Origin of the sequence: Actinomadura rupiterrae (genome assembly GCF_024172125.1) — a bacterium.
GTDB lineage: Bacteria > Actinomycetota > Actinomycetes > Streptosporangiales > Streptosporangiaceae > Spirillospora > Spirillospora rupiterrae.
In genome coordinates this window covers 1-114,866 of record NZ_JAMZEA010000007.1, presented here as the reverse complement: position 1 = coordinate 114,866, position 114,866 = coordinate 1, and the positions used below count along the sequence as shown (strand labels likewise).

Here is a 114,866-nt window from a genome sequence, read left to right as displayed (position 1 = left end):
GGTGGAGACCACGCCGGGGACGGCCCGGATGCGGCCGAGGAGTTCGAGGAGCTGCTCGTCGTCCTCGCAGACCAGTTCGAGCAGGATGTCGAACGAGCCGGCGGTGATGACGACGTAGTCGATGGCCTCGACGGCGGCGAGGTCGTCGGCGATCTTCTCCAGGTCGCCCTCGCACTTGACGCCGATCATCATCTGCCGGGAGAAGCCGAGCATCAGCGGGTCGGTGACGCCGACGATCTGCATCACGCCGGTGTCCAGGAGCTTCTGGACGCGCTGCCGGACGGCGGCCTCGGACAGCCCCACGGCCTTGCCGATCGCGGCGTAGGAGCGGCGGCCGTCCTGCTGGAGCTGCTCGATGATCTGCTTGGCGGTCTCGTCGAGCGGGACGGCGGCGCGGCGCTCGCGCCCGGCGGGCGGGCGGCGCTCCGGGGAGCGGTCCGTCATGGTGGGGTCTCCTTGGTGCGGCATCATGGGTGAGAGTGGGGCTTGGTGATGGATTCAGTCGTGAAATTCGATCGTAACAACGGAATCCCTTGCCATAGCGGGGAACCTCTGTAAGGGTCGGGGCCAACGACAGGTCCGGCTGCGGCGGCCATCAGGGAAGGGGTCGACGATGACCAGCGAGCAGGCGAGCAGGCTGCGCAACTTTATCGGCGGCGAGTACGTCGACGCCAAGGACGGCAGGACGCTCGACGTGGTCGACCCCAGCACGGGCGAGGTGTGGGCGACCTCCCCGAACTCCGGCGCGGACGACGTGGACGCCGCCTTCCGCGCCGCCGCCGACGCGTTCCCCGCCTGGCGCGACGCCACCCCCAAGGACAGGTCGCTCGCGCTGCTCCGGTTCGCCGACGCCTTGGAGGCCCGCGCGGACGAGCTCGTCGCCGCCGAGTGCCGGGACACCGGCAAGCCCCTGAAGCTGACGGCGGCCGAGGAGATCCCGCCGATGGTGGACAACATCCGGTTCTTCGCCGGGGCGGGGCGGATCCTGGAGGGCAAGGCCACGGCCGAGTACCTGCCCGACCACACCTCCTCGGTCCGGCGCGAGCCGATCGGCGTGTGCGCGCAGGTCACGCCGTGGAACTACCCGATGATGATGGCGGTCTGGAAGTTCGGGCCGGCGCTCGCCGCGGGGAACACCGTGGTGCTGAAGCCGTCCGACACGACCCCGGCGAGCACGCTGCTGCTGGCCGAGATCGCCTCGGAGTTCCTGCCGCCGGGCGTGTTCAACGTGGTGTGCGGCGACCGCGACACCGGCCGCGCGCTGGTCGCCCACCCCGTCCCGCAGATGGTGTCGATCACCGGCAGCGTCCGGGCGGGGATGGAGGTCGCGCGCGCGGCGGCCGACGACCTCAAGCGCGTCCACCTCGAACTGGGCGGCAAGGCCCCGGTCGTGGTCTTCGACGACGCCGACATCGAGTCGGCGGCGCAGGGGATCGCGGGCGCCGGGTACTTCAACGCCGGGCAGGACTGCACGGCGGCCACCCGCGTCCTCGTCGCCGAGCGGCTCGCGGACGACTTCACCGCCGCCCTCGCCGAGGCCGCGCGCGCCACTACGGTCGGCCCGCCGAACCCCGACGAGGACGCCGACTTCGGGCCGGTCAACAGCCGGGCGCAGCTGGAGCGCGTCCAGGGCTTCATCGACCGCGCCCCCGATCACGCCCGGCTGGAGGCAGGCGGCGCGCGGGTGGGCGACCGCGGCTACTTCTTCGCCCCGACCGTCGTCAGCGGCCTGCGCCAGGACGACGAGATGGTGCAGAACGAGATCTTCGGCCCGGTGATCACCGTGCAGCGGTTCGCGGACGAGGAGCAGGCCGTCCGCTGGGCGAACGACGTCCGGTACGGCCTGTCCGCGAGCGTGTGGACGCGCGACCACGGCCGCGCCATGCGGATGACCAAGGCGCTCGACTTCGGCGCCGTCTGGGTGAACACGCACATCCCGTTCGTGTCCGAGATGCCGCACGGCGGGTTCAAGCATTCCGGCTACGGCAAGGACATGTCGATGTACGGAGTGGAGGACTACACCCGCATCAAGCACGTCATGCACTACATCGGCGCCTGATCCGCGCCGCCCGCGCCCGTCCGGACGGTTCGGCCCGCCGTGCAAGCCATCCCGCCCAGGAAGACCGGCGGAACACGCGATGTCCCACCGGTTCCCAAGCCCCGCCCCTACGCCCAAAGGCCACGGTGCCCGGCCAAGCGGCGTGGGGGCGGTGAGGTCCGGCGGCGGGCGGGCGTGGAGATCATCGGGCGCCGGGGACGGGGAACCCGGGGTCCGGAAGGTGGCCGGACGGTCGAGAACAGGCCGGGCCAAGGACTTCTCGCAGGTGGGCGCCCGCGATGGAGTCGGACGAGGTCGGTCGGCATGGAGGACGGATCCGTGCCGGCGCATAGCATCTGGACGTCGCTTCGGCGTGTCCATCAGGGCCGGACCCGCGTCCCGCGGGGCCGGTCCGAGGCCGAACCCCTGGTGGGGGAGGCCGCCCCCCGGGTGCTCCGTGCAGGGAGTGCCGCACTCCGATCCCCGTGAAGGACCGTGTCATGACCGAGACCCAGCACGCGCCCCTCCGCGACGATCCCGGGCGTGCCGAGGACGCCGTGCCCGCGATCGAGCTCGCGGGGGTGCGCAAGGAGTACCACGCGTACGGCGAGACCGTGGCGGCCGTCCAGGGGGTGGACCTGGCGATCGCGCAGGGCGAGTTCTTCTCGCTGCTCGGGCCGTCCGGGTGCGGGAAGACGACCACGATGCGCATGGTCGCGGGCTTCGAGGAGCCGACGGCGGGCGAGGTGTACCTGCTCGGCGAGTCGGTGACCGGGGTGCCCGCGAACCGGCGGGACGTGAACATGGTGTTCCAGTCGTACGCGCTGTTCCCGCACATGAGCGTGTTCGAGAACGTGGCGTTCGGGCTGCGCCGGAAGCGCACGCCGAAGGCGGAGATCACCGAGCGCGTCACCGAGATGCTGAGGATCGTCGACCTGACGGGCCGGGAGAGGCGGCGGCCGAGCGAGCTGTCCGGCGGGCAGCAGCAGCGGGTGGCGCTGGCCCGGGCGCTGGTGAACCGGCCGCGCGCGCTGCTGCTGGACGAGCCGCTCGGCGCGCTGGACCTGAAGCTGCGGCAGGCGATGCAGGTGGAGCTGAAGCGCATCCAGCGCGAGGTCGGCATCACGTTCGTGTACGTGACGCACGACCAGGGCGAGGCGCTGACGATGTCGGACCGGATCGCGGTCATGAACGACGGCCTGGTCGAGCAGCTCGGGACGCCGCGGGAGATCTACGAGCGGCCCGCCAGCAAGTTCGTCGCCGGGTTCATCGGGACGTCCAACCTGCTGGCCGGGGACGCGGTGGAGAGCGGCGGCGGGACGTCCGTCCTGAAGCACGGCGACGGCGGGCGCATCGAGGTCGGGCGCGAGTTCGCCACCGGCGACAAGGTCGAGCTGACCGTCCGGCCGGAGAAGATGCAGATCACGGCGGACGAGCCGGGCGACGGCCTCTGCCGGGTGCACGGGAAGGTCAGCGAGGTCGTCTACCTGGGCACGTCCACGAACTACAACGTGACCACGGACGGCGGGGCGGACGTCGTGGTGTTCGTGCAGAACGCGATGAACGCCGAGGACGTGGCGCGCCGCGGCGACACGGTGTGGCTGTCCTGGGAGCCGCAGCACTCGTACGTGATCGGGAGCGCGGAATGACGGCCGACCGCCAAGCAGCGGCTAACCGCCGAGGCGCCTCGGATCCGGCGTTGCGGCGCGGGCTGACGACGCGGCGCGGGTTCCTCGGGGCCGTGGGTGCGGCAGCCGGTGCGGCGGCGCTGGCCGGGTGCGGCATCCCGGGCCGGGGCGGCAACGGGATCGTCACCCAGGCGGACATCGACGAGTACTGGCACGGACGGTCCGGGAAGGGCCACATCAACTGGGCGAACTGGCCCGGCTACATGGAGGACGACCGGTCCACGATCAAGGCGTTCACCAAGGAGACCGGCATCTCGGTCACCTACAAGGAGGCCATCCAGGAGGCCGCGGACTGGTTCGGGAAGATCCAGGCGCCGCTGGCGGCGAACCAGTCGATCGGGTTCGACCTGATGGTGGTCACCAACGGCATCCAGTTCACCGAGCTGGTCGAGCTGGGCTACCTCGCGCCGCTCGACCACCACCGGCTGCCGAACTTCGCGAGGTACGCGAGCGCCAAGGCGAAGAACCGGGCCTACGACCGCAACAACATCTTCAGCATCCCGTACGTCTCCGGGATCACCGGGATCGCCTACAACAGCAAGTACGTGAAGGAGCCGATCACCAGCATCCAGCAGCTCTTCGACCCGAAGTACAAGGGCCGGGTCGGGATGATGAGCGACTCGCAGGAGCTGGGCAACTTCGGCATGCTCGCGCTCGGCATCGACCCGGAGAAGTCGACCGAGGACGACTGGAAGCGCGCCCGCGAGGTGCTGCGGAGCCAGCGCGACAAGGGGATCGTCCGCAAGTACTACGAGCAGGGCTACATCGACGCCGTCACCAAGGGCGACGTGTGGCTGACGATGGCGTGGTCCGGCGACGTGTACACGCTGTCCAGCCCGGACGTGAAGTTCGTGGTGCCCAAGGAGGGCGGCACGATCTGGAGCGACTGCATGATGATGCCGAAGACCGCCGCCAACCCGGTGGACGCGATCCGGCTGATGGACTGGCTGTACGCGCCGCAGAACAACGCGCCGCTGACCGAGTACATCAACTACGTCACGCCGGTGCCGGCCGTCCAGGACATCATCCGGAAGGACGCCGCGGAGGCGTCCGCCAAGGACAAGCCCGACCTGGACCGGCTCGCGACGAGCCCGCTGGTGTTCCCGAGCCCGGAGGAGTACGCGAAGCTGCGCACCTACCGGTCGCTCAGCAACGCCGAGGTGCCGCGGTACCAGAAGGTCTTCCAGACGATCTCGCAGGGGGCCTGAGCGATGAGGCGGCTGCGCGGGGCCCTCGCCCCGTACCTGATGATCCTGCCGGGCGGGCTGTGGATGGCGGTGTTCTTCGTCGTCCCGCTGGTCTTCATGTTCTCGGTGTCGCTGATGACCGGGAACATCATCGACGGCTTCAAGCAGACCTGGCACTGGCAGAACTACACCGACGGCTTCCACACCTACGGCGACAAGCTGGTCCGGTCGCTCTGGTACGGGCTGCTGGCGACGGTGGCGTGCATCGCGCTCGCCTACCCGGCCGCGTACTGGATCGCGTTCAAGGGCGGGCGGCGCAAGTCGACCTACCTGTTCCTGCTCCTGCTGCCGTTCTTCGTCTCGTTCGTGCTGCGGACGCTGGCGTGGAAGCTCGTCCTGACCGACAACGGGCCGCTGCTCGGGCCGCTGCGGAACCACGGGCTGCTGCCGAGCGACTTCCACGTGCTGGACAGCGGGTTCGCGGTGGTGTCGGGGCTGACCTACAACTTCCTGCCGTTCATGGTGCTGCCGATCTACGTGGCGCTGGAGCGGATCGACTACCGCGTCATCGAGGCGTCCTACGACCTGTACGCGAGCCGGACGCAGGCATTCCTGCGGGTCGTCCTGCCGCTGTCGCTGCCGGGCGTGTTCGCCGGGGTGATCATGACGTTCGTTCCGGTGGCGTCGGACTACGTCAACTCCGAGGTGCTGGGCGGGCCGAACAACGTGATGATCGGCCACATCATCCGCACCGAGTACTTCGACAACAGCTCCTACGCGCTCGCGTCGGCGCTGTCGTTCTCCCTGATGGCGCTGCTGCTCGTCGGGATCTTCGCCTACGCCCGCGCGCTGGGCACCGAGGACGTTCTGGAGGCGGCGGGACGATGACGACCACACTCGGCAAGCCGGCGGCGTCCGCGCCCGCGCCCGCCAAGCGGCGGCGTCGCGCGCGCCGCGACGGGCTCGGGCTGCGGCTCTACACCTGGCTGATCATCGCGTGGCTGATGCTGCCCATCGCGATCATGATCCTGTTCGGGTTCAACGACACCCACAGCAAGCAGAACTTCCAGTGGGAGGGCTTCACGCTCCGCTGGTACCAGCACCTGTTCGACAAGGGCGACCTGACCCGGGCGCTGTGGAACTCGGTCTCGATCGCGCTGCTCAGCACCGTGATCACGACCGTGCTCGGCACGTTCGTGGGAATAGCGCTCGGCCGGTTCCGGTTCCGCGGGAAGGGCGTGACGAACCTGGTGCTGTTCGCCGCGATCTCCTGCCCGGAGATCGTGATGGGCTCGTCCCTGCTGTCCATGTTCGTCAGCCTGGACCTGCCGCGCGGCTACTGGACGGTCCTGATCGCGCACGTGATGTTCTCGATCTCGTTCGTCGCGGTGACCGTCCGCGCCCGGGTGGTCGGCCTCGACCCCAAGGTCGAGGAGGCCGCCAAGGACCTCGGGGCCGGGCCGGTGGAGACGTTCCGGCTGGTCACGCTGCCGATGATCATGCCCGGTGTGCTGTCCGGGGCGCTGCTCGCCTTCGCCCTGTCCATCGACGACTTCGTGATCACCAACTTCACCAGCGGCTCGACGGTGACCTTCCCGCTGTGGGTGTACGCCTCGACCCGCACCGGCACCCCGCCGCAGGTGAACGTGATGGGCACCCTGATCTTCGCTGTCGGCGTCCTGCTGGCCGTGGTCTCGGCCAGGCGCGGCCGCCGCACCTGACCCCGGTCAGGCGCGCACTCCGCACCTGGCCTTCAGAACCGGGGCCGCCGACCAGGCGGCCCCGCATGCAGAAACCCCGCCGCGCCACTCCGGCGCGGCGGGGACCGAGGGAGTTGGAAATGTGAATCCGCTGAGGGCACTCGCCGATGCCGAACCAGGCTCGTACTGGCTCGCGGACGGCGAACGACCCGAACCCGGACCCGCGCTCGTCGGGGACGCCACCTGCGACCTCGCCGTCATCGGCGGCGGTTACAGCGGCCTCTGGACGGCGCTGCGCGCCAAGGAGCGCGACCCGTCCCTGGACGTCGTGGTGCTGGAGGCCGACCGTGTCGGCGGCGCCGCGTCCGGACGGAACGGCGGCTTCTGCGCCGCCAGCCTGACGCACGGCATCGGCAACGGCATGGAGCGCTGGCCGGACGAGATGCCCGTGCTCGAACGCCTCGGCATGGAGAACCTGGCCGCGATCGGCGACACGCTCACCCGCTACGGCATCGACGCCCAGTGGGAGCGGACGGGCGAGATGGCCGTCGCGACCGAGCCGTGGCAGGTCGGCGGCCTGCGCGAGGAGGTCGAGGTCGCCGCGCGGCTCGGGCGCGAGCTTACCCCGCTGGACGCCGACGAGGTCCGCGCCCAGATCGGGTCCCCGACCTACCTGGCCGGGCTGTGGGACAAGGACGGCGTGGCGATGGTCCACCCGGCGCGGCTCGCCTGGGGCCTCGCTGAGGCGTGCCGCTCGCTGGGCGTCCGCGTCCACGAGAACACCCGCGTCACCGGGATGTCGTCCGACCGGCGCGGGGACATGAAGATCCGCGGCGCGTACGGGTCGGTGACCGCCCGCCGCGTCGCGCTCGCGACCGGCGCGTTCCCGCCGCTGCTGCGCCGCCTGCGGTACTTCCTCGTCCCGGTGTACGACTACGCGCTGGTCACCGAGCCGCTGACCCCGGCGCAGAAGGACGCGGTCGGCTGGCACGCCCGGCAGGGCGTCGGCGACAGCGCCAACCAGTTCCACTACTACCGGCTCACCGCGGACGACCGGATCCTGTGGGGCGGCTACGACGCGATCTACCACTACGGCAACGGCGTGCACGCCGAGCTGGAGCGGCGGCCGCGCACGTTCGCCACCCTCGCGCGGCACTTCTTCACCACGTTCCCGCAGCTCGAAGACGTCCGGTTCAGCAACGCGTGGGGCGGCGTCATCGACACGTGCAGCCGGTTCAGCGCGTTCTACGGCACCGCGCAGTCCGGACGCCTCGCCTACGCCGCCGGGTACACCGGCCTCGGCGTCGGCGCGACCCGGTTCGGCGCGGACGTCATGCTCGACCTGCTCGGCGTCGGCCTGAAGCCCGGCGAGCAGACCGAGCGGACGCGGCTGCGGATGGTGCGGTCCAAGCCCGTCCCGTTCCCGCCCGAGCCGCTCCGGTACGGCGTCATCGAGCTGACCCGCCGCGAGATCGCCCGCGCCGACCGCAACGCCGGACGCCGCGGACCGTGGCTCGGCCTCCTCGACCGCCTCGGCCTCGGCTTCGACAGCTGACGCCGGCGTCCGCCCTGCCCGGCCGGCTGATCAGCGCCCGTAGGCGAGGACGGCCGGCGGGCTAGGGGTTGCGGCCGATGATGACGGTGGCGTTCCAGTCCTCGTCGGTGGCGATGCGGGGCTCCAGGCCGCCTTCGGCGAAGGCGGCCTGGGCCGCGAGCGCCTGGCGTTCGCTGGTCTCGCTGAGCAGGTGGCCGCCGGGGGAGAGCCACGCGGCGGCCTCGGCGGCGACGCGGCGCAGGACGCCGAGACCGTCGTCGCCGCCGTCCAGCGCGACGCGGGCCTCGTGGTCGCGGGCCTCGGACGGCAGCAGCCCGATCTCACCGGACGGCACGTACGGGACGTTCGCGAGCAGGATGTCGATGCGTCCGCGCAGGTCAGCGGGTAGGGCGTCGAACAGGTCGCCTTCGTGGACGCTGCCTGGCACGTTCCGGCGCGCGCAACGCACTGCGGCCGGGTCGATGTCGGCGGCGTGCAGCTCGACGTGTCCGGACGCTCCGGCTGCCAGGGCCGCGCCCAGCGCGCCGGCACCGCAGCACAGGTCGACGATCACGGGGTCGCGTCCGGCCAGGGCGGCGGCCTCGCGGACCAGGAACTCGGTGCGGCGGCGCGGGACGAAAACACCCCGGTCGACGGAGATGCGCAGGCCGTGGAACTCGGCGAAGCCGACCACGTGCTCCAAGGGTTCGCCTTCGGCGCGGCGCGTCACCATCGCGTCCACCTCGTCCGGCGAGGACGCGGCGGACAGGATCAGCTCGGCCTCGTCCTCGGCGAAGACGCATCCGGCCTTGCGCAGGCGGACGGTGACGTCCTCGGCGAGGCGGGCCCGCTCGTCCCCGGGGGTGGTGGCGCGTTCCATGGGCCCATCCTGCCAGCGCGGACGGGCGGTCCGGCACGGCGCCCCTAGTCGGGCGCCGCGTCCCGCGAGCCGAAGACCAGGGACGAGACCTCCAGGTAGAGCTGCTCCGGGTACGGCATGTAGGTGACGTGGTCGAAGCCCTGGTTCTGGCCCGCCGACTCGATCAGGAACTCGCCGTAGCCCATCATCCGGCCGAGCACCGACCGGTCGAACCGGATGTCGGTGACCTTGGCGAGCGGCATCATCGCGACCTTGCGGTTCAGCACGCCGGTGATCAGCATGATCCGGTGCTCGGTGACCAGGAAGAACTGGATCGACCAGGCGAACACCTTCCAGACCAGGTAGCCGAGCGAGGCCACCCAGAGGAACCAGACCCAGGCGAAGCCGGTGAGCGCGTTCACGGCCGTGCAGGCCACCAGCGCGACGAAGGCGACGACGACCGGGAGCAGCAGCCGCGCCGGATGCTGCCGCACGGCGATGACGTGCCCCTCGTGGTTCATCAGATACCGGTCGACGGTCCGCGATCCGGCGTCCCGGAAGACCATCATGTCCTGCATGTTCATGGCCGCGTCCTCGTCATGATCTGGTGCCCTCAACGGTAGCGGACCCGCACACCCTCGGGCACTGCCCGCGACCGCACACTCCCGCCCGCCCGCCGCCCGTTTCCGCGCGGGCCGGGAGGAGGACGGAGCGCGCTGCTGGGCGCGAGGGGGGCCGGAAGTCCGCGGTTGCAGGGACCGGGGAGGCCCGGGGCGACGACCCCGATCAGATCACCGGAAGCCCGCGGGCGTAAGGGGGCCAGGGGTTTCCCTCGGGTGGCGGGGATTCCCTTGTGCGGTCGGCGCGCGGTCATGATGATGTTGGCCATGGACGCCGCGCGGGAGCCCCGGCCGGGAACCGACTCACCCGTGGGCGCCCGGGGTCCGGACGGCGTGTTCGCCCCAGACGTGACCGGACGGCCCGTCTGGCGGTTGCTCGTCCGCGGGATCGGCGTGTACCTGCCCGGCTGGTCCGAACCGCCCGGGACGTTCACCGTCGCCGTCCCCAACGGCCGCAGCGCGTTCGGCGCGCCCCCGCAGGACGGGTTCGGCGGCGTCCCCTGGGACGTTCCCGAAACGGCGCTGCCCCCGGGTTTCGGGCCGCCCGCGTTCGTCGCGGGCGAGGCCGGTTTCGGCCTGCACCTGCCGGACCGCCGCAAGGGGCTGGAGCCCGACCGCGAGATCTACGTGCGCGGCCAGGAGAACCCGAGCTTCGGCATCGTCATCGCCGGGCCCGCCTCGGCCGTCGGCAGCCGCGTGGTGGACGCCGAGAGCCTCGTCCGGTTCGCCCGGAAGCTGACCTTCGAGGAGCTGTTCGAGCCGGGCGACGCGTCCTCGGTGCCGTACGCGGTGCGCGCCGCGCGGGCGGTGCAGAACGTGGTGCTGCTCGACCGCGGGGCCGGGGTCGGGCTGTGCGCGGAGGCCGGCGGCGAGTCCGGCGCGGCGCGCTGCCCGGTGTTCGTGCGGCTCGGCGGGCCCGCCGACCGGACCGTCCGCGCCTACGCGCTCGCGCCCCAGGCGGTCAGCTCCCACAGCTGATGCGTCGGCAGCCGGCGCAGCCGGACGATCGCGGTCGACGGGTCCCAGAACACCTCGTCGTTCTCCAGCTCCAGGGACTGCCCCGGGTCGAGCACGGCCGCGACCAGCTCCTCCCGCGTCCGGACGGCGAGCAGCGGCCCGATCTGCGCGACCGCGCCCGCGCTCTCGTACAGGACGCGCAGCAGCGACTTCAGCGCCGCCTCGTCCTCGGGCGCGCGGCCGAGCGCGGGTGAGGCGCCGGGGTCGCGGCTGAGCCCGCCGGGCGGCGCGGGCGACCCGCCGTTCGGCAGGTCCGCGCCGGTGGAGATCAGCAGCGCGGTGAACGCCCCGGCCAGCTCCTCCATCCGGCGGCCGCCGAGGAAGTAGCGGCGGTGGTCCGGGACGCCGGGGCCCGCGCCGTCGGCGTCCTCGACCGTCCGGAACCGCACCTGGAGGCCGTTGGCGCGCAGGCACGCCTCGTACATCTCGCCGAGGATGTCCTGGAGCTGCTCGTCCCGGCTCCACAGCCGTCCGGTCGCGGTGACCGACAGGCCGTCGCCGCCGACCCGCGGACGCCCGGCGAGCGCGGACGACACGGCGCTGTCCAGCTCGCCCTCGGTGTACTGGAGCAGCTCGGCGACGACGTCCTCGACGTCCTCCAGGGTGCGGGTGAGGGCGCGCTGGAGCTCCAGCATCTCGGCGCCGCCGCGCTCGACCTCGGTGAGGCGCGCGATCGCCTCGTCCACCCGGCCCGCGACCGCCGCGCCGCCCCCGGCGGTCACCGCCCGCACCGAGGTCTCCATCTCGGCGAGCTTGCGGCGCAGCGCGGCCAGCGTGACCCGCTGCTGCTCCAGCTCCTGCAGCCGGCCCGACTGCGAGCGCAGGTAGGTGTCGGCCTGGTGGACGAACCGGGCCAGCTCCTCGACCTGCCCGGAGTTGTCGCGCAGCCGCGAGTCGAGCGCGGGCAGCACGTCCCGCTTCACCCGCGACAGCTCGGCGGTGAGCTGCTCGCCGACCGTGACCAGCACGCTGTTCTGCTTGGTGACCTGGTCGTTCAGCTCGTCCACCCGGCGGGCGAAGGCGCGCGCCTGCTCCTTGCTCTGCCGCCCCGCCCACAGCTCCATCGACCCGACCACGACGCACAGCACCACCAGGACGAGCGTCGTCATGGCACCCCTCTGGCCCGCGGTAGACGTTTCCGGCACGCTTTAGATCGCGACCATAACTTACGATCACCGGACGCCACCGGCACTTACGTAACCGATGGATCTCAGTGACCGGCTGGTCTCATTCGACCGAATTCCTCCGCGGGATCGCCCGCCGGCGGTGCCCTACTCGCAGCCCTCGAACTGCGGCACCGTGCTGGTGAAGTCGAGGCCGCTCGACCCGAACTGCGCCTGCAGCAGCTTCGCCGGGATGCCCTGCTGGTACATCTGCGTGATCGCCTTGTTGACCGCCTCGCAGCCGTCCACATCGCCCTGCTTGATGCCGACACCGTACGGCTCGTCCGAGAAGGGGGCGTTGACCAGGCGCAACGCCGGCCCGCCGCCGCGCTGGTTCTGCGCGTACAGCCCGGCGAGGATCAGGTCGTCGGTCGAGACCGCGTCGAGCCGTCCGGTGGTGAGCGCGTCGAGGCAGTCCTTGTACCCGCTCGCGCTCACCGCGACGGCCGGGACGCCGCGCTCCTTGGTGACGCGCGGGAACGAGACCGACCCCGGCACCTGGCACACCTTGCGGCCCGCCAGATCGTGGACGGTCTTCACGCGGCCACCATCGGCCGCGCGCACGAGGATGCTCTGGTGCGCGACGTAGTACGGCCCGGCGAACGAGACCTGCGTCTTGCGCTCGGGCGTGATCGAGTAGCTGCCGACGACGAGGTCGACCGAGCCGTTCCGGAGCATCGTCTCGCGAGTCGCCGACGTGATGGTCTTGAACTCGACGTCGTGCGCGTGCATGAACCGCGCGATCTGCCGCGCGATCTCGATGTCGAAGCCCTGGTAGGAGCCGTCCGGCTGCTGCGTGCCGAGCCCCGGCTGGTCCTTGTTCACGCCGATGACCAGCTTGGTCTTGTGCGCCACGGACGACTCCGAGGCGCCCGCGATCCCGCACGCCGCCGCCAGCGCCGCCGACGCGGCCACCGCCAGCGCCGCCGCTCCGTACCTCAGTCCCCGCATCGTCCGCCCCCTCGTTCCGCGTCCGCTCATCGGTACTCCGCCAAGCGGGGTCGGATTCCGGCGACGAGCAGCAGCAGGACGACCAGGCCCGCGACCGGCAGCACGTACTGCCAGCCCTTCGTGCCGCCCTTGCCGTCCTTCATGGCCTTGTCGAACGTCGCCTGGTGGACGGCCGCCAGCTTGACCACGCTCTTGTCGTAGGACGTGTAGTCGGTAGCGGCCTGCCCGGTCTGCAGCGCGATCGCGTCGTCGCGCTGCCCGTGCGCCACCAGGTCGCGCATCTGCCGGTCGTTCTGCTGGAAGCGCTGGAACCCGTGCAGGACGTCGTTCAGCCCCTCGATGCTTCCGCCCGGACGGCGTCCCTCATCACCGAGGAACCCGAGCAGCGGCTTGTCCCGGGGGCTTTGCAGCGTCCCCAGTCCCTTGACCCCGTTCTGGTAGTCGGCGAGGTTGTCGGCCTTCAGGTACAGGACGGTCTGGGACTTGCTCTGGAAGACCTGCTCGTAGGTGTCGGCGCGTCCGGGGTCGAGCAGGAACCGCGTCTGGTCGGCCTGCGCGCTGTTGCCGATCGCGCGCGCACGAGCCAGCGCCAGGATCGAGTCGAACCCGTCGTGCTTAGCCTTGGCGAGCGACGACGCCTCACCCGAGAGCATCGTGGCCGTCCAGGCGACGACGACCAGCACCGCGACCGTCGTCAGCGCGAGCGGCAGGTTCAGCAGGCGCCGGAACCGGCGCGTCATGAACAGCTGGAACCCGCCGAGCAGCACCAGCAGGACGAACCCGACGACCAGCACGACGGTCCGCCCGGTCAGGACGGCCGAGCGCTTGTCCTCGTAGGTGTGCCGGACGATCGTCCCGTTGTCGAGCGTCAGGTTGTACGCCTGCGGCAGCAACTCCAGCTTCATCAGGTCGGTCGCCTGGCGGTAGAGCTGCGTGACGGCCGCGGACGGCGGGCCCGCCGCGTGCGGCGACCGCTGGTCCAGCAGCAGCGCCTGCCCGGCGAGCCGCTCGTAGCGGCCGAGCGCGTCCAGCAGCGACCGCGCGGTCTGCTTCTCGGTGTCGTCGCGGGCGAGCCGGGCCGCCTCGACCAGGGCCTTGTCGGCCTCGCTGCGGCTCCCGTCGTAGCGGGTGAGCGCCTGGTCGCGGTCGGCGGCGTGCGCGGGCCCGGCGCCGACCAGCAGCGCGTGTGCGAGCTGCGCGTCCATGTCGGTGAGCCGGAAGTACAGGTCGCCGGTCGCGATGACCTGCGGACCCGCCGTCCCGATCACCTTCACGCCGGTGCGCGCGTCGTGCACCGCGTTCCAGGAGAGCAGGAGCAGGCCCGCGAGGACGACCACGACACCGGCCGACAGCGCCCGGATCCGTCCGGAGTTGGTGCGCGGCACGGCCCGGCGGATGCCCCGGCGCGGCGGCATGGCGGCGGCTCGCGCGCGCACGTCGGCGAGCCCCGGCCGGACGCTCCCGGACGGGACGGGCGGCGCGGGCGGCCCGCCCTGGGGCGCGGGCGCGGGAGGCGAGGCTCCCTGCTGCTGGACGGCCGTCATGGCGTCCCGCCTCTCGTGAGGGTGATGGTCGTCCAGGCCCCGACGTGGACGCGGTCGCCCTCGCCCACCGGGACCTCCACGTTGTTCGGGATCGGCTGGGTCGAGCCGTTCACGCACGTGCCGTTGGCCGAGCCGGGGTCGACCAGCGACCAGCGGCCGTCCGGGCGGGCCAGCAGCACCGCGTGGGTGTGCGAGACGCCCGGGTCCTCCGGCGGCTGGCGCAGGTCGATCTGCGGGTCGGTGCCGCGGCTCGGGCTGCGCCGCCCGATCAGCACCCGGTCCCCGGCGAGCGGGATGCGCCGCTCGGGCGCGAACGGCGGGAACACGATGCGCGCCGCGTCCGGGCCGTTCATCGCGATCACCGCGTCGTAGTAGCCCCGGTCGGCCGCGACGACCGCGACCCACCCGGTCTGCGGCGGCCCGGGCTGCGGAGCCGGACCGGGCGGCGGGCCCGGCTGCGGAACCGGACCCGAATGCGGAACCGGACCCGAATGCGGCCCAGGCCCAGGCCCAGGACCGGGCCCGGGACCGGGACCGGGACCCGGATCTGGGCCCGGCGGCGGCCCCGGCTGCGGGCCGGGCGGCGCCGGCGACGGGTTCGGCATCGGCGGGTTCGGCGCGGGCATCGGGTTGGACGGCTCGGCCCCCGCCGGCTGCGGCGCGGGCGGCGGGCCGGGCTGCGCGCTGGGCCGGCGGCCGCCGGTCGCGAAGTCGTAGCCGCACTGCTCGCAGAACCGGTCGGCGGCCGGGGTGCCGCAGTCCGGGCACGGCGAGCCGGGCATGACCATCGCCTGCGTCGACGCGCCCGTGGCCGGGCCCTGACCCGGGCCCGGCGACGGCGCCGCGCCCGCCATCGGCGGCGCGGACGCCCCGCCGATGCGCTCGCCGCACACGTCGCAGTAGTCGTCGGAGCCGGACTGGTGTCCGACCGGGCAGACAGCCATGCTCAGACCTCGGTACGCCGTGTGTTGACCGTCTCGTCCTTGCGCGTCCGGACGGTCTTGGTGGACGTGGTGTCGAGCGACATCTCGTCCGCCTTCTCCACGTTGGCCTTCAGCCGGACGGTGCCGGTGGCCGGGTCCAGGACGTCCACGACCTTGCGCAGCGCCGCGGTGACCGCCTCGTTGCCCGCCTCGTCGGCGAGCTGCACGGCGCGGCCGAGCCGCGCGGTCGCGGTGTCGAGGTCGCCGTCGCGGCGGGCGGTCAGGCCCTCCTGGATCACGTCGGCCAGCTCGGACTGCCCGGTGTAGTGCGCCACCCTCGGGTTGATCTTGGTGGAGAGCGCCTCGTCGTCGGTCCACTGCGCCAGCACGTTGCCGGTGGCGAGCACCTGCGCCTCCTGGCCCGGGCCGCCCGGCACCACCAGCTTCACCCACGCGGCGCGCAGCTCCTTGCCGACCTCGCCGGGCGGCACCTCCACGCAGATCTGGTAGTCGCGGCTCTCCGCGCCCCACGCGCCCAGCGGGTAGTCGCCCGCCTGCGGCCCGGCCTCGGCGCGCATGGACGTGAGGTCCTGGACGTTCGGCATGACCTGCTTGACGAACTTCAGCCGCGCGGTCTGCGGCGTCCACACGCGCAGCGCCACGTCCGCGACGGCCTTGCCCATCGCCGCCTCGGTCATCGCGCGGAAGTCGGCGACCAGGTCGGCGGGGTCGGCGACGATGTCGACGGTGCCGAGCAGCGCGTTGGCGACCTTGCGCAGCTCGGCCACCTCCCAGTCGGTGCCGACGCCGCGGCAGTCGCACACGAACCGGCCGGAGCAGCGGAACAGCACCGCCTCCAGCTCCTCGGCGCTCTCGTGCTGGTTCTTGCCGTCGGTCAGCAGGATCGCGTGCCGGACGCCGTCCTGGTAGGGGTCGAACAGCTGGTCGGCCAGCCGCAGCCAGGAGCCGATGGCCGTGCCGCCCTGCGCGGTGAGCCGGCGCAGCTCCGCCTTGGCCGCCTGCCGGTTCCGGTCGTTGGCCGGCACCAGCGTCGCCTGCTGCGGGAACACCATCTTCGCGCTGTTGGAACCGGACACCACCGCGAACATCACGCCGTCGCGGAGGGTGTCCACGGCGGCCTGCGCGGCGGCGACCGCCGAGCGCAGCTTGGTGTCGGGGTAGGTCATCGACCCGGAGGTGTCGATGATGATGACCTCGGCCGCGCGCGCCGCCGGGGCGGCCGCCGAGACGGCGCCCCCGGCGGACTCGACCGAGACGATGGCGTGCACCTCGCGCCCGCCCTCGGGCAGGAACTTGTTCTGGTCGATCTTCACGGTGAACTGCGGCTGGTCGCTCATCGGGCCTGCTCCGTGCTCGGGGCGGCCGCCATCGGGAGCACGGCCACCGTGATGTTGTCGCGTCCGCCCGCGTCCAGGGCGTGGCGCACCAGGGTCCTGGCCGCGCCGGTCGGGTCGGCGGCCGGGTCCGCCTGCGCGTTGCGCAGCACGGCCGCCAGGTCCTCGGCGCCGGGGAAGTAGTTCCAGAGGCCGTCGCTGCACACCAGCAGCGTGCCGGGGCGGTCCGGCAGGAAGCCGCGGACGTGCGGCCGCACCTCGCCGGCGTCCGCGCCCATCCACGCGGTGATGACGTGCGCGTTCGGGTGCGCCTCGGCCTCCGCCTCGGTGAGCGCGCCGGACGCCACCATGAACGCGGCCCACGAGTCGTCGTCGGTCAGCCGCCGGGACGCCCCGAGGGGGACCGTCTCGGCGTCCGGGGTGGTCGCGTTCGGGTCGTCGGCGGCCAGCTCGGCGGTCATCGCCGCCGCGTTCAGCTCGCCGGTGTCGGCGAGGCCGCCGTCCGCCCCGTCCGCGCGGAGGTCGTCGGCGCTGAGCCAGTAGGCGCGGCTGTCGCCGACCCAGCCGACGGTCACGCCGTCCGGGCCGGTCACCGCGGTGACGAAGGTGCAGGACGGCGCCTGCTCGGGGGAGTCGGCCAGCTCGGCGACGGCGGTCGCCGCGGCCTGCACCGCCGTCCGGACGGCGTCGGCGGGCGTCGCGCCCGCGCCGAGCGCCGACGCGATCTCGGTCGCGGCCGTGTCGGCGGCGGCGCGCGAGGCCGTCTCCGGACGCGGCGACGACCCGACCCCGTCGCACACCACGGCGGCGACGCCGGTGGGGTGCGGGGCGATCGCGAACGCGTCCTCGTTGCGCGCGTACCGCTTGCCCCGGTCGCTCACCCCCGCGACGGGGCCGCCCGGCGTCCGCACCTCGACCTCCAGGTGGTCGCGGTCGGCGGGCTGCTTCAGCCCGCAGTGCTCGCAGTAGCCCTCGGCGTCCACCGCCGCCTCCCCGCAGCCCACGCACTCGGCGCCGCCGGACGGGCGGGGCGCGCCGTTGCCGGGCCGGCCGGCGATCAGCTGGTGGCCGCAGTTCTCGCAGAACGCCTCGCCCGGGTACACCACCACCCCGCACTGCGGGCAGGACAGTTCAGCGGGTTTCACCGCATTCTGCTCCACCAGCGCGGCCGCGTCCCCTGCGGTCCCCTCGCCGGGCGGTTCGTTCGCGGCCGGAATGCCCTGCGCCTGGCCGGGTCGCTCTTGCGCCTGGCCGGGTCGGCCCTGCGCCTGATCAGGTCGGCCCTGCGCCTGGCCGGTTCTGCCGTGCGACGCGTCAGCGGCGGTCTCGTTCGCTTCCACAGCGGTGTCGTTGCCCTCCCCGTTCATGTCCCCGTTCCCGTCCCCAGCACCGTAGGGCCCGTTCACAGCATCGTCCGCGGCCGGACGGCGTTGGCGGCGTCCACGAGCAGCCGCTTCTCCTCCCGGTCCCGGGTGAGCCGCGCGAGCGCCCGGTACGTCCCCTCCAGCCGGCGGCGCAGCGGCAGCTCGGCCAGCGGCACGCCGAACAGCTCCCCGCCGCCGGCCGCCGCGCCGCCCGGACCCGCGCCGGGCGCGGACCCGTTCAGCGTCCAGTCGAGCGCGGCCTCCAGCACCTCGGCGGCGAGCAGGTCGCGGCGCTCCCCGGCCAGGTCCAGCCCCTCCAGGCGGCGCGCGGCGGCGACCAGCTCGCCCGGCGTCAGCCGGTCGGCCGGACGGCCCCGCACCGCGACGCCGACCGCCGCGACCTGCGCCGGGACGAACCGGATCGAGGTCGGCGGCACCGACTCCAGCACCGCGACCGCGCCCGGACGGTCGTCCGCCGCGAGCTTCATGCGCGCCAGCCCGAACGCGGCGTTGATGTGGTTCCGGTCGGTGCGCCAGACCGTCTCGTACAGGCGCGCGGCGTCCTGCGGAGCGCGGTGCTCGCGGCACGCGGCCAGCGCCATCTTCGGCGCCAGCTCGCCGGGCATCAGCGAGTACAGCCGGTCGAACGCGGAGTCGGCCTGCTCGACCTGGCCCGCCGCGAGCAGCGCGACCGCCCGGTACCAGTCGATCCGCCAGTCGTGCGGCCGCTCGGTGGCGACCTCCTGGAGCAGCGCGTACGCGCTGTCCAGCTCGCCCAGCTCGATCCGGACCCGGGCCAGCGTCAGCTTCACCTCGGCCGTCCGCTCGGGCGCGCCCTCGACCGTCACGGCGAGCTGCGCGGGCTCCAGCGCGGTCAGGCCCGCGAGGAATCCGGCGGCCGGGTCCGAGCCGTCCACCAGCGGGACGGGCAGGGACGCGGCCAGCTCGGCGGGCGTGAGCGCGGGCAGCGCCGAACCGCCCGCCTCGCCGGACGCGGTGGCCGCCGACGCGAACCGCTCCGGGCCGAACAGCCCGGACGCGGCGGCGCGCGGATGCCCGTCCTCGGAGGCGAGCACCTCGCGCAGCACGCCGAGCAGCTGGTCGGCCATCTCCTCGGCGTCCTGGAACCGCTGGTCGGGGTCCAGGTGCGTGGCGCGGCGCAGCAGCCGGTCGTACGACTCGTACCGGGCCAGCAGCGGCACCTCGGCGCGCGGCGGGATCCGGTCGCTGTAGGTGCTGGTGTAGCCCTTGAACGGGAACGTCATGACGGCCAGCGCGCGGCCGACCGTGTACAGGTCCGAGGTGACCGACGGGCCGCGCTCGGCGATCTCGGGCGCCTGGTAGCCGACCGTGCCGTAGATCGCGCCGTCCGGGTTGTCCAGCCGCCGGACGCCGCCGAGGTCGATCAGCCGCAGCTGCTCCTCGGACTGGATCACGTTGTCCGGCTTGAAGTCGCAGTACACCAGCCCGCTCGCGTGCAGGTAGGAGAACGCGCGCAGCACCTCCAGCGCGTACGCGATCGCCTGCGCCACGGGCAGCCCGTCCTGGTTCACCGTGTTGCGGTGCTCCAGCAGGATGTCCTTGAGGGACTTGCCGCCGACGTACTCCATGACGATGTACTCGTCGCCGGCGTGCTCCACGAAGTTGTAGATCTTGACGATGTTCGGGTGCTCGGCCGTCGCGAGGAACTCCCGCTCGGCCTCCGCCGCCTCGCGCGCGTCCGCGTCGCCGGTGTTGAGCAGGCCCTTCAGCACCACCCAGCGGCCGTTGACCCGGTGGTCGCGGGCGAGGTAGATCCAGCCGAGCCCGCCGTGCGCCAGGCAGCCGAGCACCTCGTACTGGCCCAGCACCATGTCGCCGGGGTTCAGCTTCGGCTTGAACGAGAACTCGAACCCGCACTTGGGGCAGAAGCCCTCGGTGCGCCCCGGGCGGTCGCCGCGGCTGCGCCCGACCTTCTCGCCGCAGTTGCCGCAGAACCGCCGGTTCTCGGGAACCTCCGGGTTCTGCCGGACGGCCGTCACCGGGTCCCGGTACGGCACGCGCGGCACCTCGACCAGGCCCGACCCGAGCTGCCCGCGCCGTCCCGACCCGCGTGTCCTGCCGGTGCCGCCCGTCCCGACGCCTCCGGTCATCACGCTGCCGGACGCGAAACTGCCGGACGAGCCGCTCGGACGCGTGACCGGGACCTGCCCGGACGGCGTCGTCCCCGCCGAGGGGCCGGAGCCCGTCCCCGGCGCGGGGACGGGCGACTCCTCGGCCGCGTGGCCGCAGACGTCGCAGTAGCCGTCCTGGATGGTGCCGGCGCAGCCGGGCCGCGCGCAGCGGCGCGGACCGGCCGGCTGTCCGGCTTGCGGCGGTTGCTGTGCCGCTGGGGGAGGCGTGCCTTGCGAGGGGGGCATGCCACATATGACGCAGTAACCGTCCTCGACGTTTCCGGCGCAGCCGGGCTGCGTGCACGGGATCATCGGTCGGCTCCCTTCGCCCGCGAGTTGACGGCCTGCTGGTATCCCGACAGCGCCACGGTCGCGGCGCGCAGGTCGCAGGGGGACGTCCAGAGCAGCTCGCGGGCCCGCTCGTGGATCGTCTGGATCTCGGCGTCCTCGGCCAGGCCCACGCGGGCGGCCTTGACGCGGTAGGCGGCGAGCCGCCCGCGCAGCTCCTCGCGGCGCTCCAGCAGCCCGGCGGCGAGGTCGCGGTCGTGCTGGGCGCGGGCGCGGGCGTCGGTCGCGGCACGTTCCAGGTCGGCGAGGCGTTCGGCCAGGTCGTCCCAGCGTCCGGTCGCGGGCAGGTGCCGCAGCGCCGCCAGCCGGTCGGCGAGCGCGGCCGCCGCATCGGACGGTTCGGGCAGCCCAGGCGAGGCGATCTTCTCCAGGGCCTCGGCGCGGACGCGCAGGGCCTCCTCGTGCGCCTGCCGGACTTCGGCGATCAGGCTGTCGGCGGCGGCGAGCCGGGTGGCGAAACCGTCGCGCAGTTGCGCGGCGCCGCGGAGCCGCGCCACGACCTCGTCCAGGCGGCGGGACAGCTCGGTCAAGCCCGACGTGTCCGGCGCGGAGTTCCTCACCAGCGACAGCGGATCGGCGCGGACGGCGTGACCAGCCTCGGCCACTTCGCGTCCCAGGCCGTCCAGGTCGGCGACGGGCAGTTCGAGCGACGCGGCGAGCGCGGCGGCCTCGCGGTGCTTCGACTCGACGGCGTCGAGCGCGGGTAGTAGCGCCGACCACGCCGCGTCCACCGCGGCGACGTCGTGCGCGACCTCGTCATAGAGCGCGGTCATGCGCTGCACGGCCGCGTGCAGGGTCAGCCGCGTGGGACGGGGACCGCCCAGCAGGCCGCGCTTCTCCAGCGGCACCTGCTCCGGTTCCAGCTCGACGGATTTCCCGTACAGCATCCGGGTCAGGTCGGCGAGCTGGGACGGCTTCGGACGCGGGTGCCGCTCGCGCAGCTGCTCGGCGTCCGCGAGGACGTTCCGATAGCGGTCGAACAGCTGCCACAACCGCGCCATCCGGTCGGCGACGCGCGCCTGGAGCTCCGCGCTCGCGCCGGTGAGGGACGCGCCGTCCAGCATGCGGTGCCCGGGGTGCGCGTCGAGGTCGAGCAGGCCCGCGCCGATGCGCTCCCGCTCGTCCCGCAGGCGTTCGAGCGCCCCGTCGGCCTCCTGCTTCGTCATGAGCCGACCGAGCTCCGCGTCAGCCAACGCGGCTCCCCAGCACGCCCATGTCGCCCCCGAATATCCCAGGATGATGCCGTTTTGAGGGATCAGTGTTCCCCATGCGCGGGCGCCACCTCAAGGGGAAGCCCGGCCGCTGCCGGACGACCGCGTCAGGCGGACGGTCGGCAGGTGTCGGACGACCACGTCAGGAGACACCCGGCCGGCGCCGGACGGCCACGTCGGAAGGACCGCCGACCGGCGCCGGACGGCCACGTCGGAAGTACCGCCGACCGGTGCCGGACGGACCGGCGAAATGTCGGTGTTCGAACATATAATCGAACCATGGCGAACGTCGCGACCCCCAGCTCCGGCCGGACCACCACCGGTCCCGCCACCGACGCGCTCTTCGAGGCCCCCGAGCCCACCCTGACCGCGGCGGAGATCGCCTCCCTCGCGCTCTCCCTCGCCCACCTCGGCGCGGGCCCGCAGGCGGCCACCGCCCGCCGCGCCCTCCGCCACCTGATGCCGCCCGGCGCCGACCGCGACGAGGTCGTCGCCACCACCCTCGCCACCCTCACCGACCCGCTCGACGCGTCCACCGCCGACCGCGCCCGCGTGGTCGCCGCCGCCATCACCGAGCACCGCGTCGTCCGGCTCTGCTACGGCGACGCCGGCGCGCACGTCACCATCCGCGAGGTCGAGCCGGTCACCTGCCTCGTCCACCGCGACCACTGGTACCTCGTCGGCTGGTGCCGGCTCCGGCGGGGCGTCCGCGCGTTCCGCTTCGACCGCATCCTCGCCGTCGAGTCGACCGGAATGCCGTCCCGCCCGCGCCGCGCCGAGCGCTACCTCCCCTTCCAGCGCCGCCGCGCCGCCTGACCCGAACGACGTGAACCGGGGCCGCCGGATTCGAGCGGCCGACCGAACGGTTCGAACGAGGCGGTCTGAGTCGAGGCCCGGCCTCGCACGATGTGCGGGGCCGGGCCGCTCCGCGGACGGCGGCAGGGCGGGTTCGCTCAGCGGACGGCGGGCAGGGCGCGCGCGGTCCGGGTGATGGTCCTGCTCAGGCGGCGCAGGGGAGTGCGCCCACGGTCGGCCGCCTGCTCCTCGCGCAGGCCGTCGATGATCTCCTGGACGGACTTGCGGGCCAGGTCGCGCACCTCGGTGACGGCCAGGTCGTCCTGCTCGCGGCCTTTCCACGGCGCGGTGTCGATGGGCGTCCCGAAGCGGAAGTAGAGGCGCTCGGGACGCGGGACGAGCGTGGGCCCGATGCCGCGCGACAGCGGCATCATGATGTCGTCGCGTCCCCTGGCGCGGTCGCCGAGCACGGACCGGGTGAGCGCGCGGGCGGGCGCCAGCAGCCTGCTGTCGGAGTCCAGGACGGTCGTGAACATCTCCTCGGCGCCGACCGAGCCGAACGGGACGATCGGGCAGCCCGCCTCGACGGCCAGCCGGGCGAAGCCGAGCCGCCGCTCCCACTGCAGCTGGTAGCACTCGTGCCGGGCGCGGGTCGCCTCGCGCGCGCCGCCGGGGAAGACGACGACCATATGGCCCTCGTTCAGCAGGGCGCGGCAGTTGTCGCGGGTGCCGTCGACCGAGCCGCCGAGGTCCATCACGCGGCGCCAGCCGGGGATCCGCCAGTGCGCGTGGTCGGCGAGCGAGCGCACCCACACGCCGCGCCGCCGGTGGATCTCGAAGAAGATCAGCGGCGCGTCCACCACGCCGTACAGGGTGTGGTTGCCGACCAGCAGGGCCGGGCCCGACTCCGGCAGGTTCTCCAGGCCGTGGAAGACCGGGGAGGTCCAGGCGCGCCAGGGGCGCAGGGCGAGGTCGGCGGCGCGGATGAGGTGCTCGGACGGCTGGGTCCAGGCGGCAGGGGAGGCCATGCCGCGCATGCTAAGCGAAACCGACCAAGCGCTTGACGCAGCTGTCAGCACCGCTGGCAGCGCCGCAGGTCGCGGCCGCTGTGAAAGTTGTCACAACATGAGTATGACCCGGCGGCTTGCCAACCGGCCAGACCCGAGTCTCAGAGCAGGCCGGCGTACTCCCCGCCGTCCACGGTGATGGCGCTGCCGGTGACGAACCGGGCCTGCTCGGAGCAGAGGAAGGCGACGAACGCGCCGAAGTCGGCCGGGTCGCCCACCGTCCCGGTCGGGATGCCGCCCGCGACCGCGTCCAGGTCGCCGCCGCGCAGCGAGCGCAGCCGCTCGGTGGCGTGGTAGCCCGGCTGGAGCGAGTTGACGGTCACGCCGTCCTTGGCGACCTCCAGCGCGAGCGTCTTGAGGAAGCCGGTGGCCCCGGCCCGCGCCGTGTTGGACAGGATCAGCGTCGGGATCGGCTGCCGCACCGAGATCGAGGTGATCCCGACGACGCGTCCCCACCCCTGGTCCTGCATGGCCGGGACGGCAGCCTTGCACATCGCCACGACCGACATCAGGTTCAGGTCGAGCGCGCTCTGGTAGGCGTCCAGAGGGGTGGAGGCGAACCCGCCGGGCGGTGGCCCGCCCGCGTTGGTGACCAGCACGTCCACGCCGCCGAGCGCGTTCTGCGCCTCGCGGACGAACGCGGTCGCGCCCTCGGGCGTGCCGACGTCGGCGAGCACCGGGTACGCGCGGTCCCCGAGCCTGCGCGCGGCCACGGTCAGCCGGTCGCGGTCCCGGCCGCAGATCGCGACCGACGCCCCCTCGGCGACCAGCGCCCGCGCCGCCTCGAACCCGAGCCCGCTGCTGGCCGCCGCCACCGCGGCCCGCCGACCCCCCAGTCCCAAATCCACACCCCGACCCTAGCGTGCCCCCTCCGACCAGCAAGAATGCGACCCCCGCCCCGCGCGGGCCGCGTGGCGGGGGTCGCGCGGGACGACGCTCCGCGGGTGAGGGACCAACTGCGGGTGGGACCGCTGCGCGAGCCGGGGGCCGCGTGGGACGGCGCTGCGCGGGTGGGGGACCAGCCTTCTGCGGGTGGGGTCGGGGCGCGCGGTGGGGGTCGCGTGGGATGAGGCTGCGCGGGTGGGGGGAGCCCTTCTTGGGTGGGGGTTGCTGCGCGGTGTGGGGGCGGTTGAGGGGGGTGGGACGATCTCTCTGTGGGGGTGGGGTGGGGCGCGTAGAGTGGCGGCGATATGGGGTTGCAGGACGTTCTGGAGCACCTTCAGCGGCTCGGGCTCTCGGGTTACGAGGCCAAGGCGTACGTGGCGCTGGTCGCGGCCGGGCGGCCGGTGAACGGGTACGAGGTCGCCAAGCGGTCCGGGGTGCCGCGCAGCACGGTCTACGAGACGCTCGGGAAGCTGGTGGCGCGGGGCGCGGCGTTCGAGCTGCGCGGGGCGACGGACGCGACCGAGTACCTGCCGCTGCCGCCCGCCTCGCTGCTTGACCGGATGCGCCGCGAGTTCGACGGGTCGGTGGCGGTGCTGGAGACCGCGCTGCCCGCGGTGGTCGCCGAGCCCGAGCAGCACATGATCCACAACCTCAAGGACGGCGGGGCCATGCTCGCCCGGGCCGGGGACGTGCTGGCGGGCGCCCGGCGGGATGTGTTCCTCTCCCTGTGGCCCGAGGAGCTGGAGCACCTTGGCGCGCGCGTGCACGAGGCGGCCGGGCGCGGCGTTGACGTCTCGCTGATGTCGTTCGGCACGGACGTGCCGGACGGCACGCTGCCCGGCAACGTGTACGTGCACCGGTACTCCGCGCCCGAGGCCGTCCTCCAGGATCTCGGCTACCGGCTCATCGTCGTCGTGGGGGACCGGCGCGAGGCCGTCGTCGGCGGCTTCGGCGCGGACGGGTCGGCGTGGGGCATCTACACCGCCGATCCGGCCGTCGCGCTGATGGCCGCCGAGTACGTCCGGCAGGACATCGCGCTCCAGATCCTCGCCGAGCGGGTGGGGGCCGCCGAGCTCAACCGGCTGTTCGACACCGACCCCGGCCTCCTGCGCCTGCTCGGACGCACACCTTCGCGGCCTTGAGGAACGCGGACCGAGACTTTGTCCGGTCCTTGCGCGCACCTCTCCCGCCCGTTGCCGCCGACTTTGGAAGATCTCCCCGGGGCAGCGCGCATCTGGGGGACCTATGGCGGGGCAAGACTCCTACGAACCGGTGCATTCCGACCAGGAGCTCGGGATGCACCGCAAGATCAGCCGGCGTGACTTCATGGACGGCATGGCGGTCGCGGTCGGCGGCGCGGTGGCCGCGGGCGCGCTCTCGGGCTGCTCGGCCGGGTCCTACGGCGGCCTGCACAACGAGGTCGCGACCCCGCCGGACGGCTGGAACTACGCGGGCGCGGGCAACAAGGCGTACCCGCCCGCGATGACCGCGCTGCGCGGCAGCACGAACCCGGCGATGCGCGTCCCGCACGAGCTGCGCGACGGCTTCTACTGGGAGGGCCGCAAGTCCGTTCGCGACTCGGGCGAGCGCTACGACCTGATCGTGGTGGGCGCGGGCATCAGCGGCCTGTCGGCGGCGCACTACTACAAGCAGCGGAAGCCGGACGCCAAGATCCTGATCCTGGACAACCACGACGACTTCGGCGGGCACGCGCGCCGCAACGAGTTCCGTCCGAACGGGCAGCTGCTCATCGGGTACGGCGGCTCGCAGTCGATCGAGGCGCCGTCGGTGTGGAGCCCGCAGGCGAAGAAGCTGCTGACCGACCTCGGCATCGAGGTCCAGAAGTTCAACACCTATTACAACCAGAACTTCAACAAGCAGTGGAAGCTGAACGACTCGGAGTTCTTCACCCGCGACCTGTTCAGCGGCGACCACCTCGCGGTCATGCAGGACGACACGCAGACCGCGCAGACGCTCGCCAGCGCCCCGATGAGCGAGCAGGCCAAGGCCGCTTTCCTGGCATTGCAGGACAAGCCGGGCGACTACCTGCCGGGCCTGCCCGACGAGCAGAAGAAGCTCAAGCTGGTCGAGCTGACCTACAAGCAGTACCTCCGCGACTACGCGAAGATGCCGGACGAGGTGCTCAACTACCTCCAGACCTTCACCAGCGACGAGTGGGGCTTCGGCATCGACGCGTTCGGCGCGATCGACGCGTGGGCGGAGGACTACCCCGGCTTCGGCGGCCTCAAGCTGAACCGGACGAAGCAGCCGTACAAGTACTGCGGCCCTACCGTCCAGCTCCAGTGGAACGAGGACGAGCCGTACATCTACCACTTCCCGGACGGCAACAACGGGATCTGCAAGCTGCTGATCGGGCAGCTCATCCCGAACACCGGCGCGCCCGCGACCATGGACGCCGAGCCGCTCGCCCGCATCGACTACACCAAGCTCGACGTCGCGGGCAACGACGTGCGGCTTCGGCTCGGCTCGCCCTGTGTCCGGGTGCAGCACAAGGGCGGCGGCATCGACGCGGACGAGGTGGAGGTCGACTTCGACCGCGGCGGCAAGGTGTACCGGGCGCACGCCGGCCACGTGGTCATGGCCTGCTACAACACCATGATCCCGTACCTCATGCAGGACCTGCCCGGCGACCAGAAGCAGAACCTGTTCTACGGCACGAAGCTGCCGATCGTGTACGCGATGGTGCAGCTGCGCAACTGGGAGGCGTGGCAGAAGCTGCGGATCTACCACACCCGCTTCACCAGCGGTGACTGGGTGGTCGCCGAGCTCGACTACCCCGTCAGCTTCCCCGGTTACCAGTTCTCCAAGGACCCGTCCCAGCCGATCCTCGTGCACATGATCCGGATGGCTACCGCGCCCGGCTACGACAACCCGCGCGGCGGGATCGGTCCGGGCCGCCGCGACCTGTTCGCCCGTCCGTTCTCGTCGTTCGAGCGGACGATCCGCGACCAGCTCGCGCGGCTGCTGTCCGGCGGCGGCTTCGACCCGGCCAAGGACATCCAGGCCGTCACGGTCAACCGCTGGGGGCACGGCTACGCGCTGGAGTACGGCCGTCCGTGGGCGAAGTTCTGGCCGGACGGGCCGCTGCCGTCCGTCCTGGGGCGCCGCCCGTTCGGGCGGATCACCATCGCCAACTCCGACTCGCAGAACCGCGCCTACGCCGACGCCGCGATCGACGCGGCCTGGCGCGCCGTCAACGAACTCCCCTGACGCTCACCCAGAGCGTCCCCTGACACCCGCCCAGAGCGGCAGCGAACTCCCGTGACGCTCACCGAGCGCGGCTACGAACTCCTCTGACGATCACCGGAGCGGTTACGAGCGCTCCCAGCGGACGGACGAGAGCGCGAGCAGCGCCACGTGCAGGGACACGCACGACTCCACATCGTCCAGGTCGGCGTTCAGGACGCGCTCGATGCGCCGCAGCCGCTCGTAGAACGCCGGGCGCGACAGATGGGCGCGCTGCGCGGCGACGGCCTTGTTCCGCCCGCACTCCAGGTACAGCTCCAGGATGCGGGTGAGGTCGCTGCCCTTCTGCGCGTCGTACGACAGGACGGGCCCGAGCTCGCGCTCGACGAAGGTCTGGAGGCGCGCGTCGTCCCGCATGAGGTGGAGCAGGCCGCGCAGCCGCAGGTCGGGCAGCCGGTAGAAGAGCCGGGCGGCGCTGGACGAGGAGCGCGCGGCGACGTCGGCGACCTGCTCGGCCTCCAGGAACGACCGCCGGACGTCGCGGATCGACTCGACGACCGATCCGGCCGCCATCACGTAGTCGGTGCCGGAGTGCTTGCGGATGCGGGTGGCGGTGTCGTTCAGCGCGGTCTCGGCGTCGGCGCGCGCGGGCAGCGAGGCGAGCACGCCGACGCGGGCGTGCGGGCCGCCCTCGTCGAGCACGCTGACCAGCGCGGCGAGCCGGGCGTCCTTGCACGCGGCGGCGGCCGTCTCGGCCAGCTCGTACAGCTCGCCGGTGACGATCGGCGCGGACGGCCCGGCGGGGGTGCGGGGCCGCAGCACCACGCCGAGCAGCCGCCGGCCGGACAGCGGCACGCCGAGCGCGCGGGCGCGGGCGGCGGCCTCCTGCGGGTCGGAGTAGGAGTGCGCCAGGATCCGGGCGATGATCGTCCGGTGCGCCTGCCGCTCGACCGACTCGGCGTGCCGGTCCAGCAGCCGGCCGAGCGCGAGCGTGGTGGCGGCGCGCTCGATCAGCACGGTCTCGCGCGGGGTGGGCGGGCGGCCGAGCGTGATGATCAGCCGTCCCCAGTCCTCGCCGCGCGCGCCGACCGTGGTGACCAGCCAGCCGGACGCCTCGTCGAAGGCGGTCCGGTTGCGCGGCCGGACGGCCCGGGACCGGGTCTCCCACGCCGACAGCAGCTCGGCCGGGTCGCTCGGCCCGGAGTCCATCGCGAGCACCTGGTGGGCGAGGTTCTCCAGCACGACCGAGTGCCCGCACAGCGCGACGACCTGCCGGACGACCTCCTCGGTGGACGCGCCCTCCACCGACAGCTGGGTGAAGATCTCGTGCAGCTGCTCGGAGGCGCGCAGCTCGGCGAACTGGTCCTGCAGGATGCGGGCGTGCACGGACTCGGTGATGTCCACGAACGCGGGCTCGTGCGCGAGGACCACGACCGGCAGGCCGTGCTCCTCGGCGGCGGCGAGCAGCGCGGCGGGCAGCGCCGCGGCGTACCGGCGGCCGAGCTCGACCATCAGCCCGGACACCCCGACCTCGGCCAGCTCGTGGATGTAGACGCGCAGCCGGTCCGGCTCGTCCGGGAGGGCGATGCCGGTGGTGAGCACCAGCTCGCCGCCGTGCAGCAGGTGCGCGATGTCGGCGACCTCGGCGACGTGCACCCAGCGCACGCGGTTGCCGAGGCGGTCGGCGCCGGCCACGACCCGTGGCTGGCCGCGGCGGACCGCCTCCAGCTGGAGGACGTCGGCGACGGTGGGAAGCATCGTCCCCGATGGTAGCCGACACAGTGTCAGGACGAACCGCCCGCCCGCTTACAGGATGTAGCGCACAGCAAGTGGTCTAACCTGCGGATTCAGTGATAGGGGCCCCTAAACTGCTACGGATATCGTGGCGGCCTGCCTGCCAGAGCGTCAATACTCTGTCCGCCATGTTGACAGTGTGCCGGTAGCCGAGCCGCCGGACCGCGACGGAGGATGAAGACATGTCCGAACACGCCTCGCTTCTCCAGCGCCACCGCGCGGTCATGCCGTCGTGGCTCGCGCTCAACTACGCGCACCCGATCGAGCTCACCGGCGGCAAGGGCAGCCGGGTGACCGACGCCGAGGGCAACACCTACCTCGACTTCTTCGTCGGGATCCTGACGAACATGATCGGGTACGACGTGGCCGAGGTGCGCGAGGCCGTCGAGCGGCAGCTCGCGACCGGTGTCGTGCACACCTCCACCGCCTACCTGCTGCGCGGGCAGGTCGAGCTGGCCGAGAAGATCGCCCGGCTGTCCGGCATCCCGGACGCCAAGGTCTTCTTCACCAACTCCGGCACCGAGGCCAACGAGACGGCGCTGCTGCTGGCGACCTACGCGCGCCGGACCGACCAGGTGCTCGCCATGCGGCAGAGCTACCACGGGCGGTCCTTCGGCGCCGTCGGCGTCACCTCGAACCGGGCCTGGAAGAACAACTCGTACTCGCCGCTGAACGTCCACTTCCTGCACGGCGCCGACCGCCACCTGCCGCAGTTCAGGGGCATGACGGACGCCGAGTACACCGCGGCCTGCGTCGCCGACCTGCGGCACGTCCTCGCCACCGCGACCGGCGGCGACGTCGCGGCGCTGATCGCCGAGCCGATCCAGGGCGTCGGCGGCTTCACCGCCGCTCCGGACGGCCTGTTCGCGGCCTACAAGGAGGTCCTGGACGAGATGGGCGTCCTGTTCATCTCGGACGAGGTCCAGACCGGCTGGGGCCGCACCGGCGACAGCTTCTTCGGCATCGGCAACCACGGCGTGACGCCGGACATGATGACCTTCGCCAAGGGCCTCGGCAACGGCTTCGCGATCGGCGGCGTCGTCGCGCGCGGCGACCTCATGGACGGCCTGCACGCGGTCGGCCTGTCCACCTTCGGCGGCAACCCGGTCTCGACGGCCGCCGCGAACGCCACGCTCGACTACGTCCTCGACCACGACCTCCAGGCGAACGCCCGGCGGCAGGGCGCGACCATCATCGGCGGCCTGAAGGACGCCGCGCCGCGCTTCCCGGTCGTCAAGGAGATCCGGGGCCGCGGCCTGATGTTCGCGATCGAGTTCGCCGACCCGGAGACCGGCGAGCCGAGCCCCGCGCTCGCGACCGCGCTCATGGAGACGACCCGCGAGCGGGGCCTGCTGGTCGGCAAGGGCGGCCTGTACGGCAACACCGTCCGGATGGCGCCGCCGCTGACCCTCTCCGACGCCGAGGCCGCCGAGGGCCTGGGCATCCTGATCGACTCCCTGGAAACCGTGAACGAGGCCCGCAAGTGAGCAAGCACGTCACCCACTGGATCAACGGCAAGTCGTTCGACGGCGTGGCCGGGCGGCAGGGCGAGATCTTCGACCCCGCCGTCGGGCAGGTCTCGGGCCGGGTCGACTTCGCGTCCGCCGCCGAGGTGGACGCGGCCGTCGCCGCCGCCAAGGCCGCCTTCCCGGCCTGGCGCGACGCCTCCCTGTCGAAGCGCGCGTCGATCCTCTTCCGGTTCCGCGAGCTGGTCCACCAGCACCGGGACGAGCTGGCGCGGCTCATCTCGTCCGAGCACGGCAAGGTCGTGTCGGACGCGGCGGGCGAGGTCGCGCGCGGCCTGGAGGTCGTCGAGTTCGCGTGCGGCATCCCGCACCTGCTCAAGGGCGGCTTCTCGGAGAACGTGTCGTCCCGCGTCGACGCGTACTCCATCCTGCAGCCGGTCGGCGTCTGCGCCGGGATCACGCCGTTCAACTTCCCGGCGATGGTGCCGATGTGGATGTTCCCGGTGGCGATCGCCTGCGGCAACACCTTCGTGCTCAAGCCGTCCGAGAAGGACCCGTCCGCGTCGGTGCGGCTGGCCGAGCTGTGGGCCGAGGCCGGGCTGCCGGACGGCGTGTTCAACGTCGTCCACGGCGACAAGGCGGCCGTGGACGGCCTGCTGGAGCACCCCGACGTGAAGGCGGTCAGCTTCGTCGGCTCGACCCCGATCGCGCGGTACATCTACGAGACGGCGGCGCGCACGGGCAAGCGCGTGCAGGCCCTCGGCGGCGCGAAGAACCACATGGTCGTGCTGCCGGACGCCGACCTCGACCTCGCCGCCGACGCGGCCGTGTCGGCGGGCTTCGGCTCGGCGGGCGAGCGCTGCATGGCGATCTCGGTGGTCGTGGCCGTGGACCCGGTCGGGGACGAGCTGCTCGCCAAGATCAAGGAGCGCGTCGCGAAGCTGCGGATCGGCCCGGGCGACAACCCCGAGTCGGAGATGGGCCCGCTGGTCACCCGGGCGCACCGGGACAAGGTCGCGTCCTACCTGGACAGCGGTGTCGCCCAGGGCGCGACGCTCGCGATCGACGGCCGCGAGACGCCGGTGCTCGGCGGCGGCGCGGACGGCTTCTGGCTCGGTCCGACCGTCCTCGACCACGTGACGCCGGAGATGGACTGCTACCGGGACGAGATCTTCGGCCCGGTGCTGTCGATCGCCCGCGCCGGCTCCTACGAGGACGCGGTGCGGCTGGTCGCGGACAACCCGTACGGGAACGGGACCGCGATCTTCACCAACGACGGCGGGGCGGCGCGCCGCTTCCAGAACGAGGTGGAGGTCGGCATGGTCGGGATCAACGTGCCGATCCCGGTCCCGATGGCCTACTACTCCTTCGGCGGGTGGAAGGCGTCGCTGTTCGGCGACAGCCACGCCCACGGCATGGAGGGCGTCCACTTCTACACCCGCACGAAGGCGGTCACGGCGCGCTGGCTGGATCCCTCTCACGGCGGCGTGAACCTGGGATTCCCGACCAACGGCTAGTCCGCGTCCACTGGCGGCCAGTGCGCACCCACTGGTAGACGGCCCCGGCACCGCTGGGGCCGTCGCCGCTTCTGGGGGCGAACGCCAGCGCTGCCGCCAGGCACGCGAACGGCAGGACGGGCATGACGTACCGGTAGTCGAAGTCGCACGTGGCGATCGGGAAGACCAGCAGCGTGACGGCGGTGCCGTAGGCTAGCAGGGCGGGCCGGCCGCGGCGCAGCACCGCGGCGGCGCCCACGATGAAGATCACGCCGAGCGCCGGTCCCGGCAGGTAGACGTGCTTCTGGTAGGCGATCATGCGCTTCGCCTCGGGCAGGTTCACCTGGCTCGGGGTGCCGTCGTTCGTGTAAAGGATGATGTCGCCGAGCGCCGTCCCGCCGTGGCCGCTCCAGCCCCGTCCGCCGGGGAAGATCTGCGGACGGTCCGGGAAGTGGTACAGCATCTCGGTCGTGTCGTTCGGGTAGGGACGGCGCCGGTTCTCGAACGTGTAGGAGATGCCGCGCGCCACGTCGCTCGCGTACGCGCGCGGCTGCGCCAGGATCGCGCGGATGGCGAAGTCCCGCAGGATCCTGTTCGCCTCGGGCTTCGCCGGGGTCGACCAGCGCTTGCGCGGCGGGATCGTGCTGATCCAGTCGAGCCGTCCGGGCGGAATGCGCTTCGCCTGCATCTGCTTGGGCAGGCACAGGTCGCGCTCGTTGGCGGGCGGACGGATCTTCGAGCAGGCCGCCCAGTTCGCCGTCCGGCCCCACAGGAAGATCCCGTCGGTGCTGGTGAGCGCGAACGTGCCGTTCACCTGCTGGAACCAGAGGCCGTAGGAGAGCAGCGGCACCGCCGCGGCCGTCCCGAACGCGACCGCGGACCGCCAGCCGCCGCGCCACAGCAGCAGGCCCACCAGCAGGACGGGGATCAGCGGCGCGCCCGCCGACCGCACGACCGTCGCCGCGGAGAGCAGCGCGCCGGCGGCCAGCGCCTGCTTCCAGGTCGGCCGGGCCCGATCCGGCCCGATCGGGCCCCAGAGCAGCGCCATCATGCCCGCTACCAGCAGGAACGTGAACAGCGACTCGGACATGAACAGGTGCTCAAGCTCGATCTGGTAGCCGTCGAAGAGCACCGGCAGCGTCGTCAGGACGGCCGCCCAGGCGGGCAGCCGCGCGCGCCGCACCAGGGCGTACAGCATCACCGCGGAGGCGATCCCGAGGACGTGCTGGATGAAGACGATCAGGTACAGGCTGTGCGCCGGGCGGAGCAGCCACAGCAGCATCGAATAGCCCGTGGTGCGGGTCGGGGAGGGCCGCGGATTCAGCGCGTGGCCGATGTAGAAGTAGGAGTCCCCGGTGAACCACAGCCCGGACGGATAGGCGCGCAGCGCCATCCAGCGCAGCACCACCGCTGCCGTCAGGACGATGAGGAACAGCGCGTGCGGGCGTATGCGGGCCCGCGCGAAGGCGGCCGCGCGCGGCACGGACACTCGGCGAGGAATCGCCCAGATGGCTTGAAAATTCGCGAATTGCCCACCGAGCGAGCGGCGGCCGCGAGCGGTGTCGTCGGTCACAGGCCGTCCACGCTAGGGGCCCAGGGTGTCCCTGGGGTGAACGGAGCGCAGCACGGGGTGATCGCCGGCCGCCGGATCGGCGAAGCCGCAGGTCCGCGCGTCGGGACTTTCTGCCGCCCGGATGTTTCCGTCGTCAATTTTCGCCATTCGCGCCCCGACAAATAATAGCTACAAGTATTGACTGGCCCTGTGGTGCGGGACACAATCTGAACTGTCCCAATTAAAAGGGACGGAATTGAAAAAGGTCATGGCCCCACAGGCGCCTGGAGAGTACGCGTCCGCGCCGGCAGGAAGGTCACCCGATGACTGACGAGCACGCAGCGGAGGTCGAGGCGCTTTCCCGGCGCTTTCCGGGCTGGACCGTCTGGTTCGGCCTGTTCACCGGCCACTGGTGGGCGCTCCCGCCGCGGACGCTCGACACCGGGGACTTCGTGGAGGCCGAGACCCCGCGCAGGCTCATCGCACGGATCGAGGTGATCCAACACAACGATCGCAGGCAGTACCCGCGTGCGGACGGCCCCCGGCCGTCCCGCGACCTCCGGCGGGACGCGCGGCGCCCCTCGAATCTCCTCCGTCTCGAGGGCGTCACACCGTCGCCGCCTCGCCGGGGACCGGTGACCGCGTGGCCAGGCAGCACTGCAAGGTGATCCGCTGTTCCCCAACCTCGCCACGCCCCACCGGTGACCGCCGCGGCCCGAGCATCGGCAGTAGCCCGCGCCATATCCCTCTCCAGCAACCTCCGTGTGTGGCGCGGACGCCAGCACCCACTGCCTCCCGGGTCGCGGCGGTTTTCTGCTTTCCCGGAACGGCCCTTTAATGGCTCGCATAAATGGCTGAATAATGCGCGTCCGCGGGGGCGCGGCGAGCGTGCCGCGGGGCGCCGCGCCGGCGTTCCGCCGTAATGGTCGTCCGGACGCGGCCGGTGCGGCGGTAAAGTCTCCCCGACGGCGGACGGGGAGCGGGAGCGACATGCTGCGGTGGACCGGTGCGGGGCGCGCAGGCCGGCGGGACGGGCGACGGGGTGTTCGCCGGTCTCCGTGGAACGAGGGAGGGCGCGCCCGGCGGCGCGTCCTGGCGGCCGCGGCGGCGGCCGGGCTGGCCGCGTCGATGCTGGCGGCGTGCAGCGGCAAGTCCCACGAGACCGGCACGGTCCGGATGGCGAGCGCGCTCGGCAAGGGCGAGGGCTCGCTGAACCTGGTGACCATGCCCGGCCAGATGGAGAACGGCGGCAGCGACCCCCGGGTCGACTGGATCGGCCCGTTCGAGGAGCGCACCGGCTGCAAGGTCGGCTGGCGGGTCGTCCGCACCCCGCAGGAGGCCCGCGACCTCATGCACAACAAGGGCCGCCGCTACGACGGCGTCGCCGCGCCGCCCGAGATCGCCGGTCAGCTGGTCACCGACGGCGACGTGGCGCCGGTCAACCCCGACCTGGTGGACGGCTACCGCAAGCTGGAGCCGAAGCTCCGCACGCTGCTGCACGGCAAGAACGACAAGAGCGGCAAGGACGACAAGACCTACGCGGTCCCGTTCACCTGGGGCTTCAACCTGGTCATGTACGACACCCAGCAGGTCCAGACGCCGACCGGGTGGGGCGGGCTGTTCGACACCGACCAGGTGCGCCGGTACGGCGGCAAGGTCGTCATGCGCGACTCGCCGCTGACCATCTCCGACGCCGCGCTGTACCTGCGGTCCCACCAGCGCTCGCTGAAGATCCGCGACCCGTACTCGCTGACCCAGAAGCAGCTCGACGCGGCCGTGGCGCTGCTGAAGCGGCAGCGCCCCTACGTCGCGCAGTACTGGAGCCAGGCGTCCGACGCGGTGAGCATGTTCGCGGGCGGGCAGCCCGACCTGAAGGGCGCGGTCACCAACGCCGTGCTCGGCGAGGCGTGGCCCTACCAGGTGGACGTGCTGACCCGCGCGGGCCGTCCGGTGCAGGGCGTGGCGCCGTCCGACGGGGTGTCCGGCTGGATGACGGGGTGGATGATCGGCGCCCGCGCCGAGCACCCGAACTGCATGTACCAGTGGCTCCAGTGGACGGCCTCGCCCGACGTCCAGCAGCAGGTCGCCGAGTGGAACGGCGTCGCGCCCGCCAACCCGCAGGCGTGCTCGGGCGACCGGCTGAAGCAGGCGTTCTGCAACGCCTACCACGTGGGCGACCGCGCCTTCATCGACAAGGTGCTGTTCGCGCACACCCCGGAGAAGGCGTGCGCGAAGGGCGGCGGCGACGGCAGCAGCTCGACGTGCACGGAGTACACCGACTGGGTGCGCCGCTGGAACGAGGTCCTCGCCGCGAAGAGCTGACCCCGCCGTCCGGCCAGGCACGAAGCCGCCGCGCCCGCGCGTGAAGCCGTCCGGTCGCGCATGAAGAAGACCACGTCGCGTGGACGTGGTCCGCGGTGCCGGTGGGCCGGGCGGGGGAGGGGTGGCGCGCCCGACCGCCCCCAGCCGGGCGCGCCTTCTGAGGCCGGACCGGTTCTCCCCCCGAATCCCCGGTCACCTCTCCTGGAGAGATCTCCAGTCGCGTGGCGGCCTACTGGAAGGCCGCCGCGGTAGCCGACGCCGGTTCCACCACCGGTCCTTCGGCATCGGTGTCCCGCTCCTTCGGGTTCCGCGTCACCCTCGATCGCGCCCGGGGCACGGGCAGCACGGGCGCGCAGTCGTCGCACGCCACCACCTCCCGGCCGTCCGGCAGGCGACCGACGCGCACGCGCGGACGCGGCCACCTCTTGTGGCAGACGACGCAAGCGTCGCCCTCGCGTTGCGCGGCGCTCAGCGCGCTGGGATCGAACCTCAGCTCGCCCTGCGGAACCATTGCCATTCCCCCCGTGGCGGGAGTCGGGATCACTCTTCCAGTTATAGATCGCCGATTGTGTTCTACCAGCTACGCGGGGTGCAAGGAGCGGCAAAGCATCGGTGCGGCGATCTTCCGTCCGGCCTGTCGCGGGCGGGGGCCGGCGGCGCTGTCGGGTAAGGCCGGTCTGCCCGGCGGGGAACTCCCCGAACCGCGCGGGCGGATCGGGGAACCCCTCGGCGGGTCCGGAACCCCTGTGCCAGGGAGTCCGAACCCCGACCGGAACCTCGGTGGCGGGGTCGGGGGACGCCCGTGGCGCCCCCGAGGAGCCCGCTTTGCCGGTTGTTGGACGGCGCCCGCTTAGAAAGGAGGCATGGGAGACGGTGCGGCACTGTCGACGCAGGGCGCGCCTCGCAGGCCGAGCCTCCACCGGGCGCGGCCGCGTTCCATCCGCGCCCGAGTCACCGTCGCCGCGACGACCGCGCGGCTTCCCGACCCGATCCCGCCCGAGGGGCGGTCGCTGGCGATCCAGATAGTGGACGACCGGACCGGCCGGGTCATCGCCGCGTCCGCGTCGGTCTCCGGCGGGCGCGCGATGTCGCACAAGCTCCCGGGCGCCGACGACAACCGCGTGGACGACCGGGTCTGCAACGACGATCGCATAGCGGACGAGTGCGCGGCCGTGGTCGGCTACGACATCGAGTCCGTGTACGGCGACGCCACGGTGTACGCGGCCGTCCCGGAGCCGTGGTTCGTGGCCAGCTTCTCCGCGCAGCTCGTGCTCGGCCTGCTCTGCGCCGCCGTCCTGGCGCTGGTGGCGTTCGGGGTGTGGCGGGCGGTCGGCCAGGCCGCTGCGGCCGGTCCGCCGGATCGAGCAGGGGCTGGCCGACATCACCGCGTCCGACCTGTCACAGCGGGTGCCGGTGCCGGACACCGGGGACGAGATCGCGGGCCTCGCCACCACGGTGAACGCGACCCTGGACCGGCTGGAGGGCGCGGTCGAGCGGCTGGAGGGCACGGTGGCGCAGCAGCGCCGGTTCACCTCCGACGCCTCGCACGAGCTGCGCACGCCGCTCACCGGCCTGCGCACCCGGCTGGAGCTCGCGCTCGACGACCCCGCCGACACCGACCTGCTGCGCACCCTGCGGGACGCGCTGCGCGACGCCGACCGGCTGCACCAGATCGTGGACGACCTGCTCGCGCTGGCCCGGCTGGACGCCGGTGTCGAGCCCGATCGCACGCTGCTGGACCTCGGCGCGCTCGCCCGCGCGGAGAGCCGGCGGCGGCAGGCGCGCGTCCCGGTGGTGGTCGACGCCGATCCGGACGTGCCGGTCCTCGGCAACCGGCTCCAGCTCGCCCGCGCCGTGGTGAACCTGCTGGCCAACGCGGACCGGCACGCCTCCGGCAAGGTGCTGGTGACGGTCCGGGCGCGCGGCGGGAAGGCCGTGCTGACCGTCACCGACGACGGGCCGGGCGTGCCGCCGGGCGAGCGGGACCGGATCTTCGACCGGTTCACCCGGCTGGACGCCGCGCGCAGCCGGGACGCCGGGGGCAGCGGACTCGGCCTGCCGATCGCGCGGGAGATCGCCAACCGGCATGGCGGCACGCTCGTCGTCGAGGACGCCCCGGACGGCGGCGCGGCCTTCGTCCTCACCCTGCCCCTCGCCGACCAGACCGCTCACGAGCAGGACGCAGGTCGGCGCTGGGCACGGGCGTAAGACGAGGCCGCCGCGCGCGTCCCCGTCACCTCATGCGGTCCTCCACCGGGCGCGTCCCAGTGGGGAACCGGTCAGGACGACTGGGCGGTGTTGTAGAGGTTCTGCGCGTCGGTGCCGAAGTAGGGGCCGAACATGTAGTTCGGCAGGAAGTTGTACTTGAAGCTGTTCACCGAGTTCTGGATGCCGGTGCCCGTGGCCTCGCTGAACTTCAGGAACCACGGCCCGCCGCTCGCGCCGCCGGTCTGGTTGCAGCCGATGCCCTGATCGTTGCTGGTCAGGAAGTCGTTGATGACCGTCCCGGAGCAGTAGATCAGCTTCGTGCCGTCGTAGGGCGAGGCCGCCGGGTAGCCGAAGGCGTACATGACCTGGCCGCGCGCCTGGTTGAACGCGATGCCCTGGCCGCCGACGACGTCGGTGAGCGCCCGGCCGTTCAGCGGGCTCACCACGGCCGCGCCGACGTCGTAGTTGATGTCCTCGCTGGCCGTCCACTGCGGGGTGGACAGCGTCTTGGCGGCGGCCCAGGTGCCGTAGGGGGCGTTGCCGTTGTTGTAGCCCGGGACGAACACCCAGTTGGTGTGCCAGGCCCCGCTGAGCTTGACGCAGTGCCCGGCGGTGATGACGACGCTCTTGTTCGCGCTGGTGATGGCGTCGCCCGAGCAGGAGTGCGTGCCGCCCTGGTAGGTGAAGAACACCCGTCCGGCGGTCTTGGTGACCGCGCCGCCGCCGGTCCAGGCCGAGCCGCCGTTCGGCTGCGAGTACTGGATGATCGCCGGCAGGCCCTTGCGCACCTGCTCCGGCGTGGCGGTGCGCGTGCTGGTGAGCGCGTCCATCGGGACGGCCGATCGCATCCGCTGCGGCGTCCAGAACTTCTGCAGCGCCTGCTGGGAGGGGGCGCCGGCGGCCAGCGGGTGGACGACCGGCGCGGTCGGGCCGGGGGCGAACGGCGCGGTCGGGTCGGGCGCGGTGGGGTTCGGGTTGGTGACCGGCGCCGTAGGGGCGCGGTCGCGCGGGGCGGTGGGGGCGGGATCGGCGAGCGCGGTGCCCGCGGCGAGGGGCACGAGGGCGGCGGCGCCGAGCAGGGTGAGGACGATGCGGCGGGGGGTGGGGCGGCGAGGGATGCTTCCCATCGGGTCTCCCTGAGTCGGGGGTGGAGACGGGGATGCGGTGGAAGCCCGCCTGCGGACGGTATGCCGGGCAGGCTGACACCGAAAGGGGCATATCTAGACAAACTTTGTCAGAGGCGAACAGCGGGTTTCCGCGTTCGGGCTAGTGACGGCCCTGTGCCGGTCCGGTGCGGGCGGGCCGCGCCCTGGCCGGTCATGGCCGACAATGGGACGGTGACTGGAACCGCGACTGGAAACCCGGCCGAAGCACCCGACGGAGCGACCTCCGGAGCGCGCCCCCGCGAGGTGGTCCTGCTCGGCTCCACCGGGTCGATCGGCACGCAGGCCCTCGACGTGATCCGCCGCAACCCGGGCCGGTTCCGGGTGACCGCCCTCGCGGCCGGCGGCGGGCGGGTCGACCTGCTCGCCGCGCAGGCCCTGGAGTTCCGTCCCGACGTGGTGGCCGTCGCGCGCGGCTCGGCCGCGCAGGACCTCCAGCTCGCCTTCTACGCCGAGGCGAGCAAGCGCGGCTACAGCTCCGGTGAGTACCCGATCCCGAAGATCGTCGCCGGTCCGGACGCGGTCGCCGAGGTCGCGGCGCTGCCCTGCGACGTGGTGCTGAACGGCGTGACCGGCGCGCTCGGCCTCGCATCGACGCTGGCCGCGCTGGACGCGGGCCGCACCCTCGCGCTCGCCAACAAGGAGTCGCTGATCGTCGGCGGCCCGCTGGTGAAGCGGCGGGCCCGGCCCGGCCAGATCGTCCCGGTCGACTCCGAGCACTCGGCGCTCGCGCAGTGCCTGCGCGGCGGGCGCGCCGAGGAGGTCCGGCGGTTGGTGCTCACCGCCAGCGGCGGGCCGTTCCGCGACCGCACCCGCGCAGAATTGGCCGACGTCACCGTGGAGCAGGCGCTGAACCACCCGACCTGGGACATGGGCCCGGTCATCACGATCAACTCGGCGACCCTGGTGAACAAGGCGCTGGAGGTCATCGAGGCGCACCTGCTGTTCGACGTGCCGATGGACCGCATCGAGGTGATGGTCCATCCGCAGTCCTTCATCCATTCCATGGTCGAGTTCGTCGACGGCTCGACCCTCGCCCAGACCAGTCCGCCCGACATGCGGCTACCGATCGCGCTCGGCCTGGACTGGCCGGACCGCGTCCCCGGCGCCGCGCCGGGTGTGGACTGGACCCGTGCGCACACGTGGGAGCTGTTCCCCCTGGACGACGAGGCATTCCCGGCGGTTCGCCTGGCCCGCCACGTCGGCGCCGAAGGCGGGACGTTCCCGGCGGTGTTCAACGCGGCGAACGAGGAGTGCGTTGACGCGTTCCGGGCGGGAACCCTGCCCTTCCTGGGGATAGTCGACACCGTCGCCCGGGTAGTGGAGGAGCACGCGGCCCGCGGCGCCGGACCGGCCGACCTCGCCGTCGAGGACGTCCTGGCCGCCGACGCGTGGGCCAGGGAGCGCGCCCGCGCGCTGACCCGCACCGGCTGACCGGGGGAGCGGCCCCGGCGGCGCGACCGCCCGAAGGGGGCTGCCGGATGGCCTTTCTCCTCGGCGCCGCGGCCTTCGTCGTGGCGCTGCTGGTGTCGGTCATGCTGCACGAGGGCGGGCACCTGCTGACGGCCAAGCGGTTCGGCATGAAGGCCACCCAGTACTTCGTCGGCTTCGGGCCGACGCTGTGGTCCCGCCGCCGCGGCGAGACCGAGTACGGCGTGAAGGCGCTGCCGCTGGGCGGGTTCGTCAAGATCGTCGGCTACACCCCGCTGGAGGAGATCGCCGAGGAGGACCGCGAGCGCGCCTTCTACCGGCAGCCCGCCGGGCGGCGCGCGGTCGTGATCGCCGCGGGGGTGGTGGCGAACTTCGCGTTCGCGTTCCTGCTGCTCGCGGTCACGGCGATGACGCTCGGCGAGCTGCACCTCGGCACGCCGAGCACGACGGTGGACAAGGTCGCCGACTGCGTCCCGGCGGGCGCCTCGACGTCCTGCTCGGGGCGCCCGCGGTCACCCGCCAAGGCGTCCGGGATCGAGCCGGGCGACCGGATCGAGGTCTTCAACGGGACGCCGGTCGCCGACTGGTCCCAGTTCCGGAAGGCCATCGACAAGACGAAACCGGGCCAGGCCGTGCCGGTGGTGATCAGGCGCGGCGGCACCGAGCAGACGCTGCGGATCACCCTCGCCGACGTGGACGGCGCTTCGTTCGTCGGCATCTCGTCCAAGGTCGTCGGGCGCCACTACGAGCGGAAGGGCCCCGTCGGCGCGGCCGCCTACGCGGGCCGGACGCTCGGCCTGATGGTCAAGGGCGTCGGCAAGGTCGCGGCGGGCCTGCCGCAGGCGATCCCCAAGCTGTTCTCGCCGGACCGGGCGAGCACCCCGGGCGGCCAGGTCGGCAGCGTCGTCGGGGCGACCGAGGTGTCCGGGCAGATCTTCTCCTCGCACAGCACGGCCCGGGACAAGACCTTCCTGTTCCTCCAGCTCGTGGTGTCGGTGAACGTCTTCCTCGGAGCGCTGAACGTACTGCCGCTGCTGCCGCTGGACGGCGGGCACCTGGCGATCGTGGTCTGGGAGCGCGTCCGGGCGTGGCTGGCGAGGCTGAGGGGACGTCCCGACCCCGGCCCGGTCGATATGACGAAACTCATGCCCGTCACCTATCTCGCGGTGCTGGTACTGGTGGGACTCGGGTTGCTGCTGATCCTCGCGGACCTGTTCAATCCACTCCAGATACCTGGGTGACACCGAATCGCTACAAAGAGTCACCGACTTCGACACCGATACGCGCCATGCCACCCACTACGTGCACTTAGGGTTGGGTGGGCGAGAGCGTGAGGGAGTGGGATGAGCGTTTCACTGGGTATTCCAACGGTCCGGGGCGGCGACCGGGAGACCGGAGCGGCGGTATGGCCGCTCGGCGAACGTCGCAAGTCCCGTCAGATCATGGTCGGCAGCGTGCCGGTGGGCGGCGACGCCCCGGTCTCGGTGCAGTCCATGACGACCACACTCACCGCCGATGTGAACAGCACGCTGCAGCAGATCGCGGAGCTGACCGCGTCGGGCTGCCAGATCGTCCGGGTGGCGGTGCCGTCGCAGGACGACGCCGAGGCGCTGCCCGCGATCGCGCGCAAGTCGCCGATCCCGGTGATCGCCGACATCCACTTCCAGCCGAAGTACGTGTTCGCGGCGATCGACGCCGGATGCGCGGCGGTGCGGGTGAACCCGGGCAACATCAAGAAGTTCGACGACAAGGTCGGCGAGATCGCGCGCGCGGCCAAGGACGCCGGCGTGCCGATCCGGATCGGCGTGAACGCCGGGTCGCTCGACAAGCGGCTGCTGGAGAAGTACGGCAAGGCCACGCCCGAGGCGCTGGTCGAGTCGGCGCTCTGGGAGTGCTCGCTGTTCGAGGAGCACGACTTCCGCGACATCAAGATCTCCGTCAAGCACAACGACCCGGTCGTCATGATCGAGGCGTACCGGCAGCTGGCCGCCGCCTGCGACTACCCGCTGCACCTCGGCGTGACCGAGGCCGGTCCGGCCTTCCAGGGCACGGTGAAGTCCTCGGTGGCCTTCGGCGCGCTGCTGGCGCAGGGCATCGGCGACACGATCCGGGTGTCGCTGTCGGCGCCGCCGGTCGAGGAGGTCAAGGTCGGCTCGCAGATCCTGGAGTCGCTCGGCCTCAAGCAGCGCGGCCTGGAGATCGTGTCCTGCCCGTCCTGCGGGCGCGCGCAGGTCGACGTCTACACCCTCGCCGAGGAGGTCACCGCCGGGCTCAAGGGCTTCCCCGTCCCGCTGCGGGTGGCCGTCATGGGCTGCGTCGTGAACGGCCCGGGCGAGGCCCGCGAGGCCGACCTCGGCGTCGCGTCCGGCAACGGCAAGGGCCAGATCTTCGTCAAGGGCAAGGTCATCAAGACCGTCCCGGAGGCGCAGATCGTGGAGACCCTGATCGAGGAGGCGATGCGGATCGCCGAGGAGATGGGGCTTGAGATCGGTGAGGACGGCACGGTGACCGCTTCGGACGGCACCGTGGTCGCGCAGGACGGCGCGTCCGGCGCCACCGTCACCGTCAGCTGACGCACCGGCTCCCCGCCACGCGGGGAGCCTCACGAACGCTCTCACGGCCCCCGGGGATGTCCCCGGGGGCCTTCTGCTGTGACCTGAGCGGCGATTTTTACCTTTCACTCATCTAAGTGGCAAGAGTCACGAAAGGGCAACTATGTAACAACGATCGACGTCAACGGACTATCTCCGTCACCTCCGGGATCGCCAATATTTCGGGCGAATCACCGTGAACCGGACCATTCGAAGGTCCGGTGTGGAGGAGTGGTCTGTGAAGAGACTCGTCATCATGGCCGCGACGGCCGGCCTGGGGGTCACCGCCCTCGGCGCCACCGCCGCTTCGGCCGCCACGGACTCCGCCGACGCCTACAAGGTGTCGGCGGTCAAGTGGCACGCCTGCCCCGCCGACTTCGTCAAGACGGTGGCGACCAACTACGACCCGATCTTCCCGGTCTCGAAGATCGTGCAGTGCGGCTACCTCCAGGTCCCGCTGGACTACGCGAAGCCGAACGGCAAGAAGATCAGCCTGTTCGTGACCCGCACGCCGCACACCGGCGCCAGCAAGGCCAAGGGCCAGATCGTCGTCAACCCGGGTGGACCGGGCGGCGCCGGCGGCATCTTCGGCCCCCGCGTGTTCGCGCAGAACTCCCCGGCGATGCGCGCCGCCTACGACGTCATCGGGTTCGACCCGCGCGGCGTCGGAGCGAGCAAGCCGGCCCTCAGCTGCGACACGGGCTACGGCCACGAGCCGCGTCCGGACTACGGCACCGGTGACGCCAGGTCGGAGAAGATCTGGCTGAAGCGCACCTACGCCTACGACGCCGCGTGCAAGAAGGCCGACAAGATCGGGCTGCTCAAGCACATCCACACCACCGACTCGGCGCGCGACCTCAACACGATCCGCCGCGCGCTGGGCAACAAGAAGCTCGACTACTACGGCGCGTCCTACGGCACCTACCTGGGCTCGGTCTACGCGACCCTGTTCCCGACCAAGGTGAACCGCATGGTCCTGGACGGCGTCGTCGGCCCGTCCGGTGTCTGGTACAAGGCCAACCTGGACCAGGACGTCGCGTTCAACAAGAACATGGAGTACTACTTCGGCTGGCTGGCCAAGTACGACTCCACCTACCACCTGGGCAAGACCCAGAAGGAGGTCCGCTCCTTCTTCTACGGTCTGCGCGCCAAGCTCGCCAAGAAGCCGGTCTACTCGGCCGACAAGAGCGCGGCCGTGTCGTCGGCGAACCTCACCGACGTCATCCAGAACGCCGGCTACCGCCGCAGCGCGGGCATGTGGAACATGATGGGCGCCGGTCTGGCCGCCTACAAGAAGGGCGACATCGCCACCTTCGTCGACACCTTCGGTGGCCCGACGAACTCGCCGGTGGACGACAACACCTTCGCGGTCTACAACGCCGTCCAGTGCACCGACACCCAGTGGCCGACCAGCTGGAAGAAGTGGCACAACGACAACGTCCGGGTCAACAAGAAGGCTCCGTTCCTGACCTGGGGCAACGTCTGGTTCAACTCGCCGTGCCTCGGCTGGCCGGCGAAGGCCGCCAAGCCGGTGAACGTCGGCGCGGTGAAGAACCTGCCGAAGAACATCCTGATGTTCCAGGCGACGGACGACGCCGCGACGCCGTACGCGGGCTCGCTGGACATGCAGCGCCGCCTCAAGTCGCACCTGGTGATCCAGGACGGCGACCGCACGCACTGCATCGTGCACCGCGGCTCGTCGGCGGTGGACGCGTACTTCGACGCGTACTTCCTCGACGGGAAGCTGCCGTCGCAGCGCACCGTGCACGTGCCGCAGCTGGGTGACCCCACCCCGCCGGCCGCCGGGCTCCGCAGCGCCGCCGTCGGCGGCCTGCTGAACGACGTCATCAAGTAAGCGACGTCCGCCCACCGGGCCCCGCCTCCTCGGAGGCGGGGCCCGGTCCCGTTTCGGACGGGTCCGAACCACTCATTCGGCGCCGATGGCCTGCGTCGCACCGGTCTCGATCGGATCACGGCGCGGCCTCGGTGTAGCTACAACACGATTTGGCGGCTGACTTCCCATATGTCGCGTTGACGAAGATCGCTCGGTACGTCCATTTCAGGATCCCCGCTCGCGGGGGTCCGAAGGAGGAGTGGTCCGTGAAACGACTCGTCACGGTCGCCGCGGTGACCGGCCTCGGGCTCGCGGGGCTCGGTTCGGCCGCAGCCTCGGCCGACCAGGGGGCGGCGAAGCCGACGGCCTCGAAGCTCGCCTGGCACGCCTGCCCGGCCGACATCGTCAAGCAGGTGTCCGCGACCGACACCCCCCAGGCGCAGGGGTCCAAGCGCATCAAGTGCGCCGAGCTCAGCGTCCCGCTGGACTACGCGCACCCCAACGGCACCAAGATCACCCTTGAGGTGACCCTGACGCCGCACACCGGCGCGGGCAAGGCCATGGGCCAGATGGTCGTCAACCCGGGCGGCCCCGGCGGCTCCGGCGCCTACTTCGGCGGCCGGGTGTTCAACCAGAGCTCCAAGGCCATGCAGGACGCCTACGACTTCGTGGGCTTCGACCCGCGCGGCATCGGGCACAGCGTCCCGGCGATCCGGTGCGACCTGAAGTACCAGCTGGAGCCGCGCCCCGACTACGGGACCGGCGACCCCAAGTCGGAGAAGACCTGGCTGGGGCTGACCAAGCGCTACGCCGAGGCCTGCGGCAAGGCCGACAAGGTCGGGCTGCTGAGCCACGACAAGACCGTGGACTCGGCGCGGGACGTGGAGTCCATCCGCAAGGCGCTGGGCAGCAGGAAGCTCGACTACCACGGCGCGTCCTACGGCACCTACCTGGGCCAGGTCTACGCCGCGCTGTTCCCGGACAAGGTCGGCCGGATGGCCCTGGACGGCAACATCGGCCCGTCCGGTGTCTGGTACGACGCGAACCTGCAGCAGGACATCTGGTTCGACCGGAACATCGACTACTTCTTCGGCTGGCTCGCCAAGTGGGACAAGGTGTACCACCTGGGCACCACGCAGAAGCAGGTGCGCGCCTGGTTCTACGACCTGCGCGCCAAGCTGGCGAAGAACCCGGTGTTCGTCAAGGACCCGCAGTCCGGTGACGTCACGGCGGTCACCTCCGACTCGCTGACCGACAACATCCAGAACGCCGGCTACCGGCGGCTGCCGAGCTACTGGTTCCCGCCGGCGAACGGCCTGGCCGCCTACAAGAAGGGCGACATGGCCGGGTTCGCGGACGCCTTCGGCGGCCCGACCACCGGCGAGTCCGACGACAACAGCTACTTCGGCTACAGCGCCGTCCAGTGCACCGACGTGCAGTGGCCGACCAACTGGGCCAAGTGGCAGCGCGACAACACCCGGATCAACAGGAAGCACCCCTTCCTGACCTGGGGCAACGCCTGGTACAACACGCCGTGCCTGTACTGGCCGGCCAAGCCGGGCACGCCGGTCGACGTGCGCCACGTCAAGAAGCTGCCGACGAACATCATGATGTTCAACGCCGCCAACGACGCCGCCACGCCGTACCCGGGCGCGCTGGAGCTGCACCGCGCGCTGAAGGGCTCGCGCATGCTCGTCGAGTCCGACGGCCGGACGCACTGCATCGTGCACCGCGGCAACCCCGCCGTGGACGCGGTCTGGGACACCTACTTCCTGACCGGGAAGCGCCCCGCCAAGGGCCTGACCTTCGTCAAGTCGACGGGTGACCCGGTGCCCCCGGCGAACGCCCTCACCGGCACGTCCGTCAAGGGCCTCGGCCTGGACATCGCCAAGTAACGACCCTCGTGACGGCACGGTCCACGCCACCGGCGCCCGCGCCGCGACCTGGGAGACCCCGGCTCCCGCCGACGTTTCGCCGGCGGGAGCCGCTGCCTGTACAGCGATTCGCGACGTTCGGACCGCGCTCGGTGTTCCCGCGCTTTGATCACAGTTTTGTATCTACTCACATCGGGCTCTCCCGTCCGAACCTGAACAAACACCACAATCTGCCTAACTGTTGACGGAGCGATGCCGGGGGCCGCCCCCAGTCACGTCCCCACCGTGGGGTGCGGTGTGCCCCGGCCTAGGGGGTTTGGTGAAGAAGCTCCTCCTGATCACGACCGCCGCCGCGGTCGGTGTCGGCGGCGCCGCCACGGCCGCGTTCGCGGACCCGGGCCCGACCGCGCCGAAGACGGCGGTCGCCGCCGCGTCCAAGGTCACCTGGGGTGCCTGCCCGACCGACGGTTACGCCGCGTACTACAAGGCGGCGGGCGCCGAGTGCGGCCAGATGGAAGTGCCGCTGGACTACGCGCGCCCGAACGGCAAGAAGATCTCGATCGCGGTGTCCCGGGTGAAGCACACCGACACCAAGGACTACCGCGGCGTGCTGACCTTCAACCCCGGCGGTCCCGGCGGGGCGGGCCTCGTCTACGGCCCCTACTTCAAGCTGCTGCTGAACAAGCGCGGCTACGCGGCCCTCGCCGCCAAGTACGACCTCGTCGGCTTCGACCCGCGCGGCGTCGAGTACAGCCAGCCCGCGCTGCGCTGCAACAGCGACTTCCAGAAGCCGGTCCGCCCGGACTACAACCCGGGTTCGCGCAAGGAGGAGGCGGCCTGGCTCGCCAAGTCCAAGCAGTACGCGCAGGACTGCACCAAGAAGTTCGGCTGGCTGCTGCCGCACATGCGGACCACCGACGCCGCCCGCGACCTGGAGCAGATCCGCCGCACGTTCGGCGCCGACCAGAAGCTCAACTACTGGGGCTTCTCCTACGGCACCTACCTCGGCGCGACCTACGAGACGCTGTTCCCGCGCCAGACCGGCAAGTTCGTCCTCGACGGCAACGTCAACCCGGACCGCATCTGGTACGACACGCAGCTCGACCAGGACCGCGCGTTCGAGCGGAACTTCAAGCTGTTCAACTCCTGGATCGCCAAGTGGGACTCCAAGTTCCACCTCGGCACCACCGAGAAGGCCGTCGAGGCCAACTACTACAAGGCGCGCGCCGCGGCCGCCAAGGCCCCCATCGGCGGGACCATCGGCCCGGACGAGCTGGACGACATCGTCCAGCAGGCGCCGTACTACACCAGCGAGTACATCCCGGTCGCCGACGCGCTGTCCGCCTGGATCGTCAACAAGGACCCCAAGGCCCTCCAGGACCGGCAGGGCGACACCTCCGACGACAACGGCTTCGCGGTGTACAACGCCGTCCAGGGCGCCGACGCGCACTGGCCGCGGAACTGGAGCAAGTGGCACAACGACGCGGTCCGGCTGGTGAAGCAGGGCAACCGCTTCAACACCTGGCCGAACGTGTGGTTCAACGCGCCGATCTTCTACTGGCCGTTCAACGGCGGGCCGAAGCTGCGCATCCACGCCCGCCACACCGCCACCCCGACGCTGCTGATCCAGGGCACCCTGGACGCCGCGACCCCGTACGACGGCGTGTTCGTCCAGCACCGCGAGCTCAACTCGCGCCTGCTCGTCGAGCTCGGCGGCAAGACGCACGCCAACAGCCTCGGTAACCAGTGCCTGTTCACCAAGGCTGTTTCCTACCTGGACACCGGCGCCCTCCCCGCGGACAAGCACGGGGTGGACGACACTTGCGACGCCAACCCGGCGACCAACGACCCGAACCCGACCACCGTGTCGGCCAAGTCGCTGACCGCCGTGCCCGGCCTGCCCGAACTGGCGCTGCCCAAGGTCCGCTGACCAGCGGATCCGTTGGCGCCGAGCATCACGTGACGGCGCGCCCCGCTTCCACCGAGGCGGGGCGCGCCCCCGTTCAGAAGGAATCCGGATGAAGAAGATCGTCATCGCCGCGTCCGCGGCGGTGGTGGCCGTGGCGGGTACCGCTTCGGCCGCCACCGCGGCTCCGGCCCCGGCGAAGCCGAAGGTCAGCTGGGTCAAGTGCACCGACCCCAAGCTGATCGCGGCCAAGGCCGACTGCGGTTTCGTGACCGTCCCGCTGGACTACGCCAAGCCCCACGGCAAGCAGATCCAGATCGCGATCTCGCGGACGCACCACACCGACACCAAGAACTACCACGGCATCATGCTCGGCAACCCGGGCGGACCGGGCGGTTCGGGCTACGCCTACTCCGAGAAGCTGCCGCGCTGGCTGAAGGGCGTGGGCCACGCGGAGGTCGCCGCCCAGTACGACTTCGTGGGCTTCGACCCGCGCGGTGTCGGGCAGAGCAAGCCCGCGCTGACCTGCGACGCGCACTACGCCAAGCCGCCGCGGCCGAACTACGTGCCGACCTCGGCGAAGATCGAGAAGTTCTGGCTGGCGAAGTCCAAGAAGTACGCGCAGGACTGCACCAGGAAGTTCGGCTGGCTGCTGCCGCACCTGCGCACCACCGACGTGGCCCGCGACATGGACAGCATCCGCGCGGCCCTGGGCGCCAAGAAGACGAACTACTACGGCTTCTCCTACGGCACCTACCTCGGCTCGACCTACGCGACGCTGTTCCCCAAGCGCGTCGGCCGCATGGTGCTGGACGGCAACGTCAACCCCAACACCGTCTGGTACGGCTCGCAGATCGAGCAGGACAAGGCGTTCGAGCGGAACATCAAGCTCTGGTTCGCGTGGCTCGCCAAGTACGACTCGGTCTACCACCTCGGCAAGACCGAGAAGGCCGTCGAGGCGCTGTACTACAAGACCCGCGCCGCCGCCCTGAAGAAGCCGATCGGCGGCGTCGTCGGCGGTGACGAGCTCGACGACATCGTGCTGAACGCCGGCTACTACACCTCGTCCTACGAGGACCCGGCCGCGGCCCTGTCGGCGTGGGTCGTCAAGAAGGACCCGAAGCCGCTGACCGACAGCGTCGACCCGGGCGACGACGACAACGGCTTCGCCGTCTACAACGCCGTCCAGGGCGCGGACGCCGCGTGGCCCCGCAGCTGGGCCAAGTGGAAGAGCGACGCGAACAAGCTCTACAAGAGCGGCTACCGCTTCAACACCTGGAGCAACGTCTGGTACAACGCCCCGGTGCTGTACTGGCCGTTCAAGGGCGGCCCGGCGCTGAACATCCACGGCAAGAAGGGCCTGGACGGCATCCTGCTCGTCCAGTCCACGCTCGACGCCGCGACCCCGGTCGCGGGCGGCTTCGCGATGCACAAGCGGTTCCCGTCGTCGCGCCTCCTGCTGGAGCTCGGCGGCAAGACCCACGCCAACACCCTCAACGGCAACAAGTGCCTGGACGACAAGGTCGCCAAGTACCTGTCCACCGGCTGGCTGCCGAAGAAGGGCGCCAAGGGCTTCGACGACACCTGCAAGGCCGACCCGGCGCTGAACGACCCGAACCCGACGCAGCTGCGCACGGCGGTCGCCAACACCGGCAAGGACCTCCCGGCCGGCCGTCTCTGACGACCCGTCCTTAGCGGGCTCTCCTGAGCTCGAACCTTGCGCAGGCGGGGCCGCTCCTCCGGGAGCGGCCCCGTTCCGCGTGGGACGGGCTTCACCCCGTACCCCGATTTTCCTGGGGCTTCGCCCGGAAACGCGGGAATCTCGGGTCGCCCGGCCGCGCGGATCCGGCCGGTAGAACTCCAGGGTGCGCAACCCCATAGCCCACCGCGCGACGGCCGGGGCCGCCGCGACGGTCGCCGCTCTCGCCGTCCTGTCCGCGCCCGCCGCCCTCGCCACCGCGTCAGCCGCCGCGCCCGGTGCGCCCAGAGCGTCCGGGACGATCGCCTGGAAACCCTGCCCCAAGAACGACCCGGTCGAGAAGAACCGCCTGCGCACCCTGCAGTGCGCCACGCTGCGGGTGCCGCTCGACCACGCCCGGCCGCGCGGCCCGCGGATCACCCTCGCGCTGACCCGGGCCCGGCACACCGCCGCACGCTCGCAGGGCATCGTCCTGCTGAACCGCGGCGGGCCGGGCGCGCACGGCCGGGACATGCCGCTGCTGCTCACCAAGGGCATGCCGCACCGCGTCGCCGCCGCCTACGACTGGATCGGCTTCGACCCGCGCGGTGTCGGCGCGAGCCGGCCCGCGATGGTCTGCGACCCGTCCTTCCAGGACCCGGGGCACCCGCGCGCCGACACCACCCCGGCGAACGCGGCGGAGGAGAGGGCCTGGCGCGCCCGCGCGGCGGCGTACGCGGCCGACTGCGCGCGCCGCTACCCGCGCCTGCTGCCGCACATGGGCACCGCGGACTGGGTCCGCGACATGGACGACATCCGCGCCGCGCTCGGCCAGCGGAAGATCAACTACCTCGGCTACTCGTACGGCTCCTACCTGGGCACCGAGTACGCCTCGCGGTACCCGGACCGGGTGCGGCGGATGGTGCTGGACAGCGTCGTCCGGCCGAGCGGCGTCTGGTACGACGCCAACATCGACCAGAACGTGGCGTTCCAGAAGCGGATCCAGACCTACTTCGCCTGGATCGCCCGCTACGACGCGGTCTACCACCTCGGGGCCACCGAGCAAGAGGTCGCCGCGTCCTACGCCCGGGCCCGCGCGCGGCTCAAGGCCGCCCCGCTGAACGGCCGGATCGGCGCGTCCGAGCTGGACGACGTCTTCCTGTCGGACGGCTACGGCGACTATGCGTGGCCGGTTCACGCCAAGATCCTCTCCGCCTACCTGAAGGGCGACCCGAAGCCGCTGGCCAAGGCGTGGAGCAGGCCGGGGTTCCTCGACCAGAACGACTACGCCGTCTACTCGGCCGTCCAGTGCCGGGACGCGGCCTGGCCGCGCGCCTGGCGGCGGTGGCACGACGACAGCGTCCGGCTCTATCGTGCGGGTTACACGTTCGAGACCTGGAGCAACACCTGGTACAACGCACCGTGCGCGAGCTGGCGGCCGCCGCAGGGCCCGGCGCCGCGGGCCGGCGCCCCCGCGCGCCTGGCCCCGGTCCTGCTGGTCCAGGGCACCGAGGACGCCGCCACCCCGTTCAACGGCGCCGTGGAGACCCACCGGCTGCTGCCGGGGTCGCGGCTGCTGGTGCAGGTGGGGGGCGGCAACCACGGTGTCACCCTGAGCGGCGACCGGTGCGTGGACGGGACGGTCGCGAACTACCTCCTGCGCGGCGCCCTGCCGAAGCCCGGCGCGACCTGCAAGGCCCCGCCGCCGCCCACGCCGGACGGCCCGGCCAAGCGGGTCCGGCCCGCGCCGCCAGGACCGGTGTCCGCACCGGTCGGGACGAGGTTCTAGTCTTGGGTACGTGGTGCTGACAACGGCGATGGCGGCCCGATAGCCATGCGGATGCTGGGGGCGTCGCCCGTGCGGGTGCTGGACGACCGGCACCGCGACGAGGCGCTGCGCATCCTGGACGCCGACCCGGTCGGGAACGTGTTCGTCGGCTCGCGCGTCCACGCCGCCGGGCTCGACCCCCGGCGGCTCGGCGCGCAGATGTGGGGCTACTCGCGGGACGGGCGGCTGCTGTCGCTCTGCTACGCCGGGGCCAACCTGATCCCGGTGAACGCGGGCCCGGAGGCCGTCCGGGCGTTCGCCGAGCGGGCCCAGGCGCAGGGGCGGCGCTGCTCGTCCATCGTGGGGCCGGTCGAGGCGGTGACCGGGCTGTGGGAGATCCTCGGCCCGTACTGGGGGCCGCCGCGCGCGGTCCGCGGGCTCCAGCCGGTCATGGCGACCTCGGGGCCGCCCGCCGTTCCGGCCGACCCGCGCGTCCGGCGGGTCGAGATGGCCGACTTCGAGCTGGTCTACCCGGCCTGCGTGGCGATGTTCACCGAGGAGGTCGGGATCTCGCCGAACACCGGCGACGGCGGCGTGCTGTACCGCGCCCGGGTCGCCGAGCTGATCCGGTCGGGCCGCGCGTTCGCCCGGATCGAGGACGGCCGGGTCATGTTCAAGGCCGAGGTCGGCGCGGTCACGCCGTACGCCTGCCAGGTGCAGGGCGTGTGGGTGCCGCCCGACCTGCGCGGCCAGGGCCTGTCGGTGTCGGGCATGTCGGCCCTGGTCACCGAGGCGCTCCGGACGATCGCGCCGGTCGTGTCGCTGTACGTCAACGACTACAACGTCCGGGCCCGCGCCGCCTACCGCCGGGTCGGCTTCGCCGAGGTCGGCGAGTTCATGTCGATCCTCTTCTAGCCGCTTCGACCGGGCCGCTTCGACCGGGCCTGGTCGAGCGGCCGGGTTCAGGCGACCAGGAGGGCGAGCAGGCGGTCCAGCTCGGCCGCCGGATCGCCCGTGAGGCCCGCGTGCACCGGGCCGGGCTGGACGATCGTGCTGCGCGGCGCGGTCAGCCAGCGGAACCGGCCGCCGGGCGGCTCGGCGGCGGCCTGGCCCGCGTCCTCGCCGCCCCGGCAGAGCCCGGTCACCGCGTCCAGCGCCCGGCGGACGCCGTCGACGTCCAGCGCCGGGTCGAGCGCCCGCAGCCGGGCCTCGTCCAGGTGTGTCGCGCAGCCCAGGTAGTCGAGCGCGCGGCAGTAGACGAGCACCCCGACGTTCATGGACTCGCCGCGCTCGATGCGCGGCACCAGGCGCAGCGTCGCGTACTCGAAGACCTGCTTCCCGGACGCCGTTGCGCCCACGTTCGCCTTGCGCGCGCCGGTCGTGCCGGTCCGGACGTCGTTCACGCCGGGCCTCCCAGCCAGCCGGGGCGCTTCTCGCCGCGCCGCTCGCCCGTGTGCGGCTTGCGGCCGGTGACGTCCAGCGACGGCAGCCAGTCGCGCGGGTTCCCGGCGCGCCGGGTCAGGATGCGGACGTAGGCGTCGCGGACGTCGTCCGGGGAGTCGAAGCCGGGCTCGCCCTCCAGCCAGGCGTCCGGGACGAGCCCGGCCAGCTCGCGCAGCACGTCCGGGGTGATCTTGGGGAGGAGCTCGGCCTCGGCCTCGTCCAGGTGCCGGGCGAACGGGGTGAGGACGTGGTCGTCCACGTCGTAGGCGCCCGCGAACAGCCGCTCGGCGTTGGCCCAGGCGTGGTGGAAGATCAGGCTCGCGCCGTGGTCGATCAGCCAGACGTCCCGGTGCCAGACGAGCATGTTCGGGTTGCGCCAGCTGCGGTCGACGTTGCCGATGAACGCGTCGAACCACAGCACGCGGGACGCGAACAGCCGGTCCGGCGTCCAGCCGATGGGGTCGAAGCCGAGCGAGCCGGGCAGGAAGTCGACCGCGAGGTTCCAGCCGGAGCTGGCCTTCAGCAGGTCCTGCACGTCGGGGTCGGGCTCGTGCCGCCCGATCGCCGGGTCCAGCTCGATCACCCGCAGCTCGGGGGTGCGCAGGCCGAGCCGGCGCGCCAGCTCCCCGGCGATCACCTCGGCGACCAGGGCCTTGCGGCCCTGCCCGGCGCCGTGGAACTTCATGACGTAGGTGCCGAGGTCGTCGGCCTCGACGACGCCCGGCAGCGACCCGCCCTCGCGGAGCGGTGTCACGTACCGGGTGGCGGTTACGAGCGGCAGCACACCGTGAACGCTATCGGACGCCATGATGTGTCCATGACCTACGTGGACCTGACGCATCCCGTGGACGGCGGCATGCCGGTGTACCCCGGAGACCCCGAGGTGCGGACCGAGCGCGCGCTGACCTTCGCGAAGGACGGCGCGAACGTGGCGGGCCTGCACCTCGGCTCGCAGACCGGCACGCACGTGGACGCGCCGTTCCACATCGACGACGGCCTGCCGCGCCTGTGCGACCTGCCGCTGGAGCGGTTCGCGGGCCCGGCCGTGGTCATGGACGCGACGGAGGCCCCGGGCGCGACGGGCGCCTCGGCCCGGGCGGTCGGGCCGGAGCTGCTGCCGGACGGGCTGCGCGCGGGCGACGTCCTGCTCGTCCGCACCGGCTGGTCGCAGCGGTGGGGGACCCCGGAGTACTGGGGCGCGCATCCCTACCTCGCCACCGAGACCGCGCTCGCGATCATCGCCGCCGGGGTCCGGACGGTCGGCGTCGACACCCCGAGCGTCGACCCGGCCGGGTTCCTGGACGTGCACCGCGTGCTGCTCGGGGCGGCGGCGGTGGTCTGCGAGAACCTGACCGGGCTGGAGAAGGTCACCGGGCCCGCCGAGGCGATGCTGTTCCCGCTGCGGCTGGCGGGCGAGGGCACGGGCGACGGCGCGCCCGTGCGCGCCGTCGCCCGCCTCGCGGACTGAGCCTCACCGGACGGCGAGGGGCCGCGGTCACATCCTGGCGATGACCTCGTCGGCGAACCGCTCCATCGTCGCGATCTTGAGGTCGGTCCCGGTGTAGCGGGCCCTCTCCTCGTCGGTCGGCATCCACCAGGGCGCGGCGAGCGTCCCGGTCACGCCGCGCTCGTGCCACTTCCGGTAGAGGCCGGCGCTCGGGCGCTTCGCGATCGGGGCCACCACCTGGAGGTCGTCCAGGGTGCGGCCGTGCTCGGCGAGGTAGCCCCTGAGCCGGTCGAGCAGGTCGGAGAGGTCGCCCTCCTTGTAGATCCGGTTGCCGATCCAGCCGTCCCCGATCCGGGCGGCGCGGCGCAGCGCGACCTCGCTGTCCCCGCCGATGAAGACCGGCACCGGTTCGGACGGCACGGGCGCGATGCTGAGCGGCCCGTGGTCGTAGAAGCGGCCGTGGTGCTCGACCGTGCCGCCCTTCCAGAGCGCGCGGAGCGCCGGGAGCATCTCGTCCAGGCGCTTGCCGCGCGTCCGGAAGTCCTGGCCGGTCTGCCGGAACTCGTCCTCGCACCAGCCGACCCCGACACCGAGGATCGCCCGGTCACCGGACAGGACGGCCGCGGTCGACACGGCCTTCGCCACGGTGAACAGGTCGCGCGCCGGGGCGATGTAGACGTTGGTGGCGAACCGCACCCGGCTCGTCGCCGCGGCCATCGCGCCGACCGTGACCCAGGCGTCCGGCCAGTGCGTGTCGGCCGTGTAGGGCGGCGCGCCGGTCTCGCTGTACGGGTAGGACGACTGGTAGTCGGTGTGGAACAGGTGGTCCGACACCGCGACCACGTCGTAGCCGAGCCGGTCGGCCGCCTTCGCGAGCGGCACGTACTCCCCGGCGTCCACGAAGGACGCGCCGAGCCAGAACTCCACGGCCGTCAGTCCTGGAACTCGGGGATGACCTTGGTGGCGAACAGCTCCAGGTTCCGCTTGACCGTGTCCAGCGGCAGCACGCCCTGCTGGCCCTGCATGAACAGTCCGAACCACTCCAGGTCCGGCATCCGGTCGAGCATCCGCTGGATGCCGCGCTTGACGTCGTCCGGGCCGCCGATGAGCGCCATCTCGACGTCGGCCATGCGCTTGAAGTCGCCCTTCTCCGGCGAGATCGGCTGGTGCCGGTCGTCCTCCTTCTTGCGCAGCACCTCCAGGTAGCCGAACGGGCCGAAGAACGACGCGAAGTCCTTCTGCATGCCCTTGCCGTAGGTGGCGATGGCCTCCTCGCGGGTGTCCGCCATCCCGACGATCTTCAGGATGCCGGTGTGCTCGCCGAGCTTGTAGGCCTTGCCGAGCTTGGCGCACTCGTCCTGGTAGAGCTTGGCCTTCTTGGCGTGCTCGTCGGGGTTCGGGGTGAACATCCAGGGCAGGATGCCCTCCTGCGCGGCGCGCACCACCGACCGGTCGGACACGGTGAACGGCTGCCACAGCTCGGGGTGCGGGTCCTGGAACGGCTTGGGGCAGACCGAGACCGAGCGGAGCACGCCCTCGTCGTCGATCTCGCCGGGGGCGCCGAACGTCCGCGTCCACTCCTGCGCGGGCCAGCCCTCGATGCCCTCGAACGGCGCGGGCACCTCGTAGTCCAGCACGTCGCTCTTGTAGCGCAGGCTGTCCTGCTCCCACGCCATCTTCATGATCTTCAGCACCTCGCCGAAGACGTCGAAGTTGCGGTTGTCCGACTTGGACCCGTCCGACCGCGCCGCCGCCGCGTGCCAGCGCTGCCCGAGGACGTTCGCCCACCGCGCCTGGTAGCCGCGCGCGACGCCGAGCCGCAGCCGCCCGCCCGAGAAGTGGTCGAGCAGCGCCACGTCCTCGGCCGCGCGGATCGGGTCCCAGGCGGGCAGGACGAGCCCGAGCGGCGCGAGCAGGATCCGCTCGGTGCGGGCGGCGAGGTCGGTCAGGAACATCAGCGGGTTGACCGAGAACTCGAACCCCTCCGAGTGGAAGTGGTGCTCGGTCATCATCAGGGCGTCGAAGCCGATCCGGTCGGCGTGCACGGCGATCTCGCGGACCTCGTGCAGCAGCTTCTGGTACGACTCGCGGTCCCGCCCGATCGGCCGCTTGGCCTTGGCGTTCTCCTCGGCGGCCCACCCGGAGCCGGGGATCTGCGGGTTCAGAAAGATCGCGAACTTCACGCGGGCGTCTCCTTAGCGAGCGGGTTCGATCGGGTCGGATGCGGCCGGGTCCGACAGGGCGGCCGGGGCGGGGTCGGGGCGGTCGAGGGCGTCCAGCCAGCGGCGGACGACCAGGGTGAACTCGGCCGGGCGCTCGGCGTGCAGGCGGTGCCCGCTGCCGGGCCACACCTCGGCGCGCGAGGCGGGGTGCCGGAACAGGCCGCGCTCCCAGTCCGCCGAGCCGGCCTGCGCGGCCGACCAGCAGGACAGCACCGGGCAGGCGCGGCGGGCCAGGTAGGCGTCGCCGTGCGGGCGGACGCCGAACGCCGCGTCCCCCTCGTACAGCGCGGGGAACGCCTCGGCGAGCGCCTGCGGCGCGGTCGCGAGGATCTTGCGGCGGTGCCAGGCGAGCAGCCAGGGCGGCGTGGCGGGGGTGTGGCACCACTCCTCGTTCGCCAGCGCGGTCGGGTAGGGGTCGCCGGAGCGCAGCCCGGCGTACATCGCGGGGAAGGCGGCGGCGATCTCCGGGGTCTGCCCGTAGGCGGGGTCGATGCAGACCAGGGCGCGGACGCGGTCCGGGTGCTCGACGGCGAGGGCGCTGACGGCCATCGTCCCGAGGGAGTGGCCGACCGCGACGACCGGGCCGGTGACGCCGAGGTGGTCGAGCAGCCGGACGAGGTCGGCGGCGAAGTCGTGCGGCGCGTAGCCGGTCTCGGGCGCGGAGGACAGGCCGTGGCCGCGCAGATCGGGCGCGATGATCCGGTACCTCTTGGCCAGCTCGGGGAAGTGGAAAACCCAGTCGTCGGAGTCGGCGCCGTAGCCGTGCACCAGCAGCAGCGTGCCGCGCGGCTCCCGGCCGGCGGGGGAGTCGTCGGTGAAGAACATCCGCACGTCGCCCAGCTCTGCGAACGGCATCGGTCTGGCCTCCTCGGATAAACCGAACAAGCGCACGCTACATCAATCGATGGAAGCCGAGCAATCGCTTGGTTGTGGATAGTGTGTGTGACGCATGTCGCGCCCGCGCGCACAGGACGCGCGCCGGACCCGGGCCGTGTCCCGGCCGGGAGCGGGCCGGGCGCGCGCAGCGGAGGGAGCCCGGATGCGCCTCGGGATCACGATGTTCGCCACCGACCGCACGATGCCACCGCACGAGCTGGCCGTCGCCGCCGAGGAGCGCGGCTTCGCCTCGCTCTACCTGCCCGAGCACACCCACATCCCGGTTGCGCGGACGACGCCGCCGCCGACCGGCGACCAGACTTTGCCCGACGAGTACGCCCGCACCCTGGACCCGCTCGTCGCGCTCGCCGCCGCGGCCGCGCTGACCAGCACGATCACGCTCGGCACGGGTGTCATGCTCGCCGCGCAGCGCGACCCGCTGGTCACCGCGAAGGCCGTGGCGACGCTCGACCGGATCTCGGGCGGACGCGTCGTCCTCGGCATCGGCTACGGCTGGAACCGCGAGGAGGCCGCCGACCACGGCGTGGACTGGACGACCCGGCGCGCGCGCGTACGCGAGACCATGCTCGCGATGCGCGAGCTGTGGACGAACGACCAGGCCGCGTTCAAGGGCGAGTACGCCTCGTTCGAGCCGAGCTGGTCATGGCCGAAGCCCGAAGGGCGGGTGCCGGTGTTGCTCGGCGGCGCGCCCGGCCCGACGCTGTTCGCGCACGTCGCGGAGTATGGCGACGGGTGGATGCCGATCGGCGGCGCGGGCGTCCGGGAGGCGCTGCCGGCGCTGCGCGCGGCCTGCGAGGCCGCCGGACGGCCGATAGCCCGGGTCGTCCCGTTCGGGACCGTGCCTACGCCCGGAAAGCTGGAGTACTACGCGGGCCTCGGGATCGAGGAGGTCGTGCTGCGCGTCCCGGGCGGCGGCCGGGACGCGGTGCTGCCCGTCCTCGACCGCTACGCCGCCGGGCACGCGGCTACCTGATCACGCCGCCGGGATCGCGGCCACCTGACCGCGCCGCCGGGCCCGGGACTACTTGATCATGCGGAAGCAGAAGAAGGTGGGGAACCGCGTCCACCTGCCCTGCCGCCGGTCACCGCGCCGTAGATCGGGAGGACCCAGCCGGTGACCAGCAGCTCCAGGTAGACCGGGACCAGCCCCACCAGGAACGCCGGGTTCCGCGTGATGATCGCCGGGACCGCGCAGACCACGCCCACGACCACCAGGTGGATCAGCATCGTGAGCTGGTAGTTCAGCGCCTGCGCCGCGTGGTGCCGGACGAACGGCGAGGTGTTCTTCTTGATGAGATAGATGACCAGCGGCGCGAGGAAGCCGACGAACAGCAGCAGCACGTAGCTGAGCACCACCATGTTCGTGTCGTCCTTGTTCACCGGCCCGCCCGGACCGGGCCCGTACGGCGGGACGCCGGGCGGTCCGTAGCCGTAGCGCGGGTCGTACCCCTGCTGCGACCCGCTGCCCTGCTGCCCGTAGCCCTGCTGGGAGCCGTAGCCCTGCGGCGCGCCGTAGGGGGACGGGTGCGGCGGAGGCTCGACCGGCGGCGCGTCCTGCGGGAACCCGTCCTGCGGCGGCTCGCCGCCGGGCGGGGGCGGCGGCGGGGGCGGCGGTTGCTCGTTCACGGCTCTCCAGGTCGACGGCGGTGCCAGAGCAGGCAATCTACCGTCGGGTAGCCGCGCGTGTCCCCGCCGCCGGTCCAGCGGACCGGACCTGGCCGCCGGACGTGCTGGGAGGGGCCTTCCTAGTCGAAGACGATGACCGAGCGGGCGACGGCACCGCCGCGGACGTGCGCGATCGCCTCGTTGATCTGGTCCAGCGGGACGCGCTCGCTGACCAGGCCGTCCAGGTCGAGGCGCCCGCGCCGGTACAGGTCGGCGAGGATCGGCAGGTCGCGTGCCGGGGTCGCGTCGCCGCCCTGGGTGCCCATCAGCCGCCGCGAGCCGAACAGCTGGCCGGGCGGGATCTGAAGGTTCTGACCGGCGGCGGGGGAGCCGACCATCACGGTCGTCCCGCCGGGCTGCGTCGCGGCGAACGCCTTGGTCAGCACCTCCGGGACGCCCGTCACGTCGAACGCGTAGTCGGTGCCGCCGCGCACGATCTCGCCGACCTGCTTCGGCAGGTCGTCGGCGATCAGCGTGTGCGTCGCGCCGAACCGCTCCGCGAGCCGCAGCTTGGACTCGACCACGTCCGCCGCGATGATCGTGGTGGCGCCCGCGAGCACCGCGCCCTGGATCACGTTGAGGCCCACGCCGCCGCAGCCGACCACCAGCACGCTCGTGCCGGGCTCGACGTTCGCGGTGTTCACGACCGCGCCGTACCCGGTGACGACGCCGCAGGCGGTGAGGGCGAGCAGGTCGAGCGGGGCGTCCTTGGCGACCTTCACGCACATCGCCTCGGCCACGACGGCGCGCTCGGCGAAAGCGCCGATGCCGATGTACGGCCGGACGGCATCGCCGCCGAGCGAGAGGCGGGTCGAGCCGTCCGGGAAGACGCCCATGATGGCCGACATCCGCGCCTTGCCCGAGCACAGGTAGGCACGGCCGCGCGCGCACGCGCGGCAGCGCCCGCACGGGCCGTTCATCGCGATCACGACGTGGTCGCCGGGCCGGACGTTCGCCACGCCCGGCCCCACCTGCTCGACCACGCCCGCGCTCTCGTGCCCGAGGACGCACGGCAGGTGCCGGACGACCGGGCTCTTGCCGTCCAGCGCCTTGATGTCGGAGCCGCACACGCCGGACGCGGCGATCCGCACGGCGACCTCGCCCGCGCCGGGCGCCGCGACCGCCACCTCGGCGATCTCCAGGGGCGCGCCGAACTCCCGCAGCACCGCCGCGCGCATCACCGTCTCTGCCCCACCCTCTGCCACGTGGTCTCCTCCTCGGCTCGGGCCCACGGTAGCACCAAGCATTTGCTTGGGAACAGGGTGTGGGTCCGCGCCCGGCTCAGCCGAACCAGACGACGAGCCGGACGGCCGCGGGGCCGTGCACGTCCGCCAGCACCTCCATGATCTTCCAGACCGGCGCCCAGGCGCCGGTGTCCACGGCGTCCCGGCGGCGCGCCCGGTCGGCCCGGTACACCGTCCGCCCGTCGGTCCACTCGCGGCGGTCGGCCCAGGCCGCGGGGCCGTCCGGGTTCGCGGCGACGTCCAGGCGCTCGGTGAACGCGGAGTCCCACAGGTAGGTCCCGACGAGTTCGAGCGTCCCGTCGTCGCGCCGCCGGTAGTGCCGCACCCGGCTGTCGGGACGCTCGGACGGCTCGTCCCAGTCGATGCCGGCCAGCTCCTGCCAGCCGATCCAGGTGTGCCCGCGCAGCCCCTCGTGCTGGGCGCCGCGGGTCTCCGGCGAGGCATCCAGCGGCAGGCCGCGGCCGCCCGCCACCGGGCGGAAGCCCAGCTTCTCGCGGACGCCGAACAGGCACCCGAACGCCGGGTCGGACCGGCCGCCGTACACGTCCCGCAGTTCCAGCACGCCGCGCCAGCGCTCCAGGGGGTCGCTGCGCATCCGGCACTCGAAGAATCCGTAGATATCCGTCGCCACGCCCTCATGGTCACCGCTGGCGGGGCGAAATGACACGATCCACTCGGCCATAGTCGAGGACTTGCGCAATGTGGCCTTCGCGCGGGGCGCGGGGGTGAGGTCGTGCGGGGTGCGGGGGTGAGGTCGCGCGGCATGCCGGGCCCGGTCGCGGCCCGGCGCGGCCCCGCATTCTAGAATCCCGTTCTGACAAGGGGAGGGTTCATGACCGGGGTGGTATCGGCCATCGAGCGGGCCCGCAGGGAACGCCGGGAACTGGACGAAGCGCACCTGACCGCGCTCGGCGCGCTGGCCGCCCGGGTCCGCGAGCTGGCCGAGGCCGTCGTGCTCACCGATGTGGAGATCGACGAGCTGGCCGAGGTCGGCGCGCAGGTCGAGGCGCTCACCGCGCGGCTCGGCGCCGTCCGCCGCGAGGCCCCGCCGGTCGCCCGCTACGGCGGCAAGGGACCGCTCCGGAACGTGACCAACCCGGTGACCGGACCCGGCAACCCGCTCGCGCCGCCGATCGAGGTCGAGTTCACCGAGGCGGGGGCGCGCGCCGAGTTCGTCCTCAACCACGTCCATGAAGGGCCGCCGAGCTTCGTGCACGGCGGTATCGCGGCGATGATCCTCGACCAGGTGCTGGGCATGGCCGCCGCGTCCAAGAGCATCCCCGGCGTGACCGCGTCGCTGGAGCTGAAGTACCGCCGGCCGACGCCGATCGGCGTGCCGCTGGTCGTCGAGGCCGAGGTCACCGGGACCTCCGGGCGCCGCTCGCACGCCGCCGGCCGCATCCTGAACCCGGCCGGCCTGCCTACCGTGGAGGCCACCGCCCTGTTCATCACGCCGCAGCGCTAGGTGAAGAGCTGGCCGCCGTTCACGTCGATGGTGGCGCCGGTCGTCGCGGCGGCCTGGTCGGACGCGAGGAAGAGGACGGCACGCGCGACGTCCTCCTCGGTGGCGATGCGGCGCAGCGCCATCGCGGCCGTGTCGCGGGCGCGGACGTCCTCGAACGTGGTGCCCTCGGCCTCGGCGCGCGTGCGCATCCAGTCGTCCAGGACGTTGGAGGCGATCCAGCCGGGCGCGACGCAGTTGACCCGGACGCCGGACGGCCCGAGCTCGTCGGCGAGGCAGTGCGACAGCAGGTGGACGGCGGCCTTCCCGGCGGCGTAGTCGCTGCGTCCGGCGTAGCCCGTGCGGGACGACATGGACGTGATGTTCACGATCGAGCCCGTCCCGGCGGCGACCATGTGCGGGGCGATGTACCGGCAGGCCAGGAGCGTCCCGAAGGCGGCGATCTCGACGGCCTTGCGCCACTGTTCGAGGTAGGCGCCGTCCATGTCCAGGACGTTGCGCCGGTGCGAGCCGGGGAAGGCGGCGTTGACCAGGACGTCCACGCGTCCGAAACGGGACATGGCGGCGTCCGCGAGCCGCTCGGCCTGGGCCGGGTCCGCGATGTCGGTGGGCACGGGCAGGGCCTCGCGGCCTTCGGCCCGCACCTCGGCGGCGATGGAGTCCAAGGTGTCCCTGCTGCGCGCCGCGACCACCACGTCCGCGCCCTCGCGCGCCATCAGCACCGCCAGCGTCCGGCCGAGGCCGGGTCCCGCGCCGGTGATCACCGCGATCTTGCCGTCCAGCATCATGCCCGTTAACGTACCAAGCGCTAGCTAGGTTTGCCGGCTCGCGAGGAGGTGCGGATGGGCGTCACCCTCGCGACCGATGTCGGCGGGACGTTCACCGACGTGGTGCTGACCGGCCCGGACGGCCGCGTCACCGTCGCCAAGACGCTGACCACGCCGGACGATCCGGCCGAGGGGCTGCTGCGCGGCGTCCGGACGGCGCTCGCGGACGCCGGCGCCGAGCCCGGGGAGGTCACCCGGTTCGTCCACGCGACGACGCTCGCGACCAACGTGATCCTCGAACGCACGGGCGTGCCCGTCGCCTTCGTGACGACTGGGGGCTTCCGGTCGATGCTCGCGCTCGGCCGCCAAGCCCGCGTCGAAGAAGACCGGTATGACCGCTTCTATGCGCAGCCCGAGCCGCCCGTCCCGCTCACGCACACGTTCACCGTGCCCGAGCGGATCGACGCGTCCGGCGCGGTGCTCACCCCGCTCGACGAGGACGCCGCCGAAGCCGTCGCCGACCAGATCGCCGCGCTCGGAGTCTCGGCCGTCGCGATCTGCCTGCTGCACTCGTACCTGAACCCGGCGCATGAGCGGCGGCTCGCCGAGATCGTCTCCGCACGGCTGCCGGACGGCACGCCGGTCGTCGCGTCCTGCGACGTGTGGCCCGAGCTGGGCGAGTACGAGCGGGCGACGACGACGCTGATGTCCGCCTACGTCGGCCCGGTCATGGCCGCCTACCTGCGCAGGCTCGAAGGGCGGCTGCGGGACCTCGGGATCACCGCGCCGGTGCGCGTGATGGAGTCGTCCGGCGGAGTGCTGCCCGCCGCGCTCGCCGCCGACCGCGCCGTCTACACGATCGAGTCCGGACCGGCCGCCGGGGTCGTCGCCGCCGCGCGGCTCGGCGCCCGGCGCGGCCTCGCCGACCTGGTCTGCTTCGACATGGGCGGGACGACCGCGAAGGCCGGGCTCGTCCGCGGCGGGCGGCCCGGGATCACGCACGAGTTCCAGGTCGGCGGCAAGGGCAGCTACGGCGGGCGGCGGCCCGGGACCGGCGTCCCGATCAAGGCCCCCGCGATCGACCTCGCCGAGGTCGGGTCGGGCGGCGGCTCCATCGCCTGGGCGGACGCCGGAACCCTGCGCGTCGGCCCGCGCTCGGCAGGCGCCGATCCCGGACCCGCCTGTTACGGACGCGGCGGAACCCTCCCCACGGTCACCGACGCCGACCTCGTCCTCGGCTACCTCGCCGCGGACGGTTTCGGCGCGTTCACCCTGGACGAGTCGCTGGCCCGCGCCGCGATCGAGGAGCACGTCGCGCGCCCGCTCGGCGTGGACGTGACCAGCGCCGCCGCCGCGATCCACGACATCGCCGGGGCGCAAATGGGCGCGGCCGTGCACGTCGTGACCGTCCGGCGCGGTATCGACCCGCGCGCGTTCACGCTGGTCGCGCTCGGCGGCGCCGCCCCGACCCACGTCGTCGGCCTGGCGGAGCGGTTCGGCATCGGGCGGGTGCTCGTCCCGCCGCACGCCGGGGTCGGATCGGCCGCCGGGCTGCTGCACGCCGACCTCGCGATCGAGCGCGCCCGCACGTTCCTCGCGCCGGTCGCGCGGCTGACGTCCTGCTCGGCCAGCCGCGACGCGTTCGGCGAACTCGCGGACCTGCTCGCCTCGCTGGAGCGCGGAGCGCGCGCCGACCTTTCGGCCAGCGGCGAGGCCGTCGTCGTCCGGTCCGTGGGCGTCCGCTTCATCGGGCAGGCGCACGCGTTCACGGTCGACCTGCCCGCCGGGCCTGTCACGCCGGAGACCGTGCAGCGCGCTGCCGAGGAGTTCTACAAGCGGTACCACGAGTCGTACGGCATCGACCTGCGCGATCCCGTGGAGCTGACCACCGCGCGCGTACGAGTCACGCTCCCCGGCGATGCTCCGCCTTCCCCGCGCATGGATCCGGTGCCGTCGCCTTGCGCAACCCGTCGAATCTGGCTTTCCGGCGATTGGCAGGACGTCCCTGTACGCGCGCGCACGAGCCACGCACCGGGCGAGACGTTCGACGGCCCGTGCGTCATCACCGAACCGCAGTGCTCGCTGCTCGTCCCGTCCGGCTGGCACGGCACCGTGGACGGCGAGGGCGCGATCCTGCTGGAGGCGCGGCCATGACGTCCCCCGATCTGACCGCCGAGATCCTGCGGAACGCGCTGTGCGTGGCCGCCGAAGAAGCCGGGATCGTGGTCGTCCGGTCCGCGTATTCGGCGTTCATCGTGGAAGGCGCGGACGCCGCGGCCGCGATCCTGGACGCGCGCGGACGGCTCGTCGCGCACTCCCTCTCGACCGCGCTGATCCAGTGCGCCAGCCTGCGCAGCGCCCTGCCGTTCCTGCTGACCGCCTACCCGCCCGGGACGATGCGTCCGGGCGACGTGTTCGTGCTGAACGACGTCTACCAGGGCGGCATCCACGCCAACGACCTGCTCGTCTTCCGTCCCGTGTTCGTGGACGGCGCGCCCGCCTACTTCACCGGGACGCTCATCCACGTGGCCGACCTTTCCGGCATCTCGGCGGGCGGCATGGCCTCGGACGCGACCGACGTGTTCCTCGAAGGGCTCCAGCTCCCGCCCGTCCGGATCGCGACCGCGGACGGCCTGGCCGACGACCTCGTCCGCGTCCTCGCCGCCAACAGCCGCACCCCGGACCGGCTCGTCGGCGACCTGCGCGCCCTCATCGCCGGAGCGAACGTCGCCGCCCGACGCCTCGCCGAGATCATCGACACCTACACCCCTGACGGCCTCGCGAGCGGCATCGACGCCTACCTCGCGCACACCGAACGCCGCATGCGCGAGGGCCTCGCCGCCATCGCGCCAGGCACCCGCAGCGCGTCCTACGCGCTGGACGACGGCCACACCGTCCGCGTCGCCGTCACCTCGGACGGCGCGGGCGCCCTCACCGTGGACTTCGACGGGACCGACGAGCAGGTCCCGCTGCCGGTGAACTCGGGCTTCTCCCAGACGATCGGCGGCGTCCTGTACGCGGTGCGCTGCTTCGTCGATCCGACTCTGCCGATGAACGAGGGCTGCTTCACGCCGGTCGACATCCGGCTGCCGCGCGGCACGCTCGTGCACTGCACACCGCCGTTCCCCGGCGGCGGACGCTTCGGCACGGTCGCCGCCGCCGAGGAGGCCGTCCTGTCCGCCATCGCGCCGGACGGGACCGCCGCGTCCGGCATCCTCCAGGCGTTCAGCATCAGCGGCGTCCGCAAACCCTGGCTGCACATGTCCTTCGACCTCGGCGGCACCGGAGCCCGCCCGGACGGCGACGGAGCCGACGCCACCGGCGCGCTGTTCGGCGGCGGGCGCAACATCATCCCGCAGGTCGAACCGGTTGAAGCCCGGCTGCCCGTCCGCATCGAGGAGATCTCGCTGATCCCTGACTCGGGCGGCGCCGGACGCCACCGCGGCGGCCTCGGCACCCGGACCGTCCTGCGCATGCTCGATGACGCGCGCGTCGATACGCGAGGCGACCGCCTCCACCGGCCGCCGCCCGGCGCGTCCGGAGGGTCACCCGGACGCCCCGGCGGCTACTACCGCGAACGCGCCGACGGCACCACGGAACCCCTCGGCACCAAGGCCACCCGCCAGCCCCTCGCCGCCGGGGAGGCCCTCATCGTCGAGACGTCCGGCGGCGGTGGCTACGGCCCGCTCGCCGAACGCGCTCCTGAATCCGCCGAACGCGACCGCGCCGATGGGAGAACGACCGCATGAAATTCGGAGTGCCGCTCAGCCTCGTCCCGCAGGCGGCGTGGAAGGACCTCGCCGTCGCCGCCGACCGTGCGGGCTTCGAATCGGTCTGGCTGGCCGAGCACCTGGTCTTCGCCACGGACCTCTCGATGGCGGACTACCCCTACGGGAACAAGCCCGCCCTCACCCCGGCGACGCCCCTCTACGACGCCCCGGCCTACCTCTGCGCCCTCGCCGCCCTGACCACGCGCATCCGCCTGGGCACCGCGGTCTACCTCTATGGCCTGCGCCATCCGCTCATGGCCGCACGCGCCTTCGCCACCCTGGACCAGATCTCCGGCGGCCGCGCGATCATCGGCGTGGGCGCGGGCTGGTACGAAGCCGAATGGACGGCCGCGGGCCTCGACTTCCGCACCCGCGGCCCGCGCCTGAACGAGGCCATCGCCGTCTCCCGTCGCCTGTGGACCGAGCCCGTCGTCGAGCACCACGGCGACTTCTACGACTTCCCCGAGGTCGCCTTCGAGCCCAAACCCGTCCAGCCGCACCTCCCCGTCCTGGCGGGCGGCGAGTCCGAGGCCGCCCTCCGCCGCGCCGCGGCCCTCTGCGACGGCTGGATCTCCATGCCGCAGACCCCGGACCGGATCCGGCCCAAGATCGAGATGCTCCGGGAGCTGCGCGACAAGGCCGGACGCGCCGCCGAGCCGTTCCAGATCACCGCGCACGCCTACGAGATGGAGGACCCCGCCGAGGTGGCCGAGTGGGAGGCGCTCGGGGTGGACCGGCTGATCGTCCGGCCGTGGCGGCGGTCCCGGGACGCGGTCGAAGCGGTCACCGCGTTTGCGGAGATTTTTCACCTCGCCGACAACATGTGACATCTCGCCCCGCGTCGATCGATGCTGACGTACGGTGCGGGCATGGCGAGTGTGCTCGTGGTGGAGGACGATCCGGACGTCCGCACTGCCCTGATCCGTGAGCTCGGCGCCCGCGACCACGTGGTCCGCAGTGCGGGGACCGCGATGGACGCGCTGCGCGAGGTGACCCAGTCGCCGCCCGACGTGGTCGTCCTCGACCTCGGCCTGCCCGACCTCGACGGCGGCGAGGTGCTGAAGATGCTGCGCGGGGTGTCGGACGTCCCGGTGATCATCGCGACCGCGCGGGACGACGAGCCCGAGATCGTCCGGCTGCTGAACGCGGGCGCCGACGACTACCTGATCAAGCCGTTCTCCGCCGAGCACCTGTCCGCGCGGCTGACCGCGGTGCTGCGCCGGGCGGCGCGGTCCGGGCCCGCGTCGGAGCTGCGCGTCGGCGGCCTGCACATCGACCTGGACCGGCGCCAGGCCGCGCTCGACGGGGCGCCGCTGGAGCTGACCCGCCGCGAGTTCGACCTGCTCGCCTACCTCGCCGCCCGCCCCGGACGCGTCGTCGCGCGGCGCGAGCTGCTCGCCGAGGTGTGGCGGCAGGCGTACGGCGACGACCAGACCATCGACGTCCACCTGTCGTGGCTGCGGCGCAAGCTGGGGGAGACCGCCGCGCAACCGCGCTACCTGCACACCGTCCGGGGGGTCGGCGTCCGGCTGACAGGTCCGTGAAGGTGCCGGTGGGAGCGGTACTGGCGGTGGGAGCGGCGCCGGTGGTGAGAGGGGCGCGGGCATGAGGCGGACGCTGGTGGTGGTCGCGCTCGCGGCGTCGGCCATGACCGCGCTCGCGTTCCTGATCCCGCTGGCGCTGCTGGTGCGCGAGACCGTGCACGACCGGGCGCTGAACGCGGCGGAGCGGCAGGCCGCCTCGATCGTCCCGGACCTGGCCACCGCGTCCGCGCCGGACGACCTGGAACGTGCCGTCGCGGCGCAACCCGCCGGCGCGGCGCACCGCATGACCCTTCACCTGGCGGACGGCACGACCGTTCCGCGCGCCGGACGGCACTCGGCGACACCCGCGCAGCTCGTCGCGGCGATCGCGCACGGCCGGTCGACCACGGTCGGGGTGCGCGGCGGCGCGTCCCTGCTGCAACCGGTGTGGCTGGCGGGCGGCAAGGTCGTGGTCGTCGAGGTGTTCGTGCCGCGGTCGGAGCTGACGCACGGCGTCGTCCGGTCCTGGGTGGTGATGGGCCTGGTCGCGTTCGTGCTGGTCGGCGGGTCGGTGTTCGCCGCCGACCGGCACGGCGCGCGCGTGATCCGCGCGACGCGGCGGCTCGCGGACGCGGCCGCGCGGTTCGGCGACGGCGACCTCGGCGCGCGCGTGTCGCCGGACGGCCCGCCCGAGGTCGCCGAGGCCGGGCTGGCGTTCAACGCGATGGCCGACCACGTCGTCCAGCTGCTCGCGGCCGAGCGGGAGATGGCGGCGGACCTGTCGCACCGGCTGCGCACGCCGCTCGCCGCGCTGCGGCTGAACGCCGAGGCGCTCGGCGGCGGGCCGGTCGCCGACCAGACCCGCGAGGCCGTGGAGCGGCTGGAGCGCGAGGTGGACCAGATCATCCGGACCGTCCGCAAGCCGACCTCGCGGGGCAGCTGCGACGCCGCGAAGGTGCTGCGCGACCGGGTCCGGTTCTGGTCGGTGCTGGCCGAGGACGAGGGCCGGTCCTGCGAGCTGATCGGCGCGGACCGCCCCGCGCCGCTGCCGCTGCCCGGCAGCGAGCTCGCCGCCGCCGTGGACGCCCTGCTCGGCAACGTCTTCAAGCACACCGCCGAGGGCACGGCCTTCGCGGTCACGCTGCACCGGGGGCAGGGCGTCACCGGGATCCTGGTCGCGGACGCGGGCTCCGGGATCACCGACCCCGAGGCGGCGCTGCAGCGCGGCCGCAGCGGCGGCGGCTCGACCGGGCTCGGCCTGGACATCGCCCGCCGCGCCGCCGAGTCCACGGGCGGCTACCTGCGCATCCACCGGTCCGTGCTCGGCGGCGCGCAGGTGCAGATGTGGCTGCGGACGCGCTGGCTGCCGCCGCAGCGCCGGTCCCGCCGCCTGGTCGGCCGCCGGCACTCCCGCTCGGCGCGCCCGGCCTGACCGGTTGAACGCGCCGGGCCTGACCGGTTGAACGCGCCGGGCCTGACCGGTTGAACGCGCCGGGCCTGACCGGTTTGAACGCGCCCTGCCTGACCGGTTTGAACGCGCCCTGCCTGATCGGTTTGAACGCGCCCGGCGTGACCGGTTAGACCTGGGTGACGGACAGGCCGTTGCCGTCCTGGTCGCGGAAGGCGAACATCGGCGGCGCGCCCTGCCAGTGCAGGACGTCGTCGGCGTCCACGCCCTTCGCGCGCAGCTCGTCGTGCAGCGCCTCGGCGTCGCCGGTGGCGAGCCTGATCTCGGTGCTGCGCCCGGCGGGCGACTCGTCGCCCGCGGGGACCAGCGCGATCGTGGTCGGCGACCCGGCCGGGGCCACCTCGATCCAGCGCCCGCCGAACTCGCCCAGCGGCACGTCGCGCCGCTTCTCCATGCCCAGGACGCCGACATAGAACTCGACGGCCTTGTCCTGGTCCTTGACCGGGACGCCCGTCGCCCAGATTCCGGTGATGCCGCTCATGTCTTCCTCCATGCTCGGTTTCTAGCAAGGAGAGACACCCGGGGACGTCAAAAATCATCGAACGGCATGCGTCCTGCGACGAGCGGCTCGCGGCGGGCGCCGGACGGCCGTTGATTCGGACATTGCCCTTATTTGGGACCTCTCCGGCCGAGGTGGCCCGCCCGGACCCGGCTCAGATGATCGCGAACCCGTACTCCGCGGCGAGCGGGCCCAGCTCCGGCTCCCCGAACCGCTCGCGCATGCCCTTGAACGCGAGGGCCTTGTCCTCGCCGAACCGGCCGACCTTCACGGTATAGGTCGCCGCCGACACGAAGACGGGAGGCGTCGTCTTGCTGTGGAACTTGTCCGCATACATGACGACCGCCTCCTCGTCCGTGTCTGCGAGGTAGTCGGCCTCCGCCAAGGGCAGCCGTTGTTCGCGCACGTCCGCGCACGTCAGGCCGACCCCGGTGTGGTGGGAGCAGAACCGGCAGAGGACCTCCGGGAGCCCTTCTTCGCGCAACAGCTCCTCACCCAGCACGCCGTGCCGGATGTAGTTCGCGGAGTCGAGCCGTCCGTCCGCGTCATAAAGCCGGTACACGCCGACGTCATGCAGCAAAGCCCCGACCCGCACCAGCGGGCTGCCACTGAACTGCCCGGCGATGCGGGCCACGATCTCGCAATGCGTGAAGACCAGATCGAACGCCTCGGCCGAAGGAGCATGCCGCAAGTGCAGCTCCCGAATCTCCCCATCCGACGGAACCCGCATTTCTCAGATGTTATGCGAGAGGCGCTTCAGGAACGCCACGCTTTCCTGCGGCGGCAGGGCCGAAAGGGAGATGTTGTTCATCACACGCCCGTAGGCGTCGAGGTCGCTCGGCTTGTCGAGATAGAGGGCCGAGGTCAGCTGCTCCAGGTAGACCACGTCGGGCACATCGGGTTCGCCGAAGCGCAGGATCGTGAACGGGGTGTTCACGGGAATCCTCGCCCCGAGTGCGAACGGCACGATCTGCAACGTGACGTTGGGCATGTCCGCCACCTCGGCGAGGAACCGGATCTGATCGAGCATGATCCTCCGTCCGCCGACCGGGCGGCGCAGCGCGGCCTCCTCCACGATCGCCCACAGCGTCGGCCCGTTCGGCTCGCCCAGCCGGGCCCGGCGCGTCATCCGCAGCCGGACGCGCCGCTCGACCTCGTCCTCCGGCACGTCCTCCTGGCCCATCCGCACGACGGTCCGCGCGTAGTCCTCCGATTGCAGGAGCTCCGGGACGAACTGGATGTCGTACGTGCGGACGATGGACGCGGCCTCTTCCAGGCCGAGGTAGGTCTCGAACCAGGACGGGAGGACGTCGCCGTACCGGTGCCACCAGCCGGGCGAGCTGGCCTCGCGCGCGAGGTTCAGCAGGTGGCCGCGCTCGTCCGGGTCGGCGACGCCGTAGAGGGAGAGCAGGTCGTCCACGTCGCGCTCCTTGAAGCCGACGCGGCCGAGCTCCATCCGGCTGATCTTGGACGCGGTGGCGCGGATGGTGTAGCCGGCCTCCTCCCGCGTCAGGCGCCGCCGCTCGCGGAGGCGGCGCAGGTGCGCCCCGAGCATGATGCGCCGGATCGTCGGCCCGCCGCGCTGCCCGTAGGCGCCCGCGTCGTCGGGGAACGGGCGCATGCCGGGGTCCCGCCCCGAGCCGTGCGGGGACGGCTCAAGGCGGGTCGCGGTGACGGCGCGGCGGGCTTGCTCGGGGACGGCGGGACGGAGCGGCGGCGAGCGTTCCCCGGTCTCGTCCGCGCCGGTGTCGCCTGTGCGGTTGAGGCGGGCGGCGGTCTCCTTCCAGCGCCGCTCCCATTCCTTCACGTCGCCACCGCAGGCCGCGACGTAGGCGCGCGTGGTCTCCCAGTTCGGGAAGCGCCGTCCCGCCGCGGCCTCGGCGAGCGTGGTGAAGCCGTAGTAGGACCGCTTCGACATCGTCCGGTAGCTCGGCGAGCCGGCGCTCGCCCGCAGCTCCCGCAGCGCGACGGCGAACGCCGCGACGGGGCCCGAGTCCGGGTCGAGCGGATTCTCCGGGCGCGGCATCAGCGGAGCGATGTCCGCAGCAGCACCGCCGCCCCGGCCACGGCCAGCGCCCACCCGGGGTCGACGCCCCGCAGGATCAGCACGACCACCAGTACGACCACGGGCGCGGCCCAGATCTCGCGCACCGCCGGGCGGGCAGCGCAAAGCTCGACTTCGAGGGGGTGATTCACAGAAACTCCCACGTGATTGGCTCGGGCGGAGAAAGCGAGCGAGCGCGGTCCTCTCGGCCCTTCGCGGTTGCCGCCGCGAAGGGCGGTCCGCGCCCTTCTCGCGTTCATCGTGTCGGACGCCCCGGCCTTCCGGAAGCGATATGGCCCGACTCATTGTTCGGAGTCCGACCGGCTTTGATCGCCTAGCCGACAACTCTGCCGGCGGTCAAGGGAAAGTTGTTCGCGTTTCCGCCGCGGAACCGGCCACATGCTCATGCAGAGGCACGAACGGCACTCCGCAGCGAAACCACGAACAACGAAACCGCGCGCCTCCCGCAACATTTCCGCTGGTCAACGGCTCGTGCCCGGATCGTCCCCCAAGCCCGGCGAGCGCGGCGGACGGCAAGGGATGCCGAACAACAGGGCTCGCCCCGTACCTTGTGGAGGTCGATGGCTCCACGTCTGATGGCTCGGGCGGGGCACCGCGACCGGAGGGGCCTCCCGTTGCCGCGGGAGGTCCTTCGCACTTTCCGCAGGTCACCGCAGGAGCGACGAAACACGCAATAACACCGGCTCAGGCGAACCCTAAGCGAGGGTTAAGGGGGTTCTCGCGGGTGGGGGCGGTGCTTAGCGTTGCGGGTGTCAGGTTGGAGAGCTACGGCGGAGGTGGCGCGGCACAGCAGAGCGAACGTCGGCTGAGGTCCCGACTCTGGTTCCTGATTGAGACAGGTGACCGGCCCGTACGGCCCGCAAGACCCCGCTCGGGGCCGTGCGGGCCGGTCGCCTTTCCGGGAGCGCGCGGCTCAGGAGTATTTGAGGATGCCGGTGAACTCGTAGGGGGACTGGGAGACGCCGGAGCAGGTCGGGGAGACCTGGCCGTTCGGGCAGCCGCCGTTGTCGCGGCCGACCGACCAGAAGCGGACGAAGCCGATGCCGTTGGAGACGGCCCAGGAGTGCAGCTTCTGCGCGGCGGCCTGGGTGGTGGTCATGCCACTGTCGTTCTTGCCGATCATCGGCGTGACGCCGAGCAGGGCCTTGATCTCGGCGTCGGACTTGGCCGGCCAGATCTGCTTCATCTGGCCGAGGCTCGCGGTGGCGGCGGAGACCATGGCGTCGCCCCAGTCGCCGGAGTAGCCGAAGTCCATGAGCATGGGGTTGACGCCGACGTTCAGTCCGCGGGACGCGGCGTCCTGGAGGATCTGGACCGAGTACGGGTCCATGCCGTAGTCCTGGCCCTGGACGCGCATGGTGTAGCTGATGGTGGTGCCGCGGGCGGTCTGGAGCTGCTTGAGGGCGGTGTTGACCTTGGGGATGTCGATGGACGCCTCGATGTCGACGTCCAGGTTGTTGGTCTTGACGGTGTCCAGCACCTTCTCGTAGGCGGCGAGGAGGCTCGCGGTGTCGCCGCAGGACTGCTCCAGGTAGGGGCCGGCCGCGCCGCCCGTCGCGACGACGACCTGCCCGCCGGACTGCTGGAGCGAGCGGACGTCGTTGATGATGCGCGAGTCGTTCAGGGGGATCGTGCCGCCCCACGCGGGGTTGCAGCCGGTGCTGTCGCCGAGCGCGAAGGCGAGCGTGTAGTTCTTGACCCCGGTCGCGGACGCGGCGGACGCCAGGGACGGCGTGCTCATCGTGATGTCGATGTAGGGCGCGAACTTGATCGTCCCGCTGGTGGGCGGCGGGTTGCCGCCGCCGTCGGTGGTCTTGCCGCTGACCGGGGCCGAGTACGCGGAGACGTTGCCCGCCGCGTCGCGGGCGCGGACCTTGAACGAGTAGGACGTGTTCGGCGACAGTCCGGTGACGGTCGTCGAGGTTCCGGTGACGGCGGTGGGGGAGCCGCTGTCGCGGACGAGGTCGTAGCCCGCGACGCCGGTGTTGTCGGACGAGGCGTTCCAGCTGACCGTGAGGGACGTTCCGGTCGCGCCGCTCACGGTGAGACCGGTCGGGACGGACGGGGGCGTGGTGTCGGGCGCGCCGGCGCAGGACTTGCCGTTGAGGGTGCAGTTCAGCGGCGACCCGTTGCCGGACGACACCCAGCCGAAGGTGGCGCTCGCGCCGGGCGCGAGGGAGCCGTTGTACTCGCGGTTCGTGAACGCGTAGTGGTCGCCGGTGCGGGTGAGCAGGGCGTCCCAGTACGATCCGACGCTCGTGCCGGACGGCAGGTCGAAGCCGACGACCCATCCGTTCAGCTGGGCGGTTCCGGTGTTGGTGACGGTGAACTGGCCGGTGTAGCCGCCGCTCCATTCGGAGACCTTGGTGAAGGCGGCGGTGTCGGCGTGCGCGGGCGCGACGCCGAGCAGGACGAGCAGGGCCGTCATGAGGACGGCGATGGCGGCTCGGGACACGGGGAGCTCCCTGGGCAGGAGGGACGCGGGCAGGCCCCCGATGGCCTTACTTAAGGAAAGTTTCCTAACTGTTCGGCCGGATGCTAACCCCGCGAACGCCGCTCGACAAGGGCCCGCGGGAAGCTGCCGCCGGACTCCCGCCCGTCAGGGCAGGAGGCCGCGGAGCATCGAGTTGAAGGCGTCGGCGGTGCCGGCCGCCGAGTGGTCGCCGGTCGCGAGCCGCCGTACGGCCAGGCCGTAGAACAGCGCGACCACGGCCGGGGCGTGCCGTTCGGCGTCCGGGATGCCGAGCGCGGTGAGGATCGCGGCGGCGAGGCGGTCGTAGGCCTCGACCGAGCGGGCCGAGGTGATCCGCACCTCGGGGTCGCGGGCGGCGTGGAGGTGGAGTTCGAGGTTGGCGATCTGGTGCCGGTCGTTGGCGAAGCCGACCGTGGCCTTCTCGACCTCGTCGGCGGCGTGCGCGGGGTCGACGCCCGCGTCGCGCAGCCCCTCGACGTGCGCGGTGATGCGGGCGATCTCGTCGTCCACGAACGCGGCGAGCGCCTCCCGCAGCAGGTCGGACTGGCTCGGGAAGTGGTAGGTCAGCGAGCCGAGGGACACCCCGGCGGCCTTGGCGACGGCGCGGTTGGTCACGGCGCCGACGCCCTGCTCGGCGATGAGGTCCAGGGTCGCCTGGAGCATGCGGTCACGCGGAGTGGTCATAGCGCCTCCAGTCTTCCCCATCCGGACGCCGCACGTTATCGTTCGTTCGAACGAACGACAAGCGGCACGACGAGTGCGGGCGGCACGACGAGTGAGGGTGTGCGATGGAGGACTTCCTCGGCCTGGCCGAGCAGGCGGCGCTGCTGGCGGACGGCGAGGTCACCTCGCGGGAGCTGGTCGAGGCCGCGCTGGCCCGCGCGGACGCGGTGGCCTCGCTGGAGGCCTTCCGCGTCGTCCGGCACGAGGCCGCGCTGCAGGAGGCGGACGAGGCGGACCGGCGGATGGCGGCGGGCGAGTGGCTGCCGCTGCTCGGCGTCCCGGTCGCGATCAAGGACGACACCGACCTCGCCGGCGAGACCACGCCGTTCGCCGTGCTCGCCGACCACCGGCCGAAGACCGCGGACGCCGAGATCGTCCGGAAGCTGCGCGAGGCGGGCGCGGTCATCGTCGGCAAGACGACGACCTGCGAGATCGGGCTCTGGCCGTTCAGCGAGTCGCCTGGGTACGGCCGCGCGCGCAATCCGTGGGACCCGGCCCGGACGCCGGGCGGGTCGTCCGGCGGGAGCGCGGCGGTGGTCGCGGCGGGCGTGGTCCCGGCGGCGGTCGGCTCGGACGGCGCGGGCTCGATCCGGATCCCCGCCGCCTGGACGAACCTGGTCGGCATCAAGCCGCAGCGCGGCCGCGTGTCCGGCTACCCGCACACCGACCCGTTCAACGGGATCACCGTCTGGGGCCCGCTCGCCCGGACCGTCGGGGACGCGGCGCTGCTGCTCGACGTCCTGACCGGGAGCCACCCGAAGGACGCCTACCAGCTCGACCAGCCGGTCACGCCGTTCGCGTCCGCCGCCGAGACCGAGCCCGGACGGCTGCGCATCGCGGTCTCGTTCCGGACCGCGTTCGGCGTGCCCGGCAAGCTCGACCCGGAGATCCGGCTCGCGGTGGAGCGGCTCGCGCGGCGGCTCACCGCGCTCGGGCACAAGGTGTTCCCCGCCGACCCCGACTACGGGCCGATCTTCATGGGCCTGGTGCCGCGCGGCACGACCGGCGTCGCGGACTGGCTGGACGGCATGCCGAACCCGCGTCCCGAGGCGCGCACCGAGGTGGAGGCGAAGATCGGCCGGATCGCGGGCCGCCGCCTGCTGCCGCTGGCCCGCCGCCTCGACCCGTACTTCCGGCGCCGCGTCGGGCGGATCTTCCAGACCGCCGACGTCGTGCTCACCCCGACCACCGCGCAGCTCCCGCTGAAGGTCGGCGCGTTCGACGGCGCGGGCTACCAGCGCACGCAGTCCGGCGTCGCCGCCGCGTGCCCCTACGCCTGGACGTGGAACGTGCTCGGCTGGCCGGGCGTGAACGTCCCGGCCGGGTTCAGCAAGGACGGCCTGCCGATCGGCGCGCAGCTGCTCGGGCACGACTCCGACGAGGCGACGCTGATCTCCCTCGCCGCGCAGCTGGAGGCCGTCGAGGGCTGGGCCGACAAGCGCCCCGCCGACCCGGCCGTCACGGCGGGGTGACGGCCGGGGCCTCCGCGCCCGTGCTGGGAGGTGGTCAGTAGCCGGAGCCGGTGACCAGGCCGCCGTCCACGAGGACCTCGCTGCCGGTGCAGTAGGACGCGTCGTCCGAGGCGAGGTAGGCGACCAGCCCGGACACCTCGCGCGAGTTCCCGAGCCGGCCGAGCGGCAGGCCCTGGATCAGCGCGTCCGCGCGGTCGGCGGTCGCCTCGATGACGTCCTGCTGCATCGACATCCCGGTGATGATCGCGCCGGGGTGGATGGAGTTGACCCGGATGCCGTACTGCCCCAGCTCACGCGCCGCCGCCTTCGTCAGCCCGCGCACGCCGAACTTGGACGCGCTGTAGGCGGCGAGCCCGGACGCCCCGATGAACCCCTCGGTGGACGACACGTTGATGATCGACCCGCCGCCGGACGCCTTCATCGGCTCGATCACGGCCTTCACGCCCTGCCACTGGCCGAGCAGGTTGACCTCGATGATCGCGCGCGCCTCGTCGAGCGTCATCTCCTCGATCGTCCGGTGCTTGAGGATGCCCGCGTTGTTGACCAGCACGTGCAGCGCGCCGTAGGTCCCGACGGCGGTGCGGACCGCGTTCTCCCAGTCCTCGGCCCTCGTCACGTCCATCCGGACGAACCGGACGGCGTCCCCGAGGTCGGCGGCGAGCTTGGCGCCCTCGTCCTCCAGCACGTCGCCGATGACGACCCGCGCGCCCTCGTCCACGAACCGCCGGACGTGCGACTTGCCCATGCCGCGCGCGCCGCCGGTGACGATCGCGACCTTGCCGTCAAGACTGCCCATCGAGGGTCCTCCTCATCGCGGCCACCGCGCTCGCGGCGGCCTCCATGCTCCGGTAGACGGGGACGCCCGCCTCGCGCGCGGCGGCCCGCACCTCGTCCTCGACGCCGGGCGGCGCGCACTCGGCGTTCCGGACGACGAGCGTGATCCGCGTGTCCGCGGCCTCTTCCTGGAGCCTCCCGACCGCGCGCGTGTAGGCGATGAGCGGGTCGGCGCTGTCGCCGAAGGTGAAGAAGCTCTGCACGTTGACGTGCGCGACGACGTCCGGGAAGGCGCGCTGCTCCAGGATCGCCGCGACCGCGTTCCGGACGAGGTCGGGGTTGCCGCGCGGCCCGACCGGGATTTCGAGGGGATTCGCGAGCGAGCTGCCCGCGCCGAGGCCGAGCGCGCGGAGGGCTTCGACGGCGGTGTCCGGGAACTGCGGCAGGTCCAGGGACGCGCCGGCGAACACGTCGGCGGCGAGCACGCTCGCGCCGCCGCTCGGACCGATGACCAGCACGCCGTCCCCGCGTACCGCGCGGTCTCCGTGCAGGTCGAGGGCGTCGAGCGCGCCGATCAGGTCGTCCTGGCTGCGGACGAGCGCGGTCCCGGTCTGGATGCCGAGCGCGGTCCAGATGCGGTCGTCGCCGATCATCCCGCCGGTGTGCGAGGCGGCGGCCGTCCGGCCCTGGTCGCTGCGCCCGCCGACCAGCGCGACGACCGGACGCCGCGCCGCGCGCAGGGCGTCGAACAGGCCGCGCCCGTCGCGCGGATCCTCCAGGTAGAGGCCGATCGCTGATGTGCCGTCGTCCGCGTCGAGATAGCGGAGCAGCTCGGCGGGGGTGACGTCGAGGCTGTTGCCAACGGTCGCGACCTTGGAGAACGCCAGCCCGCGCCGCTCGCCGACCTTGATGACCTCGCCCGCGAGGCCGCCGCTCTGCGAGACGACGGCGATCCGTCCGGAACTTCCGGGGGCGCCGCCGATGAAGGTCTGACCTCCGGCGGGCGAGTAGATTCCCATGCAGTTCGGGCCGAGCAGGCGCACGCCCGCCTCCCGCGCGGCGAGCGCGAGTCCGGTCTCCAGCTCCGGCTCGCCCATCTCGCGGAAGCCGCCGCTCATGACCTGCACGAACGGGATGCCGGACGCCTGCCGCACGACGTCCGCGCACTGCTTGGCGGGGACGGCGACCAGCGCGTAGTCCACGTCCGCCTCGGCCAAGGACGGCACGCACGGCACGCCGTCGATCTCCGCCGCCGACGGATGGACGGCCAGCAGCCGCCCTTCGTACCCGACGGCCTTGTAGAAGCCGAGGAACATGTTCCCGAAGTTCGGCCGCTTCGTGGACGCCCCGACCACCGCGACCCCGCGCGGCGCGAACAACCGGTCGAAGTCGGTCACGCCCGGGGCGGTCGGCTCCCCGGGCGCCTCCGCTTCCAGACTGCCGACGAGCCGCGCGTCCACCGCCACCGCGCCGGACGGCCCGCAGATCACCGGGTTCAGCTCGAACTCGGTGAACCCGTCGCCGAGGCCCGTGACCATGTCGCTCACCGCGAGCAGCACCTTGACCAGCGCGTCCCTGTCCACCGGCGGCCCGCCCCGGTAGCCGTCGAGCAGCGCGGACCCGCGCAGCTCGGACAGCATCGCGTGCGCGTCGGCCTCGGTGACGGGCGCGAGGCGCAGGGACGTGTCGCGCAGCGCCTCGGTCCAGACGCCGCCGAGCCCGACCATCAGGACCGGCCCGAACGCCGGGTCCCGGACCGCGCCCACGATCACCTCGACGCCGGGTTCCGCCTGCTCCTCGACCAGGAAGCCGTCCGGGACGATCCCCTTGCCGGTGAGGGCCTGCTGCATCTCGGCGGCGGCAGCGGCGGCCAGTGCGGCGGAGCCGATGCCGAGGCGGACGGCTCCGGCGTCGCTCTTGTGGAGCAGGTCCGGGCCGTACGCCTTGACCACCAGCGGCGGCGCCAGGCCCCCGGCGGCGGCTTCGAGCTCGGCGGGCGTGCGCGCGGTCGCGCCGCGCGGCACGGTCACGCCGAAGCCGGAGATCCACGCCTTGACCTGGTGTTCGGGAACGTGGCTCACAGTCCTCCTCAAAGACGGGTCGCGGCCGTACTCGGGTCGTCAGGCGCGGTCGGCGTACGCGTCGCGGATGCCCCGGCGGAGCAGCTTGCCCGGGCCGCCCGACGCGTCCTGCGTGTGGGGGAGTTCGTCCGCGATGACGACCGTGTCGGGGCGCCGGTGCTCGGGCAGCCGGGACGCGAGCGCGGCCTTCACGCCGTCCTCGGTCAGGGAGGCGCCCGCGCGCGGGACGACCGCGAGCAGCACCTTCTGCTCCACGGCGTCCTGGCCTTCGGGATGCGCCGGGACGCCGACCGCGCCCGCCTCGGCGACGGCGTCCAGCTCGATCGCCGCCTCCTCGATCTCGGCGGGCTGCGTCCACTGGCCGCCCTTGAGGATCGCGTCCTCGCGGCGCCCCAGCACGTAGACGAAGCCGTCGGCGTCCATGCGGCCGACGTCGCCGCCGACGTACCAGCCGTCCCGCATGACGTCGGCGGTCTTGCCGGGCAGCTTGTCGTAGCCGACCATCATGTTCGGCCCGGCGAGGTTGATCTCGCCGACCTCGTCCAGCACGCGGTTCCCGTTCGGGTCGGTGATCCGGACCGCGCAGGACGTACGGGCGCGGCCGACCGACGAGATGTCCTGGCTGCAGTCGTCCTGGCGCCCGAAGCAGGTGTAGGGGGCCTCGGTCTGGCCGTAGTAGCTGTAGATCGCCGCGCCGGGCATCCGGGCGAGGATGCGCTCGCGCAGCGCGGGCAGCAGCGGCTCGCCGCCGAGGACGATCGCCCTCAGCGAGGACAGGTCGACACCGTTGTGGTCGTCGGAGCCGAGCAGCGCGGAGAAGAAGCTCGGGATCAGCGAGACGTGCGTGACCTTCTCGCGCGGCACGACCTTGAGGAAGTTCGCCGGTCCCCAGTCCTGTTCGAGCACGAGCGTCATGCCCGCGTAGAACGCCGGGCCGACCAGCGCGGGGAACCCGATGCCCCAGATGATCGCGCCGGTGCCCATGACCGAGTCCGGGTCGTGGTCGACGTCCAGCCAGATCTGCGCGGACGCCAGCGACGAGAAGTGCGTGTGCATGACGGCCTTCGGCAGGCCGGTCGTCCCGGAGGTGTAGAACAGCGCGAGCAGGTCGTTGCCGAACCCGCCGAGCGGCGGCTCGGACTCGGCCGCGCCCGCGGCGAGCGCGTCCAGGTCCACGACGTCGTCGGCCGGTCCGCCGACGCGCAGCCACAGCTTCACGTTCGGCAGGCCGGGCCGGATCTGCTCGACCAGGCCCTCGACCGTCGCGTCGTACACGAACGCGGTGCACTCGGAGTGCTCGACGACCTGCCGGAGCGTGTCGGCGGGCCAGTACGGGTTCAGCGCCGCGACGACCGAGCCGATCTTCATCTGCGCGAGGTACACCTCGGCGACGTGCAGCGTCTCGTTCATCAGCGACGCGACCCGCGTGCCGGGCGCGACCCCGGCGGCGAGCAGGGCGTGCGCGACGCGGTTGACCCGCCGGTTGAGCTGGTCGTAGGTGAAGCTCTGCTCGCCGCAGTACGTCAGCGCCGTCTTGTCCGGGGTGCGCAGGGCGTTGGCGGTCAGGATCGCGTGGGCGTAGTTGCTGAACGGGCTGTCGCTGCTGGGACTGTTCTCTCGCGCCACGGCTCGGCTCCTTCGGCTCAAGCTGGAGGGGGTGGGGGCGGTGCGAACGGCGGGAGGCGGAGCGGAAGGTGCGGGCGGGTCAGCGGGAGCTGTAGAGGACGAACGGGTTCCCGGCCGGGTCGCGGAGGACGGCGCGGATCTCGTGCGGCCCCTCCTCCGGCTCCCGGACGACCGTCGCCCCCGCCGCCGTCAGCTTCGCGAGCGTCGCCGCGACGTCGGCGACCTTGAAGGACGCGGCGGGCGCGCCGCCGGTGACGTCCTCCTCGGGACCGGCGATCGCGACGGTCGTCCCGCCGCCGTCGAGCGCGGCGAACCGGCCGCCGTCCTGGAACTTCAGGGTGAGGCCGAGCCCGTCCCGGTAGAAGGCGACGGCCTGCTCGACGTCCTGCGCCGGGTAGAGCACGTTGCCCAGGCGCGGCAGTTCGGTCATGCGGGACTCCAGTGGGGGATCGGGCCGAAGCCGGGCAGCTCGGCGAAGCGGACCCGGACCGGCATGCCGATCCGGACGTCCTCGGGCGGGCAGCCGGTGACGTCCCCGAAGACGCGCGCGCCCTCGGGCAGGTCGAGCCAGGCGACGGTGTACGGCGGCTCGAAACCGGGCAGGAACGAGCGGTGCACGACGGTGAAGGTGTGCACCGAGCCGCGCCCGGACACCGCCTCGTACGGCAGGTCCGCGCCGCCGCAGAACGGGCAGCGCGGCTCGGGGAAGTGCACGAACCGGCGGCACCCGGCGCACCGCTGGAGCGCCAGCCCGCCGCGCCGGCAGGCCGCCCAGTAGGGCTCGGTCAGCGGGCTCGGCGTCGGAGCGGGGCGCGAGGGGTCCATCGCGGCCCAACCTAGCGCACGCTTGGTTGACCGACAAGACCGCCGATTGCGCTCCGATCGGGTTGACTTCTCAGCCGGTGGCGAGCCGGTCCGGTTGACTTCTCAGGCGGTGGCGAGCCGGTCCCGGGACAGCCGGTCGGCACGGCGGGTCGTCTCCGGGAGCCGGTATCCGGGGGCGAGCGCGAGCGCCAGTCGGCACGCCTCGTCCAGTCCGACGCGGTGGCCCACGGAGACGAACACGGGCTTCACGCCGTCCTGGGTGCGCAGGACGCTCCCGACCTCCGCGCCGTCAATGAGCAGGGGAGACCGGTCTCCGCGCTTGGGGCCGGGCGGCTCGTGCGTGCCGACGAACGCGGTCTTGGCGATGCCGATCGCCGGCAGGCCGGTGATGATCCCGACGTGGCAGGCCAGGCCGAAGCGGCGCGGGTGCGCGAGCCCGTACCCGTCGCAGACCAGCAGGTCGGGCGTGATCGAGAGACCGCGCAGCGCCTCGACCAGGGTCGGCAACTCGCGGAATGCGAAAAGCCCCGGAACGTACGGGAAATCGGACGTCCCGACCGCGACCGACTCCTCCAGCACTTCCAGCGACGAGGCATCGAGCACCACGGCGGCGGCCGCCACGCGGGTGTGCGTGCTGTGGCCGTCGCCCGCGTACGAGACGTCCAGCCCGGCGACCGTCCGCGGCGCGACCGTCCCGGACGCCACCACCTGCCCGCGCAGGTCGTGCTGGATCGCCTCGGCCTCGTCCGGTGTCGCCGGCCAGGCGTGCGGAACCGTGATCTCCATGGCGGAAACGGTAGCGCCGCCGCACACTGTGATCATGACTCGACTGGAGACGGAGCGGCTGGTCCTGCGCCCCCTGACGGGCGCCGACTTCGACGACTACGCGGCGATGATGGACGATCCGGAGGTGGCGGAGGGCCTCGCCGAGGGTGTCGGGCGCACCCGGGACGACGTGTGGCGCAACCTCGCGATGTTCATCGGGCACCGGGAGATCCGCGGCTTCTCGCACTGGGCGCTGGTCGAGAAGGCCACCGGCGCGTTCGTCGGGCGCGCCGGGCCGTGGAGCCCGCTCGGCTTCCCCGGCCTCGGCGTCGGCTGGTGCCTGGCCCGCGCCCACTGGGGCAAGGGGTACGCGTCCGAGGCGGCGCGCGCCGCGCTCGACTACTGCTTCACCGACCTGGACGCCGAGGAGGTGGTCTCGCTGATCCTGCCGGGCAACGGCCGCTCGGTCGCGGTGGCCGAGCGGATCGGGCACCGGCACCTGCGCGACACCGACTACCGGGGCCGCCGCGTCCACGTGTACGGCCAGCGCCGCCCGGAGTAGCGCACTACCCAAGCAAATGCTAGGTCGTTTAGGCTGGCCGGGTGCCCACCGACCTCGCCGCCCTCGTGCCCCCCGACCGCACGGCGCTGCTCGTCATGGAGATGCAGCGCGGTGTGGCGGGCGACCTCGCCCGCTTCCCCGACCTGGTGAAGACCTGCGCCGAGCGGGACGTGACGGCCAACGCCGCGCGCGTCGCCCATGCCGCCCGCGCCGCCCGCGTCCGCGTCGTGCAGTGCACGGCCGCGTTCCGTCCCGACCGCGCGGGCAGCCACACCCGCAACTCGCCGTTCCTCCGCGCTCTGCTCAAGGACCCCTCGCACATGCTGGAGGGGACGGACGCCGTCGAGGTGCTGCCCGAGCTGTCCGACCCGTCCGACCTCGAATCGCGCCGCTACCACGGCTTCTCGCCGTTCACCGGGACGTCCCTGGACATGACGCTGCGCTCGCTGGGCGTCGAGACGGTCGTCGCGGTCGGGCTGTCGCTGAACCTCGGCATCCCGGGCCTCTGCCTGGAGGCGGTGAACCTCGGCTACCGGGTCGTCTGCGTCACCGACGCCGTCGCCGGGACGCCCGCCGAGTACGGGGACGCCGTGCTCGCCCACACGATCCCGCTGCTCGCCGCGCGCGCCACCGCCGGCGACCTGGTCCGAGCCTGGGAGGGCTGATGGACGGCCTCGACCTCACCGGACGGACCGCCGTGGTGACCGGCGGCGCGGGCGGCATCGGCCGCGCCGTCTGCGCCGACCTCGCCTCGCTCGGCGCGCACGTCGTCGTCGCCGACCTCGACGCGGACGCCGCCGGCGAGACCGCGAAGGCCCTCGGCGGGACGGCCGCGCACGTCGACCTCGCCGATCCCGCGTCGATCGACGCCTTCACCGGGGCCGTCGGGCCGGTGGACATCCTCGTCCACAACGCGGGCGTCAGCATCGTCGAGCCGTTCACGGACAGCGACCCGGCGCACTGGGACCTCATGTGGAAGGTCAACCTGCGCGCGCCGATGCAGCTCACCCGTGCGCTGCTGCCCGGCATGTCCGCCCGCGGCCACGGCCGGCTCGTCTTCGTCTCCTCGGACGGCGCGCGCGCCGGATCCGGCGGCGAGGGCGCCTACGCCGCCACCAAGTCGGGCCTGTTCGGGCTCGCGAAGACCCTCGCCCGCGAGGCCGCGCGAGGGGGCGTGACCAGCAACATCGTCTGCCCGGGCCCGACCGACACACCCATGGTCCGGAAGGTGGCCGAGCAGCACCCGGACCTGCTGGACAAGCTCGCCCGGCAGATCCCGCTGCGCCGCATCGGCCGCCCGTCCGACATCGCGGGGATCATCGCGTTCCTCTGCACCGACCGCGCCGCCTACATCACCGGCCAGACCATCTCGGTCAGCGGCGGCATCACGATGCAGTGAACCGGCCACAGTGACGCCGCTAAAGGGATGCGTACGCCGCCTCGACCAGGCGGTAGGCGCGCAGGTCGCCGGAGAGCTGGTCGCCCATGCGGTTCGGGAGGTAGGCGACGACCAGCTCGGCGTCGATGTCGGCGAGGCCGTGCGCGCCGCCCGCGCCCGTGTGGCCGAACGCCGACGCGCGTCCGGCCTCGGGCGTGAAGAACGTCATGGACGGGCGCATGAACCCCAGGCCGAACGCGCTGTTCACGGTCAGGGTCGCGTCCTCGCCGTCCACGCGCGTCCGGATGCCTTCGCGCAGGGTCTCAGGGCGGACGTACCGCCCGGCGATCAGGTTCGCGTAGAACCGGCCGAAGTCGCGGGCGGTCGCGACCATCCCGGCGGACGGCCAGCCCGCGCGGTGGATGACCGGGTTGTTGAAGCCGCCCTTGCCGGGGCTCGGGTTGTTCAGCCCCCGGTTCATGCGGCTGTCGGGGTCGAGGTAGGCGTTGGCGAGCCGGGTGAGGCGCGCGTCGTCCGCGACCGCGCGCGGGCCGTCCTCGTTCTGGACGCCGCGCACGTTCGTCAGCTTCGCCGCGCGCTCGATCACCTCGTCCGGCGACCCGACCCACAGGTCCAGGTCCGCCGCGAACTCCTTCTTGATGAACTCGCCGGCGGGCATCCCCGCGTGGTGCCGGACGAGGTGTCCCGCGAGCCAGCCGTAGGTCAGCGCGTGGTAGCCGTGCGCGGTGCCCGGCTTCCACTCGGGCTCCTGTGCGGCGAGGTCGGCGGCGCGCGCGTCGGCGTCCGCGGCCTCCTCGGCCGACACCGGGCGCGCGAACGCGGGCAGCCCGACCTCGTGGGTGAACAGGTGCTCGTTGAGCGCGACGTCCTTGCCGTGGGCGCCGAACTCGGGCCACCAGCCGGTGACGGGAGCGTCCCACGCGAACGCGCCGCGCTCGGCGAGCAGCAGCGCGGCGGCGGCCGTCAGCGCCTTGGTGCAGGAGAACCCGAACGCGGGCGTGTCCTCGACCCACGGGCGCTCGGTGCGGCGGTCGGCGAGGCCGCCCCACAGGTCCACCACCTTGCGGCCGCCCGCGTACACCGCGACGGCCGCGCCGATCTCCCGTCCCTCGGCGAAGTTCCGGTCGAAAACGTCCCGGACGGCGGCGAAGGCCGGGTCGCAGTGTCCCTGCACGGGTCCCTGCACGGTCGTCATGGCGGCGTCCTCTCCTCGGAAGGGTCTGAAACCGAATGATGCTCGATGAGCCGAACAACTGGGGACGGTGGGGTGCCGCCGACGAGCGCGGCGCGCTGAACCTGCTGACCCCCGAGACCGTGCTGGCCGCCGCGTCCTGCGTCCGGGAGGGCCGGGTCCTGGGGCTGTCGCTGCCGATCCGCGGCGCCACCTCGTCGCCCGCGCCGACGACCGTCCCGCACCTGCGCGGGCGGCCGCTGCCGCAGCACTTCATGTCCGTGGACGGCGGCGACTACGCGGCGGGTACGCGCGCGATCGGCGCCGGCCTGAAGATGGCCGACGACGCGCTCGTCGTGACTCCGCACGGCACCACGACCCACATGGACGCCCTCTGCCACATGTGGTCGGGCGACGAGCTTTACAACGGCCATCCGGCCGACCGCGTGCGCTCGTACGGAGCCGGACGATGCGGGATCGACAAGGCCGGTCCGGTCGTCGCGCGCGGCGTCCTCTTCGACGTCCCGCGGTTGCGCGGCGTCGTGCACCTGGCCGCCACCGACCGCATCACACCGGACGACCTGGAGGCGTGCGGCGTCGAACTCCGTTCCGGGGATGTCGCCGTCGTCCGCACCGGATGGCCGCTGACCTGGCAGGAAAGCCCGGACGCGTACTGGAGCGGCCAGCCGGGGCTGTCCGCCGACGCGGGACGCTGGCTCGCCGAACGGGACGTGTGCGCGGTCGCGTCCGACAACGCCGCGATCGGCGGGCTGAACGAGCGGCAGCTCGCCGACGAGGGCCTGGCCGACGACCTGCACATGATCCTGCTGTGGCGGCACGGCATTCCGCTGCTGGAGATGCTCTGGCTGGAGGAGCTGTCCGGGACGTCCCGGACGGACTTCCTCTTCCTCGCCGCGCCGCTCCGGATCGAGGGCGGCACGGCCAGCCCGGTCACGCCCGTGGCCGTGCTCTGACCCCGTCCGGCCCCGCTGTCCGGTTTCGTCCGGCGGGCCGCTCCGGAGGTGGTCGAATCTTCGTCCTTTGTCCATCCGATCGTGATCAAGAGGTGATCGTCCGGCGACAGCGTTGCGATGGCCATCCCCTACCGCAAGGAGGACAGCCATGCGCAGACTCATGACGGTCGGCGCGGCCGGGGCGCTCGTCGCCGCGACCGTCTCCCTCACCGGCACCGCCGCCACCGCCGCTCCCGCCCCGGGTGTCAAGTTCATCGACGCCGGGCAGAGCTCCGCGCAGGTCGACCGGTTCTGGACCAAGGAGCGCATCGCGAGCGCGAAGGAGTACCGCGCCCCCGCCGCCCCGGCCGTCTCCGCCGACTCCTCGACGGTCGACGCGTCCACCCAGGGCCCGCAGTACGTCCGCGCGGGAACGCTGCCCAAGGCCGAGCCGGGCCAGGTCACCTCGCAATGGCGCAAGCCCCCGGCGCTCGGCCGGCTGTTCTTCAGCCTCCACGGCCAGACCTGGATGTGCTCGGCGACCGTCGTGGTGTCCGACAACCACGACGTCATCTCGACCGCGCGGCACTGCGGCTTCGGCGAGGGCGGCAGCAACTACCGGTTCGCCCCGGCCTACGCCAACGGGCACGCGCCGCGCGGCTGGTTCACCTGGCGCAAGGCCGGCTGGGTGACCACCCCCGGCGTCAAGGGCGACAACGCGTTCATCGTGCTGAACAAGCGCGCCGGAAAGCACGTGCAGGACGCGGCGGGCTCGGAGGGCGTCGCGTTCAACTACAAGCCGAGCCAGTACTACACCAACCTGCTCGGCATCCCGGGCGACAAGGACTACCCGTGGCGCTGCTCCGGGCAGCCCAAGGGCAGCAGCGACAAGCGCATCATCTACTTGGCGCACTGCAACGGGATGAGCGGCGGTGCGAGCGGCGGCCCGTTCCTGATCAAGTTCAACGCCAACACCGGCGTCGGCTGGCAGACCGCGTCGTACTACGGCAGCTGCGGGCACGACGCCTGCGGCGCCCAGTGGCAGAGCACCGCGCTGTCCGTCTACCGCGGCGCCCAGCACCGCTGACCGTCCGGTAGTACCGGCGGGCCGCCCTCGCATGGGCGGCCCGCCGTTCTCATGCCTCGGTGACGCCCAGGGTCCGCGCGGTAGGGGACGGCGGGACGTCGTCCTTCGCCGGGTAGGTGCCGAGCGCCCGGTCCGAGATCGGCGTGACGACGCCGAACCAGTAGCGCTCGTTGCGGAAGTGGTGCAGGCGATGGCTGCGCCACGCGATCCGGTACGGAGCGTGCCGCGGACGGTAGGACGAGTGGATCAGGAAGTGCGTCCACTCGTAGCCCGCGAGCGCGGTGAGCGAGGTCGCGATGCCGGTCAGCGCGAGCCGCCGGTCCCGCAGGAGCGCGAGGTTGAGGCCGACCAGCCCGGCGATCGCGCCGGCGACCGCGGGCATCGGGACGAACACCAGCCCGGCGTCGCGCGGGTCGCGGTGGTGCGCGCGGTGCTTGCGGGCCAGTTGCGGGTCGATCCGGCGCCCGCCGACGGTCTTCGGCTTCCAGTGCAGTACCGCCACGTGGACGATCCACTCGACGAACGGCTCGGCGGCGAGGACCGCGGCGGGGACGACCGCGTCGCGGCGCGTCCAGCGGCCCGCGGCGAGCCGTGCCGCGACGGCGGACGCGGCGGCCGGGACGAGCACCTTCGGGCTCGGATGCCGGAAGAACTCGCGGGCCGCGCCGGACAGGGACAGGCCGGGCCGGAGCCAGCCGGGGGCGTCGGCGCGTCCCCTTCCGGACGGCGACGCGTGGGAGCGGGGGGTCACCCTGGATCCTCCTCGGTGAAGTGGGACAGCACGGCGATGCGGCCCTGGTCCAGCAGCGCGGCGGCGCGGGCACGGGCGCGCCCGGCGTCCCCGGCCTCGACGGCCGCCACGAGGTCCCGGTGCGCGGGCACGTCGCGCCGCTCGTCCAGGACGAGCAGGTCGACCAGCGCCCCGACCGGCCGGTACGCGTCGCGCAGCACGTTCAGCGAGAGCCGGTAGCAGACGTTTCCGGAGCCCTCGACCAGCAGGTCCCAGAAGCGGACGTCGAGCGCGGCGAGGGCGGCCACGTCGTCGGCGCCACCGTCCGCCACGAGGCTCTCCAGGTCGGCGACCGTCTCGCGCAGGCCCGCGCGGACCCCGGACGTGGCGCGTGCGGCGGCGAGGGACGCGGCGTCCGCGCCGATCGCGGTCCGCATCTCCATCACCGACCGGACGACCTCCGCGTCGATGCCGCCGTCCGCGCCGAGGAACAGCCGGGGGAGCAGGTCGAGCCCGGCGGTGCGGCGGAAGTCGCGCACCCGCGTCGCGCCGCCGTGCCGGATCTCCACCAGCCCGAGCTGGTCGAGCCGCTGCAGCGCCTCGCGCAGCGCCTGCCGGTTGACGCCGAACTCCTCGGTCAGCGCGCGCTCGGGCGGGAGGCGCTCGCCGGCGGGGAGCGTGCCGTCCAGGATCCGGGCCGCGATCTGGTCGAACACCGCCGTGGCGACGGAGGTCCGCTCGACGGGGGAGAAGCCGCTCATGGCCGCGATTCTGGTCATCCGGAGGTCGAGAAGTCAAGTGGTCTGACCAGTAGCGCCCGAAAGAGCGCCGGTCGGCCGACCGGCGCTCTTCTGGAATCAGGCGCCCGGGTAGGCGCCGCCGCCGTGGGCGGCGTCGAGGGCGTCGTAGTCGGGCGTGTAGCCGCGCTTGGGGATCTCGGACACGAACACGACCTCGCGCGGCTTCTTGTAGGACGCGATCTCGTCCCGGACGTGCTCGATGACCTGCTCGGCGGTCAGCTCGGCGCCCTCCTTGAGCACCACGACCGCCTTGGGGGACTGGCCGAAACGGTCGTCCGGAACGCCGATGACCGCCGCGTCCGCGATGGCCGGATGCGTCTTCAGCGCGCGCTCGACCTCGGCCGGGTAGATGTTCTCGTTCGCCGACTTGATCATGCGGAGCCTCGGGCCGACGAAGGTGAGCGTCCCGTCGCTCTCGCGGCGCCCGAGGTCGCCGGTGTGGTGCCAGCCGTGCTTCGTCTTCGCCGCGTTCAGCTCGGGACGGTTCCAGTAGCCGGAGAACAGGCTGTGTCCGCGTGCGCAGATCTCGCCGACCTCGCCGGGCGGTACCTCGCGCCCGTCGGCGTCCAGCAGCCGCACGTGGACGAGCGGGGACGGCCGTCCGGCATACCCCGCGCCGCCCATGCCGAGCCCGAGGAACGTCAGCATCCCGCCGACCTCGGTCTGCCCGTAGCCGCCCATCTTGGACGCGCACCACGGGCTGTCGTCCACCGTGATCATCGCGTCCCACTCGGGGCTGTGCGAGACGAAGCGCAGCGAGCTCAGGTCGTACTTCCCGTCCTTGTTGGCCTGGACGAGACCGTCGATCATCGGGCCGAACAGGAACGCCTGCGTGCACTTCTCGGCCTCGATCAGGCGGCACACCTCGTCCGGCTCGTACGCGGGCGTGAAGACGAGCGTCCCGCCGATCTGGAACGTCGCGAGCGTGAACATCATCGTCCCGACGTGGAACAGCGGACCGCAGGCCAGGAACGTGAAGCCGTCCTCCATCTGCCGCATGTGCAGCAGCGCCATGCTGTGCGCGACGAGCGCCGAGTGGCTGAGCAGCGCGGCGTTCGGACGGCCGTCGAACGCGGCGGTGTAGAGCGCGAGGACGGGCGCGTCGTCGTCCACCAGCCCCGAGAACGCGGTGTTCGCGGACGCCAGGTACGCCTCGTAGTCCGCGTCCGAGCGGATCCAGCGCGCGTCGAGCGCGACCTGCCCGCGCGCCTTCTCGACCGCCTCCGACTCCTCCCACACCACGACCCGCGGCGCCAGGTCGTCCAGGACGTAGGCGATCTCGTCGGCGGACTGCCGCCAGTTGGCCGGGCAGAAGATCGCGCCGAGCCGCGCGCAGGCCAGCAGCAGTTCGAGCACGCGGAAGGAGTTCTGGCCGAGCCACAGCACCCGGTCGCCAGGCGCGATGCCGTCGCCGGCGAGCGCGCCGGTCAGCCGCTCGACCCGCGCGTCCAGCTCGGGATAGGTCAGCCGGACGTCGCCGTCCACGACCGCCGTGCCGCCCGGACGGCCGCGGTGGTGCTCGGCGAGGACGTCGCCGAGGGTGAGCCGGTGAACTGCGGACATCGCGCCTCCTGGGGGTGGTTGCCTCGGCGGGGGACGGCTTGCGGGGGATTGCGGGCGGTAAGCGGTCAGCGGTCGGAGAATCAGCGGGTCAGCGGAAGGCGGGCATGACCTCGGCGGCGAAGAACTTCAGGACCTTCTTCATCTCCTCCAGCGGCATCGGCCGGGTGGAGCCGAAGTCGCACATCAGGTGCCCGAAGCCCATCTCCTGGACCGCCCTGATCTGGCCGATCACGCGCTCGGGGTCGCCGATCACCTCCAGCTGCTCCCAGCGGAACTCGTTGTCCACCGAACCGCCCTTGAGGTACCGGTTCTGGTAGTACTCGAAGCCCTTGGCGGCCTGGCCGGTGGCGCTGTCGATCGGCGCGCTCCGCAGGTTGAAGATCCGGGACCGGTCGAACGACGCCTCGAACCGCTCCTGGTCCTCGCGCGCCTGCTCGATCGTGGGCGCGACGTACACGGTGCGGCTGGCGACCAGCTCGACGTCCGAGGTGTCCACGCCGTGCGCGGCGGCCGTCGCGTGCCAGGTCTCCGCGGCCTTGGCGATCTTCTTGAACGGCGCGGCCGGGTCGGCGAGGATCGGCAGCCCGCGCGCCGCGTACATCTCCACGGTCTCCGGGCTGACCGCAGCGACGTGCAGCGGCGGATGCGGCCGCTGCACCGGCCGCGGCATCAGGTTCAGCGGATGCTTGGTCTCGAAGAACCTCCCCTTGTACTCGTAGTTCTCCTGCGTCCACAGGCCGAGGATGACGTCGAGCGCCTCGTTGAACCGGTCCCGCGCCTCGGCGAGGTCGAGCCCGAAGTTCTCGAACTCGACGGCCTGGTAGCCGCGCCCGATGCCGAGTTCGAGCCGTCCGCCGGACAGCAGGTCCACCATCGCGGCCTCCTCGGCCACGTGGATCGGGTTGTGCAGCGGCAGCACCACGATCCCGGTGCCGAGCCGCAGCCGCTCGGTCCGCGCCGCGAGGTTCGCCAGCATCGTGAAGATGTTCGGGACCGTCCCGTAGTCCCGGAAGTGGTGCTCGGCGATCCACACCCCGTCGAAGCCGAGCTCCTCCAGCAGTTCGACGATCTCGATCTGGTACTCGTACACCTCGCCCGCGGTCTGCCCCGCGAACTGGTGGAACAGGTGGAAGGTCGAGAACTTCATCGGCCGGTCAGCCACGTCGCAGGCTCCTTCGTCAACGCGCGGGGCGGGCCCGCCCCGGGGGCGGCGCCGCACCCTGCCATCATTACGTACCAAGCGCTCGCTTGGGAAGCCTAACAGCCACCCCGGATCCACGGGAGGTCCCCGCCCTTCCGTGCCGAGACGCAAGCGTTATGGGGTGCCCTGTCAACGTCCGTCCTGTTTCGCGCGACTTACTGCTGCTCGATGAACGATCAACAAGAGGAACGTGCATACGTGGGACGAACCACCAGCATCACGGCGGGCGCTGCCCTGCTCGCCGCGACGCTCACCCTGACCGCCTGCGGCGGCGACGGCGACAAGAAGGCCGAAGCCAAGGCCACCGTGGACGCCGCCAAGTCGTCCGCGCCGTCCGGCGGGGAGAACGCCGCCAAGTCGCCGGCCGAACTCGTGACCACCTCCCTGAACAGGTTCAAGAGCGCCAAGTCGGTGCGGCTCACGGTGGACTACCGGGACGAGGGCAAGCCGGTGCACATCGACTTCCGCCTCGGCGTGGACCAGGCGGACGGCACCATGCAGGGCAGCTTCGGAAGCCAGAACGCCACCACGAAGCTCCGCTCGGTGGGCGGGAAGCTCTACATGAGCGGCGACGCGTCCTTCTGGGGGAACCTGACCGGGGACAACGCGATGGGCCAGAAGCTCGGTGGGAAGTGGGTGGCGGTCCCGGTCGGCGAAGTCAAGGAGTTCAAGGCGTTCCTGGGCATCCGGCAGTTCGACCAGGAGATCTTCGCGCAGCTGCGCAAGACCTTCCCCGCGGCGTCCGGGGGGCTGGTGTCGAGCCGCACGGACGTCAAGGGCGTTCCGGCGGTCGGGATCGCCGGGCCCGGCGGCAAGGAGGCGCTGGTGTTCGTCGCGGCGTCCGGTGCGCCGGACCTGCTCCGGTTCCGGTCGTCCGAGAGCATCGGGGACATGCCGAAGGGGGAGTTCGACTTCAGCGAGTACGACGCTCCGCTGCAGATCCAGGCTCCGACCGACGTGATCGACTTGGGCAAGGAAATGGGCAAGTAGGGCAGGTAACGCGAAAGCCCGCCGTCCCGGTTGGGGCGGCGGGCTTTCGGTTGGGGTCAGTGGGAGCTTTCCGGGTGGCCCATCGGGGTGGCCGGGTCGAGGACGGTGCCGGCGGCGGGGACGCTGCCGGTGCGGCCGAACTCCAGGGTGAGCAGGGCGGCGGCGAGCCAGCCGATGTCGGTCCAGGAGCGGAACACGATGCTGCGCGGCCGGTAGCCCGGACGGAACTTGCGGTCGAACAGGTACAGCGACTCGACGGCGATCCACGGGTCGAGCAGGTGCAGGGCCTGGTAGCCCGCCTTCTCGACGGGGTTGCGCTCCTCGGCGTCGAGGAGCTCGCGGAACGCGGCGAAGTTCAGCGAGACGACGTCGACGCGCTGCTCCTTCGCCCACTCGGCGATGTCCACGATCAGCCGCTCGTTCAGGCCGTTCGGGGCCTCCGGGAGGCGGCGCATCGCGTCCAGGCTGAGGCCCTGGCCGGCCATGACGTAGCGCTGGAAGGCGATCGGGTCGCCGTGCTCGTCGTAGGCGACGGCGACGACCGCGCCCGGGTGGTAGCCGGTGAGCAGCTCGTCCAGGTTCATGGAGAAGCCGCGCTCGGCCGCGCCGCCGAGCGAGCGGCTCGCGACGTCCAGCAGCCGCCCGCGCAGCTCCGCGCCGATCTCCCGCTCGGGGACGACCTCGGACTTCACGCCGAAGTTGTGCGTGCGCTTCACCGCCTGCCGGACGTTGCGCATCTGCCGTCCGGACAGCGAGAACGAGTCGGGGAACAGCACGACCTCGTCGCCGAACCCGAACGAGCGCAACCCGCCCCAGGACGGCACCAGGTCGGTGCTGGCGCCGAGCACGGCCGGGCGCCAGCCGGTGCGGCGGCACAGTTCCAGGAAGGCGTTGATCGCGGCGTCGTGCGAGTCGGCGTCGCCTACCGGGTCGCCGCCCGCGACCGCGACGCCGAACAGGACGCGGTAGCCGATCGCGGCGCGGCCGTCCGGGCTGAACACGTACGACTTGTCGCGGCGCAGCGCGAACGGCGCGAGCGTGTCGGACCCCGGGTGCGAGACCAGCCGCGCGACGCGGCGGCGCTCGTCCTCGTCACCGGGCGGCGGCGCGGGGTCGGGCGCGAGCAGCGTCACCACCAGCACCAGCAGGCCGACACCGCCGATCATCGACAGCGCGCCGGGCAGCCAGGCCGCGCCGCCGGACGGCCCGCCGGTCGCGGCGAGGCCTTGCGCGAGGTCCGGGCCGACCGAGCTGATCGTCACCCCGCCGAGCACCACGGTCAGGACCGCGGCCGACACCACCAGCACCGCGCCGATCCGGATCGCCGAGCGGACCCGGTCGGGATGCGGCCGGACGACGAAGGTGTCGCGGCTGACCCACAGTGCGACCGCGGCGGCCGCGAGCAGTGGCAGCCGCCAGTAGGCGTCGCCGCCGAAGGCCACCGCCGCGAAGCCCATGCCGACCATGACCATCAGGCCGTACCAGGCGGCGCGGCGGCGCAGCAGCGCCCCGCGCGCGACGAACACCAGCGCTATGCCGAGGACCACCGCGTGCGCCGGGGCCAGCGGGCGCCCGGTCGCGAGCAGGGAGAGCCGGTCGAGCCAGGAGGGCGTGCCGTTCACGGCGGGCACGGAGAGCATCCCACCCACGCCCAGGGTGGCGATCGCGTGCGGCCATGTCGGCGCCGTGTGCTTCGCTGCGTCCACGAAAGACACCTCCGTACGGCTGCAACCAAGATCCATGGGAACTCATTCCCGCCGGGGAACGTTGAATTGCGGCCAGGTGGGCCAGCGGCCCTCAGTGTCTGTGATGGCGGGACAGGTCACCTGGTTCCCTCCTACCCACCGCTACGGTGCTTCCATGACTGGATTCCGCCATGTGGTGCTCCTCACATGGATCGAGGGTACGACCACTGCCCAGGTCGGCGAAGTCGCCGCGCGGCTGCGCGAGCTGCCGGGCGTGGTCCCGGAGATCCGCGGCTACAGCGTCGGGCCGGACGCGGGCGTCAACCCCGGTACGGCCGACTTCGCGATCGTGGCCGACTTCGCCGACCGCGACGCCTACGTCGCCTACCGTGACAACCCCACGCACCGCGCCGTCGTGGACGCGATGAAGCCGCTCATCGCCTCCCGCGCGTCCGTCCAGTACGAACTCTGACGCCGTTTCCTGTCCGCTTCCGGACGCTCGGCCCTCGGGCCGCGTGCCGCGTTACCGAGCAAGCGCTTGTGTTCGACGATCCGACGGGCTAGGTTCGGCGGCGAGGCCCGCCGGGGACGGATCGCGCCCCGTCTCCGGCGGGCGTCTCCCCGCCGGCGCGCACCGGCGCCGTCGCGGGGTCCCTCGCGTCGCGGCGCGGCCGGAGGCCGGATGGGGCAGGGGTTCTCGGGACGGGCGGCGGTCGCCGGGATCGGGCTGACCGCACTGTCGCGCTCGTCCGGCCGGACCGAGCTGTCGCTCGCCGCCGAGGCCGCGCGCGCCGCGCTCGCGGAGGCGGCCGAGGCGACCGGCGGCGCCGCCGCGACGCCCGACGCGATCCTCAGCTACCACCTGAACGACTCCGCGCCCGTCCTCTACCTGGCGCGCGAGCTGGGCATCACCGAGATCGGCTGGCACAACGAGATCTACGGCGGCGGGACGCAGAGCGCGTCGATCCTGGCGGACGCGGCGATGCTCATCGACGCCGGGCTCGCCCGGACCGTCCTGGTGTACCGGGCGTTGAACGGACGCTCCGGCAAGCGGATGAACACGCTCGGCCTGAAACTCGGTGAAGGCACGGAAGAGCAGTTCACGCATCCGTACGGGATGGCCGGGCCCGTCCACCAGTTCGCCTTGGCCGGGCAGCGGTACCTCTACGAAACCGGCCTCAACGAACGGCATCTTCACGCGGTCGTGGCGCAGTCTCGTGCGCACGCGGTACGGAACCCGCGCGCACTGCAACGCCAGCGCATGTCCCTTGCCGACTATCTCGACAGCCCTATGGTCGCGTCCCCGCTGCGCCGCGTGGACTGCTGCCAGGAGACGGACGGCGCGTGCGCGCTCGTCCTCACCCGCGCCGACCTCGCCCCGGACGCCCCGCGCGTGCACGCCGTCGTGCGCGGCGGCGGGCCCGGCGCGTCCTCGATGGACCGGGCCCCGGACATCACGCGGATCTTCTCGTCCTACGTCGCCGGGCCGCTGTACGAGGCCGCCGGGATGAAGGCCGCCGACGTCGACGTGGCGCTGCTCTACGACGCCTACTCCTGGCTCGTCCCGCGCCAGCTGGAGGACTTCGGCCTGGTCGGACGGTCCGACCTCGGCGTCCTGCTGACCGCCCAGGAGATCGCCTGGAACGGCCGCCACCCGGTCAACCCGCACGGCGGGCTGCTGTCCGAGGGCTACGTGCACGGCCTCAACAACGTCGCCGAGGCCGTCCGGCAGCTCCGCGGCACCGGCACCAGCCAGGTCGCGGACGCCTCGGTCGCCCTCTGCACCGGCTTCGGCGGCTCCTACGGCAGCGCCGCCGTCCTGGTCCGCCCCTGACCCTGACCGCACCGAGGCCGACGGGTGCCGTCTCGTGTGCGGGGGAGGGCGGGGTTACGGTGACGGCGTGAGTGGCGGCCGGAAGCTGAGGGTGTCCCCGATCGTGGTGGACGCGGTCCTGACCCTGCTGGTGCTCGGGACGGTCGAGCTGATGGTGTACGTCGCCGACGACCCGGGCGGACGCCCGGCGACCCCGCTCGCGTACGCGCTCGGCGCGCTGCTCGCGCTGCCCGTCCCGCTGCACCGGAGCCGGCCGATGACGTCGCTGCTGCTCGCGAGCCTGCTGATGACGGTGTACTACGCGTCCGGCGCGCCGGGCTTCTCGCCGATCTGGGTGCTCGGCGTGCCCCTGTTCTCCGCCGTGCTCGCCGGGTACATGCGCTGGTCGCTCGGGATCACGTGCTTCTTCTTCGGCTACGGCTACTTCGCGGTGATCAACCGGGGTTCGACTCCGGTGGCGGCGCTGGCGATCTTCATCCAGCAGTGGGTGCTGGTCGCCGTCGTGATCCTGCTGGCCGAGGTGGTGCGCAGCCGCCGGGCGCTGGCCGCCGAGACGCGCGAGCGGCTGCGGATGGCGGCCGAGGAGAAGGAACGCGAGGCGGCCCGGCGCGCCGCCGAGGAGCGCGTCCGGATCGCCCGCGACCTGCACGACACGGTGGCGCACGGGATGGCGACGATCACCGTCCAGTCGGGCGCGGCGTTGCGCAAGCTGGCGGACCGTCCGGCGGACGACCCGGTCCGCGCGGCCGTCGCCGCGATCCGCGCCAGCAGCAAGGAGTCGCTCGCGCAGCTCCGCGCGGCGCTCGGCCTGCTGCGCGGCGACGAGGCCGGACCGGCCGCGCCGGGACTCGGACGCCTGCCGAGCCTGGTGGACGCCGTCCGCTCGGCGGGCCAGCCGGTCGAGGTCGAGGTGTCCGGGACGGCCGTCCCGCTGGACGCCGCGACCGACGAGGCCGCCTTCCGCATCCTCCAGGAGTCGCTCACCAACGTGCTGCGCCACGCGGGCGACGCGGCGACGGCGCGGATCACCATCGACTACTCCGGGAGCGGCGTCCGCGTGGAGATCGCCGACGACGGCCCCGGGGACGCTCAGGGTCACTCCGCCGACCCCTCCGGGGGCGGCCACGGCCTGGTCGGCATGCGCGAACGCGCCGAGTCCCTCGGCGGAACCCTGACCGCCGCCCCCGAGCCGGGCGGCGGGTTCCGGGTCGTGGCCGTCCTCCCCGCGGCCCCCGCCGGTTCGGCGGAGTCGACCGGGGGAGTACTCCAGGGGGAGTAGGCGCGCCGCCAGGTGTCTCCGGACACCGGACGCGACGGGGGAGACCACGGCGCGAACCTCATCGCATGACCACGAAGACCACCTCGCCGGACGGCGCGATCGCGCGCCTGGCCCGGCTCTGCTACCGGAGGCGGCGGCTCGCCGTCCTGTTCTGGGTGCTCGGCGCGATCGCCGTCATGGCGATCGGGTTCTCCTTCTCGGCCAAGGCGTCCAACTCGTTCGGGGGCGGCGGCTCGGAGTCGGCGAAGGTCCAGAAGGTCCTGGACGCCCACTTCCCGAAGATGAACGGCGACAGCATCACGCTGGCCGTCCAGGCCGACAGGGACGTCCGCGACCCCGCCGTCCGGGCCCGCGTTCAGCCGGCGCTCGACCGGCTTGCCCGCACCCCGCACGTCACCGGCGTCACCTCGCCCTACCAAGGCCCCGGCCGGATCTCGCAGGACGGGCGGATCGCCTTCGCGACCGCGCAGCTCGACGTCGGCTCCGCCGACATGCCCAAGTCGGACGTCACCAAGCTGATCTCCGACGTCCGGAGCGACCAGGACGGCGTGCGGCTGGAGCTCGGCGGCAGCTCGGTCAGCACGGCCGAGACGCCCGGCGGCGGGTCCTCGGAGGGCATCGGCGTGCTCGCCGCCGTGGTCATCCTGCTGATCGCGTTCGGATCCCTGCTGGCCATGGGCCTGCCGATCGTGACCGCGCTGTTCGGCATCGGCACCGCGCTCGCGCTGATCGGGCTGCTCGGCCACCTGCTGCCCGCGCCCTCGTTCAGCCCGATCGTCGCCGCGCTCATCGGGCTCGGCGTCGGCATCGACTACGCGCTGTTCATCGTGACCCGCTACCGCGAGGCGCTGCACGACGGCGAGGACCCCGAGTCCGCGGTCGTCACCGCCCTGTCCACCGCCGGACGCGCCGTCCTGTTCGCCGGGACGACCGTCGTGATCGCCCTGCTCGGGCTGCTGGTCATGGGCGACAAGCTGCTCGCCGGGGTCGCGGTCGCCGCGTCCGTCACGGTGCTGATGACCATGGTCACCGCCGTCACGCTGCTGCCCGCGCTGCTCGGCTTCACCGGCCGGGCCATCGACCGGCTGCGCGTGCCGGGGCTCGGCCGCCGCACCGAGCGCCCGCTCGCCGAGCGCTGGGCGAACGTGGTGCAGCGGCTGCCCGTGCCGTCCGCGCTGGTCGCCGCCGGGCTGCTGGTCGCGCTCGCCGTCCCGGCGCTGTCGATGCGGCTCAGCCTGCCCGACTCGTCCACGCAGCCGCACACCAGCAGCGCGTACGCCGCGCACGAGATCGTGGCGCGCGGGTTCGGCGCGGGCGTCGAGGCGCCGCTGGTGATCGTCTCCGAGGGCGGGGACGCCGCGCGGGTCGCGGACGCGGTACGGCGGACGCCCGGCGTCGCGACCGTCCAGCCGCCCCGCACCAGCTCGGACGGCGCTGCCGCGGTGACCATCGCGTTCCCGCGCACCGGCGCGCAGGACGCGGCGACCCAGACGCTCGTCCACCACCTGCGGGACACGGTCGTCCCGGACGCCACGCGCGGCACCGCGCTCGCCGGGAAGGTCTACATCGGCGGGCCCAACGCGGCCTCGATCGACTTCGCCGACAACGTCCAGACCCGGCTGCCGTGGCTGGTCGCGGTCGTCGTCGGGCTGTCGCTGGTGCTGCTGGTCGCGCTCGTCCGCTCGGTCGTCGTCGCCGCGCAGGCCGCGCTGATGAACCTGCTGTCGATCGCCGCCGCCTACGGCGTGCTGACCGCCGTCGTCCAGTGGGGCTGGGCCGGGAGGCTGCTCGGGTTCCCCGGCTCGATGCCGGTCGCCACCTGGGTCCCGATGATCATGTTCCCGATCCTGTTCGGGCTGTCGATGGACTACGAGGTCTTCCTGGTCTCCCGGGTCCGCGAGTACCACGAGCGCGGGCTGCCCACCCGGCAGGCCGTCGCCGGCGGCCTCGCCCGCACCGCGCGCGTGATCACCGCCGCCGCCGCGATCATGGTGATGGTCTTCCTGTCGGTGCTGCTCGGCGCGGACGTCGCCGTCAAGCAGCTCGGCCTCGGCATGGGCGTCGCGATCCTTATTGACGCCACCGTCGTCCGCATGCTGCTCGTCCCGGCCCTGATGGAACTGTGCGGCGAGGCCAACTGGTGGGTCCCGAAGTTCATCCGCCGCCACCGCACCGAACACCCGCACCACGCGCTACCGACCCGCTCGTAACGACGGCCGGTGTCGGCCTGTGTGACCGCCGGTGGGACGGCGTCCATGGCAGGACCGGAGGAACCGAAAGCGCGCCCGCGATCTCTCGCGGGCGCGCCTTCTTCTACGCGATGCCTTGCGCGCGATGCCTTCTGCGCGATGCCTTGCGCGCGATGCCGTCTACGCGATGCCTTGTGCGCGTTGTTCGCCTCCCGGTTCAGCCGCGGGAGCGGACGCTGAGGATCTGGTCCCTCAGCTGCTGCGAGGTGGACGCCTCGACCAGCCGCGGGCCGGAGCGCAGCGGCACCATCGCCCACCAGGAGCCGGTGGCCTCGCCGTACCAGACCCGGACGCCCGGGAACTGCTCCTGGAGCCCGCGGGCCATCGCCTCGCGCAGCTCCGCGGGCGGTGGCTCCTCGCGCCCGGCCGTACTACCCGGTGATCCCGTCATGCCGCCCTCCCCCCGAAGTTCTCATCGTCCGCAACAACCCCGTTGCTTCGGGTGTGACCCTAACTTGGCAAGGTGTGATGAAAAGCACCGGGGTGCCTGGGAGGGACTCGCCCCGCGCGGCTTGACGGCGGCCTCGGACGTCACGGCACCCCTAGCGAACATGAGTCATTTTCATGTAATTTCCGTGTCCCGTGCCACAGGGGCGCGGAACACCCAGAGGGGGCGCGTTGACCTCGCGTCGGCTGCCGATCCTGACCGCCGGGACCCTCGCCGTCGCGGTGGTGCTCGGCGCGGCGCTGGATCCGGTCGGGTTCTTCGCCCTCCTCGGCGTCCCCGGTGATCTGACGCCGCGCACCCGGTGGCAGTTCACCCCATTGGTCGTTTACGTTCCCTTGCTGCTCGCGGGGACGGCCTGGGTGACCCACGTGTTCGGCCGCCTCCCGCGCGGCCGCTTCGGGGCGGTCTGGGCGGGGACGGTGCTGGCCGTCCTGGTCGCGAAGGCCGCGTCCGTCGCGGTGGCCACGTTCCCCTGGTTCGGCTTCGCCGACATCGTCTGGACGACGTCCTACACCGTCCCCAAAGCCGCCGTTTACGCCCTCCTCCCGGCCGCCGTCACCCTCGCGTCCCGCCGCCCCGCCGGCGAACCGCCGTCCGCCCAGGACCCGGTCGTAAGGTCGTCCGCGCGGACCGCCACTGTTGCGGTGCAGGTGGGGAGGGGGACGTCCGCTCGGACGGCGGTGATCGTCGTGCTCGCCGTGGCCGTCACCGGACGGTGGATCTCCTCGCACTGGTCGCGCGACCTGCCGGGATGGGTCCCCTCGGTTTCGCCAGAGGCCGATCGGTACACGTTCCTTCTCGGACTCGCGATCCTGTTCCTCATCCTCTGCGGGGCGCATCACGCCCTCGCGCGGCGCTTCCGCAGCGACGCGGGCCGGTTCCTCGGCGGCTGGATCGCCACCTTGTGGGCGGGCGCGGGACTTGGAGCGGTGCAGACGGCCGCGCTCGTCTTCGCGGACGGCTTCGGCAGCATCCTGCAGACACCGGCGACGTTGTATATCCGCGTATGCGAGGGCGTCTCGTTCGGCGTGATGACCGGTTGGCTCACCGGTCTGGTCGGTGCGGCCTTCGCTCTCGCGAACCGACCGTTCGCAGTGCGAGCGCCCAGCCTCACGACCAGGGAACGCGAGCGACTGGCCGGTTTCGTCGGTGTCTCTGGGGCGGTCGCCCTCTTGGTGGCCGGGGGCGGCGTGGGAACCGGAGTCAGGGCAGGGGGAAACTCCGACGCGTCTGCTTCGAGGACCTGGGCGGGGGTGGGGTTGTCGCCGCTGCGGGCCGTCCGGGGTGCGGACCCGCGGATCGTGGACGCGGCGGGGCGGACGGTCCTGCTGCGCGGCGTCAACGTCAACCAGCTAGTCGACTTCTACGCCGGACGACCTGGCTTTCCCGCGACGCGGCCGCTCAGCGCGGACGACTTCCGGCAGATGGCCGGGCTCGGCTTCGACGTCGTCCGGCTCGGCGTGTCCTGGTCGCGGATCGAGCCGTCACCCGGCCGGTACGACGCGTCCTATCTGGGACGCATCGACCAGGCCGTCGCGTGGGCGCGCGAGAACGGCCTCTACACCGTCCTCGACATGCACCAGGACGGCTGGAGCAACGCACCGACGCCGCCCGGCACGTCCTGCCCCGCCGGGACCTCCACGATGGATGGCTACGACGGCGCGCCGAAATGGGCCACCGTCACCGACGGCGCGCCGCGCTGCCAGTTCACCGGACGCGACATCTCCCCGGCGGGCGACCGCGCGTTCACGAACTTCTACTACGACCGCGACGGCGTGCAGTCCCGCCTCGTCGCTACTTGGGGGATGCTCGCGGCCCGGTACGGATCGGACCCGTCCATCGCCGGTTTCGACCCGCTGAACGAGCCGGGCTTCGGCGAGCAGGCGCCCGTCACCTCGACGCTTCTGCTCGGCCGCTTCTACGACCGCGTGCTGGCCCGGATCCGCGCGTCCGAGGCGCGTCCGCACCTGTTCTTCGCCGAGCCGAGCATCTTCTGGTCGGGCACCGGGTTCGACGCGATGCCGCGCGGCTCCTTCACCGGCGACCCCAACCTGGTGTTCGCCCCGCACCTCTACGCCGAATCGATCACCATGGACGCGTCGCTGGGCCTGCCGCCCATCACCACGATCGAGCACGGCTTCACGCTCGCGTCCCGCGCCGCCGGAAACGTCCCGGTCTGGAGCGGCGAGTGGGGCTACTGGGGCGACGAGGCGAGCGTCCACGACAAGATCCGCCGCTACACCGCCCAGGAGGACCGGCACCTGCTCGGCGGCGCGTTCTGGGTATGGAAGCAGGCCTGCGGCGACCCGCAGAACGGCACGGAACCCGTCGGCGGCGGCCTCAACAAGGTGGACTGCGCCACCGGCAAGGACCTGCCGCGCGACTCCGTCGCCGTCACCGAACTGTCCCGCGCCTACCCGCGCGCCGCCCCGGGCGTCCTAACGTCCCTCTCCCGCACCGGCGCCAGAGGCATCCGCCTGGTAGGCACCGCCGCTCAGACGCACACCGCCGGCCCGGCAGCGAAGGGCGGGACCCCTGCGATCACGGTGAACGGCAGCACCGTGATCGGTGGCGTCGAAGTGCCCGACGCCGGCTGCCTGCTGGACGTATGGGTTCCAGGAGCGGCGCGTCCCATGCTGGACGGCCGCGGCATCACGCACCAAGCCGTCCGGCCCGTCCCCGGCGGATGGCGAATAACCGGCTGCGCCGCCGACCGCTACACCCTCACCATCACCTGACGCACGAACCGTCCCGGCCCCCAACTCCAGCCCACCCACCACCTGAACGCACGAACCCATGCGGGAGGTTCGCTTTCGCCTGCCTCAAGCGATAAGTCGAACCCGGCAGCCCACCGTGCGCGCTGAACGAAGCATCCCGCCAATGACCGAGGCGCGCTGAGCGACGGGCCCGTCCCGGAGGGTGCGGCTGCGGGACGGGGGGGCGGAGAGTGAGATCAGTGGGTGTTGATGCCGTCGAACATGACCTTGAGGTAGTGGTCGGCGAGGCCCTGGGCGTCGAGGCGTCCGCCCGGCTTGAACCAGCGGACGGCGACCCAGACGGTGTCGCGGATCATCCGGTAGGTCAGCTTCGGGTCGACGTCGGACCGGAAGAGGTCCTGCTCCTGGCCGGCCTTGATGGTGTCGGTCCACATCTTCTCCACCTCGTCCTCGGACTTGGTGAGGTAGGCGAACCGCTCCATCCCCTTGAGGTAGTTCCAGTCGTTCTGCATGACCGTGATCGCCGCGCGGTGCGGCTCCAGGGTGCCGAACGCGATGCGGACCAGGCCCGCGATCGTCGTGCGCGGGTCGTCGCCCTTGTCGATGACCTCGCGGTACCGGGTCATGATCTCCTCGAAGAACCCGGACAGGATCTCGTCCACGATCGACTCCTTGGAGTCGAAGTGGTGGTAGAGGCTGCCGGAGAGGATGCCCGCCTCGTCCGCGATGTTCCGCACCGTCGTGGCCTGGAAGCCCTTCTCGGCGAACAGCTCCGCGGCCAGCTTCACCAGGTGCTCGCGGCGCTCCGACGCGGCGGCCGACGAGCCCCTGCCGCGCCGCCGGGCGCCGGGCTCCCCGCCGCCTGATTTCGGTCGTCCGGAATTAGTGCTCGTGGTCGTCACCCTCCCATTATGCCGCGTCGCCCAACCGCTTGCTCGATTCCACGCCGACCACACCCGCCAGGTGCGCATCTAGCGCTTGTTTCGCAGCCTCCGCCCAGGTCGAGCGGGCTCCATACGGCCCGGGGGAGATCGTCTCACAGGGACACCGCCTAGCCTGGACAACATGTCCCAAACCATTGTTTTCGATCTCTACGGCGTGATCGCCCGCACCCAGACCGACGCCGCCAAGAAGCACATCGAGGACCTCGCGGGCGTCGCCGGACCCCCCTTCTGGACCGCCTACTGGGACTGCCGCCCCGCCTACGACGCCGGCCAGTCCAGCCCGGCCTACTGGGCCGCCGTCGCCGACCGCCTCGGCACCCGCTTCGCCGACGTCCCCGCCCTCATCGAGGCCGACCTCGACAGCTGGACGGACGTCGACGACCGCATGGTCACCCTCGTCACCCGCCTGGCCGACCAGGGCCGCACCCTCGGCCTCCTCTCCAACATCATCACCGACCTCGTCCCCCGCTTCGAGGCCAAGCACCACACCTGGCTCGACCGCTTCACCGAACGCGTCTACTCCTGCGAGATCGGCGTAGCCAAACCCGACCCCCGCGCCTACGAAATCTGCGCCACCCGCCTAGGCGTCCCTCCATCCGACATCCTCTTCTTCGACGACACCCCCCAAAACATCACCGCCGCCCGCAAAACCGGCATGACCGCCCACCTCTTCACCACCCCCACCCAACTAACCCCCCTCCTATCCCCCACCCCCCACACCCCCTAACCCCACCCACCCCACCCACCCGCGCTCCACGCCCCCCGCCCGGCCGCGCTCCACGCCCCCGCCCGTGTTCCACACACCCCGCCCGTGTTCCGCACGCGGCCGCGTTCCGCGCACTCCGCCCTTGCGCGCGCCGCCAGCGTTACGCGCATGCCGCCTGCGTCCCTGCATGCGGCGCCCGCGTCCCGCGCGCCCCCGAGTTCCACGCGGCGCGCCCGTGTTCCGCGCACTGCCGCGCTCCGTGCCGTGCACGGACTCGCTCCCGCGCTGCCCGCCAAGGCCCGCACACGCCACGCACGAACGCACCTCCAGGCCGCGCATGCATGCGCATCCCGCGCCGCGCACCAAGCCAGCTCTCGCCACGCACGGACGCCCCGGACCGCACACCGACGCGCCCCCTGCCACACAAGGAAGCCCTTCTTGCCTACGTGGGCGCGCGCTCGTCCCATGCGTGGACGCGCCCCCCGGTGCCGCGCGCCGGCACGCCCAGTGCCGGCGCCTGAACGCACTCTCGCGCCGCGCGTGGACGCGGCCACGGGCTGTGCGTGGACGCGCTGCCGCACCATGCCCGAAGCCAGTCCCGCACGCACGAAGGCGCCCCGCGCCGCGCGCCAACGCGCGCCGTGCCACGCACAGACGGGCCCGGTGCTGTGCGTGGACGCGGCCACGGGCCGTGCATGGACGCGCTGCCGCATCGCGTGCCGAAGCCCGTCCCCGCCGCGCGCCGACTCGCCGTGCGTCCCTGCCCGAACACACTCTCGCGCCGTGCATGGTCGCCCCGTGCCGTGCGTGGACGCACCCGCTCACGGGCCGGTGGGCGACGCGCCCACGGGCCGTGCACCGGAAGCCGAGCCTCCTGGAGGCGCCCGGTGCCATGTACCGACCGCCCCGTGCCGTGCGTGGACGCGCTCTCTCGCCGTGCGTGGACGCCCCGGCTGAGTGTGGACGAGCCCCCGGGCCGTGCGTGGACGCGCATCCCGCGCCGTGCGCCGAAGCCCGTGCCCGCCGCGCGCCGACTCGCCGTGCGCCCTGCCCGAACGCACTCTCGCGCCGTGCGCACGCGCGGCCACGGGCCGTGCGTGGACGCGGCCGTGCCATGCCCCGAGCCAGCCCGCGCACGCACGGAGGCGCCGTGCGTCGATGCGCCCCCTGCCGTGCGTGGATGCGCCGTCGGCGGTGCACCGGTGCCAGCTCCCGGCCACGCACGGAGGCCCCTGCCACGCGTCGGTGCCCTCTTGCCCTGCGTGGGCGCGCCCTCGCGCCGCACTTGAACGCGCTACGGGCAGCGCTTGAACGCGCTCTCCATCGTGCCGTGCGTGGACGCGCTGCCGCGTCGCGTGCCGAAGCCCGCTCATGCTGCATGCGGACCCCCCGTGCCATGCAGCGACGAGCCCCGTGCTGTGCGTGGGCGCGCTCACGCCCTGCGTTTGAAAGCGTCCCTGCTGTGCACGGACGCGCCTCGGGCCATCCGTGGACGCGCATCCCGAGTGCAGCGAAGCCAGGCCCCGCATGCACGGAGGTGCCCCGTGTCACGCACAGGCGGGCCTGGTGCTGTGCGTGGACGCGGCCACGGGCGGTGCGTGGACGCGGACGCGGGTCGTGTGTGGACGCGCGGGCGCGTCGCGTGCCGAGGGCCGTCCCTGGTGTGCACTTACGCGGCCCTGGGCCGTGCGCGGTGGTAGCTGCGAGCCGTGCACGCGCTTGTACGGCTCGCTGGGTGGCCGTGGGTTGCGGGGTCAGGTGTCGTTGCGGAAGGTGAGGCCTCGGGCGCGGAGGGCCAGGCGGAGGGCGTTGAGGGCCTTGGGGCCCATGCCGTGGAGGTCGCGCAGGTCCTGCTCGCGTGCGTCGGCCAGGGATTCGAGGGTCTTGTAGCCCGCGCCGTCCAGGGCGCGGCGGGCGGGTGATGCGACGCCCTCGGGCCACGGGTTGCTTCCGGTAGCGGTCATGTCGTGCTCCCTGTGATGTCGGAATGAACCGATGGATCCGGCAGTACGTGTGGTCAGTATCGCGCGCGGGCCGTCCCTCCGGGGGGAGGGGATCGGACGGGCGGTCCGCGCGCGGTACCGCGATAACTGGACGAGGTGTCTAATGGGGGTGCAGGGCCGTTCGGACACCGCGGGGGTGGTGGGCGGTGCGTGGGCTCGTTCGGGACGACCCGGTGTTGCGGGCCGGACGGGTGCTGGGCGGGCTGTGGGTGATCGCCCGGCCGGCTTTGTGGTTGGTGTCATGGGTTCCTTTCGGTTTGGGGCAGATGCTGGCCGCTCGGGAGCTTGTGGCGGGGCAGCGGGAGTGCCTGCCGCGGCCTCGGGGGTGTGCGGACGCGGTGACGCCCGTCCTGACCGGCGTGGTGGTGTGGGGGCCGCTGGTCTGGCTGGCCGTGCTCGCGGTCAACGATGCCGTGGACCTGCCCGGGGACCGGAAGAATCCGCGCAAGCGGGACGCGCCGCTGGTGAGCGGGCGGCTCTCGGTGCGGACGGCGATCGTCGCGGCGCACGTCGCGGCGGTCGCGGCGGTGCTGGCCGCGGCGACCGTCCGGGTCTCGTTCGCCCTGGTCACGCTCGGCTTTCTCGGGCTCGGGTGGCTCTACAGCGTGCCGCCGTTCCGGTTCAAGGCCCGGCCCGGGCTGGACGTGGCGACCAATGCCGTCGCGTACGGCGGGCTCGCGCTCGTCGCGGGGTGGACGGCGGTCCGTCCGCCGGCCGGATTTCCATGGGTGATCTCCTTTCAGGGGGTGCTCGTGGCCGTCGCGTTCTACGTGCCGACCACGGTGGCCGATCACGGGGCCGACGTCGCCAGCGGCTACCGCACCGTCGCCGTCCGGCTGGGACCCCGTGCCGCGCAGTGCATCGGCTTCGCCGCCCTGGCCGCCGCCTGCGCACTCGCCATCCTGCTCGCCGCCCGCGACCAGCTCTATCCGAATCGGATTCTGTGGATAACCGTCGCGTCGGCCCCGGTTCTCCTTGGCGCCTATTGGCGACTGCTCGTGCGCGCGCGAGGGCCGCACGAGGTGCTGCGCGGCATCATCGTCCTCAGCTGGCTCTTCCTTGTGCCCTGCGCCGCGTTCGCCCTGACCTACACCAGGACGCTTTGAAAGCGAGGACGCCGAAACCGCCCCTGGACCAGCGGTTCGGAGGCGGTGGCGGCCGGAGCGGACTCAGCCGGGCAGGATGGTGGCGCCCTTGGGAGCCGTGTCGGTCCATCCGGCCTTGATGAGGACGGACCAGAGGAGGTCGCTGCCCCGCGGCAGGGGGCCCGTGGCGCCCGCCGTGGTCCTCCGCGCCAGCAGCCGGCCCGTGGCGGGGTCGATGATGATCGAGATCGAGTCCCCGTCCCTGCCGACGACCGTCACCTCGGCGCCGCTGCGTCCCAGCGGGCTCCGCGCAGCCGGAGGGCGGGCCCTGGGGCTACTCGTCCTCGGGCTCGGCCAGGCGGGCGCGGAGGACGGTCAGGAGGTCGTCGGTGCGCTCGGTGAGGTGCTCGATCTCCGGCAGGGCCAGGTCGTCCCGGACGGTGTCGGCGAGCAGTTCGTCGTACTCGTGCGCGCGCCCGGTGATCTCGTCGACGCGGCGTTGCGCGAGGAGGGCCTCGTCGGCGGCGCGGACCCGTTCGGCGTAACGTTCCAGGGCCTCGACGCGGCGGGTCACGGCCGTCACCGAGCGGTCCAGCTTCTCCCGTAGCGGACGCAGCGCCGCTTCCACGCCGGGCAGTTCGCCGCCCGGTCCCGGCTCGTCCGCGCGCAGGCGCGACTGGCGCGCGAGCGCGTGCGCGATCTCCCACTCCTCACGCGGCAGGATCACCGCGTTTTCGGCACGCTCCAGCAGCCCCTCCTGGTTGACCTTGCTCTCGCGGACGGTGTCCACCGCCGCCTGCACGCGCGTGAGGAGGGCGCGCGCGTCGTCGTCCAGGTCGTCCGGCGTGACGTAGCGGTCGCGGCGCTTGTCCAGCTCGTGCGCGCGATGCAGGTCGAGGAACAGGGTCGGTGAGCCTATCGCGACTAGGGCCGCCAGCATCGTCATGCCGAGCAGCCACATGGAGCCGAGCAGGGGCAGCCCGCCGAAACCGGCCGCCAGCACCGTGAAGGGCGCGAGCGCCACGAGCGGACGCCGTCGCCTAACGAGCGGGTCGAGTTCGGCGCGCAGCGTCGGATCGGTAACCGGACGTGGTTCGGACGCGCCCGGATCGGAGCCCGAGGCGGCGTCCGCGACGCGTCGCCAATACGTGCGCACATGAGTCTCGAACGCGAAATCGTTAGGGGAGATCTCGATCTCGGTGGGTCCGGCGGGCAGCGGCCACGAACCCACGGGGTCGCCGCCACGGGGTCCGGTGAACCGCACCCACCAGCCTCCCTTGCCGTCGTCGCACCGGTAGCGGCCGGGTGCGATGTCGATTCCGACGAAGAACGTCCCGATACCCGGAATGGACTCGTTCCAGGTCCCACTGGCCACGGCGACCTCCGACCCGCCTCGCGCCGCTCGGCTCCCTCTCCGATCGCACCCGCGCGCCACGTCCCCTGCGCCGCCGGAGCGATATGTGAGCCGTACCCCGATGCGTGTCGGTGAAGTCGCGTCCGGGGCAGGAGATTGGAACTGGAATACTCCAGGCGTGCGACCCGACTACGACCCGCTTGACGACCCGCCATGGGCGATGCAACTGGTAGTGCGCGCGGAGAAGGCCGATCCGCCGACCCATGACGCGGTCTGCGCGGCCGCCGCGACGGCCGTGGTGCGGCTCCTCGCCGACCCGCGCGCGCAGGAGCCCGAGGGCGAATGGCACGCCTGCGTCCAGGGCTGGGAGTCGCGCCGCATACGCAAGGTGACACGACGCGCGCGCGGGGTGCGCTGGCCCGAGGTGCAGGAGATCCCCGGCATCACAGCCGAGGCATACGGCGCGGAGGTGCGCGCGTTCCCGCCCGCTCCGATGGACGAGGTCCCGCCGCAGATCGCCAAGCTCCAGGTGGCCGGCCTCGACCTGCCGCTCGCCGAGGACCCGCTCCCCCCGCCGGACGGCCCCCACGCCGAGATCGCGCTGAACCCGGACGTCACGATGACCACGGGCAAGGCCGCCGCCCAGTGCGGCCACGCCGCGCACCTGCTGTTCCGCCAAGCGGGCGCACGAGACCGCAAGCGCTGGCTGGAGAACGGCCTGCGCGTCCACCTCGCCCGCGACGTCCCGTGGCAGAAGTGTGTGGACCGTGCCACCGTCGCCGTCCGCGACGGCGGTTTCACCGAAGTCCCACCCGGCACCATGACCGCCATCGCCTGGATAGCGAAGTAGCCGACGCCCAACGGCAACGCGCGGGACGGCAGAAAGCCGTCCCGCGCGCATGAGCGCTACCCCGAGCGGGTGGCGTTAGGGGAGGACGACCGCTATTGGGGCTATTCCGGCTTGGCGGATGAGGGACGGTAGGCGGCCGGCGAACGGGTGGTGGTCGGTCGGCAGGCCGGACGGGTTGTCGATGACGTAGTGGACGACGTCGCCGGAGCGGCGCTCGGTGTAGTGCGCGCCTACCGAACGCAGGATCGCGGCCGTGCGGTCGGCGTCGGACGCCTTGACCGAGACCCGGATGGGCGACTCGACCTGGAGCGGGGCGTTCGCCACCGTGTGCGCACGAGGCGCTGCCAAGCCGGAAACCGCGATCGAAGGATTCGGGCCGAGTAGCGCGTTGTAGAGCAGTTTCGCTGTGCCGTCGCTGAAGGCGCGGAAGTTCGGCTCGCCGCCGAACAGGACGGTGCGGCCCTTGCCTACGGGCTCGTCCGTGACGGCGGCCGTTCCGCCGAGTTCGGCGGAGCCGCGCTCGTAGCCGGAGACGAACCAGTCAGGGGAGGACGCGGACGGGTAGCCCACAGCGACCTTGGCCGGGTCGGTCTGCCGGATGACCGGGTCGTAGGAGTAGAACTGCCAGGCCGTGGCGCCGACCCCGCGCGCGAGCGGGCTGCGGCCGTCCACCTTCACGCGGAACAGCGAGCCCGGGACGTCCGAGGTGGGGTCGGTGAAGGTGTCGGTGGTGATGCCCGCGCGCGCGGCGATCTGCGCGCCGCCCTGCCAGCCGACGTAGCGTCCGCCGTCCTGGACGAACTTCGCGAGGGCCGCGCGCCCGGTGTCGCCGAGCGCCTTGTCGGCGGCCTCCGCCGGGCCGTTCGGGACGACGAGGACCTGCACGCCCGCGAGCTTGCCGGACGCGACGTCGGCCGGGCTCAGCAGCGTGTACGGGAGCTTCCACTCGCGGTCGAAGCGCGACCTGAGCCAGCCGACTGACTGACGGGAGCTGGACGAGGTCGGCGACAGCTGAAGGACACCGATCTTCGGTGCGTTTCCGGAATGTCCCGGAGTCTCCGCGGGCAGGGTCCGCACCGGCACGGCGACCGGACGCAGGTCCGCCCCGGACGATCCGCCCGCGACGTTCTGCAGCAGCGGCAGCGACCAGGCCGTCACATCGTAGAAGTACGGGAACGGGGTATACGAATCCTCGTTCAGCATGGCCTGGATCCAGTGCTTCTGGCCCTGCGCCATGCTGATCGAGTACGTCCCGGCGGGCAGCGTCGTGCTGGTTTCGGGGCGTCCGTAAGGCTTGAAATCGGGCACCTTCAGAGGCCGGACGAGCCGGTCCACCCGCACGCCCATCCGCTGCAGGCGCCGCACGATCGTGCGCACCTCGGGGCCCTTCGCCGGGTCGTCCGCGCGCAGGAAGTAGTGCCGGACGAGCCGGTCCGGGACCTGCCGGTCGATCGTGTTCGGCGGGTTGTAGACCTGGTTCGGCTCCAGCTTCCCGGCGGCGCCCTCCCGGTAGGCGTCCACGGCCATCTGGTGCCACTCGGTGAGGATCCGCTGCCGGTTGCGCGCGGCCTGCGACAGCGACACCCACTGGGTCAGGTAGTGCTCCTTTACCCGTTCGGGGTAGGGGCTCTCGTCACCCTTCTCGAACGTCATTCCGGCCGCGAGGAAACCCGAGATCGGGACCGTGTCGCCATACCCCTGGTAGAAGAGGTCGTAGGTGTCGCGGTTGAAGAAGTCGATGCCCTGCCGCTTGAACTCGGTGCCCATCGCCGCGCCGTACACGTCGTTGATCCAGCCGATCGCCTGCTCGGGCGTCTCGTGGTAGATCGGGTCGGCGTTCGGCGGGAAGAAGTAGGACGTCCCGCCCATCTCGTGCGCGTCGATGTACAGCACCGGCGGGTACTGGTTCAGCATCGCGACCTTGCCGTCCACCTCGGGCTGCGTGCGCGCGAACCAGTCGCGGTTCATGTCGAAGCCGTAGGCGTTCTGGCGGGTGTTCAGCGTCCGTCCGTCGGGGTTCTGCGTGGGCAGCACGACGACGAGCGCGTTGTCGAGGATCGTGCGCGCCGCGCAGTCCGTCCGGTCGCCGAGGTCGCGCAGGACCTTGAGCGCCGCGTCGGTTCCGCTCGGCTCGTCCCCGTGGACGTTCGCCGAGACCCAGAGGATCGGCACGCCGCGATTGGCGAGCCGTTCGGCGAGCTTGGCGGGCGTGCGCGGGTCGCGTAGCGCGGCCGCCTCCCCGCGCACGCGCGTGAGCCCGGCCCTACTGATCAGTTCCGGACGTCCGACGATGGCGTACTTCAGTGGACGTCCCTGAGCGGACGTGGCGAGCGTCCCGGAAACGACACGGTCGCTGGACGCGGCGACCGCTTCCAGGTAGCGGTCGGACTCGGCGGCGGTCACCTCGCGGTCGCCCAGCTCGATGCCGAGGACCTGCTTCGGGGACGGGACCTTGCCCCGGTACACGGGCGCGGTCTGGGTCGGGTCGCATGAGGCGGGAGAGGGCGGTGCGGCGGAGGCGGACGTCGCGAGCGCGGTCGGCACCGCGAGCGACCCTGCCGCCACCAGCGCCACTGCCAGGCGTGAGGCTCTCATACCCCCGCAAGGTGACACGAGTCCGGAGCGGCACCAAGGGCAACTTCTGCCAAGATCGCGCTCGCTCGGGGACTATCGCGCCGCGCGTGAACGTGGTTCGGTTCGGGAACGACATTTCGCCACCGGATACTGGGGAGAACCGTATGCGTGCCGCGTTGACGACCAAGGACAACACCCTCACCGTCACCGACGTCCCCGATCCCGTGCCGCTGGAGGGCCAGCTCCTGGTGCGGACGCTGGCGTGCGGGATCTGCGGGTCGGACCTGCACGCGCTCGCCGACCCCGAGGCGTTCATGGAGACCACCCGCCGCTCCGGCGGCACGCCCTACGACCCGCGCGAGGGCCTGGTCTTCGGGCACGAGTTCGCCGCCGAGATCGTCGACTACGGGCCCGGCACCGAGCGCGCGCTGCCGATCGGGACGGCCGTCTGCGGCCCGCCGATCGCGATCGGCCCGCAGGGCGCCGGGATCGTCGGGTACGCCCCGATGTTCCCCGGCGGGTACGGCGAGTACATGATCCTGAACGAGGGCCTGGCCATGCCGGTGCCGGGCGGCCTGGACCCGAAGGTCGCCGCGATCACCGAGCCGTTCTCGGTCGGGGCCCGCGCCGTCCGGCGCAGCGGCATCGAACCCGGCGACGTGGCGGTCGTGCTCGGGCTCGGCCCGATCGGCCTCGGCGTCGTCGCGCAGCTCAAGGCGCGCGGCCACGGCCCGGTCATCGCCGTGGACTTCTCCCCGCGCCGCCGCGCGCTCGCCGGG

At 72.5% G+C, this 114,866-nt stretch carries 97 protein-coding genes and 1 pseudogene (1 of these 98 running past the window's edge); 49 read left to right on the top strand and 49 right to left on the bottom strand.

From position 1 onward, the window contains the following. Nucleotides 1–444 carry the 5' portion of an Lrp/AsnC family transcriptional regulator gene (locus tag FHU30_RS24835; RefSeq protein ID WP_253879005.1) on the bottom strand. Its footprint begins 57 nt before the window's first position, so 444 of the gene's 501 nt are visible here — the first part of the coding sequence; its start codon is at nt 442–444; its stop codon lies off the left edge, out of view. Nucleotides 445–613: 169 nt separating this feature from the next. On the opposite strand from FHU30_RS24835, the gene FHU30_RS24830 reads away from it, so the two are divergent. The 6 genes from FHU30_RS24830 to FHU30_RS24805 all read left to right on the top strand — a co-directional run bounded on the left by FHU30_RS24830 (nt 614) and on the right by FHU30_RS24805 (nt 8,168). Then, nucleotides 614–2,059: a gamma-aminobutyraldehyde dehydrogenase gene (locus FHU30_RS24830; RefSeq protein ID WP_253879004.1), complete on the top strand. Its 1,446-nt coding sequence runs from the start codon at nt 614–616 to the stop codon at nt 2,057–2,059. 479 nt (nt 2,060–2,538) lie between these two features. Continuing rightward, nucleotides 2,539–3,687 carry an ABC transporter ATP-binding protein gene (locus FHU30_RS24825; RefSeq protein WP_253879003.1) on the top strand — a complete coding sequence of 383 codons (1,149 nt, stop codon included), beginning with the start codon at nt 2,539–2,541 and terminating at the stop codon, nt 3,685–3,687. 92 nt (nt 3,688–3,779) lie between these two features. Beyond that, a complete protein-coding gene (locus FHU30_RS24820) occupies nt 3,780–4,934 on the top strand; it encodes an ABC transporter substrate-binding protein (protein WP_253879002.1) in 1,155 nt (384 codons plus the stop codon). Nucleotides 4,935–4,937: 3 nt separating this feature from the next. Beyond that, nucleotides 4,938–5,801 (top strand): ABC transporter permease, encoded by an 864-nt coding sequence (locus tag FHU30_RS24815; RefSeq protein WP_253879001.1) that lies wholly within the window; start codon nt 4,938–4,940, stop codon nt 5,799–5,801. Further along, the gene (locus FHU30_RS24810; protein ID WP_253879000.1) at nt 5,798–6,634 is read left to right on the top strand and encodes an ABC transporter permease; all 837 of its coding nucleotides are present in this window, start codon (nt 5,798–5,800) and stop codon (nt 6,632–6,634) included. The genes FHU30_RS24815 and FHU30_RS24810 overlap by 4 nt, the downstream gene beginning before the upstream one ends. 121 nt (nt 6,635–6,755) lie before the next feature. Continuing rightward, nucleotides 6,756–8,168, top strand: a complete 1,413-nt coding sequence (locus tag FHU30_RS24805) for an NAD(P)/FAD-dependent oxidoreductase (RefSeq protein WP_253878999.1) — start codon at nt 6,756–6,758, stop codon at nt 8,166–8,168. A 61-nt stretch (nt 8,169–8,229) separates the two neighbouring features. On the opposite strand, the gene FHU30_RS24800 is transcribed toward FHU30_RS24805, so the two are convergent. Both FHU30_RS24800 and FHU30_RS24795 read right to left on the bottom strand, forming a co-directional pair. Beyond that, nucleotides 8,230–9,027, bottom strand: a complete 798-nt coding sequence (locus FHU30_RS24800) for a putative protein N(5)-glutamine methyltransferase (protein ID WP_253878998.1) — start codon at nt 9,025–9,027, stop codon at nt 8,230–8,232. A gap of 44 nt (nt 9,028–9,071) precedes the next feature. Continuing rightward, nucleotides 9,072–9,590 carry a PH domain-containing protein gene (locus FHU30_RS24795; RefSeq protein WP_253878997.1) on the bottom strand — a complete coding sequence of 173 codons (519 nt, stop codon included), beginning with the start codon at nt 9,588–9,590 and terminating at the stop codon, nt 9,072–9,074. Between the two features lie 303 nt (nt 9,591–9,893). Here FHU30_RS24795 and FHU30_RS24790 point away from each other — a divergent pair, with 303 nt between their 5' ends. Then, nucleotides 9,894–10,604: a hypothetical protein gene (locus tag FHU30_RS24790; RefSeq protein ID WP_253878996.1), complete on the top strand. Its 711-nt coding sequence runs from the start codon at nt 9,894–9,896 to the stop codon at nt 10,602–10,604. Here FHU30_RS24790 and FHU30_RS24785 read toward each other — a convergent pair. The 8 genes from FHU30_RS24785 to FHU30_RS24750 all read right to left on the bottom strand — a co-directional run bounded on the left by FHU30_RS24785 (nt 10,565) and on the right by FHU30_RS24750 (nt 21,610). Further along, the gene (locus FHU30_RS24785) at nt 10,565–11,752 is read right to left on the bottom strand and encodes a hypothetical protein (protein WP_253878995.1); all 1,188 of its coding nucleotides are present in this window, start codon (nt 11,750–11,752) and stop codon (nt 10,565–10,567) included. The two genes, FHU30_RS24790 and FHU30_RS24785, sit on opposite strands and share 40 nt — an antisense overlap. 162 nt (nt 11,753–11,914) lie before the next feature. Beyond that, nucleotides 11,915–12,757, bottom strand: coding sequence for a glutamate ABC transporter substrate-binding protein (locus tag FHU30_RS24780; RefSeq protein ID WP_253878994.1), 843 nt, complete (start codon nt 12,755–12,757; stop codon nt 11,915–11,917). A 26-nt stretch (nt 12,758–12,783) separates the two neighbouring features. After that, the gene (locus FHU30_RS24775; protein WP_253878993.1) at nt 12,784–14,301 is read right to left on the bottom strand and encodes a GlnX family signal transduction membrane protein; all 1,518 of its coding nucleotides are present in this window, start codon (nt 14,299–14,301) and stop codon (nt 12,784–12,786) included. Beyond that, on the bottom strand, nt 14,298–15,245 hold the full coding sequence (locus tag FHU30_RS24770; protein WP_253878992.1) for an FHA domain-containing protein: 948 nt from the start codon (nt 15,243–15,245) through the stop codon (nt 14,298–14,300). Before FHU30_RS24770 ends, FHU30_RS24775 begins: the two co-directional genes overlap by 4 nt. Nucleotides 15,246–15,247: 2 nt before the next feature. After that, nucleotides 15,248–16,582 (bottom strand): vWA domain-containing protein, encoded by a 1,335-nt coding sequence (locus tag FHU30_RS24765; protein WP_253878991.1) that lies wholly within the window; start codon nt 16,580–16,582, stop codon nt 15,248–15,250. Beyond that, a complete protein-coding gene (locus FHU30_RS24760) occupies nt 16,579–17,946 on the bottom strand; it encodes a PP2C family protein-serine/threonine phosphatase (protein ID WP_253878990.1) in 1,368 nt (455 codons plus the stop codon). Before FHU30_RS24760 ends, FHU30_RS24765 begins: the two co-directional genes overlap by 4 nt. 35 nt (nt 17,947–17,981) lie before the next feature. Beyond that, nucleotides 17,982–20,342 carry a serine/threonine-protein kinase gene (locus FHU30_RS24755; protein ID WP_253878989.1) on the bottom strand — a complete coding sequence of 787 codons (2,361 nt, stop codon included), beginning with the start codon at nt 20,340–20,342 and terminating at the stop codon, nt 17,982–17,984. A gap of 62 nt (nt 20,343–20,404) precedes the next feature. Continuing rightward, the gene (locus FHU30_RS24750) at nt 20,405–21,610 is read right to left on the bottom strand and encodes a hypothetical protein (protein ID WP_253878988.1); all 1,206 of its coding nucleotides are present in this window, start codon (nt 21,608–21,610) and stop codon (nt 20,405–20,407) included. Nucleotides 21,611–21,934: 324 nt separating this feature from the next. Between FHU30_RS24750 and FHU30_RS24745 the strand changes: the two genes are divergently transcribed. Next, nucleotides 21,935–22,471: a helix-turn-helix transcriptional regulator gene (locus FHU30_RS24745; RefSeq protein ID WP_253878987.1), complete on the top strand. Its 537-nt coding sequence runs from the start codon at nt 21,935–21,937 to the stop codon at nt 22,469–22,471. A 137-nt stretch (nt 22,472–22,608) separates the two neighbouring features. Here FHU30_RS24745 and FHU30_RS24740 read toward each other — a convergent pair whose 3' ends face one another. Then, on the bottom strand, nt 22,609–23,478 hold the full coding sequence (locus FHU30_RS24740) for a lysophospholipid acyltransferase family protein (RefSeq protein ID WP_253878986.1): 870 nt from the start codon (nt 23,476–23,478) through the stop codon (nt 22,609–22,611). Nucleotides 23,479–23,618: 140 nt separating this feature from the next. Then, nucleotides 23,619–24,365, bottom strand: a complete 747-nt coding sequence (locus tag FHU30_RS24735) for an SDR family oxidoreductase (protein WP_253878985.1) — start codon at nt 24,363–24,365, stop codon at nt 23,619–23,621. A gap of 342 nt (nt 24,366–24,707) precedes the next feature. On the opposite strand from FHU30_RS24735, the gene FHU30_RS24730 reads away from it, so the two are divergent. Together FHU30_RS24730 and FHU30_RS24725 are read left to right on the top strand one after the other, a co-directional pair. Continuing rightward, on the top strand, nt 24,708–25,544 hold the full coding sequence (locus FHU30_RS24730; protein ID WP_253878984.1) for a TrmB family transcriptional regulator: 837 nt from the start codon (nt 24,708–24,710) through the stop codon (nt 25,542–25,544). Between the two features lie 154 nt (nt 25,545–25,698). After that, nucleotides 25,699–27,633, top strand: coding sequence for an NAD(P)/FAD-dependent oxidoreductase (locus FHU30_RS24725; RefSeq protein ID WP_253878983.1), 1,935 nt, complete (start codon nt 25,699–25,701; stop codon nt 27,631–27,633). 102 nt (nt 27,634–27,735) lie between these two features. Here the strand turns inward: FHU30_RS24725 and FHU30_RS24720 are convergent, their stop codons facing one another. After that, a complete protein-coding gene (locus tag FHU30_RS24720) occupies nt 27,736–29,367 on the bottom strand; it encodes a PucR family transcriptional regulator (protein ID WP_253878982.1) in 1,632 nt (543 codons plus the stop codon). Nucleotides 29,368–29,585: 218 nt separating this feature from the next. On the opposite strand from FHU30_RS24720, the gene FHU30_RS24715 reads away from it, so the two are divergent. After that, nucleotides 29,586–30,890, top strand: coding sequence for an aspartate aminotransferase family protein (locus FHU30_RS24715; RefSeq protein WP_253878981.1), 1,305 nt, complete (start codon nt 29,586–29,588; stop codon nt 30,888–30,890). Next, nucleotides 30,887–32,386 (top strand): CoA-acylating methylmalonate-semialdehyde dehydrogenase, encoded by a 1,500-nt coding sequence (locus FHU30_RS24710; protein WP_253878980.1) that lies wholly within the window; start codon nt 30,887–30,889, stop codon nt 32,384–32,386. Before FHU30_RS24715 ends, FHU30_RS24710 begins: the two co-directional genes overlap by 4 nt. Here FHU30_RS24710 and FHU30_RS24705 read toward each other — a convergent pair. Then, nucleotides 32,322–33,854: a phospholipid carrier-dependent glycosyltransferase gene (locus tag FHU30_RS24705; protein WP_253878979.1), complete on the bottom strand. Its 1,533-nt coding sequence runs from the start codon at nt 33,852–33,854 to the stop codon at nt 32,322–32,324. The two genes, FHU30_RS24710 and FHU30_RS24705, sit on opposite strands and share 65 nt — an antisense overlap. Nucleotides 33,855–34,240: 386 nt before the next feature. Between FHU30_RS24705 and FHU30_RS24700 the strand changes: the two genes are divergently transcribed. From FHU30_RS24700 to FHU30_RS47890, 4 genes and pseudogenes are all read left to right on the top strand, one after another. After that, the gene (locus FHU30_RS24700) at nt 34,241–34,585 is read left to right on the top strand and encodes a hypothetical protein (protein ID WP_253878978.1); all 345 of its coding nucleotides are present in this window, start codon (nt 34,241–34,243) and stop codon (nt 34,583–34,585) included. Nucleotides 34,586–34,907: 322 nt separating this feature from the next. Continuing rightward, entirely contained in the window at nt 34,908–36,239 is a 1,332-nt protein-coding gene (locus FHU30_RS24695; RefSeq protein ID WP_253878977.1) for an extracellular solute-binding protein, read from the top strand. 1,341 nt (nt 36,240–37,580) lie between these two features. After that, nucleotides 37,581–37,940, top strand: a pseudogene (locus FHU30_RS47895) (histidine kinase dimerization/phospho-acceptor domain-containing protein); the annotation flags it as partial. Beyond that, the gene (locus FHU30_RS47890; protein WP_443612897.1) at nt 37,914–38,447 is read left to right on the top strand and encodes a sensor histidine kinase; all 534 of its coding nucleotides are present in this window, start codon (nt 37,914–37,916) and stop codon (nt 38,445–38,447) included. The pseudogene FHU30_RS47895 and the gene FHU30_RS47890, both read left to right, overlap by 27 nt. 71 nt (nt 38,448–38,518) lie before the next feature. Here the strand turns inward: FHU30_RS47890 and FHU30_RS24680 are convergent, their stop codons facing one another. Beyond that, nucleotides 38,519–39,574, bottom strand: coding sequence for a trypsin-like serine peptidase (locus FHU30_RS24680; RefSeq protein WP_253878975.1), 1,056 nt, complete (start codon nt 39,572–39,574; stop codon nt 38,519–38,521). 192 nt (nt 39,575–39,766) lie between these two features. On the opposite strand from FHU30_RS24680, the gene dxr reads away from it, so the two are divergent. The 9 genes from dxr to FHU30_RS24635 all read left to right on the top strand — a co-directional run bounded on the left by dxr (nt 39,767) and on the right by FHU30_RS24635 (nt 53,607). Next, nucleotides 39,767–41,044 carry a 1-deoxy-D-xylulose-5-phosphate reductoisomerase gene (gene dxr / locus FHU30_RS24675; RefSeq protein WP_301323620.1) on the top strand — a complete coding sequence of 426 codons (1,278 nt, stop codon included), beginning with the start codon at nt 39,767–39,769 and terminating at the stop codon, nt 41,042–41,044. A gap of 47 nt (nt 41,045–41,091) precedes the next feature. Then, the gene (locus FHU30_RS24670) at nt 41,092–42,282 is read left to right on the top strand and encodes a M50 family metallopeptidase (RefSeq protein WP_253878973.1); all 1,191 of its coding nucleotides are present in this window, start codon (nt 41,092–41,094) and stop codon (nt 42,280–42,282) included. 102 nt (nt 42,283–42,384) lie between these two features. Beyond that, nucleotides 42,385–43,614 (top strand): flavodoxin-dependent (E)-4-hydroxy-3-methylbut-2-enyl-diphosphate synthase, encoded by a 1,230-nt coding sequence (gene ispG, locus FHU30_RS24665; protein ID WP_301323619.1) that lies wholly within the window; start codon nt 42,385–42,387, stop codon nt 43,612–43,614. Between the two features lie 256 nt (nt 43,615–43,870). Next, nucleotides 43,871–45,487 (top strand): alpha/beta hydrolase, encoded by a 1,617-nt coding sequence (locus FHU30_RS24660; protein ID WP_253878972.1) that lies wholly within the window; start codon nt 43,871–43,873, stop codon nt 45,485–45,487. Nucleotides 45,488–45,732: 245 nt separating this feature from the next. Then, nucleotides 45,733–47,361 carry an alpha/beta hydrolase gene (locus tag FHU30_RS24655; protein WP_253878971.1) on the top strand — a complete coding sequence of 543 codons (1,629 nt, stop codon included), beginning with the start codon at nt 45,733–45,735 and terminating at the stop codon, nt 47,359–47,361. Between the two features lie 298 nt (nt 47,362–47,659). Then, on the top strand, nt 47,660–49,270 hold the full coding sequence (locus tag FHU30_RS24650) for an alpha/beta fold hydrolase (protein WP_253878970.1): 1,611 nt from the start codon (nt 47,660–47,662) through the stop codon (nt 49,268–49,270). 88 nt (nt 49,271–49,358) lie between these two features. Further along, nucleotides 49,359–50,927, top strand: coding sequence for an alpha/beta hydrolase (locus FHU30_RS24645; RefSeq protein ID WP_253878969.1), 1,569 nt, complete (start codon nt 49,359–49,361; stop codon nt 50,925–50,927). 184 nt (nt 50,928–51,111) lie between these two features. Continuing rightward, nucleotides 51,112–52,713, top strand: coding sequence for an alpha/beta hydrolase (locus FHU30_RS24640; RefSeq protein ID WP_253878968.1), 1,602 nt, complete (start codon nt 51,112–51,114; stop codon nt 52,711–52,713). A gap of 51 nt (nt 52,714–52,764) precedes the next feature. Beyond that, nucleotides 52,765–53,607, top strand: a complete 843-nt coding sequence (locus FHU30_RS24635; RefSeq protein ID WP_253879607.1) for a GNAT family N-acetyltransferase — start codon at nt 52,765–52,767, stop codon at nt 53,605–53,607. A 47-nt stretch (nt 53,608–53,654) separates the two neighbouring features. Here FHU30_RS24635 and FHU30_RS24630 read toward each other — a convergent pair whose 3' ends face one another. Both FHU30_RS24630 and FHU30_RS24625 read right to left on the bottom strand, forming a co-directional pair. After that, on the bottom strand, nt 53,655–54,050 hold the full coding sequence (locus FHU30_RS24630; protein WP_308211403.1) for a DUF3037 domain-containing protein: 396 nt from the start codon (nt 54,048–54,050) through the stop codon (nt 53,655–53,657). A 41-nt stretch (nt 54,051–54,091) separates the two neighbouring features. Continuing rightward, nucleotides 54,092–54,919, bottom strand: a complete 828-nt coding sequence (locus FHU30_RS24625; RefSeq protein WP_253878967.1) for a HipA family kinase — start codon at nt 54,917–54,919, stop codon at nt 54,092–54,094. Between the two features lie 33 nt (nt 54,920–54,952). Here FHU30_RS24625 and FHU30_RS24620 point away from each other — a divergent pair, with 33 nt between their 5' ends. Continuing rightward, complete coding sequence (locus tag FHU30_RS24620) at nt 54,953–55,603, top strand: cyclase family protein (protein ID WP_253878966.1); 651 nt, start codon at nt 54,953–54,955, stop codon at nt 55,601–55,603. A gap of 27 nt (nt 55,604–55,630) precedes the next feature. Here FHU30_RS24620 and FHU30_RS24615 read toward each other — a convergent pair whose 3' ends face one another. From FHU30_RS24615 to FHU30_RS24605, 3 genes are read right to left on the bottom strand one after another with little or no spacing between them, the layout of a single operon-like run. Then, on the bottom strand, nt 55,631–56,509 hold the full coding sequence (locus tag FHU30_RS24615; RefSeq protein WP_253878965.1) for a TIGR03619 family F420-dependent LLM class oxidoreductase: 879 nt from the start codon (nt 56,507–56,509) through the stop codon (nt 55,631–55,633). A gap of 5 nt (nt 56,510–56,514) precedes the next feature. After that, nucleotides 56,515–57,765 carry an LLM class flavin-dependent oxidoreductase gene (locus FHU30_RS24610; RefSeq protein WP_253878964.1) on the bottom strand — a complete coding sequence of 417 codons (1,251 nt, stop codon included), beginning with the start codon at nt 57,763–57,765 and terminating at the stop codon, nt 56,515–56,517. A gap of 12 nt (nt 57,766–57,777) precedes the next feature. Further along, entirely contained in the window at nt 57,778–58,659 is an 882-nt protein-coding gene (locus tag FHU30_RS24605) for an alpha/beta fold hydrolase (RefSeq protein ID WP_253878963.1), read from the bottom strand. Between the two features lie 184 nt (nt 58,660–58,843). Between FHU30_RS24605 and FHU30_RS24600 the strand changes: the two genes are divergently transcribed. Further along, nucleotides 58,844–59,674, top strand: a complete 831-nt coding sequence (locus tag FHU30_RS24600; protein WP_253878962.1) for a TIGR03619 family F420-dependent LLM class oxidoreductase — start codon at nt 58,844–58,846, stop codon at nt 59,672–59,674. A 56-nt stretch (nt 59,675–59,730) separates the two neighbouring features. On the opposite strand, the gene FHU30_RS47220 is transcribed toward FHU30_RS24600, so the two are convergent. The 3 genes from FHU30_RS47220 to FHU30_RS24585 all read right to left on the bottom strand — a co-directional run bounded on the left by FHU30_RS47220 (nt 59,731) and on the right by FHU30_RS24585 (nt 62,241). Next, entirely contained in the window at nt 59,731–60,327 is a 597-nt protein-coding gene (locus tag FHU30_RS47220) for a DUF4870 domain-containing protein (RefSeq protein ID WP_253878961.1), read from the bottom strand. A 119-nt stretch (nt 60,328–60,446) separates the two neighbouring features. Further along, on the bottom strand, nt 60,447–61,544 hold the full coding sequence (locus tag FHU30_RS24590) for an alcohol dehydrogenase catalytic domain-containing protein (RefSeq protein ID WP_253879605.1): 1,098 nt from the start codon (nt 61,542–61,544) through the stop codon (nt 60,447–60,449). A gap of 103 nt (nt 61,545–61,647) precedes the next feature. Continuing rightward, entirely contained in the window at nt 61,648–62,241 is a 594-nt protein-coding gene (locus FHU30_RS24585; RefSeq protein WP_253878960.1) for a hypothetical protein, read from the bottom strand. A gap of 201 nt (nt 62,242–62,442) precedes the next feature. On the opposite strand from FHU30_RS24585, the gene FHU30_RS24580 reads away from it, so the two are divergent. Beyond that, the gene (locus FHU30_RS24580) at nt 62,443–63,075 is read left to right on the top strand and encodes a PaaI family thioesterase (protein ID WP_253878959.1); all 633 of its coding nucleotides are present in this window, start codon (nt 62,443–62,445) and stop codon (nt 63,073–63,075) included. Here the strand turns inward: FHU30_RS24580 and FHU30_RS24575 are convergent. After that, entirely contained in the window at nt 63,072–63,860 is a 789-nt protein-coding gene (locus tag FHU30_RS24575; RefSeq protein ID WP_253878958.1) for an SDR family oxidoreductase, read from the bottom strand. The genes FHU30_RS24580 and FHU30_RS24575 overlap by 4 nt on opposite strands. A 54-nt stretch (nt 63,861–63,914) precedes the next feature. Between FHU30_RS24575 and FHU30_RS24570 the strand changes: the two genes are divergently transcribed. The 5 genes from FHU30_RS24570 (at nt 63,915) to FHU30_RS24550 (ending at nt 70,564) form a co-directional block, all read left to right on the top strand. Next, a complete protein-coding gene (locus FHU30_RS24570; RefSeq protein WP_253878957.1) occupies nt 63,915–65,993 on the top strand; it encodes a hydantoinase/oxoprolinase family protein in 2,079 nt (692 codons plus the stop codon). Next, nucleotides 65,990–67,588 (top strand): hydantoinase B/oxoprolinase family protein, encoded by a 1,599-nt coding sequence (locus tag FHU30_RS24565; RefSeq protein WP_253878956.1) that lies wholly within the window; start codon nt 65,990–65,992, stop codon nt 67,586–67,588. The genes FHU30_RS24570 and FHU30_RS24565 overlap by 4 nt, the downstream gene beginning before the upstream one ends. Then, nucleotides 67,585–68,436, top strand: a complete 852-nt coding sequence (locus tag FHU30_RS24560; RefSeq protein ID WP_253878955.1) for a TIGR03619 family F420-dependent LLM class oxidoreductase — start codon at nt 67,585–67,587, stop codon at nt 68,434–68,436. The genes FHU30_RS24565 and FHU30_RS24560 overlap by 4 nt, the downstream gene beginning before the upstream one ends. A gap of 42 nt (nt 68,437–68,478) precedes the next feature. Then, nucleotides 68,479–69,153 carry a response regulator transcription factor gene (locus FHU30_RS24555; RefSeq protein ID WP_253878954.1) on the top strand — a complete coding sequence of 225 codons (675 nt, stop codon included), beginning with the start codon at nt 68,479–68,481 and terminating at the stop codon, nt 69,151–69,153. A 61-nt stretch (nt 69,154–69,214) separates the two neighbouring features. Then, nucleotides 69,215–70,564, top strand: coding sequence for a sensor histidine kinase (locus tag FHU30_RS24550; protein ID WP_253878953.1), 1,350 nt, complete (start codon nt 69,215–69,217; stop codon nt 70,562–70,564). 145 nt (nt 70,565–70,709) lie between these two features. Here FHU30_RS24550 and FHU30_RS24545 read toward each other — a convergent pair whose 3' ends face one another. From FHU30_RS24545 to FHU30_RS24520, 6 genes are all read right to left on the bottom strand, one after another. Further along, entirely contained in the window at nt 70,710–71,093 is a 384-nt protein-coding gene (locus tag FHU30_RS24545) for a VOC family protein (RefSeq protein ID WP_253878952.1), read from the bottom strand. A gap of 160 nt (nt 71,094–71,253) precedes the next feature. Then, nucleotides 71,254–71,829, bottom strand: coding sequence for an HD domain-containing protein (locus FHU30_RS24540; RefSeq protein WP_253878951.1), 576 nt, complete (start codon nt 71,827–71,829; stop codon nt 71,254–71,256). A gap of 3 nt (nt 71,830–71,832) precedes the next feature. Beyond that, nucleotides 71,833–73,125 carry a Sco1979 family transcriptional regulator gene (locus tag FHU30_RS24535; RefSeq protein WP_308211392.1) on the bottom strand — a complete coding sequence of 431 codons (1,293 nt, stop codon included), beginning with the start codon at nt 73,123–73,125 and terminating at the stop codon, nt 71,833–71,835. Beyond that, entirely contained in the window at nt 73,125–73,295 is a 171-nt protein-coding gene (locus tag FHU30_RS24530; RefSeq protein WP_253878950.1) for a hypothetical protein, read from the bottom strand. Before FHU30_RS24530 ends, FHU30_RS24535 begins: the two co-directional genes overlap by 1 nt. 782 nt (nt 73,296–74,077) lie before the next feature. Beyond that, nucleotides 74,078–75,619: a cellulose binding domain-containing protein gene (locus FHU30_RS24525; protein WP_253878949.1), complete on the bottom strand. Its 1,542-nt coding sequence runs from the start codon at nt 75,617–75,619 to the stop codon at nt 74,078–74,080. A gap of 144 nt (nt 75,620–75,763) precedes the next feature. Beyond that, complete coding sequence (locus FHU30_RS24520) at nt 75,764–76,321, bottom strand: TetR/AcrR family transcriptional regulator (RefSeq protein WP_253878948.1); 558 nt, start codon at nt 76,319–76,321, stop codon at nt 75,764–75,766. A gap of 104 nt (nt 76,322–76,425) precedes the next feature. On the opposite strand from FHU30_RS24520, the gene FHU30_RS24515 reads away from it, so the two are divergent. Beyond that, nucleotides 76,426–77,832 carry an amidase gene (locus FHU30_RS24515; protein ID WP_253878947.1) on the top strand — a complete coding sequence of 469 codons (1,407 nt, stop codon included), beginning with the start codon at nt 76,426–76,428 and terminating at the stop codon, nt 77,830–77,832. 34 nt (nt 77,833–77,866) lie between these two features. Here the strand turns inward: FHU30_RS24515 and FHU30_RS24510 are convergent, their stop codons facing one another. The 6 genes from FHU30_RS24510 to nfi all read right to left on the bottom strand — a co-directional run bounded on the left by FHU30_RS24510 (nt 77,867) and on the right by nfi (nt 83,924). Next, nucleotides 77,867–78,628 carry a glucose 1-dehydrogenase gene (locus tag FHU30_RS24510; protein WP_253878946.1) on the bottom strand — a complete coding sequence of 254 codons (762 nt, stop codon included), beginning with the start codon at nt 78,626–78,628 and terminating at the stop codon, nt 77,867–77,869. Beyond that, nucleotides 78,615–80,687: an acetate--CoA ligase family protein gene (locus tag FHU30_RS24505; RefSeq protein ID WP_253878945.1), complete on the bottom strand. Its 2,073-nt coding sequence runs from the start codon at nt 80,685–80,687 to the stop codon at nt 78,615–78,617. Before FHU30_RS24505 ends, FHU30_RS24510 begins: the two co-directional genes overlap by 14 nt. 39 nt (nt 80,688–80,726) lie before the next feature. Further along, entirely contained in the window at nt 80,727–82,313 is a 1,587-nt protein-coding gene (locus tag FHU30_RS24500) for a class I adenylate-forming enzyme family protein (protein WP_253878944.1), read from the bottom strand. A 79-nt stretch (nt 82,314–82,392) separates the two neighbouring features. Then, nucleotides 82,393–82,743, bottom strand: a complete 351-nt coding sequence (locus FHU30_RS24495) for a VOC family protein (protein WP_308211391.1) — start codon at nt 82,741–82,743, stop codon at nt 82,393–82,395. Next, nucleotides 82,740–83,138 carry a Zn-ribbon domain-containing OB-fold protein gene (locus FHU30_RS24490; RefSeq protein WP_253878943.1) on the bottom strand — a complete coding sequence of 133 codons (399 nt, stop codon included), beginning with the start codon at nt 83,136–83,138 and terminating at the stop codon, nt 82,740–82,742. The genes FHU30_RS24495 and FHU30_RS24490 overlap by 4 nt, the downstream gene beginning before the upstream one ends. 102 nt (nt 83,139–83,240) lie before the next feature. Continuing rightward, entirely contained in the window at nt 83,241–83,924 is a 684-nt protein-coding gene (nfi, locus tag FHU30_RS24485; protein ID WP_253878942.1) for a deoxyribonuclease V, read from the bottom strand. A gap of 34 nt (nt 83,925–83,958) precedes the next feature. On the opposite strand from nfi, the gene FHU30_RS24480 reads away from it, so the two are divergent. From FHU30_RS24480 to FHU30_RS24470, 3 genes are read left to right on the top strand one after another with little or no spacing between them, the layout of a single operon-like run. Continuing rightward, on the top strand, nt 83,959–84,465 hold the full coding sequence (locus FHU30_RS24480; protein WP_253878941.1) for a GNAT family N-acetyltransferase: 507 nt from the start codon (nt 83,959–83,961) through the stop codon (nt 84,463–84,465). A gap of 41 nt (nt 84,466–84,506) precedes the next feature. Next, nucleotides 84,507–85,130: an isochorismatase family protein gene (locus FHU30_RS24475; RefSeq protein ID WP_253878940.1), complete on the top strand. Its 624-nt coding sequence runs from the start codon at nt 84,507–84,509 to the stop codon at nt 85,128–85,130. Further along, nucleotides 85,130–85,864, top strand: coding sequence for an SDR family NAD(P)-dependent oxidoreductase (locus FHU30_RS24470; RefSeq protein ID WP_253878939.1), 735 nt, complete (start codon nt 85,130–85,132; stop codon nt 85,862–85,864). Before FHU30_RS24475 ends, FHU30_RS24470 begins: the two co-directional genes overlap by 1 nt. A 19-nt stretch (nt 85,865–85,883) precedes the next feature. On the opposite strand, the gene FHU30_RS24465 is transcribed toward FHU30_RS24470, so the two are convergent. Next, entirely contained in the window at nt 85,884–87,059 is a 1,176-nt protein-coding gene (locus tag FHU30_RS24465) for a serine hydrolase domain-containing protein (RefSeq protein WP_253878938.1), read from the bottom strand. Nucleotides 87,060–87,097: 38 nt separating this feature from the next. Here FHU30_RS24465 and FHU30_RS24460 point away from each other — a divergent pair, with 38 nt between their 5' ends. Together FHU30_RS24460 and FHU30_RS24455 are read left to right on the top strand one after the other, a co-directional pair. Continuing rightward, the gene (locus tag FHU30_RS24460; protein WP_253879602.1) at nt 87,098–88,009 is read left to right on the top strand and encodes a cyclase family protein; all 912 of its coding nucleotides are present in this window, start codon (nt 87,098–87,100) and stop codon (nt 88,007–88,009) included. Between the two features lie 148 nt (nt 88,010–88,157). Next, the gene (locus tag FHU30_RS24455) at nt 88,158–89,075 is read left to right on the top strand and encodes a hypothetical protein (protein WP_253878937.1); all 918 of its coding nucleotides are present in this window, start codon (nt 88,158–88,160) and stop codon (nt 89,073–89,075) included. 49 nt (nt 89,076–89,124) lie between these two features. On the opposite strand, the gene FHU30_RS24450 is transcribed toward FHU30_RS24455, so the two are convergent. The 4 genes from FHU30_RS24450 to FHU30_RS24435 form a co-directional block, all read right to left on the bottom strand. After that, on the bottom strand, nt 89,125–89,826 hold the full coding sequence (locus tag FHU30_RS24450) for a sterol desaturase family protein (RefSeq protein WP_253878936.1): 702 nt from the start codon (nt 89,824–89,826) through the stop codon (nt 89,125–89,127). Further along, nucleotides 89,823–90,566: a FadR/GntR family transcriptional regulator gene (locus tag FHU30_RS24445; protein ID WP_253878935.1), complete on the bottom strand. Its 744-nt coding sequence runs from the start codon at nt 90,564–90,566 to the stop codon at nt 89,823–89,825. The genes FHU30_RS24450 and FHU30_RS24445 overlap by 4 nt, the downstream gene beginning before the upstream one ends. A 96-nt stretch (nt 90,567–90,662) precedes the next feature. Beyond that, nucleotides 90,663–92,168 (bottom strand): AMP-binding protein, encoded by a 1,506-nt coding sequence (locus FHU30_RS24440; RefSeq protein WP_253878934.1) that lies wholly within the window; start codon nt 92,166–92,168, stop codon nt 90,663–90,665. Between the two features lie 88 nt (nt 92,169–92,256). Further along, a complete protein-coding gene (locus tag FHU30_RS24435; protein ID WP_253879601.1) occupies nt 92,257–93,315 on the bottom strand; it encodes an LLM class flavin-dependent oxidoreductase in 1,059 nt (352 codons plus the stop codon). Between the two features lie 252 nt (nt 93,316–93,567). Between FHU30_RS24435 and FHU30_RS24430 the strand changes: the two genes are divergently transcribed. After that, a complete protein-coding gene (locus tag FHU30_RS24430) occupies nt 93,568–94,359 on the top strand; it encodes a hypothetical protein (RefSeq protein ID WP_253878933.1) in 792 nt (263 codons plus the stop codon). A gap of 56 nt (nt 94,360–94,415) precedes the next feature. On the opposite strand, the gene FHU30_RS24425 is transcribed toward FHU30_RS24430, so the two are convergent. Next, nucleotides 94,416–96,065, bottom strand: a complete 1,650-nt coding sequence (locus tag FHU30_RS24425; RefSeq protein WP_253878932.1) for a bifunctional lysylphosphatidylglycerol flippase/synthetase MprF — start codon at nt 96,063–96,065, stop codon at nt 94,416–94,418. A gap of 154 nt (nt 96,066–96,219) precedes the next feature. On the opposite strand from FHU30_RS24425, the gene FHU30_RS24420 reads away from it, so the two are divergent. The 4 genes from FHU30_RS24420 to FHU30_RS24405 all read left to right on the top strand — a co-directional run bounded on the left by FHU30_RS24420 (nt 96,220) and on the right by FHU30_RS24405 (nt 101,367). Continuing rightward, complete coding sequence (locus FHU30_RS24420; RefSeq protein WP_253878931.1) at nt 96,220–96,516, top strand: Dabb family protein; 297 nt, start codon at nt 96,220–96,222, stop codon at nt 96,514–96,516. Between the two features lie 210 nt (nt 96,517–96,726). Further along, nucleotides 96,727–97,878 carry a thiolase C-terminal domain-containing protein gene (locus FHU30_RS24415; protein WP_253878930.1) on the top strand — a complete coding sequence of 384 codons (1,152 nt, stop codon included), beginning with the start codon at nt 96,727–96,729 and terminating at the stop codon, nt 97,876–97,878. Between the two features lie 67 nt (nt 97,879–97,945). After that, nucleotides 97,946–99,157, top strand: coding sequence for a sensor histidine kinase (locus tag FHU30_RS47215; RefSeq protein ID WP_253878929.1), 1,212 nt, complete (start codon nt 97,946–97,948; stop codon nt 99,155–99,157). Between the two features lie 65 nt (nt 99,158–99,222). Beyond that, nucleotides 99,223–101,367: an MMPL family transporter gene (locus FHU30_RS24405; protein WP_253878928.1), complete on the top strand. Its 2,145-nt coding sequence runs from the start codon at nt 99,223–99,225 to the stop codon at nt 101,365–101,367. A gap of 196 nt (nt 101,368–101,563) precedes the next feature. On the opposite strand, the gene FHU30_RS24400 is transcribed toward FHU30_RS24405, so the two are convergent. Further along, on the bottom strand, nt 101,564–101,797 hold the full coding sequence (locus FHU30_RS24400) for a hypothetical protein (protein ID WP_253878926.1): 234 nt from the start codon (nt 101,795–101,797) through the stop codon (nt 101,564–101,566). Nucleotides 101,798–102,024: 227 nt separating this feature from the next. Between FHU30_RS24400 and FHU30_RS24395 the strand changes: the two genes are divergently transcribed. Then, entirely contained in the window at nt 102,025–104,592 is a 2,568-nt protein-coding gene (locus FHU30_RS24395; RefSeq protein ID WP_253878924.1) for a glycoside hydrolase family 5 protein, read from the top strand. Nucleotides 104,593–104,807: 215 nt separating this feature from the next. Here FHU30_RS24395 and FHU30_RS24390 read toward each other — a convergent pair whose 3' ends face one another. Beyond that, nucleotides 104,808–105,473 carry a TetR/AcrR family transcriptional regulator gene (locus FHU30_RS24390; RefSeq protein WP_253878923.1) on the bottom strand — a complete coding sequence of 222 codons (666 nt, stop codon included), beginning with the start codon at nt 105,471–105,473 and terminating at the stop codon, nt 104,808–104,810. Nucleotides 105,474–105,636: 163 nt separating this feature from the next. On the opposite strand from FHU30_RS24390, the gene FHU30_RS24385 reads away from it, so the two are divergent. Continuing rightward, the gene (locus FHU30_RS24385) at nt 105,637–106,242 is read left to right on the top strand and encodes an HAD family hydrolase (protein WP_253878922.1); all 606 of its coding nucleotides are present in this window, start codon (nt 105,637–105,639) and stop codon (nt 106,240–106,242) included. Between the two features lie 1,733 nt (nt 106,243–107,975). Here the strand turns inward: FHU30_RS24385 and FHU30_RS24380 are convergent. Beyond that, nucleotides 107,976–108,185, bottom strand: a complete 210-nt coding sequence (locus FHU30_RS24380) for a helix-hairpin-helix domain-containing protein (protein WP_253878920.1) — start codon at nt 108,183–108,185, stop codon at nt 107,976–107,978. 185 nt (nt 108,186–108,370) lie between these two features. Here FHU30_RS24380 and FHU30_RS24375 point away from each other — a divergent pair, with 185 nt between their 5' ends. Next, the gene (locus FHU30_RS24375) at nt 108,371–109,330 is read left to right on the top strand and encodes a UbiA family prenyltransferase (protein ID WP_253878919.1); all 960 of its coding nucleotides are present in this window, start codon (nt 108,371–108,373) and stop codon (nt 109,328–109,330) included. Between the two features lie 63 nt (nt 109,331–109,393). On the opposite strand, the gene FHU30_RS24370 is transcribed toward FHU30_RS24375, so the two are convergent. After that, entirely contained in the window at nt 109,394–109,588 is a 195-nt protein-coding gene (locus tag FHU30_RS24370; protein WP_253878917.1) for a hypothetical protein, read from the bottom strand. A 55-nt stretch (nt 109,589–109,643) separates the two neighbouring features. After that, nucleotides 109,644–110,684: an Rv1352/Rv1906c domain-containing protein gene (locus FHU30_RS24365; RefSeq protein ID WP_253878915.1), complete on the bottom strand. Its 1,041-nt coding sequence runs from the start codon at nt 110,682–110,684 to the stop codon at nt 109,644–109,646. A gap of 157 nt (nt 110,685–110,841) precedes the next feature. Here FHU30_RS24365 and FHU30_RS24360 point away from each other — a divergent pair, with 157 nt between their 5' ends. Further along, a complete protein-coding gene (locus FHU30_RS24360) occupies nt 110,842–111,513 on the top strand; it encodes a peptidyl-tRNA hydrolase (protein WP_253878914.1) in 672 nt (223 codons plus the stop codon). 75 nt (nt 111,514–111,588) lie between these two features. Here FHU30_RS24360 and FHU30_RS24355 read toward each other — a convergent pair whose 3' ends face one another. Continuing rightward, nucleotides 111,589–114,108, bottom strand: coding sequence for a M14 family zinc carboxypeptidase (locus FHU30_RS24355; protein WP_253878913.1), 2,520 nt, complete (start codon nt 114,106–114,108; stop codon nt 111,589–111,591). A gap of 143 nt (nt 114,109–114,251) precedes the next feature. On the opposite strand from FHU30_RS24355, the gene FHU30_RS24350 reads away from it, so the two are divergent. Continuing rightward, the coding region (locus FHU30_RS24350; protein WP_253878912.1) for an alcohol dehydrogenase catalytic domain-containing protein at nt 114,252–114,866 on the top strand (615 nt) is incomplete at its 3' end.

Excerpts from the sequence above, each read along its gene's own strand:
- FHU30_RS24830 (WP_253879004.1), top strand. The coding sequence starts at position 614 with ATGACCAGCGAGCAGGCGAGCAGGCTGCGCAACTTTATCGGCGGCGAG.
- FHU30_RS24825 (WP_253879003.1), top strand. The coding sequence starts at position 2,539 with ATGACCGAGACCCAGCACGCGCCCCTCCGCGACGATCCCGGGCGTGCC.
- FHU30_RS24815 (WP_253879001.1), top strand. The coding sequence starts at position 4,938 with ATGAGGCGGCTGCGCGGGGCCCTCGCCCCGTACCTGATGATCCTGCCG.
- FHU30_RS24810 (WP_253879000.1), top strand. The coding sequence starts at position 5,798 with ATGACGACCACACTCGGCAAGCCGGCGGCGTCCGCGCCCGCGCCCGCC.
- FHU30_RS24800 (WP_253878998.1), bottom strand. The coding sequence starts at position 9,027 with ATGGAACGCGCCACCACCCCCGGGGACGAGCGGGCCCGCCTCGCCGAG.
- FHU30_RS24795 (WP_253878997.1), bottom strand. The coding sequence starts at position 9,590 with ATGAACATGCAGGACATGATGGTCTTCCGGGACGCCGGATCGCGGACC.
- FHU30_RS24790 (WP_253878996.1), top strand. The coding sequence starts at position 9,894 with ATGGACGCCGCGCGGGAGCCCCGGCCGGGAACCGACTCACCCGTGGGC.
- FHU30_RS24785 (WP_253878995.1), bottom strand. The coding sequence starts at position 11,752 with ATGACGACGCTCGTCCTGGTGGTGCTGTGCGTCGTGGTCGGGTCGATG.
- FHU30_RS24780 (WP_253878994.1), bottom strand. The coding sequence starts at position 12,757 with ATGCGGGGACTGAGGTACGGAGCGGCGGCGCTGGCGGTGGCCGCGTCG.
- FHU30_RS24775 (WP_253878993.1), bottom strand. The coding sequence starts at position 14,301 with ATGACGGCCGTCCAGCAGCAGGGAGCCTCGCCTCCCGCGCCCGCGCCC.
- FHU30_RS24770 (WP_253878992.1), bottom strand. The coding sequence starts at position 15,245 with ATGGCTGTCTGCCCGGTCGGACACCAGTCCGGCTCCGACGACTACTGC.
- FHU30_RS24765 (WP_253878991.1), bottom strand. The coding sequence starts at position 16,582 with ATGAGCGACCAGCCGCAGTTCACCGTGAAGATCGACCAGAACAAGTTC.
- FHU30_RS24760 (WP_253878990.1), bottom strand. The coding sequence starts at position 17,946 with ATGAACGGGGAGGGCAACGACACCGCTGTGGAAGCGAACGAGACCGCC.
- FHU30_RS24755 (WP_253878989.1), bottom strand. The coding sequence starts at position 20,342 with ATGCCCCCCTCGCAAGGCACGCCTCCCCCAGCGGCACAGCAACCGCCG.
- FHU30_RS24750 (WP_253878988.1), bottom strand. The coding sequence starts at position 21,610 with ATGACGAAGCAGGAGGCCGACGGGGCGCTCGAACGCCTGCGGGACGAG.
- FHU30_RS24745 (WP_253878987.1), top strand. The coding sequence starts at position 21,935 with ATGGCGAACGTCGCGACCCCCAGCTCCGGCCGGACCACCACCGGTCCC.
- FHU30_RS24740 (WP_253878986.1), bottom strand. The coding sequence starts at position 23,478 with ATGGCCTCCCCTGCCGCCTGGACCCAGCCGTCCGAGCACCTCATCCGC.
- FHU30_RS24730 (WP_253878984.1), top strand. The coding sequence starts at position 24,708 with ATGGGGTTGCAGGACGTTCTGGAGCACCTTCAGCGGCTCGGGCTCTCG.
- FHU30_RS24725 (WP_253878983.1), top strand. The coding sequence starts at position 25,699 with ATGCACCGCAAGATCAGCCGGCGTGACTTCATGGACGGCATGGCGGTC.
- FHU30_RS24720 (WP_253878982.1), bottom strand. The coding sequence starts at position 29,367 with ATGCTTCCCACCGTCGCCGACGTCCTCCAGCTGGAGGCGGTCCGCCGC.
- FHU30_RS24715 (WP_253878981.1), top strand. The coding sequence starts at position 29,586 with ATGTCCGAACACGCCTCGCTTCTCCAGCGCCACCGCGCGGTCATGCCG.
- FHU30_RS24700 (WP_253878978.1), top strand. The coding sequence starts at position 34,241 with ATGACTGACGAGCACGCAGCGGAGGTCGAGGCGCTTTCCCGGCGCTTT.
- FHU30_RS24695 (WP_253878977.1), top strand. The coding sequence starts at position 34,908 with ATGCTGCGGTGGACCGGTGCGGGGCGCGCAGGCCGGCGGGACGGGCGA.
- FHU30_RS24680 (WP_253878975.1), bottom strand. The coding sequence starts at position 39,574 with ATGGGAAGCATCCCTCGCCGCCCCACCCCCCGCCGCATCGTCCTCACC.
- dxr (WP_301323620.1), top strand. The coding sequence starts at position 39,767 with ATGGCCGACAATGGGACGGTGACTGGAACCGCGACTGGAAACCCGGCC.
- FHU30_RS24670 (WP_253878973.1), top strand. The coding sequence starts at position 41,092 with ATGGCCTTTCTCCTCGGCGCCGCGGCCTTCGTCGTGGCGCTGCTGGTG.
- ispG (WP_301323619.1), top strand. The coding sequence starts at position 42,385 with ATGAGCGTTTCACTGGGTATTCCAACGGTCCGGGGCGGCGACCGGGAG.
- FHU30_RS24645 (WP_253878969.1), top strand. The coding sequence starts at position 49,359 with ATGAAGAAGATCGTCATCGCCGCGTCCGCGGCGGTGGTGGCCGTGGCG.
- FHU30_RS24635 (WP_253879607.1), top strand. The coding sequence starts at position 52,765 with ATGCTGGGGGCGTCGCCCGTGCGGGTGCTGGACGACCGGCACCGCGAC.
- FHU30_RS24620 (WP_253878966.1), top strand. The coding sequence starts at position 54,953 with ATGACCTACGTGGACCTGACGCATCCCGTGGACGGCGGCATGCCGGTG.
- FHU30_RS24605 (WP_253878963.1), bottom strand. The coding sequence starts at position 58,659 with ATGCCGTTCGCAGAGCTGGGCGACGTGCGGATGTTCTTCACCGACGAC.
- FHU30_RS24600 (WP_253878962.1), top strand. The coding sequence starts at position 58,844 with ATGCGCCTCGGGATCACGATGTTCGCCACCGACCGCACGATGCCACCG.
- FHU30_RS24590 (WP_253879605.1), bottom strand. The coding sequence starts at position 61,544 with ATGCGCGCGGCGGTGCTGCGGGAGTTCGGCGCGCCCCTGGAGATCGCC.
- FHU30_RS24580 (WP_253878959.1), top strand. The coding sequence starts at position 62,443 with ATGACCGGGGTGGTATCGGCCATCGAGCGGGCCCGCAGGGAACGCCGG.
- FHU30_RS24575 (WP_253878958.1), bottom strand. The coding sequence starts at position 63,860 with ATGATGCTGGACGGCAAGATCGCGGTGATCACCGGCGCGGGACCCGGC.
- FHU30_RS24570 (WP_253878957.1), top strand. The coding sequence starts at position 63,915 with ATGGGCGTCACCCTCGCGACCGATGTCGGCGGGACGTTCACCGACGTG.
- FHU30_RS24565 (WP_253878956.1), top strand. The coding sequence starts at position 65,990 with ATGACGTCCCCCGATCTGACCGCCGAGATCCTGCGGAACGCGCTGTGC.
- FHU30_RS24560 (WP_253878955.1), top strand. The coding sequence starts at position 67,585 with ATGAAATTCGGAGTGCCGCTCAGCCTCGTCCCGCAGGCGGCGTGGAAG.
- FHU30_RS24555 (WP_253878954.1), top strand. The coding sequence starts at position 68,479 with ATGGCGAGTGTGCTCGTGGTGGAGGACGATCCGGACGTCCGCACTGCC.
- FHU30_RS24550 (WP_253878953.1), top strand. The coding sequence starts at position 69,215 with ATGAGGCGGACGCTGGTGGTGGTCGCGCTCGCGGCGTCGGCCATGACC.
- FHU30_RS24545 (WP_253878952.1), bottom strand. The coding sequence starts at position 71,093 with ATGGAGGAAGACATGAGCGGCATCACCGGAATCTGGGCGACGGGCGTC.
- FHU30_RS24540 (WP_253878951.1), bottom strand. The coding sequence starts at position 71,829 with ATGCGGGTTCCGTCGGATGGGGAGATTCGGGAGCTGCACTTGCGGCAT.
- FHU30_RS24535 (WP_308211392.1), bottom strand. The coding sequence starts at position 73,125 with ATGCCGCGCCCGGAGAATCCGCTCGACCCGGACTCGGGCCCCGTCGCG.
- FHU30_RS24520 (WP_253878948.1), bottom strand. The coding sequence starts at position 76,321 with ATGACCACTCCGCGTGACCGCATGCTCCAGGCGACCCTGGACCTCATC.
- FHU30_RS24515 (WP_253878947.1), top strand. The coding sequence starts at position 76,426 with ATGGAGGACTTCCTCGGCCTGGCCGAGCAGGCGGCGCTGCTGGCGGAC.
- FHU30_RS24510 (WP_253878946.1), bottom strand. The coding sequence starts at position 78,628 with ATGGGCAGTCTTGACGGCAAGGTCGCGATCGTCACCGGCGGCGCGCGC.
- FHU30_RS24495 (WP_308211391.1), bottom strand. The coding sequence starts at position 82,743 with ATGACCGAACTGCCGCGCCTGGGCAACGTGCTCTACCCGGCGCAGGAC.
- FHU30_RS24490 (WP_253878943.1), bottom strand. The coding sequence starts at position 83,138 with ATGGACCCCTCGCGCCCCGCTCCGACGCCGAGCCCGCTGACCGAGCCC.
- nfi (WP_253878942.1), bottom strand. The coding sequence starts at position 83,924 with ATGGAGATCACGGTTCCGCACGCCTGGCCGGCGACACCGGACGAGGCC.
- FHU30_RS24480 (WP_253878941.1), top strand. The coding sequence starts at position 83,959 with ATGACTCGACTGGAGACGGAGCGGCTGGTCCTGCGCCCCCTGACGGGC.
- FHU30_RS24470 (WP_253878939.1), top strand. The coding sequence starts at position 85,130 with ATGGACGGCCTCGACCTCACCGGACGGACCGCCGTGGTGACCGGCGGC.
- FHU30_RS24465 (WP_253878938.1), bottom strand. The coding sequence starts at position 87,059 with ATGACGACCGTGCAGGGACCCGTGCAGGGACACTGCGACCCGGCCTTC.
- FHU30_RS24460 (WP_253879602.1), top strand. The coding sequence starts at position 87,098 with ATGCTCGATGAGCCGAACAACTGGGGACGGTGGGGTGCCGCCGACGAG.
- FHU30_RS24455 (WP_253878937.1), top strand. The coding sequence starts at position 88,158 with ATGCGCAGACTCATGACGGTCGGCGCGGCCGGGGCGCTCGTCGCCGCG.
- FHU30_RS24445 (WP_253878935.1), bottom strand. The coding sequence starts at position 90,566 with ATGAGCGGCTTCTCCCCCGTCGAGCGGACCTCCGTCGCCACGGCGGTG.
- FHU30_RS24440 (WP_253878934.1), bottom strand. The coding sequence starts at position 92,168 with ATGTCCGCAGTTCACCGGCTCACCCTCGGCGACGTCCTCGCCGAGCAC.
- FHU30_RS24435 (WP_253879601.1), bottom strand. The coding sequence starts at position 93,315 with ATGAAGTTCTCGACCTTCCACCTGTTCCACCAGTTCGCGGGGCAGACC.
- FHU30_RS24420 (WP_253878931.1), top strand. The coding sequence starts at position 96,220 with ATGACTGGATTCCGCCATGTGGTGCTCCTCACATGGATCGAGGGTACG.
- FHU30_RS24415 (WP_253878930.1), top strand. The coding sequence starts at position 96,727 with ATGGGGCAGGGGTTCTCGGGACGGGCGGCGGTCGCCGGGATCGGGCTG.
- FHU30_RS24405 (WP_253878928.1), top strand. The coding sequence starts at position 99,223 with ATGACCACGAAGACCACCTCGCCGGACGGCGCGATCGCGCGCCTGGCC.
- FHU30_RS24400 (WP_253878926.1), bottom strand. The coding sequence starts at position 101,797 with ATGACGGGATCACCGGGTAGTACGGCCGGGCGCGAGGAGCCACCGCCC.
- FHU30_RS24385 (WP_253878922.1), top strand. The coding sequence starts at position 105,637 with ATGTCCCAAACCATTGTTTTCGATCTCTACGGCGTGATCGCCCGCACC.
- FHU30_RS24380 (WP_253878920.1), bottom strand. The coding sequence starts at position 108,185 with ATGACCGCTACCGGAAGCAACCCGTGGCCCGAGGGCGTCGCATCACCC.
- FHU30_RS24355 (WP_253878913.1), bottom strand. The coding sequence starts at position 114,108 with ATGAGAGCCTCACGCCTGGCAGTGGCGCTGGTGGCGGCAGGGTCGCTC.